Origin of the sequence: Natronorubrum bangense (assembly GCF_004799645.1) — an archaeon.
GTDB classification, from domain to species: Archaea; Halobacteriota; Halobacteria; order Halobacteriales; family Natrialbaceae; genus Natronorubrum; species Natronorubrum bangense.
Genome location: NZ_CP031305.1, coordinates 1,742,218 through 1,855,913 on the forward strand (window position 1 = coordinate 1,742,218; position 113,696 = coordinate 1,855,913).

Here is a 113,696-nt window from a genome sequence, read left to right on the forward strand (position 1 = left end):
AACCGTCCGAAGCCGCCGACGGCGTCCACCTGGCGCTGCTGGCCGGTGCTGATGAAATGAATATCCAACACTTCGAGATCGAACCCGGCGCGGTCGTCGACGAACACAGCCATCCCCACGAACAGACAGGGTTCATCTACGAGGGTGAACTCGTCTTCCGCTCGGACGGTGAGGAGGTCGTCTGCGGGTCGGGAGATTCGTACGCGATCCCGGGCGACCAACCCCACGCGGCCGAGAACCGCGGTGAGGAGACGGTCCGCGGCGTCGACATCTTCAGTCCACCGCGGGAACAACCGAGTTGGCAAGCCGAGTAACGCACTCGAGGGAAGCCGATTTTTCATGTCTCGATGACGCGACTCGTCAGGCGCTGAGCCGACGGTGTTCGCACGCCGTGTGCACCGAGACAGCATCAGAATATTTACAATGCAGATTTCAATACTACAACTGTGCTTGCACAACAATGGTTGTACCTGGAGCGGATGAACGCGCAACCGACGTGACGGCGAAACACGCGGATGAAGTTCATCACACTGGCACTGCTCGCCAGCGCGACGCGACTACGAGTTAGCTGAGAGACAAGAAATAATAGTGCTTGGACAGATTTAATAATATATCATAACCTCGGACATAATGATGTTAAATAGGCGCGGCACTGAAGATGTATCGGAATTCGAACAACAAGCGGGTCCGTGGATCGCACTCACTCGAGTGTTCGTCGGACTGTTGTTGTTGTACGAAGCAGTCGTCGGCGGCTGGTGGAAAGTCGGGACGATCTCGAGCGGCCCAAACCCCGAATGGCTGGGCGATGAGGCCGGTGCGGCGATCGTTTCGACCGCTGAACAGGCGATCGAGCAGGGAACGTACGGCTGGTACGCCACCCTGCTCGAGGCCGTCGTGATCCCGTATGCACCGCTGTGGAGTTCGCTTGCGACGCTCGCACAGGTCGCCGCTGGGATCGCACTCGTGCTCGGACTGTGGACTCGCCCGGCAGCGATCATCGGGCTGCTCTATTTCCTACCCGTGTTTCATTTCGGCACGATCCGTACCTCACCGCTGTTTGCGGTCCCGATCGCGTTTGCCTTCGTCGCCAACGCCGGTCGCTACTCCGGACTCGATGCGATCCTCACACGGCGAAGCGATGCCATCGGCCGAGCGACACGACTCGCCAACGCAACCGGCGTCTTCCCGAAACGGTGGTATCCAGGCGCAGCGGCTGCCCTAGGCGCGATCGCGGTCTACTACTATCTCTCGGTGCCGATGATGGAGGAAACGCGGATCGCCCTCGTCGGTCTCGAGTTGGCCGTTTTCGCCGGTCTCACGGCACTCGGGCTCGTGCTGGTCTTCCGTGGTCGGGAGACGATTCCTGTCGCAGCGGACATGATCCGCATCTTCGTTGGCTACCGGTTCCTTCACGAAATCTTCGTTCGAGTCGATCCCGGACTGAACGCGCTTCCCGGCTGGGCGAGTGCTGACGCCCAAGCAGCGGTGTTCGAAGCAATCGCAGCGACACACGTCACTCCGGTCAGTGTCGTCATCGAGACGCTGATGCTTCCGGCGATCGGTGTCTGGGTAGTGGTCTTCGCCATCGTCCAGACGGCGACGGGACTCGCGCTCCTCGTCGGCTGGCGCACTCGACTCGCGGGTGCCGTCGCGGTCGGCTATCTGCTCGGTCTCATCTCGCTTGGGTTCGTCCGACTCGCGCCGTTGTTGCTCATGGGAACGATCGTCGCGGCGACGATCGGTGGCCGGTACGTGAGCCTCGACGCGGTCGCCGGACGAGACGTGACACCACCGAACCTGCCAGCAGTCCTCGGTGCTCCCGCACTCGGCGTCGCCGTCGTGTTCGTCTCGATCGGTGCCGTCCTCGGCGTCGAACCCGGCGGCTACGGTGAGACGACCGGCGCGATTGCCCTCGTCATGCTCGGGATTGTCGCCGCCGCCGTCGCCGCTGGGACGGGTGTCGATCGGCTCTCCACCCTCGAGTCGACCGACCGACTCGCGACATCAGCCGACGACTAGTCGCTTTTCCAGCGCCCACCCGTCTCGGGAGCCGACTCACGTCACTCCGTTCACTGCCGTCGTTGGGAGATGACAAGCGCGACGGCTTGAGCCGATGGCGCTGTCTCAGCGGAGAATAGTTGGTAATACCATGGCGTTATAACGCCCTATCGATAAGGGAGCACGATGGCAACGGAGACACGGTCACAGGAGGGGAGTACGTTCGGGAGGGTGTTCAGCCGATTGGGGCCAACGTGGCTGGCCGGCGCAATTGCGGCGGGACCGGCAACGATGGTCAGCCTGCTCGTCGCCGGGGCGAGCTTTGGCTACGCACTGCTGTGGGTCGTTGTGCTCTCGGCGATCCTCGGCACCGTCGGCCAGTATCTCGCGATGCGGCTGGGGCTACTCACCGAGGCGGGGATCGTCGCTGTCGTCGAAGACCATCTCGGCTCGTTTTGGGCCTGGGTGCTCGTCGTCGACGTTGTGTTGGCTGCGGGGCTTGCCCAGCTTGTGATTATGAAAACGCTTGCCGATGTGAGCGCGACGATCGTTGGAAGCGCAGGCATCGGCATCGCTGCGCTGGCTGATCCTCGGCTCTGGGGGATCACCTGGGCGGTGATCCTCGCGCTGGGGCTGGCGGGTGGTGGCTATCGGTTCGCCGAACTCGGTGCGAAAGTGCTCGTCTCGCTGGTCGTCCTCACGTTCGTCGCGTCGGCGTTCGTCGTCCCGATCGATCCAGCTGCGGCCGTCTCCGGGCTGGCCCCCGAAATGCCAGCCGGTGTCGGCGGTGCCGTCGTCGCCGCAGGCGTCCTCGGTGGCGCAGTCCACATCACGCTTCTGACGATGCAAAGCTACACGATGCGCGCGCGTGGCTGGACAGAAGGTGATCGCGATCTCGCCACCATCGACGTCGTGAGTTCGATGCTCGTCGCCTTCGGGATCTACAGTCTCGCGATCTTCCTCGTCGCGGCGAGTGTCCTCCCCGCCGCTGGTGTCGACCCCGCGACGATCAACGAGATTCAGGCCGCCGAAGCGCTCGGCCCCGTCGCCGGCGAGTACGCGACCTGGCTGTTTCTCGCCGGTCTCTGGGGCGCCGCCGTCTCGACGCTCGGCGGGAACACGATCGTGCCGCCATATCTCGTCGCCGACAAACTCGGCTGGGAGCAGTCCGTCGACGATTCGCGGTACCGGGCCGCCCTCGTCGTCGTCGCACTCGCCTCGGCCGGCGGCGCGTTTCTCGAGGGCGCGTTCTTCCAACTGCTCGTGCTCGTGCTCGCCTTCGGCCTCGTCGGCACCCCCTTTGCGCTCGCGGTGATCCTCTACTTGCTGAACGACCCCGATGTCGTCCCCGAGACGAACTCCCACCTCGCGAACCTCGGTGGCGTCGTTCTGTTCGCGATCGCGACCATCCTCGCGACCGAGTTCGTACTGGACGAACTCGAGACGATCACGGAGCCGATGTCGGCGTTCGTCGTCGCCTTCGCAGTCGCAATGGCGCTCGCAGTTCTCGGCCTCGCCGGCAAGTACGGACGGGACCGACTGGGTGCCGACTGACAGCGGTCTGTCCCCGCACCGGTCGTTCCATCGAACGAAGGTTCAAGGGCTGTGGCATCAACCACCACTCGATGACAGCACTCGAAGACGACGTGATCGTCGTCACGGGCGCGAGCCGCGGACTCGGACGGGCGATGGCCGAACGGTTCGCCGAGGAAGGCGCACGGGTCGTGCTCACTGCACGTGATGGCGAACAGCTCGACGCCGTCGCTGCCGACCTCCCTGGCGAATCACTCGTCGTTCCAGCGGACGTCCGCGACAGCGACGACGTGGAGCGGGTGATCGACCGCACCCTCGAGCGGTTCGGCCGACTCGACACGCTCGTCAACAACGCGGGCGTGAGCCTGCTTCACAAAGCGGACCACGACGAACTCAGTGATATCACCGAAGACGAGTGGGACAGGGTCCTCGAGGTCAACCTCAAAGGCGTCTTCCTGTTCACTCGTGCGGCCGTCCCCCACCTGTACGAGCAGGGCCACGGAACCATCATCAACATCTCCTCCGGCCTTGGCCGGCGTGCGATCCCCGGGGCAGCCGCGTACGTGAGTTCGAAGTGGGGCCTCGAGGGGCTCACCCGGGCGACCGCCCTCGAGAGCGAACCGTACGGCGTCACCGTCAACGGACTCGATCCGGGCGGTCGGGTCAACACCGACATCTGGGCGCATCTCCCGGCGGCCGAACGCGAGGAGATTCTGCAACCGGACGTGATGAACGATGCGGCCGTCTTACTGGCCGCACAGGGTCCCGACGGCGTCACCGGGGAGTCGATGGCAGCCGAGGAATGGGAACAGCGGCTGGGGTGAGTGCGCACTGACGTTCAGTGGCTATTACAGCGACCTCGGCCGAACAGGTCCGTAACGTACCGAAGTCCCGGACAGCCGTCGACGTACCAGAGACCGAGCGCCAGTACGAACAGCGAGACGTCGAACTGGAAGAACACGAGCGGATCGGTGAATGGAGTCACGATCAACTCGACGACCGCGGGCGGTTCGAACAGTCGCTCGTTGTACCCGAACGTGGGGTGGGTGAGGATCGGCCAGAGCAGGAACTCGGAGCTGAAGGGATAGCCGAGGAAGAGCCGCGGCGGGAGGTCGGCCAGGAGGTGGGACAGATGCGCGATGACGAACGTGGTGGCCGTTTCGACCCGGTTGCAGGCGAACGCCGTGGCGTAGACGATAACGATCAGTCCTGCCGCGAACAGCAGCGAGTGTGCGAGCGTTCGACCGCCGGGGAGGACCGAGCCCCCAAGCGAGCGGTTTGTCGACCAGATCGGCGAACTGCGAACCGAACACCACTGCCAGTGTGGGTTCCGGCCGTGGTGGCCGCCGAAATCGCCCGCGAGAGTACAGCGAATACAAGAGGTACGCGACGCCGAGGTGTCCCCATGGCCACATGGGTCAACACGTCCCGCTTTCGACGGTAGTTCTGTCGTGTGTAATCGGGATCATACCGTGGTTACCGGTATGACCGTCGCCGTTACAGACGCGTTCAGCCCAGCGATTTTCGCATCTTCACGTGGGGGATGTCGGCTTCCATGAACTCCTCGCCGTACTGTTCGTACCCCAATCCGCGGTAGAACTCGGCGGCACGAGTCTGTGAGTGGAGTTTGAGCGACTCGAGTCCCTGTTCGAACGCTCGGTCTTCGACGGCGAGCATCAGGTCGCGGCCGACGCCCGCGTCGCGGCGTGACTCGAGCACAGCGACGCGTTCGACCTTTCCGAGCCCTGATTTGGGCTCTCGCAGTCGGGCGGCTCCGATCGGCTCGTCGCCGTCGTAGGCGACGAAATGAGTCGCTTCATCCTCGTGCTCGTCGTACTCGAGGGCTTCGTCAACGCCCTGTTCCTCGACGAACACGGTCTGTCGGACCGCAAAGGCGTCCGCCCGTTCCGTCTCGGAGCCGACAACGTGTACCTCAGCCATTGCGGGTGGCTACGTGCGAGCGCACCGAGAGCGTTACGACCCGATCTCACGGCGTTTCGACAGCCACACCGCGTCATCTGAAACCGTCGCTGCTCACTCGAGCACCGCCCGAACGTCGGCTTCGATCCCGTCCGCCTGCCCGTCAGGAACGCGACCGATCCAGAGCCGTTCCTCGAGTGCCGGTCGTGGAGCGATCGGTTCGTCGGTCCCGCCGACGGATTCCTCGGTCGCTGCGGTACTGATCGGCTCATCTCCGACCGGCCGTCCGGAGACCGGTGCCGTCCGAACGACGATGTTGTACGTCGTGTGCGTCTGACCGCTGTCAGTGCGGAACTCGATGCAGCGGATGCGAACTGGCGTGTCGAGCGTGACGTCGACGCCGGTGACCGCCTCGGCGACCCGACTGGCAGTCGCTGTCCAGTGGTCGTCGTGGCCGACGGGCGCAGCCGGCAGGGTCCAGCCACGGCTCCCGTCGTTGCTCACCAACACGTCGCCGCCGCCGTTGACGACGCCGACCGTCACGTGGGTCTCGATGTCGCGTGCCGCCTCGAGTTCACCGCGCGTGACGGACCGCGTCTCGGTTTCACACTCGATGTCCTCGCGCTCGCACAGCGTTTCCGGATCGGGTGACTCCATACGTGAGACGCGTGGACAGCGCGTCGAAAAGCTACTGGTTGGACTCGAGGCCCGTCGGTTCGTTTGCGATGGGTGGCAAGCGCTGTCCCAGTTCGCTGGTCCAGAAAAATGAAGGAAAGAGAAACAACCGCTCGAGAAGCTCGTTTATGCCAGCTTTTCGATATTGTCGACGACTTCCTCAGCGAACTCGCTGGTGGCGAGTTTCTCGGCGTCCTCGAGCTGGCGTTCGAGGTCGTAGGTGACTTTGCCGGAGGAGATGGTCTCCTCGACGGCGTCACGGACGAGGTCTGCGGCGTCGTTCCAGCCCATGTACTCGAGCATCATGCGACCGGAGAGGATCATGGCGGTCGGGTTGACCTTGTCCTGACCCTCGTACTTTGGTGCGGAGCCGTGGACGGGCTCGGCGAGCATCAGGCCCTCACCGAAGTTGCCACCGGGTGCGATGCCGAGGCCACCGATCTGGGCACCACAGGCGTCGGACATGTAGTCCCCGTTCAGGTTCATCGTCGCGACGACGTCGTACTCGTCGGTTCGGGTGAGGATCTGCTGGAGCATGTTGTCCGCGATGCGGTCGTTGACGACGACGGCGTCGTCTGGTGCTTCGCCGTCTTTCTCCTCCCAGAGGGTGTCCTCGGTGATGACTTCGTCGCCGTACTCCTCTTCTGCGACCTCGTAGCCCCAGTCGCGGAACTGACCCTCGGTGAACTTCATGATGTTCCCCTTGTGGACGAGGGTCACGGAGTCACGATCGTTCTCGAGTGCGTAGTCGATGGCCTCGCGGACGAGTCGTTTCGTACCGAACTCCGTGATCGGCTTGACGCCGATGCCGACGGGGCCGTCGTGGATGACGCCCGTTGCGCCCATCTCGTCTTCGACGAACTCCTTGACCTGCTCGACTTCGTCGGAGCCGGCTTCCCACTCGATGCCGGCGTAGACGTCTTCCGTGTTCTCACGGAAGGTGACCATGTCCATCTCGCCGGGGTTCTTGACTGGCGATGGGACACCGTCGAGGTGATAGGTCGGTCGAACGTTCGCATAGAGGTCGAGCAGCTTGCGCAGGCCGACGTTGAGCGAGCGGAAGCCGGCGCCGACGGGCGTCGTCAGCGGACCCTTGATGGCGACGCGGTGTTCTTTGATCGCTTCAACGGTCTCGTCAGGCAGGTTCTCGCCGTACTTTTCGCGGGCGGACTCGCCGGCGTAGACACGCATCCAGTTGATGTCGCGGCCGGTCGCGTCTGCGGCGGCCTCGAGGACCTTCTGTGCGGCAGGACCGACGTCGCTCCCGACACCGTCGCCGTAGAGAATCGGAATAATTGGGTTGTCCGGAACCTCGAGTTCGGTTTCGGAACCGTCTTTCAGCGTGATTTTCTCCCCGTCTTCAGGAACCTCGATCTTGTCGTAACTCATCTCGTCTATACGGTTCTGCGACGGGGGTAAAAGGTCTACCTTTTCCATCCACGGGCGGCAAAAGTTGGGACGATACCCAACCGAATTATGCGTGCTACGCGATGTATGAGAGGGTTTTTGCTGACCGAGACGGGTGAAATCGTCTGCAGGCCGAAATGGACATGTGTCCTATAATATCTAGATTAGTATCCTCATCCCACTTTTAGGGCCTTGTGAGGAGTGTTTAGCAAACAATCGTGTAGAATACGCCACTGGCGAGCTCGAGGAGACCAGCACAGCGGCCGTGTCGACTCACTCGCGTGCAATGGTTGGTCCGGCCGACTGATCCCAGTAGCGGACGATCATCACAACGCCGGCGGCGACAACACAGACACCGACGGCAGCCAACAACAGTCGTTCGACCGTCGTCAGCATGGACTCCTCGAGTGCAACCCACAGCGTGGTCAACAGCGTGATCCCGACGACAACGAGCGCCGTGCCGATATCGACGTACTCTCGCTGCTCGCTGACTACCAGTCGCCCGACAGCAATCGCTGCCATCGCCGCACAGAAGAGGACAAGGAGCGCCACTGGCGTCATTGTCGGCAACGGTACACAGGCCGGTATGGTAAGTGTGCGGATTTGGGCGCCACCGGTCGGCACTCGAAATCCATTCGTGTAACCAGCCCGTCGGATACGTATGCAGCTTCTCGTCCATGGTGGTGCTGGCAGCGACCCCGCTGATCCCGACGCCAGACAAGCGGTCCTCGAGCAAGCCGCCGATGCCGGTGTCGAACGATCGACTCCCGTTGCAGCAGTCGAGACGGCAGTAACTGTCCTCGAGTCAGATCCACGGTTCAACGCCGGTGTTGGCAGCGCCGTCCAGAGCGACGGCGAGATTCGGACCGACGCAGGAATAATGACCGACGATCGGACGGTCGGAGCCGTCTGCTCGATGCCAGGCGTCGAACACGCGATCAGCGTCGCTCGCCTCGTCATGGAGGAGACGCCACACGGGTTCGTTTCGGGTGAACACGCCGTTGCACTGGCCGATGCGTACGGCATCGAGACGGACGTCGACCTCTGGTCGTCGCGCACACGCGAGAAGTGGGCCGACCTCGAGGTCCCCACCGGTGGACCGAAACCACAGCTCGAGTGGATCCGCGACCGGTACGGCCAGTCGGATCCTGCGGGTTCCAGTCGCAACGAGCCAGCGGGAGAGTCGGCCACGAGCCACGACCACGATACCGTTGGCGCGGTTGCGCTCGATGGCAACGCTCTCGCCGCAGCAACGTCGACGGGTGGCCGGTGGCTCGCACTCGCCGGACGTGTCGGAGACGTTCCACAAGTTGGCGCTGGCTTCTACTGTTCACCCGCAGCGGCGGTCAGCGCGACGGGTGCCGGCGAAGATATCGCCCGGGTGACACTCTCACAACGGACCGCTCGCCACATCGAACGTGGCTGCGATGCCGAGACGGCGACGACACTCGCGATCGAAGAGTTCGCGGAACTCACTGGCGCAACTGCTGGCGTGATCGCGCTCGACGCGCGTGGGACGCTTGGCTCGGCGTACAACAGTGCTGCGATGCAAACTGCTCGAGCTGTTCGAGAACGATGAACTCCCTCGAGACCGCCGGAGATCCACCCGCCGGGTACGTTCGCCGTCGATCTCGAGGGTGCGCCCATCGTTTGCCGGGTGACAGTCGGAGATCACTCGGGTGTGGCGTCTCTCACGCCAGCAACACCCACTTTCGCAGGTCATAAAACGCCGGTGACTGTTTCAGTCACTCCGCGGATAATATGACTCGTTTCTTCTAAAACACTCCCGTGAGCAGCACACGCACGTGACGGCTCGCGCCGAAAGAGCCACCACCGCCGGGCGAAGTGACCCGGCACCGACCACCGACTCGGTACTCTCGCTGAGAAACCGATGGACGACTCCAATGAGCGTCGACTGGAGGCGGAACCTCTTTTTGTCGACCGGTACAACCCCGGTGCATGGCCGAATCCGAGGTGGACCTGACGTCCGAGAAGTACGAAAAGCACCGCGAAGCTGGCGAGATCCTCGCACAGGTTCGTGAAGAGACAGCCGACCGCGTCGAGGTTGGCGCGAGCCACCTCGAGATCGCCGAATACGCTGAGGACCGTATTCGCGAACTCGGCGGCAAACCGGCGTTCCCCGTCAACATCTCGATCGACGAGGAGGCTGCCCACGCGACGCCATCGATCGACGACGACTCGACGTTCGGTGAGGAGATGATCAACCTCGATATCGGCGTCCACATCGACGGCTGGCTCGCCGACACGGCGATCACTGTCGATCTCTCCGGAAACCCAGAGCTCGCCGAAGCATCCGAGCAGGCCCTCGAGGCTGCGATCGATATCATCGAACCCGGCGTCAACACCAGCGACATCGGGGCCGAAATCGAGGACGTCATCGACGGCTACGGCTTCAACCCCGTGGTCAACCTCACTGGACACGGACTGGGTCACTGGGAACAACACACCAGCCCGAACATCCCGAACCGTGCCGTCTCCCAAGGCACGACGCTCGAGGTCGGCGACGTCGTTGCCATCGAGCCGTTCGCGACTGACGGCGGCGGCAAGGTCACCGAAGGCGCAAGCGAGGAAATCTTCTCCCTCCAGCGTGAGGGGTCCGTTCGAGATCGACAGGCTCGCAAGGCCTTAGAACAGATCACCGAGGAGTTCCGCACGCTGCCGTTTGCCACCCGATGGCTCGAGACCGACCGCGCGGAGATGGCACTGCGTCGACTCAAGCGCAACAACATCGTCCACGGCTACCCAGTGCTCAAAGAAGACGATGGGTTCCTCGTCAGCCAGAAAGAGCACACGATCATCATCACGGAAGACGGCTGTGAGATAACGACAGCGTAGGCAATCTCCCCGATAGATCGAAGATGAGTGTTGTTTTCGAGTCACCGTCTTTCGACTGTGATCACAGACCGTATCGACCAGGAGCGTAGCGTCCTCGAGTGGCGACGTCCGTAGTGCAAATGACAGCGGGCGACCGGGCAACGAGGGCGTTTACGTACGATGGAGACGATCGTGGCTGAGCGGGGACGGTACCCAGCCAGGTGTCGGCTGTAGGGTCAGACAGTTACCCATAACCGAATTTTCTTGTCGCGAGGGGAACACACTAGGCGTTGTTCATCCGCTGGCTCGTGCGATTGCCACACCGCTGGCATTCAGCCACGCGGTAGGGCTCACGCGAAAACTGCGCGTTCTCTTCTTTTCGGCTTTCAGTTCGAATCTGCACGGACACTTCATGAAGTGTTTCGAGATCACAGTCATCGCAGTGCTCAGTCATCCCATTGACGGAGTCATCTGTCGTTGCCATTGGCGAAATCTTTCCATAGTGTACTCTTAAATCCCTGTTTCATTTCGAGGACTGTCAAGAAAGAATCGAAAGACGTAATTACTATTCTTATCAGACTGTCTGAGATCAGTCTAGACAGTTCATAAGACATTCTCTTTAGTTTAAACCGTTTTCTGTTAGCCAGACGTTACGAATTCGCGTTCGGCTCAGCAAAAGCCAGCAACCAACTGGCCGAGCCAGCTCGAATCAGCGACTGGTTGCACGCGGCTGGCTGCGTACAAGCAGCACTTGTACTCGGTATCTGAGAACCTGTGCAGTTCGGCAGGGAGTTTCAATGGGTACTATACGTGCTCTCGAGTGGTATCCGGTATGGAGCAGGTGTTTGCCCCGTGGCGGATCGAGTGGATCAGACGGGACAAGGAAAACCCCGATATCGAGGACTGTGTGTTCTGTGAACTGCCTGAACAGGACACAGACAGAGAGAATCTCCTCGTCGCACGCAGCGATCACGCGTTCGTCATGCTGAACAACTATCCATACAACCCGGGCCACGTGATGGTGATCCCACATGCACACACTGGCGACTACAGCGAGCTCACCGACGACCAGCTGCTCGATCATGCCCGCTTGAAACAGCGAACCTTCGACGCACTCGAGGCAGCCCTCAAGCCAGACGGGTTCAACGCCGGCTTGAACCTCGGTGACGGGGCCGGTGGCTCCATCGGAGACCACCTCCACACTCACGTCGTCCCGCGCTGGCAAGGCGACACCAATTTCATGCCCGTCCTCAGTGACACCACGGTGATCGTCGAGGCACTCGAGGAAACGTACGACCTCGTCCACGAGGCGTTCGCCGAACAGGACGGGGCCATCGTCCCCGACGAGAACAGCGCCGTCGTCTTCGAGTGACGGTTACAGTGAGATGGGCTGCTGTCGGCACGGCCCGCCGACTACCGACCCGGTCTCTGGAACTCGGGACCACAGACCGCACGAACGGACGGCGCGTCGTCGAGTCGAGGGGCATCGAGGACGTGGCCACTCGAGCGTGGATTGGGTAGAGCCGGTGACGCGATCGCCGCTAGCCCGGATCGAAGGGGGCTCGTTTGTGATGTGCACGATGATAATATTGTTTTCTCAACGCAATACGAATTGGGCTGTGGAGAGAGCTGTGTCGAGGGAGGTTCTGATATTCGACGCGAAGTAGGCAGATATCCGCTGTCTAATCCGTTTTCAACGCAACTGAGTGCCTTCGCCCTGTTCTGATTGTATAGAATTGGGAAGTCACCGCAATACTTATGGTAGTGGTCCGCCAAGCCAGTATTGCATGTCAACTGAAAACCCGAGAACACTGGCGTTCGATTACGAGTGGGAGTACTCGCCACGCGTGTCGGTCCTATTCGGCGTCTTCACGCTTGTCGCCGTGATGGGCTGGTTAGTGACTGTTGCCCTCACAGCGATCCATTTCTTCGCCATTCCGGCGATTCCCGCCGACGCGCCAGTGCAAGGTAGTATCGAAGTCATCACGAGTCAGTGGGCGTACGTCTTCGGCATCCCGCTCGCGACGCTGGGCGGATTCTACTACCTGACAACCATCGGGCTCTCCCTCTGGTGGTTCGACACGCGCCACCCCTTGATCATCAAGATCCTGACGCCGATCACGGCCAGTGGTGTGGTGTTCTCGTCGTACTTCGTCTATCTCCAGTTGGGCGTCATCGGTGAGATCTGCCCGTTCTGTATGGTGTCCGCGGGCGCGACAGTCATCCTGTTCGCCCTCGAGTTGGCGATCCTGCGAAAGAGCACAACGCCGTCGCTCTCGAACATGGTCGGTGACCTCGGCGGCGTGCTCGGTGAGACGAACGCCCCGCTGATCCTCTTCCCGGTGCTCATCGGGCTGGTCACGCTCGCTGGCCTGTTCATGGTGACGCTCCTGCCGCTTCCAGATCCGGTTCCGTTCGTCTAAGCCGCTTTCTTCCTGTCAGTTATGTCGCTTGCTCAGACCGGTGAACCGTCCGAACCGACCGTCACTGTCGAGTAATTTGGACGATCCATGGTCCGTTTGAGTTTTTCCACCGCGACTCGAGACACGAAGACCGCTCGCTGTGGCTGCTGTTGCTCGGTGGGCTGTTTCTTCCCACTCCGCTGAAATGCCGTCGACGAACTTGCCACTCGGTGAGCAGGTGCGTCGACGGTAGAATCATGCACTCGAGGTCGGAACCGACGTCGAAATACTCGACACCGGGTCGCTATACCGGCTTGCCGAACGCGTACATCGTCTCGTGGGCCGTAATTTCGAGGTCGACGAAATCGCCGGGCTCGAGGCCGTACTCGCTGGCGTTCTGGACAATAACCTGTCGGTAGGCCGAGTCTCGACACTTCACGGAGTCGGCAGTCCCCTCCTCGACGACGAGAACGTCTTCGCGTGTCTCGCCGACCATGTCGGCGTAGGCGTCGGCGACGATCTCCCGTTTTGCGGCGCTCATCTCCTTCGAACGCTCCTTTTTGATCGTCCCACCCAGCCCTTTCATGTCGGCGGCGTCGGTGCCCGGCCGCTTGGAGAATCGGGTGACGTTGATCTTCTCCGGTCGGGTCTCTCGGAGCAGAGCCATCGACTGGGCGTGGTCGTGGTCGCTCTCGGTCGGGAAGCCGACGATGAAGTCCGTCGAAAGCGTCCAGTACTCGAGTGCGTCGTCGAACGTCTCGACGACCTCGAGATACTCACTGACCTGATGTTGGCGGCGCATATCCCCGAGGACATCGTTCGATCCCGACTGAACGGGTGCGTGGAGGAAGTCGTACAGTTCGTCGTGTTCGGCGAAGACCGCAGCGAGTTCCTCGCGGATGCCGTGGACGCCTTTCGGGTTGGCCATCCCGACACGGACGCGGAAATCGCCCTCGATCTCGCAGATGTGCTCGAGCAGCCGGTGGAGTTTGCGTTCGCCTTCGTCCCAGCCGTAGACGCCAGTGTCTTGGCCCGTAATGCGAATCTCCTTTGCACCGGCGTGGATCAGTGCGCGGGCTTTCGCGACGTTTTCTTCGATCGATGGCGAGTCGATCTTCCCTGTTGCGTGTTTGGTGATACAGTACGAGCAGTCTGACATACAGCCGCGAGCGATGGGCAGAATACCGACGACGCCGTCGAGGATCGGCTCGGCGTCGGGAGTCGTGGTCGGACACTCGCCGTTGGTGACGGCTTCAGGAACCTCGTCCCAATGGAGCACCTGTCCGTCGATATCTGCCTGCGCGAACTCCTCGCCCTGTGCGAGGGCCATACAGCCCGTAATGAAGAGGTCTGCAGTTTCTTCGGAGAGCTCCTCGGCTCGACGGAGCATGTTCCGTTCGGTCTTCTCGACGACGGTACAGGTGTTCAAAATGGCGACGTCAGCGTCGTCCAGCCCATCGACCCGGTAGTGGCCCGCATCGCGGAGCCGTCGCTCGATCTCACGGCTCTCTCCGCGATTCGACGTACAGCCGTAGGTTTCGATGTGATAGCGGGCCATTCGCGTATCCGCTTCTCCGCGCTCGTCGGGCAAAAGCGCGACGGATTCCCGCGCTCGTGTGGCTGTTCACTCGTCCGAGTGATCACCACTCGAGGCCAGCGACCAGAGTACGAGCGCTCCGATGACGACGACGCCGATGGCTGTCGCTGCCATCGCCGAGAGTTCGATACCAAAAAACCCGAGTACCGTTCGCAGTTCGACGAGCACCACGATCAGAAAGGCGATCACCAGGAGCAACTGCACACGCGAGAGAGCCATCGAACGAACACCCACTGTCCGTCTGTATGCTCACACACATATAGTTTCGCCGGCATATCCGCCCACGTCACGGATCGATGGCGGTTCGGACGCATACGAACGGACGGCGGACCAGGCGAGTGAGGGGTTTCATACGGACTGTTGTAATCAATTACCGCCGATCACGGACCCCACCGCGGGTGATCGGCGGTACATCGGTACAGCAGGCCGATCAGGATCGCTCGTCGTAGGCGGTTTCCCGGTCATCATCCAGGACGAACGGTCCCTCTTCCGGCGTCCGCCTCGTCACGTTTGCAGCACGCAGGACGTAGGCGGTGAGCACGGCGTACGGGGCGAGTGCGATGGTGTACGCGAGGCTAATGAAAACCGTCAGTGGGGTGTAGCCAAAGACGGTGACGTCTGGAAAAAGCCCGGTGTCGAGGGCGAGCAACACGTAGGTGATGAAGACGATAATCGGCAGGGAGACAGTCAGCAGCGTCGTCGAGAGGTCCGAGAGCTCGAGTTTGTAATAGAGCGTCTTGAAGTACTCCCTGCTCACCATCTGCCTGCGGAGCATTCTCACGATATCGTCGATAGCCGCTCGTTCGGCCGAAGTGAGTTCGTCCCCGTACTCGGTGCGGATGCGCCGTGACTGATAGAGCTGCCACGACGAGTCATAGTTCAGCCCCGTCAGCAGTTCGTCCGTGGAGCCGTCGGGAACGCGGGAGAGCGTCGTCAGCACCTCTTCGGTGTTCATCTGGATGTCTCGCTGGAGACGCTCGATCTCGCTACGGTACTCCCGGTCGCTGGTTCCGTCGATCGACTGCAGGTCGTTGGCCCGACCCTTGATCGATCGGAGGACAACAGCCATGAACTGCCCCGGTCGCGCCGGACTAACGTCTACGATATCGTGCTCCTCGATCTCCTCCTGGAAGTCGATGATCGTGTCGACCCGTTCCGACTGGTTGCCGAGCGAGGTTAGTTCTTGAGAGATTCCAACGGCCGCGATCGAGACGACGATCGAGACCAGCAGTATCGTCCCGCTGAGTAGGGTGTTAAACACGGTCTGCACCATCGTCGTCTCGGCCAGCAGCTCCTGGTACTCGATCGGCCAGATACCGCCCATCGCCAGCAGGATCGCGAAGACGGTTGCGAGGAGTGCAGTCGCCACCCGCTCTCGATTGCCGTCGAACAGGATCCACCGTTTGAGTCGGTTTTCGCTCGAGCGGTCGAGTCGACCGCGAGAGGTACCGATACGGTCACGGAGGGACTGCAGGGCAGAGTCACCATCGGCCATCCGTGGATGTCCGACATCCTCGAGTAACAAATAGGCGACACCGGCACTGAACGATGACGCACCTCGATCACGTCTCGGTCGATCCGGACCCGTCCTCGAGTCGATCATAGTTCTCATTGACGACCTTGAGCGTCGCGAGCAGGGCACCGAGGAGCACGGGACCGAAGAACAGCCCCATGATGCCGAAGGCGTAGATCCCGCCGAGGACGCCGAGGATGATGACTGCTGGATTGATTTCGGCGTAGCGATCGACGACGATCGGCCGTAGGTAATCGTCTGCAACCCCGACGACGATAGCGCTGTAGACGGCAAGCCCCAGTGCGAGGAGCGGTTCGCCGGTCAACAGGAGGTAGCCGACAGCCGGTCCCCAGACGAGAAACGCCCCGATCAACGGCACGAGCGAAAGGATAACCATGATGAACGTCCAGAACGCGGCGTTGGGGATGCCGGTCGCGAATAGCCCCAGACCGGCGATGACGCCTTCGACGATCGCAATCAGGACGTGGCCGGCCAGGACAGCCCACATGACTTCGTTCAGTTCGCCATAGAGGTCGTTCTGAACGTCCTCGGGAAGTGGGGTCGTCTCTCGGAGCCAGGCCATCAGATTATCGCCATCCTTGAGCAGGTAGTAGAGGAGAAACAGCGCCAGCCCAAGGCCGATCAGCGCGTGGGTGACCACGCTGAACCAGGCCGTTGTCTGTTCGATGATGATGGTCCCGATCTGCTCTGCGGAGTCGACAAACGTCTCCGTCAGATCGATCTCGAACCCCGTCTCGTCTTCGACCCATGCCTCGAACTCGGCTACCTGTAGTGTTTCGGGATCGAGTTCCTGGACGAGTGCGGCGGCGTCGTCGGCGACGACGAGGGCGACCAGTACGAACGGAACGATGAACGCGACGATCGAAAGCAAGACCAGCGTAAACGCCGCAATCGTCGGCGAAACGTAGCTCTCGAGTCGGGCCTGTAACGGATAGCAGATGAAGGCGATGAGCACGGCTCCGAGAACGAACTGCAAAAACGGTGTGACTAGTTGCCACGAAAGATACGCTAAAACGACGACGAGTGCCAGGAGATACCCTCTACTCAGGTTCACAGTATGCGTCTCCACGAAGGAGCGGATAAAACTGGGGCCAGAACTGTTGTATGTGGTCGCGTTGGTCCCGTTTGCCGTTCTCGATGTCGGGGGTACTCACTTGCTCAGCCAACTCGGGCGTCGACAGCGCAGTTGAGTCGTGTCGTTCCCATGCTCGAGTGTTGTCGGAGCCGAGAGACAACTGCGGTCGCCTGAGCGATGCGACGCCCAACGCAGTTGATGGATCAGCAGTCCGGAAACCAGTGTGTCTCGAGACGCGCCGTCGTTCCGGGAGGCCAGGTTACAGCTCGATGACGGCCTCGAGTGCGATATCGATCGCGCGAGCGACGTTGTTTTTGGCCTTCTCGGGGAGTTCGTCGTCTTCGGTGTCGGTGCCTTTCTGGGTGCCCTCGACGAGGTTGCCGTCGACGGTACAGATCGCGCCGGCACGAAGGCCCTTCCGGCGAGCCAGCGAGAAGACGGCGGCGGCTTCCATCTCGACTGCGAGGAGGCCGGCAGCCTCCCAGTCGGCGACGGCCGCCTCGGATTCGGCGTAGTAGGCGTCATCAGAGGCGATGGGGCCGACGTGAACGTCTTCATCGTTTGCTTCCGCAGAGTCGACCAGCGCCGACAGCACGTCGTAATCCGGGACGGCGGGGTATTCGACGGCTTCGTACCGTTTCGTGGTCCCCTCGTTTTTGGCAGCGCCGGTTGCGACGACCATGTCGCCGATCTCGATGTCGGACTGGAGTGCGCCGGTCGTGCCGACGCGGATGAACGTCTCGACGCCGACGTTTGCCAGTTCCTCGATCGCGATGGCTGCGGACGGACAGCCGATCCCGGTCGAGCAGATCGTCAGCTCTTGCCCCTCATACATTGCGTTGACGACCTTGTACTCGCGGTTTTCGGCGACTGTCTCGGCGTCGTCACAGTGGCTGGCGATTCTGTCGACGCGGCCGGGGTCACCCGGGATGAGTACGCGATCGGTCAAGTCTCCTTCGTCGACCAGCAGGTGTGGTTGGGTTGCCATACGCTCTGATTCCCGTGGTGGCGAGAAAAAAGGTTCGAGGGCGAGCCCCGAAATCGCGAGTTCGGCGCTCGTCACTCACATCCCACTCTATCTGAGAGCGCGGCGGATTCCGCGCTGTCAGTTCATCTGACGCACGTCGATTCGTCCTGCCCGAACCGTCACCAGCACGTCTTCGACCGCGAACTCGATGGTCCCCGCTTCCCGGCGCCGCCCCGTTTGCGTGTCCGCAAAGAGGGCATCGAGTGCATCAGGGTCGATGTAATCGTACAGGCACGTATCGGTTTCCTCGACGCGCTCTCCGTGGTACTGTGCCAGCGCCGTTGCAACGGCGATACTTGGCGATTCCTCCGCACCTCGCTCGTACTGGATGTGGCGTTTAAACTCACACCCATGGGACTCCCTAATCCTTCCTTCCGTCATGTCTCTCCGTCACGTCTCCGTGACTCTCTACTCGAGTGGGCAACGGCGTCGTGTATATAACTACCGTCAGACAACGTCCGGTGAGAACCGCCAGACTGCGCCGGATTCGGCCAAAACCCATCATCGTAAATATGTGTTGGCTATGATCTGTCTGCGAGAAACGCGTCGACCTCGGCTCGCGTTGGCGCGCTCCGTGCGCCGTCTCGGCCGGCTGTGAGCGCTCCACAGGCGTTTGCGTACGCGAGTGCGTCCTCGAGGTCGCCATCCTCGAGTCGGGTTCGGAGAAAGCCCGCGGCGAACGCATCTCCTGCACCGGCCGTGTCGACGGGATCGATGTCGAACCCGGGATGAGTGTACGTTCCGTCGGGAGCCCAGAGTTCCGCGCCATCGCCGCCGGCAGTGACGACGACGATCCGTTCGTCGCCGTGTTCGATGACGTCTCCGGCTAGCGCGGTCGCCTCGCGCTCGGTGACAAACAGGATGTCAGCGGCCGAAACCGTCGCATCGTACTCGCGGTCGCCAACGCGACGACCGGGGTCGAAACTAACCGTCACGCCGGCCGCTGTCGCAATTTCGGCGATAGCCGCAGCGGTCTCGGGCTGCTGGCTCGTGAGATGAACGTGATCGGCCGTACGGATGCGTGGCGGCTCGAGGTCTGCCGGCTGGATGGCTTCGTTGACGCCGTCGGTGCCCAGTATCGAGACCTCGCCGGCGTCGTCGACGAGCAGATACTTGACGGCTGTTTCGGCTCCCTCGATGACACGCAGTCCCGACAGCGAGACCCCTGCGTCTTCGAGGTCGCGTCTGGCCAGCAGGCCGTTGTCATCGTCGCCAATGCTGCCGATCAGCCCGGTTTCGACCTCGAGGTCGGCGAGTGCGACAGCGACGTTTGCAGCACTCCCACCACCGGACTGGCGTTGAGAGCGGATCGTCGCCTCACCGTCGGCTTCGGGGAGGCGATCGACACGAAGCGTCACGTCCCAGTTGACGTGGCCAGCAGTGAGTACGGAGGGTCCCATTCGATGCTACAGCAAAACGGCGGGGGTCAAAAAAAGTCTAGGTGATGAGAAAGAGCAAGACGTTGTGTGTGCCCGGTCCGAGTCCGACTGCAGCGACCAGTGCGAGAAGCAGTCGGGCTTGCTGTGGCCGTTCCTCGACGTACTCTCTGAACAGCCCGAGAATGACCATCGCAAGGGCGACTTTCACGAGGATGAACAGCCAGCCAGCGCCGATGTACGCCTCGGTCGGCAGCGCTTCGCCGGCCTCGAGGAGCAGGCGCGAGAGGGGGACTTCCTCGCTGGCTCCGAGGATGTCGTAGCCGATCGCTGTCGAAACGCCGTCTAGGGTGTGCCCGAAAACGACGAGTGCGCCAGTGAGCCCTGTTGTCGCAGCGACGTCGGTAAACGAGAGACTGAGTGCGACCCAGGCGATCGCGGTTACGATGCCGGTGACGACGACGGCGATGACCGGCCAGAACGGGTCGATCGTTCCGCGCTCCCAGCCGATGTTGAACGCGATCATCGCGAAGACGGCGAAAAAGGCGGTGCCGGAGATGCCGACGAACCGCGAAATCGTCGATTGGAGGCCGCCGGCATACAGGAGACTCGCGATGATCCACGCGGCGCCGGCGACGACAGCCGTCACCAGATACACGCTTGGCGATGCGAACAACACTTCGATGTGGTCCGGATAGGCTTCGATCCGGTGGAGGACGTGCAACGTAGCGCCGAACATCATCCACGGCGCAAACGCCAGTACGGTTCGGTCGGTCACCGGTGGATCGAGTGCCCACAGCAGTGCAACAACTCCCGCCAGCACCACGAGTAACGGAACGAGGAGGTACCACGGCGGAAGCACGAACCCCTCGGGTAATACCATACAGGTATTGGCACAGACCAGCGACTAACAGTTTCCGATCGACAATGATTTTCGTGGATGAAATCTTCTCGCCGTCCGATTCGCCGACCGGCAGCGCCGTCGTGACAGTCGACGCGAGGAGTGGCCATGTGTCCCTACGGTTCCCACGGCTCGCCAGTCGTCTCGCCGAACAGCTCTCGCATCAGCGTCACGATGCTTTCGGGCGGGAACTGGCCGCGCTCGGTAACGATGGCGTCGACGTGCCGGGGTGGTGTGACGTCGAAGGCGGGGTTTTCGACGATGAGCCCATCGTCGTCGCGCTCACCAGTGATATCAGCCCGTTGGTCGTCCGCAAGGACCTCGGTTTCGTCGCGCATCTCGATTTCGACGGTGTGGCCCGTCATCGTGTCCGGATGGAGCTTGAGTGTTTGGGCAGCGACCATCACCGGCACACCTCGCTCGCGGGCGTTGACCGCCAGCCCGCTGGTCCCGATTTTGTTGATCACGCTCCCGTCGGCGGCGATGCTGTCGGCGCCGACCAGCACGTGATCTGCCTCGTCGAGATATCGGCGAGCCGCGTTGTCGACGATCAGTGTCACCGGCACCCCCCACTCGCGTAGCTGTTGGGCCGTAATGTGTCCCTGCTTTCGCGGACGCGTCTCCTTGACGATCGCCTCGATCTCCTTGCCGTCCTCGAGGGCGGCCTCGAGACACGAGAGGGCGTCCGTCGAGTGACAGTGAGTCATGACGACATCACCGTCGCGGAGTCGGTTCGAACCGACCTCGCCCAGTCGTTGCTGTGCCTGTGCCAGTTCCGCTCGGAACTCCTCGGCGCGGGCGATCGTCGTGGCTCGCAGCTCCGTGACTGTCTCGCCGTCCATCCCGCGAAGCACGTACCGAAGCGCGTTCGGCAGGCTCACTGCAGTCGGTCGAGTCTCGTAGAGCGTTTCTGCGGCGGCTCGCAGCTGGCGCTCGAACGCCGCTGGCTGCGTTGTCTCGGCTCGCTCTGCCTGTGTCGCAAGCGCCTTCGCGGCCGCATCAGCGATCGTCGCCGCCCCTCGAGTTCGCATCGCAGCGATGTCGTCAGCAGTCGCCACGACAGCTGGATCGACGTCGGGCTGGCGGTTTTCCATGTGGATACGATGCATGCCAGCAGGCAAAAGTGATCGGGCGGGTTTTTGCCCGTTCGACGACTCGTTCCCGTATGAACCGCAGCGAACTCGCTCCCGTAATCGATCACACCGTTCTCGGTCCCGAAACCACACCTGCTGACGTCCGGCAGGTCCTCGAGGAGGCCCGCGAGCACGGGATGAACGCCTGCATCCCACCCTATGCCCTCGAGCTGGCAACCGAGTATGCACCTGAGGTCACGCTCGTCACCGTTATCGGATTCCCACACGGGCAGAACGACCACGATGTGAAACGGCGGGAAGGCGTCCTCGCCTGGAAGGCTGGCGCGGACGAACTCGATGTCGTCATCAACGTCGGTCGGTTGCAAGCAGGCGAGGACGACGCCGTCAGAGCCGAACTCGCCGAGCTCGTCGCCGCGGTGCCGATCCCGGTCAAAGTGATCCTCGAGACCGCACTGTTGACCGACGCCGAGATCGAACGGGCCTGTGAAGCTGCCGTTGCAGCCGACGCTGCGATGGTCAAGACGTCAACGGGCTTTGCCGATGGCGGGGCGACGATCCCAGACGTCGAGCGCATGCGCGAGTATCTGCCCGTCAAGGCAAGCGGCGGAATCAGCAGCTACGACGAGGCGATCGCTATGCTCGAGGCCGGTGCAACACGGATCGGTGCCTCGAGCGGGGTCGAGATTCTCGACGGTGCGCCAGAGTAGCACGCTCAGCGTGACTGCTGGTCACCGTCGATAAGCTGCTGGATCAGGTCGCTGTCGTCGCTGCCGAGTGCCGACCGCACCAGCAGGTGGCCGCCCAGCACGGAGGGGCTGATCACCGAATCCGCACCGGCGTGCTCGAGCTTCCGGGTATTCTCGCGATCAGTTGCGGCGGCGACGATGCGAGTGTCAGGCGCGAGCTGGCGTGCGGTGATGATCGCAAGTGCGTCTTCGGCGTCACGGTTGGTCGCGACGAGGATCGCGCTCGCACGGTCGATTTTCCCCCGTTGTAACGGCTCCTCGTCGCTTGGGTTGGCAGTGATCACTGCGATCCCGCGATCGGTCAGTTCCGGTGCGACTTCGCGGTTGTTCGTCACGACGACGAACTCTCGGCCGCTGCTCGCGAGTTCGTCGACGATCGGTTCCGTCAGTTCGCCGTAGCCGAGGACGAGGATGTGTTCCTCGAGCAGTTCGAGTTGTGAGTCGGTCATCTTTCCGAGTGTTTTCGTGATTCTCGTCTGAATTGCCGGGCCGACGAGTGCCCCGATCGCGATACCGAAACTGGCCACGCCGAGGACGACGACGGACATCGTAAACAGCATTGCTTCGTGCGTCTCCGGGCCGATGTCGCCGTAACCAACGGTGCTCGAGGTGATCAGCGTAAAATAGAAGGCGTCGAGGATGTTCTCGATCCCGTCGAAATCTTCCCGAAGCGCGTAGGCGCCGAAGGTGCCGTAGGCCTGGACACCGACGAGTGCGCCGCCGGCCGCGAGCTGTGTCGTGGTCAGCGCCAATTCCTGATCGAACCGCTTGCGGGTAAACAGGAGAAACGGAACCGAGAGCAGCGAGAGGACGACGAGCGGTAGCGAGTACTGGCTTACCTGCAACAGCCCCTGAACCGCCGTTACGGGCATGAGGATCAGCGTCGCCCACCAGCCGGCTCGCAGTCCCCGGCGCAAAGCGAGTGCGCTGCCGACCATTAGAAACCCGGTCAACGCGCCAGTGAAGCCGACCGCCTGCTGGACGGCATCGGGGACCATTCCGACGAGCGGCCCCTCGGCGACGGTGTCCTGACTGATGTGGATCACGCCCGTGGCCACCGAGAGGAGTGCGACGATCAGCGCAAGTCCGACAGCTGCACGGACCGTCACCATCCGTTTCCAGTTGTCCGGGAGCCGCTCGAGCAGGGCCTCACCGACCATACACCGGGTCGGAGACGGCATTAGTTAACCCCTCCGTCTCGGGATGAATCTGCGGTTGTCGATCCTCGACTATCGCGGTCACTGTCGACAAACGCCTTTCGGCTACAGCCACCCTGCTCGCTTGCCACCGCTCTCGGGCGGTCAATCCTGCGACGGGCTGCCCGCGTCGGTACTCCTTTATCATTCCCGGGCCTGTCGCCCATAATGACACTTCCGGTCGAGATACTGCTCGGGCTCTATCTCGGACTCCTGACCGGCATCGTTCCCGCCTTCGTCGCCGGTTCGCTCGGCTTTCTCGTCCGCTACTTTACCGGTGTTACCCTCCCTGGGTTCGGTGTCGTCGTTCTGGCGCTCTCAATCGCTAGCGTGCAGGGAGGTTTACTCGGCCTCGTCGAGCCCGACATCGCCCAATCGCCGCGGCTCCTGGTCGCCGTCCTCGTCGTACTCATGCTTGCACTGTATGCCCACAATCAGGGCGACAAACTCGGCGCTGAACTTCCCCGCCGGCTCTCGCTAACCTCGATTCGCCAGCGAACGCTGTCGGCCGACGTCGTCGAACTCGTCGGCACGATGGGACAGGTCACGGTCCGACCAACCGGAGAGATCCGCGATATGGAGGGGTATCCGCCACTGCCGCCGGTTCTCCGGGGAACACTAAAAAACGGATCGTGGAAACTGCCCGCCGATATCCCGCTCTCGGAGCTCGAGCTCCGACTCGAGGAACGCCTGCGCACGGATCACGATCTGGCCGACATCGATGTGACGATCGACGAGCAGGCGCGGGCAACGATCACTGCGGCACCGCCGTCGGGCGGACTCTCGCGGCGCGTTCCCGAGGGCCAACGCGCTGTCACGATCGCAACGCTGGTGCCGACGGGGGTCGCCCGCGGGGACGAGGTACTCGTCCGGACAGGTGAGCGAACGATCACTGGAACGGTACTGAGCGCTGGAACCGAAATCGACGCAGAACAGGCCGACACGGCGACCACCAAGCCACCAACCGAAGACGGAACAACCGCGCTTCCCGACGGCGAACCCGAATCGGACCCGGAACCAACCGAACGATCGACTGCATCGACTGCCGGCGGCGTCGGCCGTGTGACCATTGCCGTCGCCCGCCGAGCGGTCACATCGCTACTCGAGGCGGAGTCACCACGACTCGTCGTCCGATCGCGAGGCACGAGCCAGGAGTTCGAGGCTTTCGCGCTGATCAGACGGTCCGGGTACGTGATCCGACGGCTCACTGTCGGCTCGACCGATGCGGTCGACGATCCGGCGTCGGAGACAGACGTGACAATGCTTGCCGTCCGCCGTCAGGGGAGTGAGACGGGTGGCCGTCGCCACGGCTGGGTGTTCGGACCCGGCATCGAACGCGCACTCGAGAGCGGTGACGAGGTGTTCATCGCGGGGCCGGAAGCAGCGATCGACGAGTTCGTGGCGGTGATCGGTCGATGAGTGACCCTCTCGTCGGCCAGCTGATCACCTCGGAGACGCTGCTGGACGCGATCATCCGTCTTCTCGGCTTTAGTTTCCTCGCGGCTGGGACCGGCGCAGGCGTTGCGTTCGTCTTTCGCTGGTACAGTGCCGAGGAGATTCCCGAAGGTATCGCCATCTTGCTTGGGGTTTCGACGGTCGCGCTCTGGCTGAACACCAAGTCGGCACTCCAGCAGGCGATCATCGGCGATACGGGAATGCTCGAGCCCGCGACCGCCGTCTACACCGTCGGCGCGTTCGTCGCAAGTGCGATCGCTGCCGACGGCGGCCGTCGGCTGGGCGACTACCTCGCAACGGACGTCTTCTCGATGACGGCACCCCAGACGATGACCGAAGTCGGGCAACTGGTCCGTTCGGCCGGCCGCGTCGTCAGCGTCGACCTTCCCGAGACGATCGCGGACGTCGATGGCTACGACTCCGTCGACGACTCGACGAAAACCGAACTGGCGGGCCAGACGATGCTCCTCCCACGGCGACTCTCCATCGAGCAACGTCGAACGCGGCTGCTCGACCGCCTCAAACACGATTACGGGATCGGTCACGCCGACGTCGAATTCGCGGCCGACGGGACGATCGAGTATCTCGCGGTCGGGAGCCGTCCAGCGGGGATCGGCCCGACGCTCGCACCGGGCAGTGTCGCCGTTGCGATCCGTGCCGACCCTGCACCCGATGCCAGCCCCGGCGATGCCGTTCGGATCTGGTGTCGCGAGGGTGACTCGCTTCGCCGGGTGGCCGGTGGCGAACTTCGTGGCGTCGCAGGTGACGTCGCAACCGTCGCTGTCGACTCTGACGACGCTCGGCGCCTCGAGGCCGACGACACGTATCGGCTCGTGACGCTCCCGCGAAGCCCCGGGACGGAACGAGAGCTCGTCTCCGTGCTTCGAGCGGCACCCGAGACCGTGATCACGCGGCCGATCACAGCCGGCGACGCGCTCGACGGAGCAACTATCGACTCGCTCCCAGTGCTCGTTATCGCCATCGACCGCGGCGGCTTGGATGAGAGCGGCCAGCTCGCACTGCCAGCGGGCGAGACCCGACTCGAGGCTGGCGACGTCGCCTACGTGCTGGGCCGACCGGAGGCCCTGCGTCGGCTTGCCGAGCTGGAACGCGAGGACCGATCGGGCGAGCCGTCGCCGACAGCACATCCCCAGGAGCGGTAGCTACTTGCCTCCGGCACCGATACCGCCACGTATGTCCACGGAATGGAAGCTCTTTGCTGACCTCGCCGAACATGCGGGCGACAAACACGTCACCGTCGACGCGGCTGCCGGTGATACCGTTGGTGACGCCCTCGAGGACCTCCTCGACGACCGTCCCGCTCTCGAGGAGCGCGTCCTCGACGACGACGGCGAGTTGCGATCCCAGATCAACGTGCTTCGGAACGGAACCAACGTCTTAGTCGAGGCGAAGGGTCTCGAGACGGAACTCGAGGGTGACGACGAGCTGGCGCTGTTCCCACCGGTTAGCGGCGGGTAGCTGACCTCGAGTCGTCAAACGGGCTTTCGTCCGTCAGTGTCGTGCATCCGCGACGCGTGCGAGATCACAACCCGAGACGGCGGACCGTCTCAGTGGGCTGTGAGATCGATTCCAAGGACGAAGTCCGGCTCTTCGGCGAGTTCGACTCCCGCGTAAGCGGCGTCGCTGACCGAACGAGCAGTCTCGGGGATCAGAACGCGCGTCTGATCAGCCCCACAGGCGGCAGCGTCGCGGGCAATCGCCGCGAACAGCGAGCGCCCAGCCGTGGCGTCGTCCCACGCACCGACGCCGTACTCGGCCCACGTTTCAGTGCTCGAGTCGCCCGACTCGTCCTCGACGTCCCGCTCGAACGTTCGTGAGCGGTAGGCCGCGCCTGCAAGTCCGTCCTCGCTCTCGACTGCGAAGACGGCCGTCTCGTCCGCGAACCGTTCGAAATCGTCGCGTGTGATCTCTCTGATCGCCCACGACTCCTCCGGGGCAAGCCCGAGTCCCGAGAGCTGGGTGCGAGTGTCGCTGTGGGTCCAGTAACGCCACGCGGCTGTCGGATCGCTCGAGACTGACTGTGGCCCCTCGGCGTCCGAGTCGGGGGTTGGATGGGCGAACCGAAACTCGGTGATCGGCTCGTAGCCGCTGGCTCGCGCTGCACCGACCGAGACCGTGTTCCACGAGAAGATCATCACACGAGCGACCGTGGCCCCCTGCGCTCGTGCCCACTCGAAGCAGGCCTCATTGAGTCGGTGGCTGACACCCCGTCCCCGGTAGTCGGCCGCGACGCGAATGCCCTGAAACCAGGCCTCGTCGGGTGTGAGCATTACCGCCTGCACGATGCCTACGGCCTCGCCCTCGACCGCCGCGAGGAACGTTTTCTTGCCCGTCTCGTCGTCGGCCTCGAGCCAGTCGTGGTAGATGTCGGGAATGTAGTCACCGCCGCGGTCAGCCCAGATGTCGCTTGTAAAGCCGACGACAGCGTCGTAATCGTCGTGAGTCGCGCGGCGAATCTCGAGGTCGAGAGCAGCGTCTGTCGCGTCGCTCATAACCCGATCGTTCGGGCCGTAGCAGAAAAGGCCTCCCCCTCAGTCAGCGCGTGGTTCGCCAACAGCGACGAACAGCGAGTCGATTACTCCCAGGGAACCGAGCGCTGTTGAATCTCGCCGGCCAGTGACGTGCTCATCGCTTCTTCGACGTCCTCGCTGTGCTCGAGTGCCCACATCAGTTTCACTTTCGCCGTCCCGGGGAGGGTGTCGCCGGCTTCGACGACGCCGGCCTCGAGTAAGTCCCGACCCGTATCGTAAACGCGGTCACAGACCCGCCCCTCGAGACATTGGCTGGTCATGACGACCGTCGTGCCGTCGTCAACGAGTGCTTCGATCCGGGGAATAAGATCGGTGTGGACGTGGCCGAGGCCGGTGCCCTCGATGATCAGGCCTGCCGAGCCCTCGACGACGTCGAGGAACGCGGGATCCATCCCGGGCGTGAACTTCAGTAGTTCGACGTCGCTCTCGAGGGCCGTGGCTCGCTCGAGGTCGACGGCGTCTCGTTGCTGGTACGCTCGCCGGAATTCGATCGCTTCGCTCTCGTAATCCACTTCGCCCAGCGGCTCCGCCCCGACGGTCTCGAAGGCGTTTCGGCGCGAGGTGTGGTTTTTCCGGACCCGCGTGCCGCGGTGGAGTGCACAGACATCGTCGCTTTCGGTCCCGTGCATACAGACCAGCACCTCCGCGCAGTCGCTTTTCGCGGCTTCGACGGCCGAAACGGCGTTCATGACGTTATCGGAAGAAGGCCGGTCGGCCGATCGCTGGGAGCCCGTAAAGACGATCGGCACCGGCGTCTCGAGCATAAAGGAGAGCGCAGCAGCCGAGTACTGCATCGTGTCAGTGCCGTGCATGACGACGACGCCGTCGGCCCCGGCTTCGATCTCCTCGGCGACGGCATCAGCGAGCTCCTGCCAGAGCGGCGGTTCCATGTTCTCCGACAGAATGTTGGCGACGACTCTCCCGCGGTAGTTCGCTCGTCCCGCCAGATCCGGCACCGCCCGCAGGACGTCCTCGGCGTCGAACTGTGCCGTCACGGCACCCGTACGGTAGTCGACGGTCGAGGCAATCGTGCCCCCTGTCGAGATCAGCGAAATCGTCGGCAGGTCGTCGTTGAACTCGATCTCCGAGGCGCCGTCGTCGCTCGTCGCATCGGTGCCGTCGATCTCGTAGACGTCCGCTGCGAGCAGTTCGACGTCGGCCTCGGCGCGGTCGATACCGATGTTGTAGCCGCCCTCGAGTTTCACGACGAGATGCTCGTCGGTGCTCGAGGGGAGTAACACGCCTTCGTACGTGCGATCCGCGCGGTCGACGCGAACGCGATCGCCTGGATTCATGGGTGGGCGTTGCGCGGCATCGGACTTGAAGGCACGCTTTCTGTGGCCAGTGGCTCCAGCGGCGACTCGAGCGCGTCTGCCAGGGGTCATGCGGGTGGTCGGACAGAGCGACGTGCAGATCGAGTCTGCCACTGCGACCATCGCCGTCGTGATGACCATGCGTTCGTGACTGGCTGTCTCTCGAGTGCCGTCTACCGGTCTCAGCCGAACAGACCGAGCAGGACCAGGCCCAGTCCGGCCAGGAGAAGGATGCCGGCGATCATCGCGGTCAGAAGCTGTAGCGAGGACTCGGCGTCGTCGGGCAACTCGAGTCGTGGATAGAGGCGGCGGGCGGCGACCAACACTCCAATTCCCAAGGCGAGTGCGCTGGCGCCGAACGCCAACAACTCGGCGTTCATCGATCACTGGTACCGGTTCCGTCGTGAAAAAACGGGAGCCTCGTGTCGGCTGTCGAACACGGTGGCGGACTCGAATCGGCAGGGAAAAGCCCATGCTCTCGGCGACGCAACGCTTTCGTATGAGCGACCGCTCGGACGAGGTGACTGAGAGCCGCGACACCGAGGATCTCCTCGAGGAGACGGATCGACTGCTCTCGGATGCTGGCCTCGAGTCCGGTGGTGACGAGTCGTCGGCATCGGCTGATCGGCTGTCTGATACGAGTGCTGATCTGTCGACCGAGTCGACCCACGAGATTCCGTCCGACGACACGAAAACGGATTCCTCGCGGCTCGAAGGGGTCCGATCGTGGCTCTCGGCCGACTCCTATTTTTCACCGCGGGCGTTTTTCGCGTTCGTTCTCCTCATCGGCGCTGGGCTGCTCGCTGGTGGGACGACGATCCCGATCGCTGGACGGATCATCGGCATCCTTGGCGTCGCGTTTGCTGTCGGGTTGCTGACGTCCAGACGGCGTTATCTCGAGTTGACGGCTGCCGGGACCACGGTCGGTGGGATGTCTGCGGTGGCCAGTAACGCGTTTCTCGCCGCCGCCGGCTCGTTCCAGACCGTTGTCGCCGTTGGCGTTGCCGTCGGACTGGTCGCCTCGCTCGTCGGCTACTACTTCGGTCGCGACTTGCGAAACGGGTTGACCCGCGAGATTCCTTGATATTGTGCCGTCGTCCTTCGACGGCGCGTCTCCCCGTCCTCAAAAAGCGATGCGTTTCGGTTGTGGTTCGAGATGTTGTACGTCTCCTCCTCACGAAAGACGGACGTCTTTCGAACGACAGCGAGAGCTCTGCTCTCGCCATGCCCGTGAACAGCGAGGCATTGTGCCTGCTTGCTCGGAAGGCTGTCCGACGGCTGTCAGTGGCGTTTGACCGCTACTCCGACGTCAGTTCCCAGCCACGCTCGGCTCGGCGAACGATTCCCTCGTCAGCCATCGACTCGAGCAGTTCGGCGACGACTTCTCGAGGGGCCTCGACGTCATTGCTGAGTTCACCCACCGACTTCGGTTCCGTTCGAATACTTGCCAGTACGTCAGCGTAGATCCGACTTTCGGGTCCGGTACCAGCGGTTTCGGAAATCTGGTCGAGTACGTCACAGAGTTGACCCTGCACCCACCGTTGGGCCAGCGAGAGTTCGTTTTCGAGTTGCTCTAACTCCTCGAGTGCACGCAACAGGCCGTCGAGGTCGTCCATCTCGTCGGGAAAGACGTCGAGTGTGAGATGCCGCCAGGACGTGATATCGAGGCTACTGTTTGCAGGGTAGGCGCTCTTGCTCGCAAAGCCATACGGCGAGACGTTGACCTCGAGACGGACGTGACGGGCGATATGAAAGTATTTCCGGCGCTGATCGTCGACGCGACTCTCGATCAACCCCGCGTCCTCGAGTTTTCGAAGGTGTTCGATGACTGCCTTGGGACTCACGCCGAGATAGTCGGATATTTCAGTGACATAACAGGGTTTGCGGGCGAGAAGCCGGAGAATACGCCTCCGGTTTTCGTTTCCCAACAAATCCAGCAGTTCGGCGGAATCCATCATGAGATGGTTGGGAGTCGTCGCTGAAAAGAGTGTCTGCTCGCCACTACCGTTTTCGCCCAGTTCAGGGCCGTTACCGTCTCACAGAGCCGTCAGATGCCGACGTGGGTGACAGACTGGTGGTTCTTCCGAACGGCTCAGGTGTCGGTGTGCGGGCTACTGTCCGGAGCCAGCCTCAGTTTCTGAGCCGGGACTCGAGTCGGCATCCGAGCCGTTTGCCGGCGGTGCAGTGTCAGATTCCTGCTCTGAATCCGAACTGGCTCCTGGTGTCTCCGCCGGTGGGCCGGCTTCGGCTCCCGTGGTTGCATTCGACTCGTTGCCTGGTGTCTCCGCCGGTGGGCCGGAGCCGTTGGATGGGCCACCGCCAGCGAGACTCCGTGCGAACTCGGACACTTCGGGGCCGGTCAACGCTGATGCGTTTGCCTGAAGGTGAGCAACCCGGTCGCCAACACCGGCCTCGTCAGCCCGGTGTTCGATCTGTCCTGCTGATCGGTCGAGCGACTGAATTTCGACAGTGAGTCGCGTCATCCGCGCCTGATACTCCCCGGAGTGGAGGTCGTCCTGTTGATCACGAAGCGCTTCGCGTTCAGCCTCGAGCGCCTCGAGTTTGTCCTCGAGATCGGCCGTTCGATCGTGGACGAGAGCTGTCTGACTGTCGTTGTCTGCAGCGCTATACTTCGCTTCGAACATCCCGTCGTCAACCGCGTTTTCAGTCTCGGCTGCACTGGACTGCATAAACATCGACACGGAGGTGTTTGTCGCCGAGTCGGTGGTTTCGGTCTCGGTTGTCGTCTCATCTGTTAACACTCCTGCGACGGCACCGCTTGCAATGGGGGCGATCATCAACCCAACGGTGGCGACCAACACGAGGAGTGCAACCGACCGAGTGGTGGTCATTACCCGTTCTGTACTTTCGAACATACTAAAAAGACAGACCTTCGTTTAAACCGTTCAATCGGTCCACGACTGTTGAAAATCCGTTCGAAGCGTTTACACCAGCTTCACTCACGCTCACGGAAGTCCAACCGGTGCCTGAACCTCGAGTGTGGGGCCGGTGTAAGCGAGTCGATCCTATAGTAACAACTGCAACGATTTACACACTGATCGCACAGCCGTCGTGCGATCAGGTGTGCATTGACTTGCAGTGGCTACTATACCACTGCGTTGGAGACCAGCGATGGCCCTCGCCAACGCTCTCACCTCGTGATCATCGTTCACAGTGGCTGTTTAACCGTTCATAAAATGCTTGTTCGACGCGCAACGGCCTCGAGAGCCGAATACGTGTCTCGTTGTGTCCGAATCCTGTACCGATCTTCTGCCCTGATAGTCCTCCAACTTAACTCTGTTCGAAAATAGTTATATCTCGCCATCCCTTGGTATGACATACCATGTTCGAGGTGTTTTCGCGGAGCTACTATCTCGGACGACTCTACGTGACCCCAACCGACGGGGATCACGCCCTCATGGATAGCAAGCAACATGAACGACTAAACGAGGAGCTCTATGCACGCGGTGACGGCATCGAACGGCTCGATACGCCACTGGTGATGAAACTCGAGTCCCAGCACTTCTCGGTTCATGGAAACGATGCCGTCCCGACGAACACGCTTGCCCTCCCCGAACCGGTACTTGAGGGAACTGACGTTCGAAACCCGCCCTCGCTTCGTGAGGTGTTGCTTGCCCGCCGCGAACGCGCCCAGCAGTTGCTCGCGTTCACTGGCGACTGGTCGGGTCCCGGAAACGACCTGCCGGACGCCGGAACCTAGAAGTATTTTCGCTTCGCCTGTTCAGTCAGATGCTCGATGAGTTGCTCGGCCGCGCCTCGCTGAAAGCGCGTATCGACGAACTCGAGGAAGAAAACGAGCGCCTGCAAAAGCGCTACGAGGCCGAATCCGACCGCCGTGCGGAGGCTGCCACGGCCAGACAGGACGTCGAAGCGGAGGTGAACCGACTCGAGGACCGCATCGCCCAGCTCGAAGGCGAACTCGAGCGGGTGAGCGACGACGAGACGGGACTCGAGGTGCGCCGCCGTGAACAGCTTCGCGGCAGCCGACTTGCCGAGGTGGTCGATCGACTTACCTCGTTTCAGACGGGTCCCGAAGGCGCGTTGACGGCAGTCGTCGGCGACGACGGCCTCGCGGGGCTTCGAGACGAGGTCGACGTCGACCTCGAGGATGCCCTCGGCGAGCGAGTCGCACTTGTCGATGACGCCACCCCCTGCGTGGTGTGTGCTGACGATGCTGGCCTCATTAGCGTCACGCTCGAGCCGCCGGTGCATCTCGACGGTGACCACCGGGTCGGCTGGGGAGATCAGTTCGCACTCGAACGCGAGTGGTTCCTGCCGACCGGCCGCTATGCGCTTGCGCTCGTGCGGGCCGATCTGTTCGCGCTTGGGATCTACGACGGCGACGAGCGCGTCGACTATCGCGGGTTCGACAGCGACGTCAAAGGCAGTCACTCGAAAGGCGGCTTCTCGCAGGCTCGGTTCGAACGCATCCGCGACGATCAGATCGACGACCACCTCGAGCGCTGTGTAGACGCTCTCGAGTACGTCCCCGACGACGTTGAGCGCCTGTTTGTCGTCGGCCAGCGCGGCGTCGTCGGCACGCTCGTCGACGACGCCGGCCTCGAGCCCGCGGGCACTGCGGCTGTCGATGCGACCGGTGATCCGAAACCCGCACTCGAGGATGCTCACCGGTCGTTCTGGACGACGGATCTGCGAGTGCTCTGAGGCTGGCACGCGTCAGGAGATTCCTCGAGGACTGGTGTGATGAGCGTCGCGGGAGCCGACTACCGGCTGCCATTCTCTTGTGATCTGTACGGTTAAATAGGCCGTCGACAATGCTCGAGTATGCGCGTCGCAATTCTCGCACACGAGAAGTTCCCCGACCGGGCCAAAACCGCACTGGGCGTCCTCCGCTATGCCGACTACGACGCCGTCGCTGTCCTCGACCGCGAGACGGCAGGCCAACGCGTCAACGACTTCGTCCCGGACGTCCAGGATGCACCAATTCGTGAATCGATGGCCGACCTCGAGGCCGACGAGGTCGACGCCCTGCTGATCGGTATCGCGCCGATCGGGGGCGGCTTCGAGGAGAGCTGGCGTGCGGACGTCCGCACGGCCCTCGAGCGTGGCTGTGACGTTATTTCGGGACTGCACTACTTCCTCGCCGAGGACGAGGAGTTCGTCCAGCTCGCCGCCGACAACGACTGTGAGCTTCGAGACGTCCGAAAACCGAGCGACGACCTGACGGTCAGTCAGGGTGTCGCCGACGAGGTCGACGCCGAAGTTATCCTCACCGTCGGTACCGACTGCTCGGTCGGGAAGATGACTGTCTCGATGGAACTCGCCCGTGACGCTCGCGAGGCCGGCTACGACGCTGCCGTAATCCCGACTGGCCAGACGGGGATCATGATCGAGGGCTGGGGGAACCCGATCGATCGGGTCGTCAGCGACTTCACCGCGGGGGCCGTCGAGGAAATGATTCTCGAGAAAGGTGACGAGCACGACTACCTCTTCGTCGAAGGGCAGGGGAGCATCGTCCACCCGGCTTACTCCGCCGTGACCTGCGGCATCCTCCACGGCGCGATGGCGGACAAACTCGTGCTCTGTCACGACGCCGGCCGCGAGGTCGTCCACGGCTACGAGTCGTTCCCGCTTCCCGACCTCTCGACGTATATCGATCTCTACGAGAGCCTCGCCGCGCCCGTCGCCGACAGCGAGATTGTTGCCGGCGCGCTCAACACGTCCGACCTCGAGGGCGACGAAGCCCGTAAGGCGGTTGATGAGTACGCCGACGCGATCGACGTTCCTGCGACCGACGTCGTTCGGTTCGACAGCGAGACGGTCCTCGACGCCCTGCTATGACTCTTGAAACATCGTTCGAACGGCGCTCGCTCCCGCTCGAGTACCCGTTTACGATCGCTCGTGGGACACAGACCGAATCGGAAGTCGTGACGGTTCACGTCGAAGACGAAGACGGACGGGTCGGCATCGGCGGCGCAGGGCCGGCTCCACATTACGGTGAAACGCCGGCCACCGTCGAAGCCGTCCTGCCGGACCTGCTCGCCGTCGTCGAAGCGGTCGACGACCCGCACAACCTCGCGCGGATCGAACGCCGCATGCGCGAGACGGTCGAGCGCAACCCGGCCGCCCGAACTGCGGTCAGCATCGCCTGCCACGATCTCGCGGCGAAACGCCTCGACGTTCCACTTTATCAGTACTGGGGACTCGACCCCGCCGACACGCTCGAGACCTCCTACACCATCGGAATCGACGATACGGAGTCGATGCGCGAGAAGACGGAGACGGCACTCGAGCGCGGCTACGGCCGCCTGAAGGTCAAACTCGGCACGGATCGAGATATCGAGATCATCCGCACGATCCGATCGGTCGCCCCCGACGTCGACCTCTTCGTCGACGCCAACGAGGCCTGGGCCCCTCGCGAGGCGGTCCGGAAGATCGAGCGACTGACCGAGTTCGACCTCGAGTTCGTCGAACAGCCCGTGCCCGCCGAGAATCGCGAGGGACTGCGATTCGTCTACGAGCGCTCTGCGCTGCCAATCGCTGCCGACGAATCCTGCGTGACCCTCGAGGATATCCCACAGATCGCGGATCGGTGTGACATCGCGAACCTGAAACTGATGAAATGTGGCGGTCTTCGGGAAGCGAAACGGATGATCCACACCGCCCGCGCCCACGGCCTCGAGGTCATGTGTGGCTGTATGACCGAGTCCAACGCCTCTATTGCGGCGGCTGCCCATCTCGCACCGCTGCTCGACTACGCCGACCTCGACGGCTCGCTGTTGCTCGCCGACGACCCCTACGACGGCGTCCCGATGCCGGACGGTCGGATCGACCTCGTGGGTCTCGAGCGAGCAGGCACCGGCGCGGTCCTCGAGTAGTCGCGCAGCTGGACAGTCACCCCACCTATCAACAGGGGTTTATCAGCGTCGTTGGTGTGGAGAGTGGTCGTATGGACGACAGTAACGACCATCGATACGTGTCGCGTCGGTCTCTCTTGCGGGCCTCAGCAGGGGTGGTCACTATTACAGCAGTTGGAACAGGACAGGCGAGTGCGGAGGAACCCGTCTCGCACAGTTGGTTCGACAGTCGCTGTCCCGACGCAACGCTCGAGCCGAGTATGGGCCACTGCGTGGATAGTGGGATGGCTGGCTGTGCGGACGACCATCCAGCGACGGTCGAACTGCGGGCGGCGGTCCAGGAGACGCTCGAGGAGCAGTATTCAGATGCGGGCGCGCTGGTCGAGGCAGGATTTAAACCGTACTTCGACACGCTCGACCGGGATGCCGACGGCTGGTCACACTGGATCAACCCGGAATACGTCGGCGACGACGCCGTTCTCGACCCCGAACGACCGGAATCAGTGCTCGTCGACAACGAGACGTGGCGCTCGATCGGAGTTATGTTCATCGCGACGCGAGACGGCGAGTCGATCGAGCCGCCGGCAGTCTACGGCGACGACACCGAGGATCTGTGTTCACCCTGGCACTACCACGCCGGCCTCCCCGGCCGATTCGCATGGTGGTACTACCGGCAGGCCTACGAACGCGATTTCGAAGACGGCGACGTAACACTGCCCTGTCGGACGCCCTGTATGATGCACGTCTGGACGGTCGACCACCCCGAGGGTGTCTACGCCCACGACGGGCCGCCGCGGGAGTATCGGGATCAAGAGCCTGCTGACGACCCCGGCTTCGAAACCGGTGCCAAACCCGGTACCGACACCCTCGACTGGGACGCGCTCCCGAGCGACCTCGTTCCCGAACAGCGCCCTGACGAGCTTGCGGCGCTGACTCCCGGGTTGTAGTTCCCCTCGACGTTTGAGTCCTCGCGCTCGAAGCGTCGCGGTCGCGTCGTCACTGTAGACCGACGAGCTGCGAGTGGATCGATACCTCTGACGTGACTCATTGTGCTGGCTTGATGTTCTGGTTCACGTTGAAGAAATTATCCGGATCGTACGTCGCCTTGATCTCTTGCAGCCGCTCGTAGTTGTCGGCGTAGGTGGCTTGTATCCGGTCCTGTCCTTCATCCATCATGAAGTTAACGTACGAGCCACCTGCCGTGTGGGGGTGGACTGCTTCCCAGTAGTCGCGGGCCCAGTCCGTGATCAGGTCTCGAGTTGCAGGGTCCGAATCGACACCCGCAATGACCATAGACCAGGTAGCGTCACGGTGTCCCCAGGCAGTGTCGTGCTCGTCGACGCGGTGGACAGCACCATCGATCGGATAGAGGTGCATCGTCGATTTCGGCGTCGGAACCTCCCCAAAGCGCAGGTGTTCGGCGATGGCGTCGTCGGTCAGTTCGTGGACGAAGTCGCCCTTCCAGTACCACTGGTCGCCCGATGGGTAGAGATCGTCGAACATACTCTGCAGCGCTGGATACGGAATCGGATCGATGTGTTCGAACAGCGGCTCGGCAACATCTCGTGCCGGTTGGATCACGTCCGCGGCCTGGTCTTCCGGTCCCAGATAACACCAAAGGAGTCCACAAACTTTCTCCCCGTGGATCTCTTCAGGGAAGGGATCTCCCGGGACCTCGGCGACCAGGTAGAAGGCGTAGACGTCATCTGGTGTGTCTGGGAGCCACTCACGGTACCAGCGCATCGTCTCCTCGAGTTCGTCGATCGGCCAGAACAGCGGGCCGGCGACGACCGTTTCGACGGGATGTAACTGGAACTCGAAGGACGTGACCACGCCGAAGTTGCCGCCTCCGCCGCATAGCGCCCAGAACAGGTCCTCGTTCTCGTCCTCACTCGCGCTAACCAGGCGACCGTCGGCCAGCACGACGTCTACGCTCACCAGATTATCGATGGTCAGGCCGTATTTGCGGGTCAGATAGCCGTGGCCGCCGCCCAGGGTCAGCCCGCCGACGCCGGTCGTGGAGACGACCCCGCTGACCGTTGCCAATCCGAAGGCGTGAGTGGCGTGATCAACGTCGCCCCAGGTACAGCCGGGTTCGACGCGGACGGTCTTGGCTTCAGGCTCGACGCGGATGCCGGTCATGTTCGACAGATCGATGACCAGTCCGTCGTCAACCGAGGACAGTCCGGCTCCGTTGTGACCGCCGCTGCGGATCGCCGTTTCGAGATCGTGTTCGCGACCGAACGTTACGGCTGTGAGTACATCTGCGACGTCAGCGCACCGAGCGATTAGCCGCGGATGCTTGTCGATCATTGCGTTGTATATCGTACGCGCGTCGTCGAACTCGGGGTCATCGGGGCGGATCAACTCGCCTCGGTGCGTTCCCTCCAACTGCTCGAGCGCCACGTCGCCGTCTGTTGTCGTCATGGATTATTTTCTCTCGTTTTCCGTTCTGGAGCACAGCTATTTCGCCTCAGTAACCCGCGTCGTGTCACCGAGTCAAAGAAAGTCCCACTGCAGAAGCAAAGTAACTAGCCGGTGACAGCCTGGCAGCTACTGACTGCTGTGCAACCGATGCATGAGGACCACTGCCTGCAAGCGACCGACCGATTGCGCGAGAACGGTTCGATACCACGCTCTCTCTCTCTCTCACGTCTCGTCCGCGAACCAGCCCCACGCCTCGAGGGCACGCTCGAGGCGACCGACAGCTGTCTCGACGTCACAGTCGTCGGTATCGATCTCGAGGGCAGCGTCGGGCTCGGCGAACTCTCGGTAGACGACGTGGACACCCTGCTCGTCGATCGGGTCGGCCCGCGATCGGTTCCGCTCGAGGCAGGTCTCGAGGCTCGCGGTGACGTGGACGAACCGAACGTCCTCGAGGGTGTCAAACTGGGTCTGCCATCGGCGCTTGTAGAAGGTGCCGTCGACGATAGTGAGTGCGTCTTCGGGGTCGGCGCGTGCCCGTTCGTACAGTTGTTCGTAGGTCCGACTCGAGAACTCGTCGGAGTGATGGAGCCGAACGGGTTCGCTGCGGACCTCGAGTCGCTCGGCGAGCGCTGTCGCGATCGTGGTTTTGCCCGCACCGGGTGGCCCGCAGATGACGAGGATCACGCACCGATCACGAGCGCTGGTAGGGGCTGGGGATAAAACAGTCGTCGGGTTCGACTGCGGACAGCGTGGGTGGATTCCAGTACCCTATCGGTTTCACAGTCGCGTTCGAACGTTGAGGTATGGGCTACGATACCGCGACCAAGACCGATCCGGAGTCAGTCGTTCCCGAAGAGTGGGGTGGGATGTGGTTTCTCAAAGACGAACTCGAAACTGACCATCTCGGAATTTCGATCCTCGAACTCGAGCCCGGCGGCAAGGGCAAAGCACACGACGAGACCCACACCGGTCAGGAGGAGATATATTACGTCGTCAGCGGGAGCGCCGAAATCGAGTTGGTCGACCGGGACGAGACGGTGGCGCTCGAGACAGACGACCTGATCCGACTCGATCCGGACGAGCCACGACAGATTTTCAATCGCGGCGACGAGCGCGCGAAACTCGTGTTAGTCGGCGCACCACGCTAGCCGAGATCCTCGTCGCGTTCGGACTCCCGGAGAATAAAGGGCCCCATCGCGAGGGTTCGCTTTGCGATAGTCGCGATTCGGAGAATGTACGCAATGAAAATCACGAACGGCGAAAGTCCGACGACGAAGCCGGCGCTCGCCACCCAGACGAGGTTGTCGATACCGAACGTCGTGCCGAGCAGGGCGTTGCCGTCGATGTACATGATCATGAGTCCCATTACGGTCAACGCTGGAATTGAGATGTACAGCAGCGCTCGTGAGAGGTTGATCAGTTCCCACTGGAAGTACAGCGTCTTGAAATGCTCGCGGGCCGGTCCGAACAGTTTCAACGTCTCGATCATGTGATCGAGCTTCTCGTTTGCCTCGTCGGAAAGCGAGTCTTCGTGGTCGGATCTGATCTTGCGTGCATCGTAGATCTTCCGTGAGTAGTTGAAATTAAGCGCGTTCCAGATCACCTCGAAGGTACCAAACTGGGCGTTTTCGAGGTTTTTCTTGACGGTCTCAGCGTTTCCGGTGGCGTCCTCGACGTAGTCGCTGATCTTCTTTCGGAGCTCCTCGTCGCGTTCGTCTTGCATCACGTCCTCGAGTTCGGTTGCTCGCTCGTGGACGCCGTTGACGAGTTCGTAGAGGAAGGCGGCGGGCTCGGGTGAACTCACATCCTCTTTGACCGTCTCTTCGACGTCCTGTCGAAACGCCATCGCCTCCTGCATCCGGTTGCGCTGATCGCCGACCGCGCCGAGTTCCTGTGAGAGCACCAGCTGGTTGAGCGTGACGACGATCGATGTGCCGGTGATGATCGCGCCGATAAACGCCGAAAAAAGGAACTCGATGCCGTCCTGGTTGTCGACGATCACACGCAATGGCGTGAGGTCGATCACACTGAACGCGACGAGGACGACGTACACGATCCCGAGGATGATGCCCGTAAACGCCCAGCGGTTCAGTCGCAACAGGAGCCACAGACGGGCCCCACCGAGTCTCGCCTGCCTATCTGACTCATCAGCTGACTCTACATCGCTCATCGACTGCCACAGACGACACTGCCAGTTGATAAAATACCTCGGCCGGGAGACGACGGTCCCACCGCCGATACTGGTTGAGCGAAGTCACTCCCACACGTCACGGGACTCCCCCAACGACCGTCGGCAGATCGGTTGGCACTCGCTCGAGCACGTTGTAACAAGAAGACATATGCTCGTTCTGTGAACGTTTCTAACAGATGAAGGGGGCGAACGTGATCGACCCGTCCAAGACGGTCCGAAGTCTGTATGCTGCTTTGCGGGCGCGTGTACGGATCGACACACGGACGCTGGCTGTGTTCCGTCTCGGCGTCGCGATGTTGATCCTCGCCGATCTGTTTCTCCGTGCACGGAACTTCTCGCTGTTTTATACGGACCAGGGTGTCGTTCCCCAGTCGCTTGCAACGGAAGCTGCACCGGTCGACGTGTGGTCGGTCTATTTCGTTTCGACGGAGCCAGCGGTGACCGCGGCGTTGTTCGTCTTGCAGGGGCTGCTCGCGGTGCAGTTGCTCGTGGGCTACAGAACCAGGATCGCGACGGTTCTCTCGCTCGTGTTCGTCGTCTCGCTCGATCTGCGGAACCCGCTCGTGTTGAGCTATGCCGACGTGCTGTTCTGGTGGCTGCTGTTCTGGGCGATCTTCCTCCCGCTTGACGAACGGTGGTCGATCGACGCCGTCCACGCTGACCGCCAACCGAGAGACGCCGTTGCAAACCCCGCATCTGCACTGATCCTACTGCAGATGATCACGATGTACGTCGTCAACGGCTATCACAAATCACAGTCCGAACTGTGGACGAGCGGCGAGGCAGCCATCCTCGTGCTCGGACTCGACGACATGACGTTTCTACTCGCCGATCTCGTCGGTTCGGTCCCGTCGCTGCTGCAGTACGGTGGGCTAGCGTGGTACTACATGCTGCTGTTCTCGTGGCTGCTCGTGCTCGCTCGTGGGCGCACACGGACAGCTCTCGTCTCGCTGTTCATGCTCGCACACCTCTCATTTGCCGTTACAGTCCGGATCGGCGCATTTGCTTTCGTCGCAATCGCTGGCCTGTGTCTGTTCTTGCAGTCGTCGTTCTGGAACGACCTCGAGGCGCTCTCGAAGCGGATTGGTGTGCCAGCCGCTGCTGACAGCGCCTATCGCTCGAGACTGGATGCGATCGCGACCTCGGTTCCACGATGGCGACTCGGGATCGATACCAGCGCGTGGATCCCACGAGAGCCACGCAAAATCGCGGTCACAGTAGCCGTTGCCGTCTTCACACTGGTCGCGCTCGTTTCGATCCTCTCGGCTGGCGGCCTCGTCGACGACGACGCCGCGTCGATCGATGGGGCAGAACGCGGTGTGGCTGCGTTCGTCGATCATCAAACCGAATGGAGCATTTTCGCGCCAACTCCCAGAACGTCGGCCAGATACTACGTGTTCCCGGCGGAAACCGAAGCGGGTGACCAGGTCGACGTCTACAACGATCGGCCGCTGACATACGAGCGACCAGACGGCGAACTCCAGAAACAGTATGACACGTATCGAGAGCGGTTTTATATGAATAGTGTCAGCGCTGCAGCGCCACCTGACGCGCCGACTGAGCTGGCCGAGCACATCTGCACAGAGTGGAACACAGCACGAAGTGACGAGCTCACACACGTGAACATGTATCTTGTCGAAGAAACCGTGACCCTCGAGACGGCCCAGACGCCCGCAGAGCGTGACAGCACGGCGAGACAGTTCTACACACACGGCTGTGGCGACAACGAGCCAAAAGACGTTGGGCCACCATCGGCGCTCGAGTAGCGACGACCGCCACGTCGTGGCCCCAACTGCCGTTTCACGGACTGGCCCGCCAGTCACTCCGAAAACTCGTCGTCCTCGAGGTCGAGTGGCGTCGCATCCGCCCAGTAGTCGTCGACTGCGTCCTGTGCCCACGAGCGGATCACCTCATCGTCGGTATCGATCGACGCTCGCAAGACACCGTACTCGTCTCGCAAGAGCAGATAGACGACGTCATCGAGGATCATGACCGCGAGCGGGACGTCGCCATCGAGAACCCGTACCGAGGCGTTGTCAGTTCCAAGCAGCGCCTCGAGTCGGCCACGAAGCTCCGTGTCGGCCGCCAACGCCTTGATTGCGCGCCGCGAGAAAACGCCGTTGAACAGCTGTGAATCAGTCGCGGTCTGTTCTTGTACGACGGTGATCGTCTGCTCATTGAACGCATGGGAGACCGTCTGGACCTCATCGGCGTCTTCGAGCAACTCGAGCAGCCGGGAGAGCGGTGCGTTCGGTCGGGTCTGGCTCGGGGTCGTGATCGTCGCGTTGGCCAGTCGCTTCAGGTCGAAGGTCATCGACTCGGCCGGCAAGAAGTCGACGACATCTCGGAGCCGGCGTTCGGTCTCGATGATCGCTTGGAGATCGGTAAACCCTGTCGCGACGAGCTCTCCTGTCGCAGTCGCCGTATACTCACTGTCCATGCGCCGGATCCACGACCGTTCCTGAAAATCACTGAGGATTCGGCCAAGCGTCGCCTGGGAGGCACCCGTCTCCGAGGCCAGTTCGGTGCGTGTGTGGCCACGCTCTGCGAGCAGCCTGAGCACGTCGACACGATTCGCCGAGAGGGCGAGAAACTCGATCTCCTCGAGTGCCGATTCCATATGATTGCTGGTCACTGTTGCATCATAGTGCTTTCGCACCGTGAAATACTTTCATAGTGTGCGAGTGTACGACGCCGATCAACTCCTGTCTGGGTACGGAAGCGTTTCTCGCTGCAACACATTTTCTGAACGAAACTATAACCCTAGCACCCATATTTGTTTCTAAGATGCAACCCGCTTCCTCCATGTTGATCGGTCACCGATCAGCAAAATTGTTGTACGAACGCCGAACTGAGGTGAGTCCGTGATCGACCGTCGTACGCTCGGGTTTTTCATCCTCTCGAGTCTGTTCTTTGGCGGGACGTTCGTTGCTGCAAAGGCTGGTCTCGAGTACTTCCCACCGCTGCTGTTCGTCGCGCTGCGGTTCGACATCGCGGCGCTCGTTATGCTTGGCTACGTCGCTGTAACCGCCTCGCGTGAGGAACTGCGACCCAAGACGCGGGGAGACGTCGTCGGCATTCTCGCGACCGGCGTGCTCGTGATCGGGCTGGCGAACGCACTCATCTTCGTCGGCCAGCAGTATGCGACCAGCGCTGTCGGCGCGATCGTCTTCAGCCTCAACCCGATCCTGACGCCGGTGTTTGCAGCCGTTCTCCTCTCCGACGAGCGCCTCTCGCCTCGCGGCGCGGTCGGACTGGTCCTCGGGCTTCTCGGCGTCGCGCTCGTGGTCAGCCCCGACCCTGCGAGCCTGCTTGGTGGTGACGCCATCGGCCGTGCGATCCTGTTTGCCGGCGCAGTCAGTGCAGCGCTCGGTGCCGTCCTCATCCGCCGTGTCGGCTCGAGCGCCACGCTCTCGAGTACGGTTCGGGTCGCGTGGGGGCTGCCCATCGCCGCGGCGCTCTCGCACGGCTTTGCGCTGTCGGCCGGCGAGTCGATGACCGCGATCACGTGGTCCTCGAATGCGCTCATCGCACTCGCATACGTCAGCCTCGTCGCCGGTGTCCTCGCCTACATCGCCTACTTCGGGCTCCTCGAGTCGACGGGCGCGATTCAGGCGAACCTGATCTTCTATGTCGTCCCGGTCGTCGCAACGCTGGGCGGCTGGGCGCTACTGGGAGAGGCCATCGCACCGCTTGCCGTCGTCGGGTTCCTGCTGATCTTCACCGGCTTCGCCGTGCTGGGGAGCGAGTCAATCGACGTTCGATCGTGGCTCCCCGAGACGGTCGTCGAGACGCCGGTTGCCGATGAACGAACGTCGGTTGCTGAGGAGCCTCGAGGCTTCCGGTCCGATTGAAATCGAAGCTTTCAGCCCGACCCAGGTGGCGGGCTATGCGACGGTCGCCGAAGCGTTCCCGAACCCACGACGAACCAGAGGGTTTACGGGCTTTCCCGCTAAACCGGTCGGATTATCTATGTGTGCAACGTTTACAGACGACGATGTCGGCAAGCTAGTCGAGCGCGCCGACGGAAAAGTAATCGGAACCGTCGCGTCACTCGACACGGCGACGGTCCGCGTCGAACCCGCACCCGACGTCGTCGATGCCATCAAAGCCCGCTTCGGATGGGAGGAGATCGGTGGTCCGTTCATCCTCCACGAAACTGACGTCCGCGAGATTTCCGAGACGCGCGTCCACCTCGCCGACGGGTTCTCGAGAGCGAACGCGCCGACCCCGACGGCAGATGAATCGGCGGACCACGCAGACGCCGAAGGCGACGATGAGGCCGCTCCTGAGACCGACCCGGAGGACCCGAATCGAACCAACGGTGGGACGGGATCGGTTGCCAACTCGGCTGCGGACTCGAGCGGTGTCGGTCCGTTCAACAGCCGCTTTCAGATCGGAGCCGCCGTTGTCTCGGGACTCAGCTTCCTCTTTGCACTGGTGTTTGCCTGGACAGGGTATCAGGAAATGGCGCTGCTCGCCGTCGGGCCAGAACTCAACATCGTCGCCGGAATGGCTGGCCTGATGCTCGCCGGGTTCGTTGGCGTCGTTGCACTCGTTGCCGCGTTCTACATGGAACCTGGCTTCGATCAGTAACACTCGAGTCGTCCCTGACGACTGCAAGCATCACTGTCTTTTTTCGGCTACTGGTGACACCGCGTATGTGTGAGGTAATTACAGCCGACGATATCGGCAAGCGCGTCGAGAACGCTGCCGGCGAAGACGTCGGCGTGATTACGACCATTGATGACGACGGGGCTCACGTCAGGCCCGCTGCGGACGCCATCAAATCGATCACCTCCTCGATCGGCTGGGATGACGTTGTCGACGCCACCTATCCACTCGACCCCGACGCCGTTCTCGAGATTACCGACGAGGTGGTTCGGCTTGAGGGCGGACTCCCAGCAAACGATTTTGCGGCCGACCCCGAGGCCGAACCGGGCGCTAAAGACGCCACGGACACCCAGCATGGCGCAACCGAGGCCGATGAGGAGACGATGGACCGCGAACTCGAGGTCGACCCAACGAAACTGACAGGAGCGAATCAGACGGTCGGCACCCAGACCGACGCAGCCGTCGACCCGGACGACAGCGTCCATCAGACCGACGCTGAGATCGATCCGGACGCCGTCCACGACGCCGATCGCGGTTCCAAAACCGAACTCGAGGCCGACGACCGAGACGAGTCGGAGTGACTGGGCCGTGTGCTGGCCACCGCTTTGCGATCGGGGCCGCCCGTTCGAAGCTCACGCGTCCTCGAGGTCGCGCAGAATCCGGTCTGTCACGTCCGTGGTCACGTAGTACGTGTGCTTGCGGTGGGTCTCGGTTTTTGGTTTGAGTTTCCGTTCAGTTCCCTTGATGATCGATCCCTCGTATATTCTTACGAGCCCGATCGCCTCCATCGCCCGGTAGCAGTGGCGGACGTGCGCCAGATCCAGCCCGAGCTCGGCTGCGGTCATCCGTGGATAGTCGGGTCCACCGCGAGAGAGACGGCGAGCGAGCGTTCGCGGGTCGTCAAGCCACCGAAGGAACGTTTCCTTCCCGTCACGATCGGCGAGAAGATCGAGTACGTCCCGCCCGTCATCCGTGAGTCGATACGTCGTCGGCGTTTGCTCGCGATCGACAGCAACGAGCCCACTCGAGATGAGTTCGGTGCAGTGATCGGCGACGCGGTCGTGGTCAGCGTCCAGGTCACCCGCCATCGATCGTGAGCCGTCGCCATCGGTCGCCGCGAGGTGGTAGAGGACGAGATAGGCGAGTGGCTCCGCGGGAACCGGCGCCAGCTTCCCCGCGACGGCCTCTCGCTGTGCGAGCTTCGACTCGAGTTCACTCGCGCGTTCGTACCGCTTTTGGGCGTTTTCGGCTGCACTGCGGTCGAGATCGAGCGTCACGCCGATCGTCTCGCCGGTCGGCGTCTCGAGGTCGAGGTCGAGTTCCCGCCGGTCCCAGTGATCCCCCTGCTCGGTTCGAGCCCGCTCGAGGGCCGCAGTGACTCGCTCGAGACGCGTGAAAATGGTGTCAGCCTCGGTCCGCAGTCGTTCGATTTCTGCCCGTGAAACGACCATCGATCGATACTAGGGAAGGCAAAAAAATACCGGTACCGGTTGCACGGTCGCGAGCAGACAGGACGGCAACGCCTCCGTGGGCGCTGTGCGTTCCGGCCAGACAACTAAGTCGACGCTCGTGATACGCCGGTTATGGAACGACTCGGTGTCGACAGCGAACGTTCGGGTATCGACGTCGCCGGCCCCGAAGGCGGCCAGACGATCGTATTCGTTCACGGCGCAATGTTCACACGAAAGCTGTGGCTCCCACAACTGGCGGCACTGGAAAACGAGTATCGCGTCGTCGCGCCGGACCTGCCCGGCCACGGCGTCCGCAGCCACCAGGTGTTCCGGATGGACCCCACGATCGACCTTCTCGAGGACGTGATCGAAGAGTACACCGACGGCAGCGCCGTGCTGGTCGGACTCTCGCTCGGGGGGTACGTCGCGACGGAGTACGCCTATCGCAACCCCGAAGAGGTCGACGGACTGGTGTTGACGGGGTGTAGTGCGAATCCGGTGGGAGGCATGGCGATGTTGACCCGCGCCGTCGGTGGCCTCTCTCGACTCGTGACAAAGCCCGACGTCGGCTGTCGAGCGGTCGAGCGACTCGGCTACCGATGGGTCCGCAATCGGGACCTGTCCGCCGACGTCGAAGCCGCGATCATCGACGCCGGAATCTACCCACGTGAGTTCGGACGGGCCGATCCAGACGTCAGGGACGAAGATTTCCGGGCCAAGCTCTCGACCTATCCCGGTCCGACGCTGCTACTCAACGGCGAGCACGACAAGATCATGCGCCGAGGCGAGCGAGAACACGCTGGGGCAGCTGTCGACGGGCGCATCGAGGTGATCGCCGACGTCGGTCACATCTGCAACGTACACCGTCCGCAGACGTACACGACCCGCGTTCGCAACTTCATGCGACAGCAGGTCGAACAGATACCGTAAGTCGACCGTCTCAGGAGCGGCGCTCGCCGACGAGATCACGGACGCGGCCGGGGATATCGAGCAGGGAGATCCCGAACCCGAACAGTACCATCAGCACGTAGACGCCGAGCGTCGACGTCCAGACGACGAGCAGCGCAAGGATCGCCCAGCCGCCCGAAAGGAAATAGAACGCCGCGATGGACATCGCCGTCCCGTACAACAAGACGAGATACGGCCCCCAGTCGCGGGCGTGACCGTGGCGGACCCGGCGGCGGACGTAGCGTTTGAGCTCGCTCTGGAGCGACTCTTTCTTTACAGTCCGGCGCTCGACGTTGTCTTCGAACGACTCGACGCGGTCGCGCAGCCGCTCGATCTCTTCGCGGAGTGCTTCGGGATCGTCGGATCGGTCCCGCGTTCGGGCGCTTACGCGGGCGCTCGTCCCGGTTTCTGCACCCGTCCCTGCGTGGTCCTCCGTCGCCCCCTCGTCGTCACCCGTGGCGTCGTCGGTCATCGCTTCTGTTGGAACCTGTCGCACGCCGGGACTTTGTAGCTGCCGATCCATGTCACGGCTGGCAAGGACTGCATTGAGGATCGCCCCGAAGACGAGAATGATCGCGCCGATGTAGAGCCAGATGAGCACCAGAAAGACTGCTCCCAGTGCGCCATAGACGGCGTACTCGGTCGCAAACGCCGTATACAGCGAGAAGGTTCGGCTCAGTACGAACCAGCCAATCGCGGCCACGACCGTCCCGGGCAGCGCCTCACGGACGTCGATACCCGACTCCGGGAAAATGACGTACAGCGGCAGGAACGTCACGATGAGCCCGACCACGACGAAGATCGGCCCGAGAACGCTGACGCCGACAAACGGCACGAATCGGATCACCACCTCGAGGATGGCGACGATGGTCAGCCCGAACCCGATCACGACGAAGACGATCGTCGCGTCCCAGATCGTGTCGAGCAGTGATTTCGATCCAGCAGTGCCGTACACTTCTGAGAACGCCCGATCGATCCCACGGAGCACCCGACTTGCTCCCCACAACAGGCCAACTGCCCCGAACACGGTCGCGCTCTGTCGTCCAGTCTCATCGAGGACCGTCTCGGCGAGCAGTTCCTGTGCCGACGGCGTGAGCACGTCGCTGACGGCATCGGTCAGCTGCTCCGCAAGCGCCTCCCCGCCGATCGAGGCGGTGATCCCCAGCCCGAGGAGGGCTAACGGAATGAGCGAGATGAACCCATAGAAGGCGACGCCGGCCGCCAACAGCGTCAGCTGCTCGTTGCGCGCGAGGATGGCGACGTCACGCGCGATCTTAAGACCCTGTCTGTAGTCGATCACGTCCGTCCATATCGGCGGCCAGGGCAATATGCGGTCGTGTCGGAATCGTTATCTGAAACTGTGAGCAGACGCAGGAAATAAAGCGAGGAGTCAAATGAGGTTGTCCTCAGTTGCCGCGCGAATCTCACCGACGCTAGCGTCAGTTTTGAACGTCGTCCCGCCGTAGTGGGCTTTCGACGCCTCGAAGCCAGCGGCCTGTAGATCCGCGAGGAACTCGTCCATCGCATTGGCCGGCAGCCCCCAGTTGCGACAGAGTTTATGCTGGTCGTAGTGGGTTGGTTCCTCGAGTTCGGCCGCGAGCGTGTCACAGAGTTCGCGAGCCGCTGGTGCGGTGTCGAACGTGTAGGGGATCTCATCACGGACTGCGGTGACGAACTCCGGATCTTGAATCGGGCCAAGCCAGACCGGTCCGGCGGTGAGCAGTCGGCTGCCGCCACAGTGTGGACACGTCTCGAGCGGGTCGGCGATCATCCCCACGTCTGTCTCGCGGTAGAGACAGTCCTCACAGTGGTAGATGTAGCCCAGTTCGTCGATCGCTGCATCCGCAGCGGTGGGTTTGTGCTCGAGCTCGAGATAGGTGCGGACGTAGTGGCTGGTCGCATGGGTCAGAATGGGCTCGATGCCGACGTCGAAGCGAGCGCCACTGCGGGCGAGCGCGGAGATGAGGATTCGGACGCCCATTTCGGCGTGGTAATCGGTGTTCTGGGGAACGGCGGAGTACGATCGAACACCGCTGTTGAAGTGAGCGCCACACATCGGCGCGGTATCGGTCGCGGTGACACAGAGCAGGTCTCGGCAGTTCCCGATGGCGGCATCGGCGAACGGCATCGGCGTTCCGTAGGGGTCGAGGTCGATCACGTCGAACACCTCCTCGTGCATGAGCGCGCTGACGTTTCGGTGTTCGACCCGTGCCTCGCAATCGTTCCGCTCGAGGTTCGTTCGTGCGAGGTCGACTGCCTCCTCGTTGACGTCACAGCAGGTCACGTCCCAGCCGTCGGCGGCCGCCCGAGCACCACGGACGCCGCTTGCTGTCATTGCATCGAGATACGTCTCGGCGCGGTCCTCACGGTCGCGATAGGCCCGCAGCGTTGCGATCGTCAGATCCCGGTTCAGTTCCTGTCGCGGGTTGTAGAATACCGATTCCTCGACGCCCTCGGTCTGTTCGCCGGGGACCTCGAGTTCGACCCCGCCCTCGGTGACGCGCATACGGGACGTCTCGGCGGGGCAGCGCGAAAAGCAGCGTGGTCTCGAGCGGAATCGTTCGTACAACCAAACCGATTTTACAGTTCGGGACACAGTTCCGGTCGTGCCGGAGGCCAACCCAGTCGAGCGATGGCAGGCGGATCTCGAGGAGACGGGTAAACTCACGCCCGACATCGTCGAGCAGATCACGCGCATCCACGGCGACCGTGGGGTGCGCGCGATCGAGGCCGTCGGCGAGAACCGAGTGAAGGCCTACCGTGATTTTACGATCGTCGTCGGCTACGACGACGAGTATATCGTCGAAGACGGCGGCTGTACCTGCAAGGACAGCGAGTACAATCTCGATCCCGACGACCCAACTGACCGCTGTTGGCACGCCCTCGCCGTCGCGATCGCCCGCCGGGTCGGTCACGTCGACTACCACGATATGTGGTACTCGGACGTGCGCGAGCTGTTGTAGCGCTGTTTTCAGCTGCCGAATTCTCGTCTGTTACGACCTCTCAAAGGCAGAGAATCTTGGTCTCGAGACGGAGAGGGGTTGAAGTGGCGAGCCGGTGACGTCTTCATATGCGTCGCCGCCACTATCTCATCGCCAGTTCCGGACTGATGGCGTCGGCCATCGGATCGTTCGGAGCGATTGCCGACACGAACCGGGGAGTATCCAGCATACAGGCGGAAACCGAGCCACTGCGATTCGAGGGATCGGGGGCGAGCGTTACTGATGAGTTCGAACTCGAAAGCGGTGTCACAGTCGCCGAAGCTGTCCACGATGGCGAGTCGAACTTCATCGTCGATCTGGTCCCGACTGACAACGGACGTGAAGAGTTGTTGATCAACGTGATCGGGACGTACGACGGAGCGTCGGGTATCCTCGCAGCGCAAGGACCGTATCTGCTGGACATCGATGCAGACGGCAACTGGGAGATCGATCTCCGACAACCACGAGCGACGGACGCAGATGCCGAGACATTACCAGTCGAACTCGAGGACGAGACGTCGACGTGGAATGGTCCGTTCCTGTTCGACGGCCTCGGACAGGCACGAGGAACACACGACGGAGCAGGGAATTTCATCGTTGAAATTCTCCCCCAGGAAGGACGGTTCTCGGAGCTCGTGTTCAACGAGATCGGGGTGTTCGTTGGCGAGACAACGTTCGATCTCGAGGGGATCGGATATGTGACGGTCGACGCCGACGGACCATGGTCGATCACGATGGAGTGACGAAACGGCTGTCCCCCTCAGCGAGTAAACAGCGGTTTTGCTCTTCGGGAGGAGATAACACGGTGTCTGTTTGCGCTGGTCGAGTCGCGTGCAGGCGCTCAGACGGTGAGCGCTGGTGTGTCAGCCTCGCGAACGCGCCGAATGACGTCTCGGACAGTCTCTGCGTCGTCCGGGTACGTGCCGTAGACGATGGTATCCGCGTGAGCCTCGAGCTGCTGTGTCAGTCCCACGAGTCGATCGGCGTCGACGCCGTCCGCCGAGAGCTGGATCGTGAGGTCCAGCTCAAGGTCCTCGAGTTCGTGAGCGAAACCACGCGCCAGCGACTCCACCCAGTAGGTCGTCCCGTAGCCGACATCACAGAGGGGGACGACAAACTCGTCGACGAACGGGGCGAGCGAACCGGGATCGACGCCGGCGCGTTCGCGGAGGTTTCCGGGGTAGGGATCTGGGTAGAGTGTCGCGAGGAGATCACCCTCGACGCACTCCGCCGCGGCGGCGATGAAATCAGTGATGACCGCGGTTCGCCACGCGTCGCGCTCCTCGTGGTCGCTCGCGGCGAACTCCCGATCACAGCGCTCGCAGTGACAGAACGACGCGCCGGGGAATCCAGGTGTCGTGAGTCGGACGTCACCCATCGCGCCGACTCGCTCGATTCGCTCGAGTAACGCGGCGCGGTAGTCAGGATCGGTCGGGCAGACGGTGCCCCAGTGATGGCCATCGGCGTCGGGTGTCGCACGCGTTCCGTCGGCCGTCACGGCGGCGCGCTCTGGTTCGTCACGGACGGTTGCCGTGTCGCCCCAGCAGGCGATGGAGTTGGCCACGCCCGCAAGCGGCTCGCGGCGTGTGCCGTCGACGGAGTCGGCGAAAACGTGTGTGACATCACCGAAGTCGGCTCGAGCGAGGTCCCGATCTGCTGTGAGAATGCCGTACATATCCATACGGTCGGCTACGACCACGATAAAAGCTGACCTCGAAACGAGACACCTTCGAGCGCGCCGACTGGGTACTGATCCGTCAGTCGGACTCGTTGCAGGCCGCGATGATGACCTCTGGATCGTCGATCAGCCGGTTTTCCATGTAGTTGCCTTTCCCTTTGCCGGCCCATTTACGCTCCTGTTCGATGATCGAGAGGAACTCGAGTTCCGAGAGGATGTCCCGTACCCGGCGGAGTTTGAGGTGGTCCGACTGGTCGCGATCACAGAGCCGTTTGTAGAGGTCGTACGCTTCGTTGGTTTTGACCGGGACGTCGTCACCCTCCTTTTGCTGGGTGAGCAACGCCATCGCCTCGAGAACGAGTTTCGCGTGACTCGGACTTTTCGAGATGAGTTCGGCGAGGCGGCTGGTCTCCTCGCGTTCGTGGGCCTGATCGACGCAGGCCTCTGTGACCGACTCGAGGTCGTTCTCTTCGGCGATCTCGCCGGCAAACCGTAGGATATCGATCGCCTTTCGCGCGTCACCGTGTTCGCGCGCCGCGAGCGCCGCCACGCGCGGGACGACGCCGTCCTCGAGGACGCCTTCGTGAAACGCGTCGGACCGGGAACGTAAGATCTCGCGGATCTGGTTCGCGTCGTACGGCGAGAAGACGTACTCGCGTTCACAGAGGCTCGATTTGATTCGCTCGTCCAGCGAGTCTTTGTATCGGACCTTGTTCGAGATGCCGATGACACCGACCGTGCTCTCGGTGAGTTTGCCGGATTCGACCGCACGCGAGAGCTGCATCAGGATGTCGTCGTCTTCGATCTTATCGACCTCGTCTAAAATGATCAGGGCGACGTCGTAGCGGCTGTCGACGATCCGCCACAGCCGACGATAGTATTCGGACGTACTCAGCCCCGAGTGGGGGATCGAAATCCCCGTTTCGTCTTGGTCGTTGAGTTGATGGCCGGTCGACTGGACGGCCTGGGTCTCCGTCGACTCCTGCAGGCAGTCGACGTAGGCGACCCCGATCGAGACGTCGTTGTTCTTCGCGCGCTCGATCGCCTGATTCGTGATGAACTTCGAGCACAGCGACTTTCCGGTTCCTGTCTTCCCGTAGACGAGGACGTTGTTCGGCGTGTTGCCTCGAGTCGCCGGTTTGATTGCGTTCGCGAGGTTCGTGAGTTCGTCTTCACGACCGATGATCCGGTCGCCGTCGGGAAGGTGTGAAACCTGCAGGAGCTCTTTGTTCTGGAAAATCTCGTTTTCGCTCCCGAAGTAGTCCGTGGCGTCCGACATTCAATTGTCGTGAATACTATTCGGAGGTGTCTTAAGCGTTCGGAACCTGACTGCCGCTGTATTAGACGGGATTCCGGTGTGTGAGTGTCTGAGACGCACGAACGACACCCCTTAGTGCCGCTGTATAGACAAAAGGAGACCCCGAGTTTCCGCTGTATAGATGACGGTGGACCCCGGATTTCCGCTGTATAGCCGACAGACCCCGGAGTGCCGCTGTATCGTGAGGTCGATTGTCACTGGGGAGAAGCAAGCATCCCAGGGTCGCTCAAGCGGAGATACCGTAATTCCGCTGTATGGATTCAAAAGGATTTCTATAGGAATCCAGCCCGGCGTTTGACACCCCTCGGTGCCGCTGTATATGGACACACACACCCCGCGGTGCCGCTGTATCGATCCGAGGGGATGTATCGATCTGAAACGGGGGTTCTGCTGGACATGTGATGGATTAATCAGCTCTGTCCGGAATCATCGACCAGCGTCTCAGGGCAGTAATGCGGCTTTCGAGATGGTGAGTTACCCAACCTCGAGAGTAGAACACGAAAAGAAAACTGTGGGTTCGAATCGACTCGAGACCGGTGCTAACGTTCACTATCCGTGAACTAATATTGTTCACTATAGCCAATGGACTTTGACACAGGTACTGTATTTAGTAGTTTTGCATTTGATTAAACTAAGCTACTAGATTGATGTTACTTCTCTCGTTATTCTAACCGGCTCGCTCTACCCGACTGAGTATCCACTCCCTCTCTCGACGCTATACAGCGGCACTCCGGGGTGTGTCTCTCCGCCGTTTTTCTACCGCTGGTTGGCCGTCGACTTCGAGACATCGTCGCCCTGTCGTACGTTTGTTCCGGCGTCCAGTCACAGCTAGCACCGACGGTGAGACAGATCTCAAAATCAGGGTGAAAGAAGACTGCTCCCGGCCGGTCACCTTCTACGCGGCTTACTCCGCAGCGCAGATGTCGACGAAGTTCCGCAGGATCTGCAGTCCTGTCTCGCCGCTTTTTTCCGGGTGGAACTGTGTCCCGAAGACGGTCCCATCGTCGTTGGCGATGATCGAGGGGAACTCGAGTTCGTAGTCGGTCGTCGAAACCGTCGCGCCCTCGTCGTCGGGAACGGCGTAGTAGGAGTGGACGAAGTAGGCGTACTGTCCGTCGACGCCCTCGACCAGCGGGTGATCACGTTCGACGTTGAGTTCGTTCCAGCCCATGTGTGGGACCTTCTGGCCTTCATCGAATCGGACGTTAGTGCCCGGAATCAGATCGAGCCCCTGGACGGCTGAGTCGCCGTCGGTTTCTCCTTCCTCGCTCGTCGTCAACAGCATCTGCATGCCGAGACAGATCCCGAACAGGGGGGTGCCGTCGGCTGCGACCTCGAGGAGGTCCTCTCGAAGCGGATCGGCGTTCTCGACACCCTCGCGGAACGCGCCGACGCCCGGTAAGACAACACCATCGGCGTCGGCGAACGCGTTCGGATCGTCGGTGATTTCGACGTCTGCACCCGCGCGTTCTAAGCCACGGGTGACACTGCGTAGGTTCCCCAGCCCGTAGTCGACGACGACGACGGACGCAACCGACTGCTCCTGTGAAGACGAAGCGCTGCTCATACGCCTACTCGTGGTGGCGTATTGAAGTCAATTACCCTTCGTGCAACCGGAAGTGAGTAGACGACGACAGTCGTGCAGTAGGTGGTGGAGACGACGACACGCGAGACCGCGACGCTCGAACGATGGCTTCAGCGAACGGCGGTAGCCCCTATCGAGCGACGAACGGAGCTAGAATCCGTCGAGCCGTGTTTGTCCACTGTCACTATCGCCCACGTCTGCGAGTTCTGCTGCCCGCTCGAGGGCGTTTGCGAACGTCTCTTCCTGACTGCGGTCGTACAGCGTCGCTGCTGGGTGGACACAGAGTAAGACACGTCGTGGCGTCCCCTCGATACGAACTTCCTCGAGCGAACCCGCCTCGTTCGTGATCGCCACGGAGCGCTCGAGCAGGTGCTCGCTGGGCACTTTTCCCAGCGTGACGATCACGTCCGGATCGAGCAGGTCGATTTCGTGCTCGAGGTAGCCACGGCAGTTCTCGAGTTCGTCGGTCGTCGGATCACGATTTTCCGGCGGTCGACAGCGTACGCAGTTCGTAATCCTGACGTCCGCACGCGCGAGGCCGACGTTCCGAAGGCCGTCGTCGAGGACGGTGCCGCTGCGACCGACGAACGGTTCGCCCTTTTTGTCTTCCTGTGCACCTGGCCCTTCGCCGATAAACAGCACGTCGGCGTCCACGGGCCCGGTTCCATTGACGATCCGGCTCCGTGAATCGACGAGCGCCGGACACCGCGTACACTCGCCGACACAGAGTCCATCCATCTCTTCCATACTGGTGGCACAGACGGCCGCCTCCTACCTCTTTCGGGTCACAGTGCCGCCAGGACTCACTCGAGCGACCGAGCGTACGAATCACCAGCTCGAGCGGCCTGCCGAGCGACCCGAATCGGCTCCGGGCGGCCGCCTTCGGGTGTAAACGCGCGGACGACTGCGGCTGCCTCGTCGGCCTCACAGCCGACGTGTCTCACGTAGACCGTTTCGCCGTTGACTGACAGTGCTCGACGGTCGGGCAGCGAGCGATAGCGCTCGAGGCGGGCCTCGAGCGCAGAGCCAGAAAACGCCGCTCGAAGGCCGCTCTCGAGGCCGTCGCTTGCCTCGAACGTGACGGCAATCACTGGACGGTCGGCACGCTCGTGTATCGTCGGAACATCGAGAAGGTTGTACCACGCGGGGGCGACGGCGCCGACCAGCACGTACTGGACGTCGGGACGTCCGAGATCGCCGACGAGCCCGGCGACGGCGTCGGTCGCGTCGGTGCCGCCAACGGTACACGCACGGTATACGAGCCCGTCGAGGACACGGTCGGCACGAACGACGGCACCGGCGAGCGTGCTCCGGTCGTCACTGCGACCGAACGACTCGGCGATTCCCAGCGCCCGCGCCCCGGGCTTCATCTACTCAACTCTCGTCTTTGATCTCTTGGAGCCGATCGAGCAACTCGTCGCTGGAAGCGCCGTTTTCGAACTCGATCTCTCCGTCGTGGCTGTTTTCGCTGGATTGTACCGCGTCGTCGTCGTCAAAATCTGCGTCGACTTCTTGCTGTTCGGATTCGTCGTAGCTCCCGAATCCCATACAGTAGTATCTTCGTGCTTGGAGCTAAAAAATCTCGTGTGTCAACCAATACCACCTACCGCGTCGTTTCTCTTCTTTTCATCCGTGCGGGCCTGTGAACGCCCGTCTGGACACGAGCCCCGACAGGGCGACGGTACCAGACAGCGGGACGGCACCATTTTGAGTCCGGGCCTCGAGCCGTCGTGTATGGACATCCATCACGTCACCGAACCTGCAGAGACGTTCACCTGTAACGCGTTTCTGGCAGTCGGCGAGGAGACGACACTGGTCGATGCTGGCGCGTGGGACGGCGTCGTCGACGAGATTCGAACCCATACCGACGAACTCGACGCCGTCGTTGTGACTCATCAACACGGCGATCACGTCGCCCAACTCGAGGCGGTCTGTGAGGCGTTCGATCCCGACGTCTACGCCTACGCTGAGCATCCGCTTCGAACACACACGATCGATGACGGCGACACGGTCACGATCGGTGACGAGGCGTTCGACGTCGTTTACACGCCGGGTCATGCCGACGACCACGTCTCGTTTGTCTCCGAGACATCGCTGTTTTCGGGCGACGTCGTCGTCCACGACGATGGCGCGTTCGACTACGGAAGTTTCGGCCGTACTGACATGGCCGGCCAGTCCCGTGAGCGACTCATCGAGAGCATCGAGAATCTCCTCGAGCGACTGCCCGACGGCGGTCGCGCGAGCGACGCGAGTGCGGCCTCCGGAGACGAGCGAAGCGAGTCTGCCGGCGTCGAGCACATGTACGCGGGCCACGGCGGTGTCTTCCACGGCGACGTTCGGGATGTCGTTGAGACGGCACTCGGGCGGGCAGAAAAGCGAGAACCCAAATACCCGGACGAGTAGCGCGCGCCCACTTGTCGACGGCTGAGACAGACTGCTGTTAGCCTGTGTCGGTGTATCCGCGACCTGCCCGGGGTGTACCGGGAGTTCAGGACCGTAGACCGCTTCGTGGGGTGTACCGGGAACTCGAGACCGCGGACCGTCTGGGCGGCTGTGCTCTCGATGTCAGCGAGCCGCTCAGCACGTCCGCCTCTCCGCGAGCGCTCGACGCTCGCCTCGCGGACGAACCGCCGGCCGAACGGCACACTCGCTATCCGGCTGTTTTGCTGTAGAAAGTCGAGAAAACGGACGCAGACAGTTGGTTACGTGGCTCGTGCTTCCTTCGCCTTTGGGCGAAGCTTCTTGTAGCCGCATTTCCGACAGCGGTTTGCGTCCTTGGAGTTACGAGCGTTACAGCGCATGCAGATCATTTTCTCGAGCGTCCGTTTCTCGGCTTCTTCGAAACTGGCCATGTCGCTCCGTTAGCCCGTGGTGCATATAATCGCTGTGGTCTTGGGACCGACCGGTAACGCAGACGAAACTACAGGCAGTGGTCACTGCTGCCGTGCTCACTGCGTTTCGCCAGCGTCGTCAGCCCGCTTCTGTTCGTCTTCGGCAGCCAAGTAGTCGTCCTGGACCGCGACGATCTCACTCGAGTCCACACACTCGCTGTAGCGTCGCAGCGGCTCTTCGTTGAGCGTCAGGAAGGTCTCGCCCCAGCGGAACGGCTCGAGGAGGTCCTCGGCCGCCTCGTACTCGTCGAAGATACAGCAGGCGGCGGCGAGCGCCTCGACGGTAGTCAGCTGGAACGGACGGCCGTAGTTGACGGGGTTGGCGGCGACGAGAAACGGAAGCGCCCGGTGGACGCCGTTCATCCGGAACGAGGCCGCTTCGGCGGACTCCCACGAACAGTCGAGGGCGACGAGTGTCCCGAGACCATCCTCGGCGTCGGCCGGCGAGAGCGCTTGCTCGGCGTGTGGGTTGAGCACGACGCCGTAGGGGACTTGCTCCATTCGTCGATAGAGGGTTGCTTTATCGAACTTCTCGAGGCGACGCGCGGTGCATTTCTTCGGATCGTCGTCGCCTTCGTAGTAGACGTGACACTCCACGAGCAGGCATACGTGCAGGCGGGAGAAAAGGGGTCCGAAACGGCTGCAATGGGGCTGACTACGCGAGTGGTCCACGAGAGTCGGATGCTTTTGTCGGTGGCGACGAAGATACCGATATGGACACGGAGCCGAATACGGCTGCAGACCCTGGCGATGGGGCCGCCATTGCTCGACGATACTACGCCGCACTCGACGACCACGAGTACGACGTCCTCGAGGAGTTGCTCGCCCCCCAGTTCACGCAACGTCGTCCCGACCGGACGTTCGAGGGGCGTGACGCGTTCGTGCAGTTCATGCGCGACGGGCGGCCGAACCCGGACACCAACCACGACCTCGAGACGGTGATCGCCGACGAAACCGGCGTCGCGGTCCGTGGTCGGGTGGTCGATGGTGGCACAGAACTGTTTGGCTTCGCGGATTTCTTCGCCCTCGAGGGCGGCCGAATCGTTCGCCTCGAGACGTATTCGCGGTAACCCGCGTCGGTGTTCGCACTCGGCTCAGGCCGAACAGTTGTTCGGCCCCAACTCGAGTTCCGTCCGCTCTTCGGGTGGCAGTTCGGTTGCGCCACGGTTCAGGTCGATAATCTCCTCGTAGTTCGCTGGTTTCTCGCCAGCGTCGGCCATCCGGTCGACGAACGCGGACTGCTCGAGGCTGAGCAGATCGATCTCGGTGCGTGCCTCTCGGATCGTCGTTGTAATCGCCTCACCGGGCGCGCCATGTTCGAACTCGCCGTCGGCGGTGACCGTGACGTGTCCCGGGAGGACGGTGATACCTTCGGGTTCGGCAAGCACCGTCCGGTGGAGGGTCTCGTAGAGCAGCTGCGCCCCTCGCTTCCCCTCATCCTCGCTGAACTCGAGTTCTGTCCGGCCGGTCGAGTTGACATGGAGCGTATCGGCGGTCAACAGCGCCTCGTCATCGACCAAGATGGTGAGTATCTCGCTCGTGTGGCCCGGTGTGGCCAGTGCCTTGAGTTCACGTTCGCCGACTGCAAGGACTTCGTTTCGCTCGAGGGGTGTAAACTCGAGTTCGACATCGCGTTCCTCGGCCCGTTCACTGAGATAGTAGGGCACGCCGAGTCGAGCTGCGAGTTCGGGACCGCCAGAGATGTGATCGGCGTGAACGTGTGTATCGATGACGCCTGTGAGTGTGAGTCCGTTCTCTTCGGCAGCGACTTCGTACTCCTCGACGTCTGCGGTCGGGTCGACCGCGACGGCGTCGCCGGTCGTCTCGCAGCCGACGACGTAGCCAAGACACCCCTTTGCGCGACGCTGTATCTGGATGATACTGAGCCCGTCGCCTGCGAGCTCGACGTGGTCGTAGACGCCGCTCCAGCCTGTCATTCCATCGCCGACTGTCTGAACGTCGTACGCGTCGGTGGCTGACTCGAGTTGTGTCGCCAGATTCCCCGAGGTGATCCCTTTCGCACAGATGGTGATCACTCGGTCGGTGTCGCCGACCAGGGCTTCGAACTCCTCGAGTCGCCCGTCGAGTTCGTCCTCGGGGTCGAACGGGAAGTGGACCGCGCCTGAAATGTGCCACGACTCGTAACTCTCCTCGGGGCGTGTGTCAACGAGCGTAAACTGAGCCTCTTCGTCCTGGAGCGCTGCGAGTCGGTCCGCAGAGAGCGTGGTGACCATACAATCTATTCGGTTTACATCGCCGTAAGTCTCCCCACGGCTACTGAGCGCTCCACCGGCGACTGGTGCAACGAAGACGGGTAGTGACGTCACTGAGCGGCAATGTCCATCTGACCGAACGACGACTGTGCGATTGGATGCCTGTTATCGATCCTACAGTTTGGCACATATGTGTTGCCCTATCATAGATCCACTCTCACATGAGTGGAAACATCATACTGCTTATGATAGACCGATTGAACTGAGTGATCGGACAGATATTGCTGGCCTGTGCTACTGATTATCAAAATAATCAATCATGTATATTTTTGTGTGGGAAGCTATCAATACCCTTGTCCCCTCCTGCGCTTTGGTGGCAAGTGTTGCAGACATATACGGACTTAACTATCATGATAATTCTATACTGACCTGCATGAGTGACATTCGTGGCAACAAATCTCACGAAGTGAAATATCGTATACAATTGTTATGGTCTCCGGGTGGGCCGTTCGGCTCACAATCGGCTGGCATGACACGCGAGATTTCGGGTGAGTGCAGCCGATGACCGCTGATAAGTCAGCTGCGACTGAGACGGAAGAGCGCCGCCTCGAGACCGATGGTGGCCACGACACTGTCGACTATCTCGACGAGAAGATCCACATGTTCAAGCCCGCAACGCCGTTTATGAAAGATCACCTGAAAGTGATCTGGGGGCTGTTTGCCGTCTGGATGCTGTTTACGTTCGGACCCGTGACCGCGACGTGGGTCGCGACGGATTTCATGACGAGTACCCAAGTGCTTGGCTTCCAGTTGCACTACTTCCTGACTGCGATCGGCTCGCCGATTGGCGCGCTCGTCCTGTGTGCAGCGTACGCCTGGCAGCGTGACCGCCTCGATGCACAGTACGGCATCGACCACGAGACCGAGGCTGAAGCCGAGGCCGAAGCCGGCAAGACTGTCGCCGCCGACGGTGGTGAACAGGCGTGATCGAGCCAGTTCTGCTCGAGTCCGTGACCGGCCTCTTCGACGGCGGGTTCAAACTCATTCCGGCGTTGACGCTTGCGGCGATGCTCGCGCTGTTCCTGGGCGTCGGTTGGTTCTTCCGTGTCGCATCGGTTGACGACATGTGGGTCGCTGGTCGATCGATCGGGAGCATCGAGAACGGGATGGCGATCGCCGCAAACTGGATGAGCGTCGCCGCCTATCTCGGTGTTGCTTCGACCGTTGCCTTCCTCGGCTACTTCGGGCTGGCGTACGTCGTCGGCTGGACGACGGGGTATTTCATCCTGCTGATCTTCCTGGCCGCGCAGTTCCGCCGGTTCGGGAAGTACACCGCGCCCGACTTTGTCGGTGACCGCTACTACTCCGATCTCGGGCGGGCGATCGCGGCAACGACGACGCTGTTGATCGCGTTCGTCTACATCATCGCTCAGGGGAACGGCCTCGGGCTGATGGCCCAGTACATCTTCGGCGTCCCGTATGAGGTCGGCGTCGTCTTGCTGATGACGATCACGATCGGCTACGTCGCGCTCTCGGGCATGCTGGGTGCGACCAAGAACATGACCTTTCAGTACATCATCCTTATCAGCGCGTTCCTGCTCGGTCTGTACGCGACCGGCTGGACGCAGGGATGGTCGACGGTCCTGCCGTTTATTGAGTACGGGTCACAAGCGACGGAGGTCGCGACGGAGATCGACCGACAGTTCACTGAGCCGTTCCAAGACGCAGGCTACTACCACTGGATCGCCCTCTGTGTCAGCCTGATTGCCGGTACGTGTGGCCTCCCACACGTCCTCGTGCGTTTCTACACCGCTGACAACGAGCGCAACGCCCGCTGGGGAACCGTCTGGGGACTGGTCTTCACGCTCCTGCTGTTCCTTGGCACGACCGCCTACGCCGCCTACGGGACCCTGCTCTACCAAGAGAACGTCGGCGAATACACCGACATGACCGGCACGGAGGCCGACACGCTCGTCGTGCTCACGGTCCATCTCGCCGAACTTCCGGAGTGGCTCGTCGGCATCGTCGCCGCGGGCGCAGTCGCGGCCGGATTGGCGACGACTGCGGGACTGTTCATCTCCGCGTCCTCGGCCGCCGCTCACGACATCTACACGAACCTCTACAAAGAAGACGCAAGCCAGCGCGAACAGATGATCGTCGGTCGACTGACGATCCTCGGACTCGGTGCAGTCGTCACGTATCTGGCGCTCAACCCGCCAGCGCTCATCGCCGAAGTCGTCGGGATGTCCTTCGCGCTCGCCGGCACCGTCCTCTTCCCGGTGTTCTTCCTCGGTCTCTGGTGGGAAGACGCCACGCGTGAGGGTGCGATCGCCGGCATGTTCGTCGGGCTGTTCTTCGGCTTCGGCTCGATCGTCAACGAGATCCTCCCGCAGTATGTCAGCGCGATCTCCGGTGACGCGATCGTCCCGGCGTTCGCGACGGTCGTCCCTGCGACGTCCTCGTCGCTCGTCGGTGTCCCAGCGGTCATGCTCACGATCATCGTCGTCTCGATGTTCACCGAGGACCCGCCGGAGGACGTCAAGCGCCTCGTCCGACAGTGTCACAGCCCCAAGCCGATGGAGAAGATGGATTCGGCAGAAGACGTCGCCACCGACGGCGGCACCCCACAAGACGACTAACGATGTACGATACCATACTCATCCCGACCGACGGAAGCGATGTCGCCGAGAACGCGATCGATCACGCGATCGATCTCGCCGAACAGTACGACGCAACGCTCCACGCGCTGTATGTCGTCGACACTGATGCGATCGATATCGGTCTCGGCACCGAACAAGTCCAGCGCATCAAAGAAGGGAAGTTCGGTGAGATGTCCGAACTGAAAGCGCGTGCTACCGAGGCGACCGATGTCGTCACCGAGCGGGCCGGAGACGACCTCGAGGTCGTGCAGTCGATCGAAGCCGGCCGTCCCCACGCAGTGATCAGCGAGTACGCCGAGGACAACGACGTCGACCTCATCGTGATGGGGTCGGCCGGACGTGGCGGCGTCCGCCGAGCCATTCTCGGCAGTGTCGCCGAACGCACGCTCAGAACGACACGGATTCCGGTGTTGGTCGTCGACGTTCGCGAAGACGACGACTAATAGGATCCCGTCCTCATCGAGGACACCGTTAGCGGTTCGCCGCCTCTCCTGTCGACCCATTTTTCCGGCACTGTCCTCGAGTTCGCGATCCGATTTCCCGAGGAACCCAACTCCGATCTAGAGCCCCCAGCTGTAGCGGTGACCGACGATGACACCGCTTGGAACGTCAGCTCGGAGACGTTACGCTCGAGCGACATCCGGCCACTCGGCCGTCAAATGCGTCCCACAGCTCCGAGACCTGCTCGGCTGAACGCTCTCTTCCCCTCGAGATTCGCTTCAAATCACTCCTCGAGCGGGGCCGATGTCACAATACCTACGTCCTCGCATCCAAAACGCGAGTATAACGATGTCATCGATTCGATCCATCCTGCGTGGGCTCCTCGCCAGCGTCATCGGTATCCTCGTGATCGGACTCCTCGCAACTATTGTCTTCACGATTGCCATCTTCGTGGTCTCGACCGGGGCCGGCCTTGCTGGCTACGATCCCAGCGCAGACTTCGTCGTCCTCTCGGCGGCGCTGGTCGTCGTCGCCGTCATTCTCACCGGCGGGTTCACGCCGCGGCTGTCCGGTGGGCGCGGTGATGACGAGACGGACGAGACGTTCGACGATCGAACGTTCAACTGATTTAACTGGTTTCCGACCGAAGCCTCGGTATGGCCCTCTCCGATTCCATCACTGCCGTCGTCGCCGTGCTCCGCCGCCGACCGGCTGACATCCTGCCGTGGTATCTCCTCGGTGCTGCGGTTCCCGCGGTCGCCCGCGTGATCCCGTTTCTCGCCCTCACGATCGGCTTTCTCTACCTCGAGGTCACTGGCCGTCTCGCAGCGGCCCGGGAGGCGGTGACTGGACTCGAGACCGATCCACCAGATCCAGACGCCGACCCGGAGGCGTTCGAGGAGTGGCTAACCGAGTTCGAACCCGTTGTCGAACAACTGCTCACGCCGGGGCTTATCCTCCTCGTTGCCGTGACGATTGTCGCGACGCTGCTCGTGGGTGTGGTCCTCTATGCAGCTGTCACCGCCGGCCAGCTGACGGCCTGTGCCGCTCGGCTGCGTGACGAGCGTGGACTGACTGCTGGGCTTGCGGGTGCTCGGCGCTACTGGCTGCGATTTCTCGGCCTGTACGTCCTCGAGATCCTGCTATGGCTTGTCGTGTTCCTGACGGTCGGAATCGGCGTTGCACTCGTCGCCGCGCTCGTCGCGGTCGCCACCGGCTCGATGCTCGTCGCCGGCCTCGTGGCACTGCTTGCGGGACTCGTCCTCGTTGCCGTACTCGCCGCCGTTCGGGCGCTGTTCGCGTTCGCGCCGGTGTCGGTCGTCGTCGACGACGCGACCGTCGTCGGATCGCTGTCGAACACCGTCTCCTTCGTCCGTGCTCGCCCGGTCCATGCTGGCTTTTACTATCTCGTCGCCGTCGGGACGCTTCTTGCGTTCTCGGTCGTCTCGGGCGTGCTCACGCTCGTTGACGTCACCGCCTTCCCCTCGCTGGTGACCGTCGTGTTCGTCTTTCCCGCCCTCGATCTGTTGAAAACGGCCCTCTACAGCGGCGCTCGAGGCCGACTCTCCCCACCGGCCATGCCCGAGCGATCGCTTCGCGGCCAGTTCAGTGATGGCGTTCGTCGTGGCTGGACTGAGATGACGGTGTTCGTTCGGGGAACACTCGGCACGCACGCACTCGTCGTTGCCCTTGCCGTCGCCAGCTTCTGGGTTGGCTGGGAGCTTTCCGAGCCACTCGTTGGCCCCGTCGAAACGTCGATTTCAGCCCGTCTCGAGGGCCACATCGCCCCAGCCGCAGCCCTCGAGTTCTTCGGCAACAACTGGCTGGTCGCGCTCACGACAGCCATCTCCGGAGTCGTGCTCGTGCTCCCCGCGATCGTCTCGCTGCTGTTTAACGGGCTTGTCATGGGTATCTACGCACGAACCGAGGTCGCTCCGATGGAACTGCTCGCGTTCGTTATTCCGCACGGGATCTTCGAGATTCCGGCGATTTTCATCGCCACGGCGCTCGGTGTCCACCTCGGGCTCGTCGGCTGGCGGACGATGCGAGGGCGAGCGACTCGAGCGGAGTTGGCCGATGCCCTCGAGCGATCGTTCTGGGTGCTCATCGGCGTCGGCATCCTGCTGGCGATCGCGGCGGTGATCGAGGGCTTCATCAGTCCGTACTACTTCCGGCTGTTCCTCTGATCGGTGTTCGGCTCACTCCTCGACGGTGATCGAAATCTCGTCGGTCTCGCCGAACGCGCGATGGGGCCCGTCGGCCAGCTGGAGACACAGGTCGTACTCGCCCGGCTCGAGGTCGATCTCCCCCTCGGACTGGCCGTCGCCCCAGTGGTAGAAGCCGTCTTCCTCGGCCTCGTCGCTCGGACCGGGGAAGGTCTCGCCCTCCTCGAAACAGTCCTGGTCGACCAGCACGTGCAGGTGCCCCTCGCCCTCGACGGCCTCGCCGGCCGGCGCGAGCTCGACGCCCTCGACCTCGGCTTCGATCTCGACCGGCGATTCGACGGTGTCGCCGTCTTCTGGTGTCACGAACATCGCGGCCGCGTCGTCGGGTTGGTCCGCAACCGTAACCTCCTCGTCGTCTTCCGCGCCGTTTTCGACGTCGTCGTTGCCGTCTTCCGGATCGTCCTCGTCCGGGTCGTCCTCTCCGAGACAGCCGCTGACGCCGACAGCACCCACCATGGCAAGCATCCCGAACGTCCGCCGTGTGTAGGTCGGTTCTTCAGTGCTCATAGCTAACACACCTCTCCACCGTGCATCAGGCTTGTGAACGTTCAGCCGGGTATGGGCAGCCTGTGACAATGGCTGTCTCGCATTCGAGTAAGTAACAGGTAATTGCGATCCCATCGAACCAAGATTACTCCGAAGAGCCGTCGCTATCGACGGCACAGAGGAATCAGGCGATCGGCGAACGACACGCCGAAAGCCAGGGAGTAGATGGTTCCGACGAGTCCGAGCACGGTTTCGATCGTAAACGCGAGGGTCGGACTCCCGGAGAAGACGAGTTCGCCCCAGCTCGAACGATTTCCAGGCCCGGGCAAAGAGCAGGCCGACGAAGACGGCGGTGATCGCGAGCGACGTGGGCCTGACGGCGACGGCTACAGGTCGAACAGGGCAAGTTCCTCGGTGTTTGCCCCCGATCATCATCCGGACGGCGTTCCCCTTCGATGGGAGTCCGTCCGCTGGCCGGCTGGTCGACCATTCGACCTTGCCGCTGGCTGGCGAACACCGAACCAATAAAGATGAACGGGTCCGTCGTCAGGGACATGACGACGACGCTCGGAACGGCGAGCGCAAGGCCCGGAGAGATCGATACGGGCCGTCTCGAGGTTGGCGAAACCCGGGACGGAAGCTCGTTCGGTCTGCCCGTTGCCGTGATCAACGGCGAGCGGTCGGGAAAAACGCTCTACATGCAGGCGGCGAGCGATGGTGACGAACTCAACGGTGTCGGTGTTATCAAGCGTGTTGTCCCCCAACTCGACCCAGCCGAGATCGCTGGCACAATTCTGGTCGTTGGGATCGTCAACTACCACGCCTTTCAGGTCGCCGAACATCGCAATCCGATCGACGATACGAAAATGAACCGGGCTTACCCCGGCAACGAAAACGGAACCTCGAGCGAGCGGATCGCGGCTGCGACGTTCGAGGCCGCGACCCGGGCGGATCTGATCCTCGATCTCCATCAGGGGTCGACCAGCCGCATGATCGATGAGGTTCGGGTTCGCTGTGGAACACGCCACCGAATCCACGACAAGTGTCTCGAGCTGGCGAAGGCGTTTGGCTGTGGCTACATTCTGGACCAGAAAGGGCCTGATGGCCAGCTTGCCCGTGCGGCACCAAACGAGGGTATTCCGACTGTCGACCCCGAACTCGGCGGCTGTGTTGGCTGGGACGAATCGAGCATTCGGAAAGGTGTCGAGGGCGTGTTCAACGTCCTTTCCTACTACGGCTTTCTCGACGGCGAGGTCACACTCGAGACCCAGACCCGCGCCCACGGGTTCGAACAGTTCGGTGCACCAAACGGCGGACTCGTAACGTTCCAGAAAGAGCTGGGCGACCGCGTCCGCGCCGGTGAGACGCTGTTCGAACTCACGACGCCCTTTGGCGAGCCGAAAGCCGAGGTCACAGCAGACAGCAACGGAATTCTCTGGCGAACCCGCCGGCTGCCACAGGTCGCGACCGGTGAGTACGTCTGCTCTGTGGCAACCGACATCGACGAGTACTAACATGCCGTCTGCCCTCCACTGTCCGGCCTGTGACCGTCTCTACGACCCTGGACCTGACGAACCCTGGCGCTGTGCGTGTGGCCACGCCCTCGAGTTCGCGGATCGGCCACGTCCACAGGGCGAGCCACTCCCCCTCCATCGGCTCGACACCAGCGAGGGGCTCTGGACGTTCTTCGAATTCCTTCCGATCGAGAAACGCGTCACGTTCCACGAGGGGTTTACGCCGCTCGTCGACGCTCCCGAGTGGGACGTCCAGTTCAAACTCGAGTACGTCTTTCCGACGGGGTCGTTCAAAGACCGCGGCGCGACGACGACGCTCTCTCGAGCTCTCGAACTCGGCGTCGAGAAAGTCATCGAAGACTCCTCGGGCAACGCTGGGGCATCGATCGCGACGTACGCCGCTCGTGCGGGCCTCGAGGCGGATATCTACGTCCCTGCGGACGTCACACAGTCGAAGCTGATGGCCATCCAGCGAGCCGACGCCCGGCCGGTCCGGGTCGAGGGTGATCGTCAGGACGTCACGGCTGCCTGTCTCGAGGCCGTCGAGGGCGAGGCCTCTCAGATCACAGACGCCGAGAGCGGCGCAGCCCCCCGCCAGACGGGTGCGGGCTGGTACGCCAGCCACGCCTGGAACCCGGCCTTTTATGCGGGGACGATGACGTTTGCGTTCGAGGTCGCCGCCCAGCGCGAGTGGACCGTTCCCGACGCCGTCGTCCTCCCGATCGGTCACGGCACGCTCTTTCTCGGTGCTTACCGTGGCTTTTCGCTGCTCAACGAAGCCGGCATCGTCGACGGAATGCCACGACTGCTCGGTTCCCAGTCGGCGGGACACGCTCCTATTGTCGCTGAACTCGGCGGCCGAACGGTCGCCGACGACGATGCCGCCGCCGATATTGCCGACGGCATTCAGATCACCGAACCGGCCCGCAAAGCCGAGATCCTCGAGGCAATCGCCGAGACCGACGGTGACGCCATCGCACTTGGTTCTGATCCGATCGAGAGCGCGCTCGACAGACTCCACCGCGGCGGGTTCTACGTCGAGCCTACCTGTGCGGTTGCCCCCGCAGCACTCGAGGCCTACCGCGAGGCCGGAACCATCGCCGACGATGACGATGTCGTCGTTCCTCTGACTGGAAGCGGATTGAAAACCCTATGAGGACCGAGTACTGACGATGCGGTAGATGGTCAGCCGTCCAGCCGACTACTGTCCTCACTGCGGCGAGTCACTCGAGACAATCACGTTCGACGGTCGCGAGCGCAGCCACTGTCCGGTCTGTGAGGACGTGGTCTGGCATAACCCGGTCCCCTGTGCCAGCGTCGCTGTCGTCGATCGGTCGCGTTCGGAGCCCGCAGTGCTCTGTGTTGAACGGGCCGTTCCGCCAGGTATCGGCGAGTGGACGCTCCCCGGCGGTCACATGGAGGTCGGTGAGGAGCCTGCGGCCGCCGCCGTCCGTGAACTCGAGGAAGAAACCGGCGTCGCGCTCGCCGCCGACACGCTCGAAATTCTCGATGCGACGACGATGCCGCCCCGGAATGGCAAGCACGTGACGACGATCCACTACGTCGCCGACTGGGCCGACGCGATCGGCAAGCCAACGGCCGGCAGCGACGCGAACACGGCCCGGTTCTGGTCGCCGACGACGTTTGCCGCCTCCGGCGAGACGTTCCGGCCGATTCACGAGGCGTGGTTCCGGGCTGCGGCCACGTATTTCGACTGACGACCGACTCGACGACCGACGAGCGGCGAAACCCGACATTCCTTTAGTTGCCCCCTGAATACGAGCGGGTATGTTCCTCTCCCTACGCGCGGAGGTCGAGACCGCCCTCGAGGAGGCACTCGTAGCACTCGACTTCCCGACGGACGACCTCGGAATCGAAGAACCGCCGGAAGACGTGCCGAGCGTGCTTGCCTCGAGCGTCGCCTTCCGACTCGCTGGCGAAGCCGGAGCCCCACCGCCACAGGTCGCGAGCCAACTTGCCGACGAGATCGACGCCGACGACCTGACGTACGTCTCCGAGGTGCAGACGCAGGGTCCGTATCTCAACTTCCTGCCGAGTGATGTCTACTTCGCAGAGACGCTCGAGACGGCAACCGACGAGCGTTACGGCGCGCTCGACGACCGCGAGGAGTCCGTCGTCGTCGAACACACGAGCGCGAACCCAACCGGCCCGGTCCACGTCGGCCGCGCGCGAAACCCCATCATCGGTGATGCGGTGTCGAACCTGCTCGATATGGCCGGCTACGATGTCGATCGACACTACTACGTCAACGACGCCGGCCGACAGATGGCCGTCTTCACCTGGGCCTACGAGACCTTCGACGAGGCTGATCTCGAAGACGAGCCCGAACGCGACCGCATCGAGTACGACCTCGTCCGCTACTACCGCAAAGGCAACGCCTACCTCGAGAACGCCTCCGAGAGCGAGGTCGAGGCGGCCGAAGCCGAGATCGAGTCGATCATGCAGGGACTCGAGGCCGGCGACGAGGAGGCCTACGAGCGCGTCAGCGAGGTCGTCGACCAGGTGCTCTCGGGCATGAAAGCCTGTCTCGGCCGGCTGCCCGCGGAGTTCGACGAGTTCGTGAAGGAGACCCGATTCATGCGCAACGGCGACACCGACGACCTCGTTGCCCGACTCAAAGCACTCGACGAGGCCGTTTACGAGGAAGACGCCTGGCAGCTCGAACTCGACGACCACGGCATCGACAAAAACCTCGTCTTCCTGCGCTCGGACGGCACCTCGCTGTACGCGACCCGCGACCTGGCTCATCACGAGTGGAAGTTCGATAACTACGACCGCGCGGTGACGGTCCTCGGTGAGGATCACAAGCTGCAGGCCAAACAGGTCCGGAGCACGCTCGAGTTACTCGACAACGACACCGATGGGCTCCAGCAGGTGCTCTACTCCTATGTCAATCTGCCCGAAGGGAAGATGTCCACCCGTCGGGGCACCGGCGTCGATCTGGACGACCTGTTAGATGAGGCGATCGACCGCGCCCGCGAGGAGGTCGAGGATCGACTGGACGACCGTATCCGAGACGACGACCTCGATGCGGACGACATCGAACGCATCGCCCACCAGGTCGGGATCGGTGCGGTCCGCTACGACATCGTCTCCAAGCAGCCGACGAAAGCGATCACCTTCGAGTGGGAACAAGCGCTCGACTTCGAGGCCCAATCCGCGCCATACGTCCAGTACGTCCACGCGCGCTGTTGTGGCATCCTCGAGGAAGCCGACCTCGATCCTGACACCGACCTCGCGCAGCAGGACGTGGAACTCGAGGCGCTCGAGGCCGACCTGCTCGAAACCGACGCCGAACGGGATCTGCTCGAGACGATCGCCCGATTCCCGGCGGTCGTCGACGAGGCGGCCGACGATCTCGAACCACACCAGGTTGCGACGTTCACTCGCGAGTTTGCTGACCGATTCAACGCGTTCTATCGGGAGTGCCCGGTGCTTGCCGACGACGTCGACCCTGACGTTCGTGAGGCACGCCTCGCGCTCGTGGCCGCGTCGAAACATACGGTCGCGAACGCACTCTCGATCCTCGGCGTGGAACCGCCGCGGTCGATGTAAGCGACGCGAGAGCGCTGCGCACGCTCCGCTGTCCAGTTCGATTGCGAATTATATCACGCTGTTACTTGTTGTTATAAATAAACCAACGGTTCCGTCTGCGCCGTCGACGTTATGTCGCCGATCTCTCAACTTTTCCGTGGAACTGTTCTGCCGAAATCTCGTCCTCGCGGTACTCAACGAGCCATTGGACGTCGATGGTGTACGTGACCACATGCTTCTCGTCGTGGTCGACAGTCAACTCGATAGTCTCGAAACTGTCTGCGAACGTCTCCATGTCGTCGACTGCCCCGTCAAGATCGTCAGCGAGCATCTCGAGTTCGGCGTGAAGTTTCTCGTAATCGGTGATCTCGCTTTCGGCGATGATTGTGACGACGTCGTCTTCGTGTTCGACCTGCGTAACCGACACCTCGTCGCTGCTAATCTCGAATCCGTCGCTGTCGAATCCGGAGATGTCATCGGTATCGTCGTCACCGTTATCGCCGTTGTCTCCGTCGGTGGACGATCCGGACCCATCGTCGCTCGGTTCGTCATCGTCGCTTGTTTCATCGCTGGAACAGCCAGCCAGTGCGGTCATGAGTGCGGCGCCACTGCCAAGGAGTACTTTTCGTCGCTCCATGCTCGACCCGTAGATGACAGAGATGATTAGTAATCAGTTCGTTACTGTCTTCTGTCCGTTTCTGTCTGGTACCGATTAATATCACGGTGACAAATGGCATTATCGAGGTCGATAGAGACTGAAGCGGGCACTTTCTGTTCGAGCTGAAACCCAGTATGCTGTGCATGACTCTCTGCCCACACAGATATTCTCAAATCGACGAATGTAATTGAACCCAACAGTGTACGCCAGGAAATCGACGGTTTAGGGACTGCCTACTGGCCGATAACACGTGCCACTGGATCAGGAATCTGATTCGGCTTCGGTGATTGCACTCGAGACGTCGTCGTGTGCTGCTTCCCGCTCGCCGCGGTCGCCGTCACTGTCTGCTGCTGAACTGCTTTCGGACTCAGACTCGTCACCGAGTTCGGTCACCTCCTCGTCCGCTCCACTCGAGTCGGGGATGTCGATGCCAGCCAGGTCCGCAGCGAGTTGTCGGTAGGCGGTGGCGGCAGGGCCATTGGGTTCGTAGACGATCAGCGGCGTGCCAGCGTAGACGCTCTCTCGAGCCGCGGCGTCTTCTGGAATCGTTCCCAACAGGTCCGTCTCGAGGCGTGTGGCAATCTCTTCGTGGGAGATGTCGCTGTCGGGCAACGTGCGAGTGACGACGAGTCCGGCGACCGTGCCGCCGGCCCGTTCGGTCAACTCGAGGGTTTTTTTCGAGTCGTGGACGGCTGCTGGTTCAGGTGTCGAGACGAGGATGACCGAATCGGCCAGCCCCAGCGGGAGAACAGTTTCGTGATTGACGCCGGCACCGACGTCGAGAAAGACGTAGTCGAACCGATCTCGAAGCTCGGAAACGACCTCGCGGAGCCCTTCCGGTGAGGTGTCGGCGTACTCATCGAGGCTGGTGCCGCTTGGAACGGCGACAATATTCTCAGTAACACTGTAGATGGCATCATCGATCGATGCCGCTCCGGACAACACGTCGTGTAGCGTCATCGAATCTGGAGTCAGGCTGACGAACCCGGCGAGGTTCGCCATCCCGAGATCAGTGTCAACGATAGCGACGCGTTCACCAGCCTGTGCTAGCGCCGTGCCGAGATTGACCGTCGTCGTCGTTTTTCCGACGCCCCCCTTCCCGCTCGCGATAGCATAGACCGTCTCGTGAGACATACTGATGTACTGTCCGGACAGTAGAACGGGAGCACCTTAAATCGTCACCTCAACTCCCGGCCCATGGAATGTGGCCGACACGTCGGTCTCAGCCCTGATACGGACCGTTGCGGTGGCTGTTTACCGACAGCCGTTGACAGGTCGACAGGTGTGTCAAAGGATTCTTACCCACAGCACCGTTCTGTACGACCAATGAGCCAGGAGGGCGATCAGGAGCAGTCCGACCGGAAAAAATACGAGTTCCGGAAGGTCATCGAGGATCTCAAAGATTTCGATGGCTCTGGGACACAGCTCGTGTCGATCTACGTTCCCGAGGACAGACAGATCAGTGACGTGGTCACTCACGTTACCCAGGAACACAGCGAAGCGGCCAACATCAAATCAAAGCAGACCAGAACGGCCGTCCAGGACGCACTGACGAGCATCAAAGACCGACTCCGGTACTACGATGTCTACCCACCGGAGAAAGGGATGGTGCTGTTTTCGGGGGCCGTCGACTCCGGCGGCGGCCGGACCGACATGGTCACGAAGGTCTTGGAGAGCCCACCGCAGCCCGTCGAATCCTTCCGCTATCACTGTGACTCGGATTTCCTCACCGAGCCGCTCGAGCACATGCTGGCGGACCAGGGCCTCTACGGCTTGATCGTCCTCGACCGCCGTGAGGCCAACGTCGGCTGGCTGAAAGGCAAACGCATCGAGCCGGTCAAGTCCGCTTCGTCGCTTGTCCCTGGCAAACAACGCAAAGGTGGCCAGTCCGCCCAGCGTTTCGCCCGCCTGCGCCTCGAGGCCATCGACAACTTCTATCAGGAGGTCGCGGGAATGGCAAACGATCTGTTCGTCGCCAAACGCCACGAACTCGACGGGATCCTCGTCGGTGGCCCCTCGCCCACGAAAGACGAGTTCCTCGACGGCGACTATCTCCACCACGAGATTCAAGACAGCGTCATCGGGAAGTTCGACGTCGCCTACACCGACGAGTCCGGTCTGAAAGACCTGGTCGACAACGCCGAGGAGGCGTTGGCCGACGCCGAGGTGATGAAGGACAAAAATGAGATGGAAGAGTTCTTCAAGCAACTCAACGCGGGCGATCTTGCAACCTACGGGTTCGAGCAAACCCGACGAAACCTCGTAATGGGTGCGGTCGACCGTCTCCTGATCAGTGAGGACCTCCGTAAGGACGTCATCGTCTACGACTGTGCGGAGTGTGGCAACACGGACTACGAGGTGCTCGACCGCCGCAAGTCGACGCCGTCACACACCTGCAGCGACTGTGGGGCCGAGGTCGACGTCACGGACGACGACCGCGAGGACGCGATCGACCACCTCATCGAGATCGCCGAACAGCGCGGTACTGAGACCAAGTTCATCTCGACGGACTTCGAGAAAGGCGAACAGCTCTACAACGCATTCGGCGGCTTCGCCGGTATCTTACGATACAGTACCGGCGTGTGAATCGCCTCGAGGTCAACTCCCTCGAGAATCGAAGACTCTCGTGATCAAGCGAGACCAGAGGTCTCGCGGACATCGCGGAGCTTCGCTCTGCTCAGTCACGGAAATCTCCGATTTCTGAACGCCCCTGGAGCATTCTCCCAGACCGCTTGTAAACGGGATCATATCTCCTCTTCGCGCGTGTCATATCGCTCGTGTGAATCGTCCACACCGCGTGACACGCTTTCTCGAGTCTGTTCCATCCCGCCAGCACTGCTCGACGAGCATCGTTCCGGTTGCGAGCAGACGAGCGAATCAGGCGGATCGTCAGTCACTGCTCGCCAATACGCTGTCCGAAAGACGTGATTGTGACTGCAACGTTGGAGGACCTTTTGTGCTCGAGTGTCAGTAGCGACGACTATGCGAGAGGGCGTGCCAAATCGGCGGACGATCCTCGAGGGGGTTGCGACAGGGATCGGTCTCTCCCTCGTCGGTGCTGGCAGTGTGACCGGCGTGACTGGCCTCGAGCGACGCTATCCGGCCAGCGAGGAGATCACGATCGAACCGGGATCGACGGTGCTGTTCGAGGCTGAGCCGCCGACCGATGTCGAACCGAACGACGTTGAGTGGGATGGTGGTGGTGATGTGGATAGTGCTCCTCTCCCGGGCGACTATGTGTACGCGACTGGTCGGCCGGCGACGTTTCGGACGTTCGAGTCGACCGGCACGTACGACGTCACGTGTACGTATCAGGGTGGAACTGGGACGAGTGCGGTCGAGTGGACGGTGGTCGTCGAATCAGGCGGTGTGAGTCCACCAACCATCGACCTCGACACTGAACCCGGTGCAGATGAGCGTGTCGGGGTTGACGAGACAATCGAAATCACGGCGAGTGCAACTGCCACAGACGGGAGTCTCGAGCACATTATCTGGATCGAAGGGCAGAACATGACGGTTCCCGACGTGTCCAGCCTTGTGGGACGGGAAGATAGCACGACACTCACGACGAGTGCGGGGTGGATCAGCGCCGGCTATCCAACCGGTGCCAGGGCTGTCTCCGAACGTGGGCTCATGAGCGAGCCCGAATACGACGACGGGCCAGCGGTCAGACCACCGTTAACGATCGATATCATCGAGACGAACGATCCGGTCGACGCTGGTGAGACGCTCGAGGTCGTCGCCGAGGTCGAGAACACGGGTGATGTGATGATGGCTGGCGACCCAACACAGCAACTCGAGTTCATTGTCGGCGAGGATCCCGTCGTTGTCGACACGGAGACCGTCTCCGTCGACTGGAACGAGACGGAACGTGTCACCCTCGAGTACGAGACGTATCCCGTCGAGCAGGACGACGAGTTCCCGGTCCGCGTCGAGGGAGCGGACGACACCGCAGAACGCAGTGTGCTCGTCTCCGGTGGTGACCACGGTGAAACCAGTAGACGAGGCGTTACCGTCGCAATCCGTGAGACGAACGACCCGGTCGACGCCGGTGAGACGCTCGCCGTGACTGCCGAACTCGAGAACACTGGCAGTGAAGAAACGACACGGTCGCTCGAGTTCGCTGTCGGCCACGATCCTGAGGTGGTCGAGACCCGTTCGGTGACGGTCGGTGGTAGTGCGACCGAGACGGTCACGCTGACGTTCGAGACGGCAGTCGTCGAACGGACACAGTCGTTCCCAGTCCGGATCGAAACTGACGACGCATCGGCCGAGCGTCCCGTTCGCGTGGTGGGGACGGCTGACTCACAGTAGGCACCGTCCGACGAAACCGAATCACCGAGCGGTTTTTCGAGCGATGTGGAAACCGCAGCGATCGAACGGCCCGCCTGCTTTTCAAAGTGTGCCCCGAAGATAGACCGCATCGTCGGTGATTTTCTCGATACTGCCTTCGTCGAGCGGATATGCCGATTCGCTTCGCGTCGCCCAGCCGAGTTTTGCCTTAATCGTCTCTGTCAGACTCGGATTGGGTTCGACGTATCCGTGGCCGTCGCGAACGTCGACGATACGGCCGACTCTGGTGCCGTCGGTGTTCAGGACCAGTTTCCCTTCGTCGGCTTTGGTGAGCGCGTCCTTGGTCATCAGTTGTGACGGATCTCGCTTTCGTCTCGGCGGATCAGCTGCCAACACACTATCATCGATGAGCGGAGCAAGTACTGGCGGCAGGTCTGCTCGAGCAATAAAGCGCGGAAATCGTTTCCATCAGCCGCGATACTGTTACGCCCTGGGTAGCTAATTTCCATCGAGTAGACAGTCCTTACGCTGTGGGTCCATGCCATCAGCCCGTCTCGAGCCGAGCACAACAGAAGGGTTATGCTGGTAGTCTCGTATTACCACTCGATCAATGGACGAGTCCCCGTCTTTTGCCGCGTCGTTCGACGACCCGCGGATCACCCCGCAGTTCTGTCAACGGGTGACCGGGGCGGCAGGCGACTACTATCTTCTCGGCGTCGTTCACGACCATCCTGCAAGCGTCGCTCGCGTCGAACGCGTCCTCGAGTCAGTCGACCCAGACACGCTCGCGCTCGAACTCCCCACGGCAGCTCTCCCGCTGTACCGTGCCTACGCTCGCGAGGGCACGGACGAGACGCCGCCACGGTTCGGCGGCGAAATGAGCGCGGCGATCAGTGCCGCACCCGACGCCACCACCGTCGGCATCGACGCTCCGAACTGGTCGTTTCTGCGACGGCTTGTGACGCGGCTGATCGCTGACCGTGTCTCGACGACGACGGCTCGACGCGTTATTTCGAGTCTCGGTGGAGCGACACGGGAGGCGCTGACTTGCCGGATCGCGGCGACGCTGACTCATGCGACGTCGATGACCGTTGCCTGCGACGACCCGATCGAGTACGGCTGTGAACACACTGATCCTCCGGCGGAACAGGCCGCCCACGAACGTTCACACGTCGCCAGCGTTCAGGCGCTGCTCGGCAGCGTCCAGACGGCCGACAGCGCGCTCACGTATCGGGACGAAACCCGCGAACACTGCATGGTCGACCGCCTCGAGGCGCTTCGAGCGACAACTGACGGTGCCGTCGTCGCTGTCATCGGTGTCGATCACCTCGAGACGATCGCGGATGGACTTTCCGCGTGAGCCCGTCGGATCCTGTTTTCACGAGAAGCACACGAGAACATCGAACGGATTGGTCGGAAGGCCGAAGGGCGCTTCACGATATCTCTCCACACAGTCGCGAACGAGCTCATTCGAGAGGCGGTCGAGAACGAGTGTTCGCACCTCGTGTTCGAGGACCTAACCCACATCAGGGAGAACATTCCCGATGCGACGTGGCAACATCAATGGGCGTTCCGACGGCTGTACGGGTACGTCGAGTACAAAGCAGACGAACACGGCCTGGAGGTCGTGCAGGTCGACCCGCGCAACACGTCGAAGCGGTGCTCGACGTGTGGGTTTACCCACGACGAGAATCGCCACCAGGAGTCGTTCGAGTGCCAGCAGTGTGGGTACGAGAACCACGCGGACTACAACGCCGCGAAGAATATCGGCTTGCAGTATCTCCGTCGTCGGCAAAACGCAGGCGATGGAGGCGCACCCGTAGACGTGCGCTTGAATCGCGGGACGCTGAACGTGAGTGGGGATTACGTACCCCCTGCCTCTGTTGAGGCATAGAACGGGAGTCCACGCGAAAGCCCCACCCTCAACGAGCGAGCGGGTCCTTAGACCCCGAGCGAAGTAGGGTTGGGTAGTTTACTGACGGAGTGAGGAAATACAGTTCCAACAGTACGTAAACGTCTGATCGGCCTCGTTCCGGACGCCACAGTGTGGACACCGAATCGTTTCTCCATCGAACTCGAGTTCGTGGTCGTCCTCGTCCTCGAGGTCGTCGGGGTCGTCGACGTCGCCGGATGTCCCCGGATAGTGGTCGCGACCGGCCGAAGTGCGCGGATTTGCACGATTGGGATCGGCAAACGACGGAGAGCCCGTGCTGTCACCGTCCCCGCCCTGGACATAGACGTAGTACAGTAGCAGGTGGAGAAGGGCAAACAGGACGACGTATCCAATGAGCCAGCCCCAGAGCTCCATCAGTATGGTGTAGGTTCTCAAGCCACTTGGGTATTCCCTGCGTCGTGGTTCCAAGAAAATAGCGCAAAACTGAACGTATGGTCTCTCTAGAAGTCGCGACCGAACTCGTCGAAGACCTCGAGGTCGTCGGGGAGTTCGTACTCGATGCGTCGCTGCTCCTGTCGGTTGACGCCGGCGTCGTCGAGGGGTGTTGCGACGTCCTCCCAGCCGGGTTTGATCTTGACGCTTTTGACCGGTGCGCCGATGGCGATATGATGGGCAGGCACGTCGTGTTGGACGATTCCGCGTGCGCCGATGATGGCGTTTTCGCCGACTTTACAGCCGGCACGGACCATCGCGTCGTAGGTGAGCCGAACGTCGTCCTCGACGATCGTGTGGTAGTTTCGGACCTCGGTCTGGTCGACGACATCGTGATCGTGACTGTAAATATGTACACCGTCTGAAACCGAGACTCGATCGCCGATGGTGAGTTTCCCGCGATCGTCCAGGTGAACGTCGTCGTGGACGACGCTGTTGTCGCCGATGGTGATGTTGTGTCCGTAGGTGAACGTCACGCCCTTGAAAAATCGGCAGTCGTCACCACACTCCTCGAAGAGATGGTCGGCGAGCATTCGGCGAAATCGCAGGGCGAACTCGACGTTGTCAGCGATTGGTAGACTGTCGAACTGTCGCCAGAGCCACTGAAGGTGTTTCGAGCGACGGAACTGCGCTTCGTCTTTTTCGGCGTAGTACTCGCTTTCGAGGGTGGTGTTACAAGGATCGTAACTCTGCAAGCGGACACGCTCGGCTGGGGTAGTCGACTCCCCATCCTGCCAGCGTTCGTAGGCCTCGCGGTCGCCGGAGAGGTCGATCAGGACGTCCTCAACGATCGAACAGGTGCTCTCGTCGCTTGCCAGTCGCTGGTCGACCTCGTCGATGAACTCACGCATCCCCGCCTCCGCCTCGTCGGGGAGCGAGACGTACCGCTTTGTCATACTCCGAGGTATTGCCCGCAGAGTTCATAGGGGTTCGGTTGTGCGGACACGTTGCCAGCATTCGTCCGAGCGAGACCTCTGGGACCGCTCAGTGACGTCGTTTGCCCGACTGCCAGCGCAGAATCGTCACAGATTGCTGCAAAATATTCCGGCATCGCCGACACGATCGACAATTATTAACTGTCTCGATCCGGAGACATCGAACGAATGTCGTCCGATGGACGGAGTCGTGGTCGCTCGTCGGCTGCATCGACGGAGAGTGTTCCGACTGACCCGCAGACCGATGCGTGGTTATGACTGCCGTCCAGCAGTCTCTCGCGGCGATCCGCTCGTACTGGACTGCTCTCGAGCGAGATTGGCAAAGCGTCGCTGTCGGGGCGGTGATCGTCGTCCTGACGGTCGTTTTCGAGATACAGATCCCCTGGTAGCGAGATGTCCGCCTACCGGCTGCTTCCGGGGCTCGTCGTTCTCTGTCTCGGAGCGCTCGTTGCGCGTGCGATCGGCCTCACCGTCGGTCTCAACCACCTGCTCGTCGCCATCGCGCTCGGATTCGCGCTAGCGAACGGCCCCGGCGTCCCCGATCGTCTTAGACCGGGGATCGAAACCCACAAGCTCTGGTTAGGTGCTGGCATCGTCCTCATGGGCGCGTCGTTGACGCTCGAGGCAATCCTCGAGGTCGGGGCCACTGTCTTGTTGGTCGTCGCGCTCGTTATCGCCGTGACGATCGTCGTCGTCGAAGTGCTCTCACGGAACGTTTTCGGGCTCGCCGAGCAGCTCGGCTCGTTGCTTGCTGCTGGGGCCAGTATCTGTGGCGTGTCGGCCGTCGTCGCGGTTGCGGGGGCGATCCGCGCACGGGAAGATCAGATCGCCTACGCGGCGGCGACGGTGTTGTTGTTCGACGCGATCACGATCGTCGTCTATCCGATCGTCGGTGGACTGCTCGGCCTCTCGGACGTCGTCTTCGGGGTCTGGGCTGGTGTCAGTATGTTTTCGACGGGGCCGGTCGTCGCGGTCGGCTTCGCCTATTCGGAGGTCGCCGGTCAGTGGGCGACGATGACGAAACTTTCACGCAACGCCTTGATCGGCGTCGTCGTCCTCGCGTATGCGAGCTACTACGCCCAGCAGGGAGAGGGTGGTCGCCCGTCTATCGGACTGCTCTGGGCGGAGTTCCCGAAGTTCGTGCTCGGCTTTATTGCGCTCGTCATCCTCGCGAGTGCGGGTGTCTTCTCTTCGGCTCAAGAGGCCACGATCGAAAACGCCTACAACTGGCTGTTTCTCCTCGCGTTCGTGGGACTCGGTACGGAAATCCGGATCGCCGAACTCCGGAACACTGGCGTGACACCTGCGATTGTCGTTCTGGTGTCACTGCTCCTCGTCAGCGCGTTCTCGCTTGCGCTGCTCGTACTGTTGTTCTGAGTGCTCGTCGAAGGCCGCGGCAATACTTTCGAACGGGACTGTGGCTGTCTCGCTGCTGTGAAATCGAACGATTCGGTGATCTCTTTCAAGTGACACACCTGATTTCCGGCTCGAGTTCCATCGCTTCGGGAGTTCGGCGACGGTTCGAAACTCGACTTTCATTGCGGTAGGGCGGTTGCTGCCTCGGTTCTGCGGTCGGGACCGTCCGAACGGCCATCCCGTGTGTAACACATATGCATGAAAACGAGAGCTTTGCTGCTTTTCGGTTGCACACCAAAGAATTGCAGGGGAGCAAGGTGGTACAAGTCCCTAGCGAATACGGGGTGATACTCATGGAACGCACCTATTCGCGTCGTTCTGCGCTACAGCTTGCTGGAGTTGGCTCGGTTGTTTCGCTTGCGGGCTGTTCGTCTGTTCTCGGCGGCGGCTCCTCGGTTCGCATCTCGGGTGGGGTCGGCCCACTGCCGATGGTCGAAGTCTGGGCGGATCGCTACGAATCGGACACGGACACTTCGTTCGACATCTCCGGCGGCGGCACTGGCGTCGGCGTCTCCGACGTCTTAGGCGGCCAGGTCGACATCGCGATGATGGGCCGCGAACCCGAACCGGAAGAGATCGACCAAGGGCTGTTCGCCGTCCCCATGCTCATCGACACCGTCGTCGCGACGGTCAACGCCGACAACCCCGTTCTCGAGGCGCTCCAAGAAGACGGACTGAGCCGCGAGGACCTCGAGGCCATCTTCACGAAAGAGGTCACGAACTGGGGCGAGGTCGTCGACGCCGACATCGACGAGGAGATCACAGTCTACGGGCGCTCGGATGCCTCCGCAGCCTACAAACAGTGGGGCGATTTCCTCGGCGGCGAGGACGACGCCTACACCGAGAGCGAACTCGAAGATCTCTCGGACGGCAACCACAACGGCGACCAGCCGGTCGCCGAAGCCGTCGGGTCGAACGAGACTGCCATCTCGCTGAACAACATCAACTACGTCTACGATCTCGAAAGCGGCGACCTCGAGGGCGACATCCGGCCGGTGCCACTCGACTACGACGGTGACGGGACGATCTCCGAGGACGAAGACTTCTATGACACCCGCGAAGAGTTCCTCGCCGCCGTCGAGGAGGGCAGGTATCCGGCACCGCCGGCACGCGAGATGTACCTCGCTTCCGACGGCCCGTTCGACGAGGAGGCCCACGACTTCGTCGAGTGGGTGTTGACCGAGGGCCAGGAGTACGTCCGAGACAACGGCTACGTCCCGCTCGAGGCGGATCGACTCGAAGAGGCACAGGACGACCTGGCCGAGGGGCCGTAGCTGAACGATGGCAGGGTCGACGGAGTCCAGGAGTCAACGGCGACTCGATCGGCGACTCCTGATCGAACGCCTGAGCAGCCGCTGGCTACAGGGGGCTGGCTACTTCGCCATCGCGCTGTTTGCCCTGATCGTGCTGGCGTTGCTCTACCAGTCGCTGCCGCTGCTGTCGGAGTATTCGCTGGTGCAGGCGCTGACGTCCTCGAACTGGGACCCCGCACAGAACGAGTTCGGCTTCCTGCCAGCGATCGTCGGCACGATCTACGTCACCGCGCTCACGATGGCGATGGGGACGCCGATCGCGATCCTCGCGGCGATCTACATCGCCGAGTACGCCGAGGGACGGGCGAAGACGCTCGTCTCGTCGTTTATCGACGTGCTCGCGGCGATCCCGAGTGTGATCTTCGGGCTGGTCGCGCTGATCGTCGTCGTCCCCTTCGTCGGCGACTACCTCGCGCCGGCCGTCGGCTCGAGTGCGACCGGTCTTGGCATCTTCACAGTCAGTCTCGTGATGGCGATCGTCGTCACCCCTTTCATGATCTCGCTGTCGGTCGAGTCGCTCGAGGCCTTGCCTGACGAGCTTCGGGAGTCCTCGCTCGGCGTCGGCGCGACGAAGTGGGAGACGATCCGGTCGGTGCTGTTGCGGGCTGCTGGCCCCGGCATCTTCTCGGCCGTGTTGCTCGGCTTCGGTCGCGTCTTTGGCGCAACGATCGTGCCCGCCATGCTCATCGGCGGCCAGACCCATCTGCCGAGTTCACCGTTTGCAACGGGACAGACGCTGCCGACGCTGATCGTCAACGATTTCGGTGAGCTGATGAGCCTGCCGCTGACCCAGTCGGCGCTGATCTTCGTCGGCCTCATGCTCGTGGTCGTCGTCTGGCTGTTCAACTTCACGGCGATGCTCGTCCGCCGCCGCCTCCAGCGGAGGTGGCAGTACTGATGGACCGATACGCCAAACAGCGACTCTTCGGCCTGCTTGCTCGTGGCGCTGCCGCCCTCGTCGTCGCTGTGATGGTGCTGGTCGTCGCCGTGACGATCTACCGTGGCGGGCGCGTCTTCCTGACCGACCCCGCGATCGCGATCACGCCGCCGGGCTCCCGATACATGCTCGAGGGCGACGGCGGCTTCCTCCATGCCGTCCTCGGGAGTCTGTTCATTGTCGTTCCGGCGACGGTCGTCTCGGCAGTGCTCGCCGTCTCGACGGCGATCTATCTCCAGAGCGATTACTCGAGCGAGCGGTTCTCGGACGTCGTGAACATGTTCTTGAACGTGCTCTGGGGGACGCCACCGATCGTCTACGGTGTGTTCGTTCTGACGATCATCATCGCGATCGGTGCTCGAACGAGTCTGTTCTTCGGGATCGTCGCGATCGCGATCTTCCAGTACCCGATCATGACCCGCTACACCGACGAGGCGTTGCGGTCGGCTCCTGAGGCGGTCAAAGAGGCGACTTACGGCCTCGGCGGGACGCGATTCGAGGCCGCGCTGATGACGTTCCGCGCGGCGCTGCCGGGGATCATCGCCGGGATCATCATGGGCTTCGCCCGCGGCATCGGTGACGCTGCGACGGTGTTGTTCACCACTGGTCGAAGTACGAACATGCCGGGTGGCCTCTTCGAAGGGGCAACGACGCTCCCGGTTCTCATCTTCGATCAGGCGATGTCGTTCAACGCCGAGGTCCGCTCACACGCCTACGCAGCGTCGTTCGTCCTTATCGTCGCCGTACTCGCGTTGATCATCGTCTCGAAACTGCTTGCCGGACGCTACGCACGCTACGCACCAGGAGGTCGCCACTCATGACAGACACTGCACTCACTACCGAGAATCTCACCGTAACGTACACCGGAAACCGCGAAGTCGAGGCGCTGAAAGGCGTCTCGGTCGAGTTCCCAGCGAATCAGCTGACGGCCATCATCGGTCCCTCGGGCTGTGGGAAATCGACGCTGCTCAAATCGCTGAACCGACTTCACGAGATCCAGCCCAACGTCGAGATTTCGGGCGACGTCCTATTGGGCGAGCAGTCGGTCTACGACACCGACGAGCCGGTGCCGGAGCTTCGCAGACGGATCGGCTACGTCCCGCAGACGCCGACCGCGCTGCCGCTATCGATCTACGAGAACGTCGCCTACGGGCTGAAAATCCACGGTGACTACGAGTCGAAAGCCGAACTCGATGATCGGGTCGAACACTACCTGCGGAAGGTCAACCTCTGGAGCGAGGTCAAAGACCGGCTCGATGCCCCCGGCGCAGAGCTCTCGACCGGCCAGATTCAGCGGCTCTGTCTCGCTCGCTCGCTGGCCGTCGAGCCGGAAATCTTGCTCTGTGACGAGGTGACGTCGGCGCTCGATCCTGTCTCCGCCGAAACCGTCGAGGAGACCCTCGAGTCGCTCAAAGACGAGTATACGATCATCATGGTCACCCACAGTATGGATCAGGCAAAACGGCTCGCCGACGAGGTCGTCTTCCTCTATCTCGGCGACTGCATCGAGACGAACGACACGCGGTCGTTCTTCGAAAACCCACAGCACGAACGCACCGCGGAGTTCGTCTCAGGACACACCGTGGTCGGGGACGACGATGATGACGAGTCGGAGCCGACATCGACTCCGAACACGGTCGCAGCCGAGCGATAACACGACACGCCAGTTGTCATCGCGTTCGACAGCCGGGCCGGTGACAGAATATATTTAGCGCCCGGGTGCGAGTGGCCGACATATGTCTAATGGCGCGTTCGAGGGGTACGGTGGACGCCACGTTCCCGACCCCCTGCAGGAACCACTCGAGCAACTCGCAACTGCCTACGACGAGGTCGCCGACACCGACGCGTTCCGTTCGGAGCTACGTGAGCTCCTCGAGACGTTCGCCGGCCGACCGACGCCGCTGTACTACGCACGCACCTTGAGCGATCGGTACGGTGCCGACATCTACCTCAAGCGAGAGGACCTGCTCCACGGTGGGGCCCACAAGATCAACAACGCGCTCGGGCAGGCCCTGCTGGCCAAACAGAGCGGCCGCGACCGAATCATCGCCGAAACCGGGGCGGGCCAACACGGCACCGCGACCGCGATGGTCGGTGCGTTGCTCGATCTGGAGACGGAGATCTACATGGGCGCGAAAGACGTCGCCCGCCAGGAGATGAACGTCTTCCGGATGCGACTGATGGGTGCCGAGGTCAACGAAGTGACCCGCGGCGACGAAGGCCTCGCCGACGCCGTCGACGCGGCGCTCGAGGACTTCGCGAAAAACGTCGACAACACCCACTATCTCGTGGGCAGTGTCGTCGGCCCTGACCCGTTCCCGCGGATGGTTCGGGACTTCCAGAGCGTTATCGGCCGCGAGGCCCGCGAGCAGTTCCAAGAGCGAACGGGCGAGTTACCCGACGCAGCTGTCGCCTGCGTCGGTGGCGGCTCGAACGCGATCGGTCTCTTCCATGCGTTCCGCGACGACGATGATGTCGACTTCTACGGTGCCGAAGGCGGCGGCAAAGGCGCTGACTCGAGTCGACACGCCGCCCCGCTCGATTCGGGGAAAGACGACGTCATCCACGGGATGAAAACGCGCGTGATCGACGACGATGTCGAGGTCCACTCCGTTTCGGCGGGGCTCGATTACCCCGGCGTCGGCCCCGAACACGCCATGTACCGTGCGGTCGGCCGCTGTGAATACACTGGCGTCACCGACGAGGAAGCGCTCGCTGCCTTCCGCGAACTCAGCGAAACCGAGGGGATCATCCCGGCCCTCGAGTCCAGCCACGGTATCGCCCGCGCGATCCAACTCGCCGAAGCTGGCGACCACGAGACGATACTCGTGAACCTCTCCGGACGCGGCGACAAGGATATGGAAACCGCGGCGTCGAAGTTCGACCTCTAATCGGCGTCGACCATCGCTCGAGTCGAACTCCGTTCTACAGTGCCGAGCGAATACGCTTCGCCAGCCGTGTCGCCTCATCGCCAGTCAGCTGCCCGCGAGACAGCGACAGCGCCACGTCATCGCCCTCGGTTCGGGGAACGAGGTGGACGTGGGCGTGGTCGATATCTCCAACTAGTGGCCCGCTGGTGTGAAAGACGCTGAACCCGTCGGGCTCGAGCGCCGTCTCCAGTGCCGCTGCGACGGTTCGAACCGTCTCGAAGACCGCACTCGCGGTCGGTTCGTCGATCGTCAGGACGTCTTCTTCGTGGCCGCGCGGGACGACGAGCGTGTGTCCCGTTACTGCCGGGTTGCGGTCGAGAAACGCACACGTCTGCTCGTCTTCATAGAGGACGTGAACCGGCTGGTCTCCGGCGACGATCCGACAGAACTCACAGTCGTCACTCATACTCGAACTGTCTCGTGGACGGATATATAGCCATCCCCGCCAGTGCCGTCCTCGCCCGACGCGTCGGCGTCGGAGACCGCATTACAACAGACCGTACGCTTCCTCGAGCGTTCGGTACTGCTCGAGATACGCCTCGGCGACGGCCGAGCGGTCGTAGTCGGCAAACCGGTCGTCGAACGTGCGATGCTCGAGGTCGCCGGCCGAGAGGATGGCGTCGGCGAGTTCTGCCTCGCTCGTCGTTCGAAAGCCCCGATCCCACCCTTCGACGAGTTCGTGGGCGCTCGAGTCGACGTGGTACTCGACGATGCCGACACAGCCCGATGCCAGCGCCCACAGCATCTCCGTCGGGAACACGCAGTGTTCGGCCGTCTGTGCGAAGACGTGTGCGCCCCGGTAGGCGGCGATGCGCTCCTCGAGCGAGCAGTCGCCGACGAACGAAACTCGATCGTCGATCCGGAGATCACTCGCGAGGCGTTCGTACGTCGCTCGTTCGGGGCCGTCGCCGATGACGGTCGTCTGCCAGTCTCGGTCGCGAAGCTCTGCCAGCGCGAGCAACAGGCTCTCGAGGTTTGCCGCCTCGTCGAGTCGGCGGGCGTAGATCACGTCGACCTGCTCGCCTAGCGGCACGTCCTGAACGCGCTCGAGGTCGACCGGGTTCGGAATCGCCTCGACGAGTTCGCCATCAGCACCCCGTTCGCGGACCCACGTTGCGACGAGTTCTGACGGCGTGACGAGACGAGCCCCGCGTTTCGCTGCCAGTTGCGTCCACTGGTCGTCGTCGATCCCGCCGTCGCCGTACCACTCGACGACCAGTGGTGCACGCGCGAGCGTTGCCCCACAGCTGGCTGCGAGGACCGCTGCCGAGGGCTGTGCGCGCGTGTGAACGATATCAGGTGCGGCGGCTGCGAGGACGAACGGCAACCGGACGAGAAACGACCTGCGGGCCTCGAGACCAGCGACAACGGCGTGATACGTAATCCCATCCTGCTCGAGGGTCGACGTTTCGCCGGCCCAGAACTTGGCACAGTAGCAGTGCACGTCGTGACCGTGAGATGCCAGCAACTCGAGAGCAGTCTGGAACCGGTGGTTCGTCTCGGTATCGCGGTGAGAAGCCGTTTCGAACGAGACGAACGCGACACGCATATGACGCGGGACGTAGCGCCGGGATAAAAAATCACTTCTTTCCTCGAGTCGACCGCTCCGGCCGTCTCTCGTGTCGTCACCGGGCGCTACTCGTCGTCATCGCTGGACGTCGAATCAGAGATGAAATCGGCGATCCCGTCGATGATGCCGTCGTCTTCGTCGTCATCGTCATCCGCGTCATCTGCGTCTTCGTCGTCATCGTCATCCGCGTCATCTGCGTCTTCGTCGTCATCGTCATCCGCGTCATCTGCGTCTTCGTCGTCATCGTCATCCGCGTCATCTGCGTCTTCGTCGTCCGCATCATCCGCGTCGTCCTCGTCGTCTTCATCATCCGCGTCGTCTTCGTCGTCATCGTCATCTGCATCATCCGCGTCATCCGCGTCGTCTTCGTCATCCGCATCATCCGCGTCATCCTCGTCGTCTTCGTCATCCGCATCATCCGCGTCATCCTCGTCGTCATCATCATCCGCATCATCCGCATCATCCGCGTCGTCTTCGTCATCCGCATCATCCGCGTCGTCCTCATCGTCTGCGTCTTCGTCATCCGCATCATCCGCGTCGTCCTCGTCGTCTGCATCATCGCCGTCGTCTGCGTCGTCACCACCTATCGAGTCATTGCCCGTCTCTGTCTCTTCGGTGTCCGTCTCGGTTGTCTGCTCGTCGTCACCAATGTCGATCGAGTCGGCGCTATCGTCTGTCTCGGACTCGCCGGTCGAGAATCCGGCGCCGACGGCTGCGATCGTCATTCCGAACGCAACGAGGACAACCAGAATCGTCACGATGACTGCTGCAGTCGATGTCCCGCCGTGACCATCGTCGCTACTCCCGCCTGTCCCTTGCATTACCGGATGGATCTGTTTCGACGGCTTTTGTTACGCAGGGCATTCGGTCCCCCGGTGTCCGCGAGTGTCTTCCGGTTGTCCTGAAACGGTTCTGTACCCCGCTCGAGACGACTACCCAAGCGCTGGCTGGTGGCTGATGGCGATGTAGGGCCTGCCTAGGGTCTCGACTGAGCGGGCGCGATGAATCACACGCCCGTTGTGCGACCAGCTGTGCACCGACGGGCAGTGAGCCCCGTGTCCTATGTCCCGACTGCTCGAGTGATTTGGGTGTGAAACCGGCTTCTAATCTCCGTAACCCAAACGACTACGCCCTCGAGCGGCTAGCTGCGCGTATGAGCTACGAGATCGACCGCTATCTCAACATTCGAAGCGCCTACGGTGCGTCGTTTGGCCCCGACGGCGAACGCCTCTCGTTTCTGATGGATACGACCGGCACGGCACAGGTCTGGACGCTCGAGGCCCCCCGCGTGTGGCCCGAGCAGCGAACGTTTGACGACGAGCGGGTTACGTTCGCCTCGTGGTCACCTGAACGCCCCGAGCTGATTTTCGGGATGGACGAAGGCGGCAACGAGCGCGCCCAGTTGTTCCGACTGGACGCCGAAACGGGCGTGATCAAGAATCTGACAGCGATGCCCGACGCGAAACACCGCTGGGGTGGCTGGAGTCACGACGGCGAGCGCTTCGCGTTCGCTTCGAACCGTCGCGACGAATCCGTCTTCGATATCTACGTGCAGGAACGCGAGGAGTCCGGCAACGAAGCAACGCTCGTCTGCGAGGGCGACGGCTGGCTCTCGCTGTCGGGCTGGGGTCCTGACGACTCCCGCTTGCTGGTCTCGCAGGCGTACTCGAACTTCGATCAAGATCTGTACGTGCTCGACCTCGAGGCCGACGAGCCTGAACTCGAGCATCTCACGCCCCACGAGGGGGACGTCCGCTACGGTAGCGCCAGTTGGGCCCCCGACGGCGAGGGCGTCTATCTCGTCACCGACGAGGGCGACTCGGACACGCTGTATCTGGCGTATCTCGACCTCGAGAGTGGTGAGTTTGACACTGTGGTTGAAGGAGACGGATGGAACGTCGACGGCATCGCGCTGGACGAGGAGACGGGCCGATTCGTCTACTCACGAAACGTCGAGGGCTACACCGAACTCACCGTTGGCGAGTTCGACGCTGACGACCCGACTGCGTTCGAGACGTTCCCCGAGCCCGACCTGCCGGGTGGCATCTCCGGCGGCGTGAGCTTCGATCCCGACGCCGAGCGATTTGCGCTGTCGACAACCGGCGATACGGTCAACACGAACGTCTTCGTGGTCGACATCGAAAGCGGCGAGGCCGAGCGCTGGACCGACGCCCCGACGGCGGGCATTCCCCACGAGTCGTTCGACGAATCCGAACTCGTCCACGTCGAGAGCTTTGATGTTGACGGACAGCGTCCGTCAGCCCGTGGGACTCCAGAGGAGTCCCACGCTGGCCTCGAGGTGCCGGCCTTTTTTACGCTGCCCAACGACGCCGAGGACGGTGCCACGCCGGTCATCGTCGACATCCACGGCGGCCCCGAAAGCCAGCGCCGGCCGTCGTTCTCGAGTGTCAAACAGTACTTCGTCGATCGAGGCTACGCTTACTTCGAGCCGAACGTCCGCGGGTCGGCCGGGTATGGGGCCGACTACGCCGCTCTCGACGACGTCGAGAAACGGATGGATTCGGTGGCCGACATCAACGCCTGCGTCGAGTGGCTTCACGACCATCCGGCCGTCGACCCCGACCGAATCGCCGCCAAAGGTGGCTCCTACGGCGGGTTCATGGTGCTCGCGGCGCTGACTGAGTATCCCGACCGCTGGGCGGCAGGCATCGACGTCGTCGGCATCGCCAACTTTGTCACGTTCCTCGAGAACACCGGCGACTGGCGGCGCGAACTGCGCGAAGCCGAGTACGGGAGTCTCGCCGAGGACCGCGAATTCCTCGAAGAAATCTCGCCGACGAACAACATCGAGCAGATCGAGGCCCCACTGTTCGTCCTCCACGGCGAGAACGACCCGCGTGTACCGGTCGGCGAGGCTGAACAGATCGCCGAAAAAGCCGAACAGCAGGGTGTCCCAGTCCGGAAGCTGATCTTCGAAGACGAAGGACACGGCTTCTCGAAACTCGAGAACCGGCTCGAGGCCTACTCAGAGATCGCGGACTTCCTCGACGAGCACGCTCGATAACGCCTGTAGCGCTTATACGTTGCTCGCGGTTCAGCCATCCCCATGATATTTACTTTCATTCGACAATCACTACTGTGGCATGCCTCTCATGGACAGGATACTGCGGGTTGATCTTTCTGCAGGGCGCGTAACGAGCAGCGAGATTCCTGACCGGTGGCTCGAGAACTACGTCGGGGGCAAAGGAATGGGCGCTCGCTACCTCTATGCGGAACTCGAGCCGGGGACGGACCCGGAGGCACCGGCCAACATCCTGCTGTTCATGCTGGGGCCACTGACCGGATACACACCCGGCGAGCAGCGGTACGCGGCGATCACGAAATCGCCGTTGACCGGGGCGTTTCTGGACTCCTACGGCGGGGGCTCGTTTCCCGGTCGGCTGGCCGGCTCGCTTGGCGACCACCTCGGAATCCTCGTTACAGGCGAGGCCGACGAGCCAGTCGTGCTCTCGGTCGCCGACGGCGAGGCAACACTCGAGCCAGCCACGGCGCTCTGGGGACTCGATGCTACGGAAACCTGTGCGCGATTCCCAGACGCTGCGGTCGCCTGTATCGGCCCTGCCGGGGAGCGTGGCGTCCGGTACGCGACGATCGCATCCGACGGCGGCGACCACCATGCTGGACGGGGCGGTGCGGGGACCGTGATGGGGGCGAAGAATCTGAAGGCCGTCGTCGCCCATGGAGCGGCGCCGAACGGGCTCGCCGACCTGCGAGATCGGTACGGCGAGGCGTTCGCCGAGAGCGACGCGGGACGCTGGCTCACTGCGAGTGACACGCTCGAGACAGTCGACTTCGCCAACGAGGTGGGCGTGCTGCCGACCCGTGGCTGGCAGGCGGGACAGTTCGACGGGGCTGACGAAATCGGCATCGAGCGCGTTCGCGAAGACGCCCATGGACGAGAACGCCCCAACGACCACGTCCCGGGTGGATTTCAGGTCGATAGCGACACGGGTGAGAGCGTTCCCCGTGGTGCGACGCCGATCGTCCTCGGAGCAGGGCTCGGGATCGACGACTTCGACGCGGTTGCGACACTGGGTGCGATCTGCGATCGGCTCGCGATGGACGTCATCACGGCAGGGAACGCCATCGCGTGGGCGATACGGGCGAGCCAGCAGGGGGTGATCGACCGTGACTTCTCCTTTGGCGATGAGGAGACTGCTCGAGCGCTTATCGACGAGATCGTCACCCAGTCGACGCCGCTCGGTGTCGCACTCGCAGGCGGTGTCGAGAGGGCAGTCGACCAGTTCGGCGGTAGCGATCTCATTCCGACGGTAAAAGGCATGGAGCTCTCCTCGTACGACCCGCGGCGCGCGGAGACGATGGCGCTGGCGTACGCCACGAGCGATCGTGGGGGCTGTCATCGACGGGCACGACCGGTCGAACTCGAGTCCGTCTCCAGTGGCGATCCGAGCGACACGAAGCGAGCCGCGTCGGTCGTCGCCGAGCAAAACCGCCGGGCAGTGCTGTGGTGTCTGATCGTGGATGATTTCCTCGAGGAGGTGTTGCGGGCAGACCTGGGTGCAGAGTGGCTTGGGGCCGTCGGATACGACCACAGCCGAGACGACCTCGAACGGGTCGGTGAACGGGTCTGGACGCTCGTCCGGCTGTTCAACGTCCGTGAAGGATTCTCGCGGACGGACGACGAGCTACCGGAAATATTGACGGAACCGCCCAGCGATGGCTCGAGTGAAGGGAACGCTGTCGATCGAGCGACGTTCGACGCGTTGCTCGATCAGTACTATGCGGTACGCGACTGGGACCGTCTGGGTCGGCCGACTGCGGAGCTCCGCAGCCGACTGGACCTGGAGGGTGTTTTCGATGAGGACACGTCGGTTTCGCAGTCACCCACACACGACGGGGCGACAGAGCCAACTGGTGACAGCTGACACGGATTGCTGTAACTCTCAACCGCTGATCGCCGACCCGTTCTGGCGATCGGCGGTAATTGACGAGAGTAAACCGTATGACACAGTCTGCTGTTCCAGCCGATCGAACCGACAGCGTCAGGAAATGACGCCGGTTTTCGTCGCCACTTCGCGTGCCGCTCGCTCGTCCATTCCGTCACCAAGGATCGTGTACCGATCACGGATTTCGTGACAGGTAGTCAGCGATTCGATAACGGTCTTGTCGTCGATGCCAAGCCCGTCCGCAGTCGTCGGGGCATCGATACTGGCCAGCGCGTTTCGAATGTCCTGCCAGATGCCGCGTTCGCCGCCGTGTAGGTACGCGGTCATGATCGAGCCAACGCCGACTTGGTGGCCGTGTAAGGCTGCGCCGGGGGCGAGTCGATCGAGCTGGTGTGAGAAGAGATGCTCTGCACCACTTGCCGGTCGGGACGAGCCGGCGATGCTCATCGCGACGCCCGACGACATGAGCGCCTTGGTCACGACCCAGGACGACTCCTCGAGCCCCGGTCGGATGAGGTCGGCGTTGTCCACGAGGATCTCGGCGGTCATCTCCGCGAGCGCGGCCGCGTACTCGGAGTACTCGACGTTTTTCAGCCGATGGGCGAGCCGCCAGTCCATTACGGCAGTGTAGTTGGAGATAATGTCTGCACAGCCTGCCGTTGTGAGTTCCCACGGCGCGTCGGCCAGAATCTCGGTGTCTGCGATGACTGCAAGCGGTGGCTCGGCCGCGACGCTGTGTCGGGTGTCTCCGTCCGGAACGGAGCCACGATTACTGACGATCCCGTCGTGGCTGGCTGCTGTCGGAACCGAACAAAAGCCCATCTCGAGGTGATAGCTCGCCATCTTGGCGATGTCGATAGCCTTTCCGCCACCGATGCCGACGAGATAGGAGACGTCCTCGGCGTTGGCGGTCTCGATCACTCGCTCGACGGCGTCGAACGTCGCTTTCTCGATCGTGACGACGGCGGGGTCGACGCTGGTCGCTTCGAACGCTGCGACGATCGGCTCCGCGGCGACCTTCCGTGGCGTCGGGCTGGTCACGAACAGCGGCCGACCGTGTAAATGCAGATCATCGATGACGTCGACGACCTGATCGATGACTCCGTGACCGACGACGACGTTTCGCGGCAGGCGAATCCATGCCGACTTTTCGAACATACGTGCTCTCACTCACCCGTGGGCCATGTGTTTTTCCCGTTACTCGAGCGCTCGACGATCTCGACACCCGCTGTCAATGTCTCGGTCAGAGCGTCTCGAGAATCCCTAGCACTCGCTCTTCTGCCTCTCGGTTCGGGCCGTGCTCGCTGCCGTCGCGGTCGCTCTCGAGATGGGAGACGACGGCCCGTTCCATGGCTTCCTCGAGCGGCGTCGATTCCCAGCCGAGTGCGGTGAGTTTCGCCGTCGAGAGGATATGTGGGTATGGGCGGTACAGCAGGTAGTCCTCGAGATCGATCCCGCCCGCCTCGAGTTCGTGCTGGCCAGCGTGGACGATCTCGACGTCCGTCTCGAGTTGCGCTGCAATTACGTCGACCAGTTCCTCGAGCGTCGTGAGTCGCCGGTCGCCGACGTTGTACGCCTCGCCAGCCTCGCCGCGTTCGGCGACGATCCGAAGCGCGCTGGCGACGTCCTCAACGTAGGCTCGATGCCAGATGTTCGTTCCGTCGCCAGGAACGAGCACGCGATCGAACCGGTTCACCCGGTCGATCCACCAGTCGAGGCGTTCGGTGTAGTCGTGTGGGCCGTAGACGATACACGGCCGGACGCTCATCGCGTTGCGTCCTTTCTCTGCGGCCGCAAAGACCGCACGGTCGCCTTCGGCCTTGCGGTTGCCGTAGGTGTCACTTGAGTCGTCGATCGCCTGCTCGGTCGTACAGGGTTCGAGTGGCGTCTCGCCTTCGCGTTTGGGGAGTTCCTCACGGCCGTAGGCTGCACCGCTCGAGACGTAGACGTACGCCTCGCAGTCGTCGAAGATCCGCGTCGCTGCCTGCACGTCTTTCGGGTGGTAGGCGACACAGTCGAAGACAGCGTCGGGGTCGACCGTGGTTGCGGCAGCCTCGAGCGCCGAGTCGTTCGTCCGGTCGCCTTCGATGTGGCTGACGCGGTCGTCAGTCTCGAACGGGTTGTCGTGGCTCCCTCGATTGAAAATCGTCACATCATACTCGTGCTCGAGTAACTCTTCGACGAGATGGCGGCCGATAAACCGCGTGCCGCCGACGACGAGTGCGTTGTCCATGTCCGTTCGTCGTCGCTGCCGGGGAAAGGTTCAGCGGTCTGTGGTGCGTCGTGTGTCGCCGGTTGGGTGTCGTGGCTGTGGCTCCGAACCAGGCCAGTTTTTTCGGTTCGTATCCGACAGCCAGTATGGGCGGCACCTACGTTCTCGTCATTGATCTCGCTCGAGCGGCGACTCTCGACGTCGGCGCGTTGGGTGCGTGCGAGTTTACCGCCGGAACCTACGCGTACGTCGGCAGCGCCTTTGGCCCGGGCGGGTTCGCCCGCGTCGATCGCCACCGCGAACTCGCCGCCGGCGAGCGCGAGACTCGCCACTGGCATATCGATTATCTGCTCGGCCACCCGGAGACGTCCCTCGAGTCAGTGATCAGGTTCCCCGACGCCGACCGGGAGTGTGAACTGGCAGCCTCACTTCCCGGCGACCACGTCCCCGACTTCGGGGCGTCGGACTGTGGCTGTGAGGCACACCTGCTCGAGTCATCGGGTGCCGATGTCGTCCTCGAGGCAGCGACCGACGCCGGCGGCGTTGTCGACGCCAGCTGTTGAAACCGGGCCTCTGAGTTATTACGAATGCGTGTGAATCAGTAGCTATGAGTAAGTCAGATTCCGACACCGATCCACTGCTCAACGACGACGCGATGGCCCAGTTCCCCGTTCCGACGTTCGACGAACTTCCCGACGATCTACAGGAACGAATCGCCGCAGAAACCGACCGCGCCGGCTTCACGCCGAACGTGTTCTCGGCGATGGCGTACAAGCCCTCCCACTTCCGCGCCTTTTTCCAGTATCACGACGCCCTCGTCGAGGACGCTGCCCTCGAACGCGAGGAGATCGAGATGATCGTCGTCGCGGTTTCGGGTGTCAACCACTGCTACTACTGTAATGTGGCCCACGGGGCGCTCGTCCGGATCTACGCCGACGATCCCACACTGGCCGACCAACTCGTCGCCAACTACCGGACGGCGGATATCAACGACGCCCACCGAACGATGCTCGACGTCGCCGTGACACTGACCGAGCACCCGACCGAGGTCGAACCGGACGACCTCGAGGCGCTGCGCGAGGCCGGTTTCAGCGAGGAGGCGATCTGGGATATCGCGGCCGTCACGGCGTTCTACAACCTGAGCAATCGGCTCGCGATGTTCGCCGGGATGCGACCGAACGACGAGTTCCATACGCTCGGCAGGGAGTAGCGGAGCCGTCACAGTCGACAGCTCGGTAATCGACACGGCTGCGGAAAAACGGCAGAGGTTTAGCCATCACTAAATATTAAGTTAGATGGAAGAAAAGACAGAACTGTCAATGGAGGTGATGAGACAACGACAGATGAACTGACACCGCTTCGATTTACCATTACCGGGCGTGATCGTGCCAGGTGACACAGGCCCGGTACACAGCGGAAGCCGGTATGTGGGTACGACACGGTGTTTCGACAGGTGGTCTGTCTCGTAACTTCCGTCCGTAACCCGCTCCTATAGCCCAGTAACAATCCGCTGTTTCGCTATCACTACCGTGCTTCTTGACGGCCTGTTACGTGATCCGTGCTGAAATCTCGCTAGCACCATAGTTTAGACAAGTCTAATTAGCCCGTTTGCTACCTGTGTATCCACTGTGGTAATAGAGCTACCTACAAGAGACGCGACCGGAACCGATGGCGGTTGCTCGATCCACTCGGCTACCACAGCCGGCCGTCTCAGTCGTCGCTCGTGGCGAAACTGGCCGACTCGGCCTCGAGTTCGGTCTCGGGCACGCCGGGCAGTTCGGTGCGGACGTCGTCGCTCCCCTGCTCAGTGATCGCCTCGTGGTAGGCGTCGGGCATAATTTTGACGAAGCACTCGAGTTCGCGCTCCCAGTTTTCGAGCAGGTGTTCGCCCCGCTCGGAGCCGGTGTAGGCGACGTGGTTCTCGACGAGTCGTCGCAGCATCTGTTCGTCCTGGTCCTCGAGTTCGTCGTACAGCGAGACCATCCCGGTGTTCGCGCGGTCGGCGAACTCGTCGTCGGGGTCGTAGACGTAGGCGACGCCGCCGGACATGCCAGCCGCGAAGTTGGTGCCGGTCTCGCCGAGCACGGCGACGACACCACCGGTCATGTACTCACAGCCGTGGTCGCCAACGCCTTCGACGACGGCCTTGGCTCCGGAGTTCCGGACGGCAAATCGCTCGCCAGCGACGCCGTTGACGTACAGCTGTCCGTCAGTTGCACCGTAGAGCGCAACGTTGCCGATCGCGATGTTTTCGGTCGGATCGTAGGTCGCCGTCTCGGGCGTTCGAACGGTGAGCTTTCCACCCGAGAGCCCCTTGCCGACGTAGTCGTTGGCGCTGCCGTCGAGATGCATCGAGACGCCGCTTGCGAGAAACGCTCCGAAACTCTGGCCGGCCGTCCCCTCGAGGTCGACCGAAATCGTATCTTCGGGGAGGCCGGGTTCGCCGTAGCGGCTGGTGATGCGATTCGAGAGCATCGCGCCGACGGTTCGGTCGACGTTCGTCACGTCGGCCGAGAGCATGACCGGCTCCTCGCTTTCGATCGCGTTGGCGGCGGCCTCGATGAGATCACGATCGAGTTGGGCCTCGAGTTCGTGGTCCTGCTCGCGGATCTTGCGCCGAACGTCGCCCTCGGGTTCGGCCAGCACCCCCGAGAGGTCGACGCGGCGGGCTTTCGGATGGTCGATGTCCTCGCGCTGGGTGAGCACGTCGACCTGGCCGATCATCTCGTCGATCGTCTCGAAGCCGAGTTCGGCCATGAGCTCGCGCAATTCCTGGGCGATGAACGTCATGTAGTTGATGACGTGTTCCGGCTCGCCAGGGAAGCGCTTGCGCAGATCCTCACGCTGGGTAGCAACCCCGACTGGGCAGGTGTTGTTGTGACACTGCCGGGCCATCACGCAGCCCGAGGTGACGAGGCTGGCGGTGCCGAAGACGTACTCCTCAGCACCGAGCAAGGCGGCGACGGCGACGTCGCGGCCGGTCTTCAGTCCGCCGTCAGCGGAGACGCGGATGCGGTCGCGCAGCCCGGTCGCACAGAGCATCTGGTTCGCTTCGGCGAGGCCGAGTTCCCAGGGGAGGCCGGCGTTTTTGATCGACGTTCGTGGCGAGGCACCCGTCCCACCAGAGTGGCCCGAGATGTGGACCACGTCGGCGTTTGCCTTCGCGACACCCGCTGCGACCGTGCCGATGCCAGCCTCGGAGACGAGCTTGACGTTGATGTCTGCCTCCTCGTTTGCCGCTTTGAGGTCGAAGATCAGCTGTTTCAGGTCCTCGATCGAGTAGATGTCGTGCAGTGGCGGCGGCGAGATGAGGCCGACCCCTGGCGTCGACTTACGGACGTGGGCAATCATCTCGTTGACCTTCTGTCCGGGGAGATGGCCCCCTTCGCCGGGCTTCGAGCCCTGTGCCATCTTGATCTGTAGCTCGTCGGCACTCGAGAGATACGTCGAGGTGACGCCGAAGCGGCCCGAAGCCACCTGCTTGACGTTACACTCCTTCTCGGTGCCAAATCGCTCCGGCGGCTCGCCACCTTCGCCCGAGTTCGACTTGCCGCCGATGCGGTTCATTGCGATCGAGTTGTTCTCGTGAGCTTCCGGCGAGAGCGAGCCCAGACTCATCGCGGCCGTCGAGAAGCGCTGGACGATGCCTTTGATCGGCTCGACGTCCTCGATCGGCACCGGGTCGCGATCGGAGTCGAACTCGAGGAGTCCACGCAGGGTCTGGAGGTTCTGTTGTTGGTCGTTGATCAGCTCTGCGAACTCCCCGTAGCGTTCGTAGTCGTTCGAGCGGACGGCCTGCTGGAGCGTGCCGACCGTATCCGGATTCCACTGGTGGTGGATCCCGCTCGAGCGGTGTTCGAACTCGCCATGGCGGTCGAGGTCGCTGTCGGCGTCTTCGAAGGCCGAGCCGTGACGCTCGCGGACGTCCGCTTCGAGTTCGGCGAGACCGATCCCTTCGGTGCGGTTCTCGGTGCCGTCGAAGTACTCGGCGACGAGCTCCGAATCGAGGCCGACGGCCTCGAAGATCTGGGCTCCTTGGTAGCTCTCGACCGTCGAGATCCCCATCTTTGCCATGATCTTCAGCAAGCCGTCCTCGAGTGCGCCGACGTAGGCGTCGATTGCGGTCGCCGTATCTGCGCCGTCGGAGCCAGCCGTGATGTCCGCGATCGTCTGGTAGGCGAGGTACGGGTTGATCGCGCCGGCACCGTAGCCGACGAGCGTCGCCATGTGGTGGACGGTTCGGGGGTCAGCGGACTCGACGACGAGGCCGACGTGGTTGCGCAGGCCGTTTCGCACGAGATGGTGGTGGACGCCGCCGGTCGCGAGCAGGCTCGGGATCGCGGCTCGGTTCTCGTCGACGCCTCGGTCGGAGAGGATCAGCACGTCGTGGCCCGCTTCGATTGCGTCGACGGCGTCCTCGCGGACGCGTTCGATCGCCGTCTCGAGGCCAGTTCCCAACTCCTCGCTCGCGGGCTGGTAGGTAATATCGATCGTCGCCGCCGTGATACCGTTTGTCGAACAGTCACGGATCGACTCGAGGTCGCCGTCGGTGAGAATCGGCGACTCGAGGACGAGTTGTCGAGCGTGTTCGGGCGACTCGGTGAGGAGATTGCGCTGGTAGCCGAGTCGGCTCTCCATCGACGTCACCAGCTCCTCGCGGATGTAGTCCAGTGGCGGGTTGGTGACCTGGGCGAACAGCTGTTTGAAGTAGGAAAACAGCGGCCGGTTGAACTCGGTGAGCACCGACAGCGGCGTGTCGTCGCCCATCGAGCCGACGGGGTCTTTCCCCTTTTCCGCCATCGGCTCGATCATGTTGTCGAGTTCGTCGTGGGTGTAGCCAAAGGCAGCCTGATGGGTACGCAGGCTCGAGACCGACTGGCGGGGAGAACTGTCGTCGCTCGTCCGGATGTCGCCGAGTCGGACCTGTTCTTGCTCGACCCACTCGCCGTACCGGTCGTCAGTGAGGTCCTCGAAGACCTCGTCGTCGGGGATGACGCGTCCCTCGTTCGGATCGGCGAGGAACAGCTGTCCGGGCTTGAGTCGGCCGCGTTCTTCGATCTCCGCGGGGTCGGTCTCGAGTGCGCCGGCCTCGCTGGCCATGATCAGACGGTTGTCCGTCGTCACGTCGTACCGACACGGTCGGAGGCCGTTCCGATCGAGGACGGCACCGACGCGTTCGCCGTCGGTCGCCGCGACGAGTGCGGGGCCGTCCCACGGCTCGACCAGCGAGGCGTGGAAGTCGTACCAGTCCTTGCGGTCCTGGTCCATCGCGTCGTCGCCGCGCCAGGCTTCGGGGACGAGCATCCGCAGGGCGTGCTCGAGGTCCCGGCCGTTCTGCAACAGCAGTTCGAGTGCGTTGTCGACGCTTGCGGTGTCCGACTGGTCAGGATCGTCGATGATCGGCTTGACCGCCTCGAGATCCTCCAACACGTCGCTCTCGAGGTCGGTCTCGCGGGCGCGCATCCAGTTGATGTTGCCCTGAATGGTGTTGAACTCGCCGTTGTGGATGATGTTCCGGTATGGGTGAGCGAGATGCCACGCGCCGAGTGTGTTCGTCGAGAACCGCTCGTGGACCATCGCGAACGTCGACTCCATCCGGGAGTCAGTGAGATCAGGGTAGTAAGAGGCGACCTGCTCGCCTTTGAGTAGACCCTTGTAGACGAGCGTCTCCGAATCGAGCGAGCAGACGTAGAATCGCTCTGCGCCGTCGATATCGGCGGCCTCAACCTCGTTTTCGAGTGCTCGGCGAGCGACGTAGAGCCGCCGGTCGAACGCGTCGCCAGTGCTGTCGTCAGTCGGCGTGACGACGACTTGCCAGACGTCCGGTTCGGCGTCGACGGCCGTCTGGCCGAGGTCCGCGTTGTTCGTCGGCACGTCGCGCCACTCGAGGGCCTCGAGGTTGTAGGTCTCGAGCGAATCCTCGATGATCGAGATCAGTTCCTCGCGTGCCGCCTCGTCCTGTGGGAAAAAGATCGAACCGACGGCATAGGTGTCCGGAAGATCGGCCTCGAGAACGCCTTCGAAGAACGAATCGGGCATCTGGAGCATGATCCCTGCCCCGTCACCGGTGTTTTTCTCCGCGCCAGTCGTCCCGCGATGCTCGAGATTGACGAGAAGCTCGAGTCCGTCGGCGACGATGTCGTGTCCTCGGTTTCCATCAAGATCCATGACAACGCCGACACCGCAGTTCGACCGCTCGTCGGTGGGGTCTGCAAGCCCCCGCGAATGCTCAGCAGACATGTGTGGCTGTGACATACCTACAGATAGCGAAAACACCTATAAGAGGCTGATCCATAATGACTAAGTGTATTATAGACACATATAATCAGGTATAAGGTGTATTGTCTAACATAAAAGTTAATAATATATCGCACGCCCGTGCTGTGCTCTGGCCGTTTGTAATACTGTCAGCTCACAGCTGTGTCCGACGGTGTCACTGTGTCGTCGAGTAGAGATAACTGCCCGGAGAGGGCAGAAGTGTCAGAGGCACGTAGTGCTCACCCACCAGAGTGAACACCACGCAAACTCATTATCTTGCTATCCATAAGCAGTATGCGGTTAAAGAATTAGGTTTGTCTGTAACTAACTATCATGAACTCCTCAGGGGCGGATCTGCTGTGAGTGCTTCCGGAGTCGTTCGGTCTCTCGATTTCGACCACGACGGCGCTGTTGGTTTCTCTATCCTGTTAGATAACTGTCTATCTGTCAAATAACGTATATGTGTACACTCCGTCAAACAGACCGGCGAATCTCCCCTTCGATCTCCGGATGTCGGTCTCAGTACGACTTCGCGAAGTAGGCGATTTCCTCCGCCGATTCGCCACAGACCGCACACGTCGCGTCGTCGTCCTCGGGGGCTTTCGGCTTGGCCGCTGTCTGGCCGCCCTCTTCTTCGAGGGGTTGCATGACGATCTCGGCGGCGACTTTCTCCTTGATCGCCTCCTCACACGCTTCGTCACCACACCACGGCACCTTCACGTAGCCGCCGTGTTTGCCAATCGTCCCCATGATCTCCTCGGGGCTGTCGGCCGTCCGGACGTTCTCCTCTAGGTTCTCCTCGGCGGTGGCGTACAGCTTGGCGTAGACGGTTTCGAGGTGGTCGTCGACGCTCTCGACGATCTCGGCGCGGTCCTCGACGGCCTCCTCGTTGTCGGGGCGATGAACCAGCGTGACCTCCTCGTCTTCGACCTCGTAGGGACCGATCTCGAGGCGAAGCGGCACGCCGTTTAGCTCGTGTTCGTTAAACTTGAATCCGGGATTGCGCTCGTCGCGGTCGTCGAGTTCGACGCGGAATCCGGCCGCCTCGAGGTCGTCGGCGATGTTCTGGGAGTACTCGAGGACGTCGTCTTTGGTATCGTCCTGCCAGATGGGGACGATGACGACTTGCGTCGGCGCGATCGTCGGCGGGAGCACGAGCCCCTGATCGTCGGAGTGAGTCATGATCAGCGCGCCGATCGCTCGCCAGGAGAGGCCCCACGAGGTGGTGTAGGCCGTCCGCTCTTCCTCGTCTTCGTCGGCGAACGTGATGTCGAACGCCTCGGCGAAGCTCTGGCCGAGATTGTGACTCGTCGCCCCCTGAACGGACTTGCCGTCGGGCATCAGCGCTTCGACCGTCGTCGTCGTGTCGGCGCCGGGGAACTTATCATGTTCTGGCTTCTTGCCGCGCAGGACCGGGATCGCCAGCACGTCCTCGTAGAGGTTCTCGTACTGACCGAGTCGAGTCCAGACCTCATCCCAGGCACCCTCGTTCGAGGCGTGGGCCGTGTGGCCTTCCTGCCACATGAACTCCTTCGTCCGGAAGAACGGCTTCGTCTCCGTCGCCTCCCAGCGAACGACCGAACACCACTGGTTGAGCCGCAGCGGCAGGTCGCGGTGGCTGCGGGTCCAGTCGGCCATGAAGGGCGCGATGATCGACTCGCTGGTCGGTCGAACGGCAAGTCGCTCCTCGAGTTCGTCGTGGCCGCCGTGGGTCACCCACGCGACCTCGGGGTCGAAGCCTTCGACGATGTCCTTCTCGCGCTCTAAGAAGCTCTCGGGGATGAACATCGGGAAGTAGACGTTGTCGACGCCAGTCGCTTTGAACTCGCTGTCGAGGGCGTCCTGAATGCCCTCCCACAGCGCGTAGCCACGCGGCTTCGTGACGATAAAGCCGCCCATCGGGGCGTAATCCGCGAGACCTGCCTTCTGGACGACCTCGGCGTACCAGTCGCCGGGCTTGTGCGATTTCGACTCGGTGATACCGAGTTCTTGACTCTCGTCGCTCATTGTGTCGATATGCAGTCAGCGCGGGCTTAAACCATGCGAAGGCAGATCCACCCTGAAAACGGGGCGAGAACGGCCGGTCAGTTCATTCCGGTTCTCGGAGCTTTATGCAGGTGTGTGACACAGAACTGGACATGAAAGCGATTCAGGTAGCCGACTACGGCGACAGCGACCAACTCGAGCTCGTCGACGCCGACCTGTCGGAGCCAGGTCCGGGAGAGGTCCGCCTCGAGGTCGAGGCAGCGGGGATCAACTTCGCGGACATCATGCAACGCCGTGGCGTCTACCCCGGCGGTCCCGACGCACCGTATCATCCCGGCATGGAGGCTGCGGGCACGATCGACGCGACCGGGGAGGGCGTCGGCCTGGACGAGGGCGATCGCGTCGTCGCGATGCTCAACGGCGGCGGCTACGCCGAGTACGCGACCGCGAACGCACAGATGCTCTTCCCGATTCCCGAGGGGATGGGCTTCGAGGAAGCCGCCGGCTTCCCCGTCCAGTTTCTCACCGCCCACAGCTGTCTGTTCGAGTGGGGCGGCCTCGAGGAAGACGAGTCGGTCCTGATCCAGGCCGCTGCGGGCGGGGTCGGCACGGCCGCGGTCCAACTCGCTTCGAACCACGGCGCGGAGGTATTCGGTACCGCGAGCACACAGGAGAAACTCGATCTCGCCGCCGAGTTGGGCTGCGACCATCCGATCAACTACACCGAGACCGACTTCCGCGAGGTCGTCGACGACGAAACCGACGGCGAGGGCGTCGACCTCGTCTTGGAGAGCGTCGGCGACGACGTCTTCGAACGCAGTCTCGACGCGATGGCCCACTTCGGCCGCATGGTCACCTACGGCGTCGCCAGCGGCGTTCCAGCCGCAGCCGAAAACCGCCGCCTGCTGTTCGAGAACAAGTCCGTTTCAGGCTTCCACCTCGGTCAGGCCGCCACCCACGACCCGAGTCGGATCATGAAAGCCGTCCCTGAACTCACCGAGAGCCTGACGACCGGCGACCTCGAGGTTATCGTCGGCGAGTCGTTCGCACTCGAGGACGCAGCCGAAGCCCACCAGTATATCGAGGATCGCAAGAGCTCCGGCAAAGTCGTGTTGAAACCCTAACTTATCGCTTGAGGAGCGTTTTCACGTTCCGGTTTTCGACCACCGCTTCGACCGCTGTCTGCTCTACTGACCTACTTTTCATCCGAAATGCGGAGCGAAACCCCCATCCGGTCAGCAATATACATGAGGCCACCAACGGCTCCGATATAGGTGAGGGCGTTAACTATATCACTCATCATTTCAACCATATCTATCATTAGTTAGTGTTGACGAATGACAGTATCTTATATTTATCTTAGCAAGCGTGGTTTGGTCAGTCAGCAGAATTTCCATAGGTGAATACAGCGCGCATATCGCAAAGAAGCTGCCAAATTAATAGGATCTTAGTCAACATAGTCAAAATTCTGTATGTTGCTGTTCTAAATCTGTATGTCAGTTATAAAAATCTCACCAGATTCGTCCATGTTAATTTCTGCCTGCTGAGTGCCGCTAACATTCGCTGTATTTGCGTGTTCCCCATCAACGAATATCTCAAATGAGCACTCTTCACCCAGCTCTTCTCTGGTGTATGGGATTGATCCGTTTGGCTGGCCATCAGTGATTGATATTTCAACAGTCTCGTCACGACAAGACGGGACAATACGGACGGCTCCTGAAAAATCACCCATGCCCTCAAATCGGATAAACGGGTCCCCTTCATGAAAATATAAATCCTTGTCAGATTCTCCAATACAACCGGCAACTCCGGTTACGCAGGCAGTCATTCCAAGGAATCGACGACGATACATAACTCTGATTTTGTTTAAAATTGCATAGCTCTTGTGAGGAAGGCCTTTGGTTCTAATCAATGAGTGAAACTACTACTGATAGAGTGCTGTATGGATCCTCTATATTCAGCAGTGCGATTCTGATGCCTATCCGAGAGGTGGGTGGCTGCTCCGGTAACGCCTTCGACTGTGCTGACCGTTGAAGCTTGCTCTCCTTCCTCGAGAACGTCCACCGAAGCCCCACCTTCTACTCACGATCGGCCGCAAACGAGACCTCCCACTCGAGGTCGTGCTCGACAAATTCAGCCTCGTCTAGCGGTCGCCCGCCCTCGAATCGAAACTCGCCAGCGACGGTCTCACCCTCGAGGACGCCCGGCAGCCAGAGGTGGTCGTCGTCCCACATCTGGTCGTAGGGGACGTCGTCGATCGCGACCCACTCCGGATACGCTTCGTCCGAGGCGGTCGGCTCGCCCGCGAACGACCGCGTGCGGTAGACGTGACAGAACGTGTGTCCCTCGCCGTCGAGCAGAAAAGTGAGTTCGCCCGCCTTCTCGAGTGCACCGGGTTCGACCTCGAGGCCGACCTCCTCGCGCGTCTCGCGGACGGCACACTCGCGTGGGGTTTCGTCGGCCTCGAGTTTCCCACCGGGGCCGTTGTACCACCCTTCGCCGAGGCCGCGTCGCTTCTCGATCAAGAGCACCGCCGTCTCACCCTCACTTCCTTCCCGCATCGGAAAACACAGCGTCGTCTCGCGCATATCCCAGCGTTCGCCTGCGGTGGGATAAGGGTGTTCGCTCTCGAGTGCGGTCAGTCGTCGCTCGAGATGGGCAGTTCGGTGTATTCCTCAGGCGCACAGCCAAGCGACTGATGCGGGCAGTACTGACAGTGTTCGCCCGGCGTCGTCTCCTCGAGCGAGGGGTCGTCGACTGACATAAGCGTCTCGCGGACGACCGACCACGACGGGAGATCGTCGGGGTCGATGAGATCGACGCGCGGTCCGTCGACGTCGCCGACGTAGACGTAGCCGACGACCGAGAGTGGTTCGTCGAAGCGTTGCTCGCAGGCGCGGGCGTACAGCGCTAGCTGGGTGGCGTCGGTGGGGTCGATCCGCTCGGCCGTCGCCTTGTAATCGAGGACGGCGAGGTCGCCGTCGGGTGTCCGCCGGATCGAGTCGATGTAGCCCACGAGGCTGCCGGTGACGCCGTCGATTGCCTCGAGCATGAACGGCAGTTCCGCGGCGACTGGCTCCCAGTCAGCGACCGGGTCGTCGAACGCGGGCGCACTCGCCTCGAAGTAGCGCCTGATGCAGGCGACCACGGCCTCGCGGTGCTCGAGCAGATCACGCGCGGTCAGCTGTCGGATGGCGGCCGTCTGCCACTCCTCGCGGGTTCGGTACTCCCGGTAGAACGCTTCCTCGGCGATGTCGTGAAAGAGCGTGCCGACGAGCCGCGAGTGCGTCCCGTCAGTCGGTCCGACACCAGGCATCGACCCTCGCGGATCGTCGGTCGCCCGCACGACATGGTCAAGGTAGTGCTTTCGCGGGCAGGTGTCGTACGTTTCCATCGCCGTGTAGCTGTGGCGCATCGCGACCGGCAGCTCGGTCGCGTTCGAGAGCGTTTCGACGGGGAACCGAACTGTCTCAGTCGTCAGCGCGGACGCCCGGCGACCGCCCGGCACCGATCGCGTCACTCCCTCGAGTTCGTGCTCGAGTCCCCCGAAACTCGCCGCGTCGGCTGCTGGTAGCAACACCCCCTTGCGAAGCAACCGGCCGAGTTTGTGGACCGTCCGAATCGCCTCGCGCGTCTCGAGGGGTTCGTGCGGGCGGTCGTCGTAGCCGGCGTAGTAGGTGATGGTTCCCGGACTACGGGTGGCCGACAGCGCAATCTCGTCGGTTCGGTCGACGACAGTTTCTGGATAGGTGTCCTGTACGCGATCGAAACTCGCCCGCAGCGACGCCCAGAGGTTCATCCGCTGGCCCGTCACGGACCACTCGATCTCGCTTGCCAGACACGCATCGGCGGTCGACGCTGCGAGTTCGTCCTCCTCGCCGTCGTAGTCGTACTCGGAACCGAAGACGAACAGGTGGTTCTCGGCGCGGGTGAGCGCGACGTGTAACACGCGCCACTCCTCGCCGACCGTCTCGGTCGCGAGGTCGGCACACAGCGGCGAGTCGATCCCGTCGTCGAGTGCTGCCGCGAGCAGGCGGTACTGGGCTCGCTCGGCGTAATCGCGCTCGACACACCACTCCTCGTCGGAGAGGTAGGGGACGAGGACGGTATCAAACTCGAGGCCTTTGGCCTGGTGGACCGTCATCACGTCGACCGAATCGGTCGACTGCGTGCCCCGCGTCCGATCGGTGCCGGTGCCCTCGAGCGTTCCCTCCAGTGCGTCGACAAACCGTGGCGTCAGCGTCTCGATCACCGAGTCGGCGGTATACGCCTCGACGAAGCGCTCGACGCGCTCGAGTTCCTCACGCTCCTCGCTCGTCAGGAACCACTCGAGTCGCGTCAGCTCACGGAAGCGGCTGAAAAAGCCGGAGAGTGGGTAGACGTCACGGAGCGTTTCGAGTGTCTCGAGGTGGTCGCGCGCTCGCTCGAGCCGGTCGGGGGACTCGAGGATCGTTGAATCGATCCTCATCACGGCATCGTACAGCGTCCCCTCCTGTCGCTGGAGCGTCGCGAGATCGGTTTCGCCGAGTCGATACCGGTAAAACAGCACACGGCGGAGATGGGCGTCGGCATCGGAATCGACGAGCACGCGCAGGTACGACAGCAGCGTCCGGATGCCCGGCTGGATCTCGCCGCGTGGCGAGCCCGAAATCTCGTAGGGGATCTGGCGGTCTCGCAGTTCGTCGGCGACCGCCTGCGCGTGGCGGTTCGTTCGCACGATGACCGCGATGTCCTCGAGCGTACGCTGGGGGACGTTCTCTGCGTCGTCGTTGAGCAGCCGCGAGACGGTCGTCGCGACCTGTTCGGCCGTCGAGCGGTCGATTTTGTCGCTTTCGATTTTGACGACACGATCCGGTGGCTGGCGTTCCGTTCCAGCGCTGTCCTCGTCGTCAGTCCCGTACTCGCCGGGTGTGCGCCCGTCTTCGCGCAGTGTCTTCGTCGACTGGGGACCGTACTCACAGTGATTCGTCAGATCCAGGATCTCCTGTCGCGAGCGGAAGTTGAGTTCGAGTTCGATCGCCTCGTGGTCGTCGTAGGCGTCGGCGAGCCTGTCAAGCCCTTCCCGATCGGTGCCTCGCCAGCCGTAAATCGCTTGATCTTTGTCACCAATAGCCAGCAAGTCGGGCCTGTCAGGGCCGTCGGTCAGTTCGGTGATGAGCGCGAACTGCGTCTCGTCGGTATCCTGGAACTCGTCGCAGTAGACGTCGGTCCACTGGCTCGTGATCTCGTCGGCGATCGCGGGATCGTCGAGCAGTTCCGTCGCCGTTCGCACCAGTTCGTCGAAATCGAGCGTCCGCTCGCGCTCGAGGTAGTCGTGATAGTCGGCGTACGCGTCAGTGTAGTGACGCGCGAGACGCAGGAACTCGATGTAGTGTTTCAGCCGCCCGAACGGGCTCTGTTCGATCCGATTTGTCGCTGTCCGCCAGATCTCGTTGCCGAACAGGGCTCGTGGAAGCTGTTTGGTCGTCGGATCAGCCAGCGAGAGCACGTCGATCGTGTTCGTCACACAGCCCTGGAGAACCCGGAGATAGCGCTCGACGTCGCGAACGACGTCGTCTTCGCGGAACGCTGCCGGTGCTTCGGCGATCTGCTCGCGACAGAACTCGAGGAGTTTGCCGTAGCCGACCAGTGACTCGGTGGTCGCCTCGAGGTGGTGATCCGCGTTGAAATATCGAAGCGACTCGTTGTCAAAGGAGAGTTCGGCGCTTGCTCGGCGCTCGAGCCGGAGGACGAACTCGTTGCAGAGCTCGAGGGTGCGGACAGCTGGCAGCTGTGCCTGTAGCTCGTCGGGGGTGATGTCTTCCTGGCTCATCGACTGGATGAACCGGTCGACGTCGGCGGCGAACTCCTCGGGTGTGCCGTCGCCACGCACTGACGCGGCCGCGAAGTCGTAGTCGTTCTCGGCGAGCAGTCGGCCGACGATCCGCCGGCGTTTGCGTTCTGTGATCACGTCGAACTCGGGCGAGTAGCCGAGGTAGTAGGCGTACTCCCGGACCAGCCGGTAACAAAACGAGTGGTAGGTGTAGACATCGATCGCCGCGGCGGCCTCGGGGTCGAGGCGCTCGGCGACCGCATCACGGATGCTGCCGGCGGCTTCGTTCGCGAACGTCAACACCAGAATGTCGTCGGGATCGACGTCACCGCGTTCGATCGCGTGCTCGATCCGCATGAGCATCGTCGTCGTCTTCCCGGTTCCCGCGCCGGCGTCGACGGAGGTACAGGCTGCCCGGCTGTCGATGACGGCCTGTTGGTTCCCTTTCGGCTCGTCGACGGCCTGCGCTCGACGTTCACCCATCGAACTGCACCTCCTGGGCGATGTACTCCTGACAGCAGACCGTGTACGAACAGTCCGGACAGGCGTGGCTCGAAATTGACTCCCAGCGGTCGGTCGGATCGAACGCGCCTGTGGCCAGGCGGCCGGCGACAGTCGCCAGCCGATCGTCGACGGTTCGATTGCGGTGTTCGTGTGTCATGCCAAACGTGTGGTGGTCGATGTAGACGTCGGTCAGATCTGCGACCTCGACGCTCGTTTCGACGGTTTTGCGAGCCCAGTTGACTGCCGTCTGCGAGCGGTCAGCGAGCGGAATCCGGACGTACCGGCAGGTTCGGTCCTCGAGGCCCAGCCGCCGACAGTGGTTGCGAAGCCCGTCGATGACGACGGCGGTTTCGAACAGTGCGCCGACGAACGCCGGCTCGAAGACGTCCGCGTCGGGGTCGAAGTGGTCGGTAAACTGCTCGGCGACGGCCCCCTCCCACTCCGGTCGGTAACGAAGCAGGCCGAGCGATCTGAGCGTCGGGACGAACTGGACGCCGACGATCGCGGAGCCATCGGCGTAGACGTAGTCGACGCTCGCGTCGATCGACACCGTCGTTTCGTCCGTTTCTGGAACCGATACCGTACTCGAGAGCGAAAGCCCCGGCCCGATCACGGCTCCCTCGGTCGCCTCCGACGCCAGTTGTTCGATCCCGGCCGCGTGGTCGATGCCGACGCGGTCGACGTACGCTGTCGCGGTCGCCTCGAGCACGCGTCGTTCGTGGCGTCGCTGGGCCAGCGAGTGAAACGGCTCGTCGTGGCCGTCCCATAGCGCCTCGAGTCGCGTTTTGATGGCGTCTTCGAGGGCCTCACGGTCGGGATCGCCACGTCGAAGCCCGTCACAGATCGCCGTCCGCAAGAGAGCAACGCGGTCGTCGATTGTGGTGTCGTCGTCGCTGCCAGCGAGGCCGTGGTCGTGGGCGAACTCGTACCGGCGCGGACAGTGGAGATACGTCTCGAGGCCGTCGACCGTCAGTTCCATCGCGTCGGCCTCGTCGTCGCGGGCGGGCTCACTCATTGCGAATCACCTCCCCTGCAGCGAACTCGAACTGCGAGCGCACTGCTTCGGCGAGGTCGTCGTCGATGTCGCCCGCCTCGAGGACGACCGCGATCTCCTCGAACAGCTCCTCAGTCGTTCCGAGGTCGGCCTCACCGCCCGTACTCGCTTCCCGGAGGATTCGCTCGAGTTCGCCGTGGGGCTGGGCGAGCAGCGCCTCGAGGGCGTTCGTCTCGCCATGGATCGCCGCCGTCGGCTCGTCGTCGACGCTCGTCAGCTCGAGGCCGGGCGTCGAGTCGAGCAGGTGCAGGTAGCGCGACTCGTCGTACGTTCGGCGCAGTCCGCCGGCGCCGCGTTCGTACGAACAGCAGTAGAGCTGCGTGCGGGCGGCTCGAGAGGCGAGGGCGAGCCGTCGCCGAGAGCGCTGGGCGTGGTACGTTTCGAAGGGGTCGCCGACGCCCTCGGGCGCGACGGTGGAAAACGTCGCCGTCAGTTCGGCGGATGAGGGATCGGTGACGGCCGGATACGTCGGCATCTCGCGTAGCCACACCGTCGGGAACAGCTGGGTGAGAAACTGCTCGCCGGGGTAGCTGTCGTCGGTCAGATCGAGCAGGAAGACGGCCTCCCGCGCGTCGTATTTGAGGTCGTCGACGGCACAGACCGTGACGCCGCCGGTTGGCGGCTGCGTGTCGACCGCGTGGACGTAGGGGGCGTCGTACTGGATGGTTCGTCGGAGCATCCGTCGCAGTCCCTGCCAGTCCGGGCCGACGAGATCCGTCTCCTCGACGAATCGGGCGATCTCGAGCACCCGACGGATGCCTTCGTACTGTTCGCGTGCGTCGACCCACGCCTCGTCGCGGGCGATGCGTCCTTTCAAATCCGTCCGGTGGAGCCACCGCTCGAGCGATCGGGAGACGCTCGAGCCGGCACACGACTCGAGTAGATCGGGCGAGAACTCTTCGACGCGAGCCTGCAGTCGAGCGAGCGAGACGTCGAGCGGATCGCCCGCGTCTCGATCGGACGTGGTTGCGTCGAACAGGTCGCGTCGCCCGGAGCCACGCTCGAGGGCACATTGGAGCGTCACGAACGCGTACAGTTCGTTGACGGCGGGGTCCTCCGCGAGCGAGGGGGTGCCGATCGTCGCCGTTGGGATCCCGGCCTCGCGAAGCTGGGTTCTGGTTTCGGGCACGCGTTCGATCCGTGGCACTGCGACGGCGACGTCGTCGTACGTCCAGTCGTGGCGACCCCGGAGGGCCTGGATCTCGGTGGCGACGCGTTTGACCTGTCCACGTGCGGTTCGAGCACGGATTCGGCGTGCCCGACTCGGTGCCTGCTCGGTGGCTTCATCCGCGCTCGCTGCCGACGGTGATGTTCCCGTCGCCAGAAACCGCGTTATTGCCCGGTGTGGCGGCTCGCTGTTCTCGCCGTCTTCGAGCCCCGTCTCGAGCACCTCCACCGCGAGGCCGTCGCCGACGTGGTCCTCGATACGGCCGGGTTCGACACGCGTGCGTTCGACGCTGGCGTGGCGCTCGCCCAGACAGACGAGCTCCGCATCGTGGGTGAGCGCTCCGAGATAGCGCCGGTCGAGTCGCCGGTACTCTTCGAACTCGACGGCGAGAACGGCATCGACCGAGTCGGTTACTCTGGTTTGTAGCCCGTCGGCGTCCGCCTCGAGCAAGTCGACGGTCCGCGGGACCACGTCCGCCCGCTCGACGTAACCTCGGGCCTCGAGTTCGGCGTGGAACCGGTCGTTCATCGCATAGAGGAAGGCCAGACAGTCGTGTGGCTCGGCCTCGAACTCGTCGCGTCGAAGCCGCTGGCGGGTCGCCTCGAGCAACAGTTGTCCGACGTCGCGAGCGAAGCTCTCGTGGCTCGCCGCGCGCTCGAGGTAGTCCGGCACGTCGCGGCTGGCGCCGTCGATAACCAGCGAGATGAGTTCGATCCGCTCTTCGTACTCGAGGCGATCCAGCGTCGGATCGTACTCCTCGAGCACTTTCGAGGCGTGTTCGGGCAACGACTCGACACGTGGCGAGCGCGGGGTGCCGCTGGTCGCGTCGACCCCGGAAAGGGCGTCGGTCAGTGACTCGAGGCCCGCCGGGTGTCGTTTCAGGACGAGGACGTTCCGGGGGCCGTACTCGTCGGCGAGGGCGGCGTATTCGGACGCGATCCGCTCGAAAAGGGCGTCGCTGGGAACGGGTTCGGAAAGGAGTTTGCAGGTACCCTCGAGCGGGGCTGGAGGAGACGCCATCAGTTGATCTGTCCCTCAGTATGGCCGAGTTGGTATTTAAACCTGCGGCGGCTGCCTGATCGACGCCCTGCCGCATTGACAATCCTTATCACGTATACGCCAGACAACCATTCATGGACGATATTTTCGTTGCGCGAATCATGTCTTCGTCGGTACATACGGTCTCACCGGACACGCTCGTCGAGGACGCCGGGAAGCTGATGCTCGAGGAGGACATCGGCTCGGTGATGGTCGTCGACGAGGACAACCAACTTGCGGGCATTCTGACGACGACGGACTTCGTGCAGATCGTCGCCGAACGCAAGCCCAAAGATCAGACGCCGGTCTCGACGTACATGACTCAGGACGTGATCACGGTCTCCGCACAGGACGATATCCGTGACGCTGCGGACGTGATGGTCGAACACGGCTTCCACCACACCCCTGTCGTCGACGAGGACGAGGGCGTTATCGGGATGCTCACAACCTCCGATCTGACGTCGTACCTCTCGCGTGCGGAGACGCCGAGTCCGGAGTAAGACGTCGCCTAGCGTTCGTCTTCCTGAGTGAGTTCTGTTGTTTCGTCGGCTTCGGTCATCCAGCGGACGGTCTCGTCGAGGTGGTCCCGGAGCGCCCGTGCTTCTGCCGGCGTCAGCGTAACGTCTGCGTGCCCCGTCCCGTGATCGCCAGCCATCGCGTCGATACTCATCACGAGCCGATGGCCTCCGTCGTCTTCGGGTCGAACTGAGACGTCCGCTCGGTCGGGGTAGTCCCGTGGCGGCCCGAACTCGAGGTCAGTCTCGCCGCGGGTGACACCCACCTCGACGCGTTCCGGGTGCTCGAGATCGAACGAGTCTGTCGGATCCTCCGTGATCCGTGTCGGCTCCGACTCCTCGGACTGCTCGTGACTGGTGTCCTCTTGCATAGATACCGATTGGCCCGCAGTTGCCTTGGCTGTATGGCCGAACACAGACCGATGACAGTCTCGTTCGGGCGCCTGTCCGTCAGCATCGGGACAGGATCTGCTTCAGTCGACAGCGAACGTTTCTGCCTCGAGCAGCGCGCCGCCGACCCAGCACTCGCGAGCGAACCACGCGAAGTAGCCCACCACAAGGGCAGTGATGACGGCCTCGAGCGTTCCGAGCCCAGTGATGCCGTCGCCCTCGAGCAGTCCCACGGCGCTGACGGTGGCCCAGCCGACGGCGAGCATCGCGATTGCGACGGCGGCGATGCGGGGCCAGCCGACGGTCACGGAGCCGATCGAGACGCGCTCTCGCGTGCCGGCGGCGAGCATCGACCCGCCAACGGCGACGAGCCACGCCACCAGCGCGACCGTGGTTGGACGCGTCGGCTCGCCGAGGACGAGAAAACTGGCCGCCAGCAAGAGCGTAGCGAAGCCGCCACCGGCGAGTCCGTGGCGAACAACTCGTTTTCGGCTGTTCATTGGGTCGCGTTTCGCCGCCGGCCGCCGTTAACGGTTCGGATCGCTACCCGAACGGCCGATCAGCATCCGCCTCGAGATGGTGAGTCTCGAGCGGCGGTTATCTAGTGTAGCCCGCGACGTTATTAGCGATTGAGGGTAAGAGAGCATCCATGAATGAAAAAGGCACACAAACCATGACCATGTTCATGGGGCTTGGCATCTTCATTTGGTACGTTTCACTGGGAGTCACGGCGAATCCGG

Annotated in this window: 111 protein-coding genes and 1 pseudogene (2 of these 112 only partly in view); 56 read left to right on the forward strand and 56 right to left on the reverse strand. The window is 62.3% G+C overall.

From position 1 onward, the window contains the following. The 5 genes from DV706_RS08695 to DV706_RS22475 form a co-directional block, all read left to right on the forward strand. Positions 1-314: the 3' portion of a cupin domain-containing protein gene (locus tag DV706_RS08695; RefSeq protein ID WP_006065016.1), read on the forward strand. It extends 28 nt beyond the left edge of the window; 314 of the gene's 342 nt are visible here — the last part of the coding sequence; the start codon falls outside the window, past its left edge; the stop codon is at positions 312-314. 316 nt (positions 315-630) lie between these two features. Next, positions 631-2,019: a DoxX family protein gene (locus tag DV706_RS08700; protein WP_006065015.1), complete on the forward strand. Its 1,389-nt coding sequence runs from the start codon at positions 631-633 to the stop codon at positions 2,017-2,019. Between the two features lie 165 nt (positions 2,020-2,184). Further along, on the forward strand, positions 2,185-3,552 hold the full coding sequence (locus tag DV706_RS08705) for an NRAMP family divalent metal transporter (protein WP_006065014.1): 1,368 nt from the start codon (positions 2,185-2,187) through the stop codon (positions 3,550-3,552). Between the two features lie 71 nt (positions 3,553-3,623). Then, on the forward strand, positions 3,624-4,355 hold the full coding sequence (locus DV706_RS08710; RefSeq protein ID WP_006065013.1) for an SDR family NAD(P)-dependent oxidoreductase: 732 nt from the start codon (positions 3,624-3,626) through the stop codon (positions 4,353-4,355). Positions 4,356-4,372: 17 nt separating this feature from the next. Then, positions 4,373-4,975: a hypothetical protein gene (locus tag DV706_RS22475; RefSeq protein ID WP_049889652.1), complete on the forward strand. Its 603-nt coding sequence runs from the start codon at positions 4,373-4,375 to the stop codon at positions 4,973-4,975. A 65-nt stretch (positions 4,976-5,040) separates the two neighbouring features. On the opposite strand, the gene DV706_RS08720 is transcribed toward DV706_RS22475, so the two are convergent. From DV706_RS08720 to DV706_RS08735, 4 genes are all read right to left on the reverse strand, one after another. Beyond that, positions 5,041-5,472 (reverse strand): GNAT family N-acetyltransferase, encoded by a 432-nt coding sequence (locus tag DV706_RS08720; RefSeq protein WP_006065012.1) that lies wholly within the window; start codon positions 5,470-5,472, stop codon positions 5,041-5,043. A 93-nt stretch (positions 5,473-5,565) separates the two neighbouring features. After that, positions 5,566-6,108, reverse strand: a complete 543-nt coding sequence (locus DV706_RS08725) for a hypothetical protein (protein ID WP_006065011.1) — start codon at positions 6,106-6,108, stop codon at positions 5,566-5,568. A 144-nt stretch (positions 6,109-6,252) separates the two neighbouring features. After that, entirely contained in the window at positions 6,253-7,515 is a 1,263-nt protein-coding gene (icd, locus tag DV706_RS08730) for an isocitrate dehydrogenase (NADP(+)) (protein ID WP_006065010.1), read from the reverse strand. Positions 7,516-7,806: 291 nt separating this feature from the next. Then, the gene (locus tag DV706_RS08735; protein WP_006065009.1) at positions 7,807-8,094 is read right to left on the reverse strand and encodes a hypothetical protein; all 288 of its coding nucleotides are present in this window, start codon (positions 8,092-8,094) and stop codon (positions 7,807-7,809) included. A 100-nt stretch (positions 8,095-8,194) separates the two neighbouring features. Here DV706_RS08735 and DV706_RS08740 point away from each other — a divergent pair, with 100 nt between their 5' ends. Then, positions 8,195-9,112, forward strand: coding sequence for an isoaspartyl peptidase/L-asparaginase (locus tag DV706_RS08740; RefSeq protein WP_006065008.1), 918 nt, complete (start codon positions 8,195-8,197; stop codon positions 9,110-9,112). Positions 9,113-9,492: 380 nt separating this feature from the next. Continuing rightward, positions 9,493-10,389 (forward strand): type II methionyl aminopeptidase, encoded by an 897-nt coding sequence (map, locus tag DV706_RS08745; protein WP_006065007.1) that lies wholly within the window; start codon positions 9,493-9,495, stop codon positions 10,387-10,389. A gap of 262 nt (positions 10,390-10,651) precedes the next feature. Here map and DV706_RS08750 read toward each other — a convergent pair whose 3' ends face one another. Then, entirely contained in the window at positions 10,652-10,852 is a 201-nt protein-coding gene (locus DV706_RS08750; protein ID WP_006065006.1) for a DUF7835 family putative zinc beta-ribbon protein, read from the reverse strand. Between the two features lie 348 nt (positions 10,853-11,200). On the opposite strand from DV706_RS08750, the gene DV706_RS08755 reads away from it, so the two are divergent. Next, the gene (locus tag DV706_RS08755; RefSeq protein WP_006065005.1) at positions 11,201-11,740 is read left to right on the forward strand and encodes an HIT family protein; all 540 of its coding nucleotides are present in this window, start codon (positions 11,201-11,203) and stop codon (positions 11,738-11,740) included. Between the two features lie 415 nt (positions 11,741-12,155). Continuing rightward, on the forward strand, positions 12,156-12,791 hold the full coding sequence (locus tag DV706_RS08760; RefSeq protein WP_006065004.1) for a vitamin K epoxide reductase family protein: 636 nt from the start codon (positions 12,156-12,158) through the stop codon (positions 12,789-12,791). A 283-nt stretch (positions 12,792-13,074) separates the two neighbouring features. Here the strand turns inward: DV706_RS08760 and DV706_RS08765 are convergent, their stop codons facing one another. From DV706_RS08765 to DV706_RS08805, 9 genes are all read right to left on the reverse strand, one after another. Beyond that, a complete protein-coding gene (locus DV706_RS08765; protein ID WP_006065003.1) occupies positions 13,075-14,328 on the reverse strand; it encodes a tRNA (N(6)-L-threonylcarbamoyladenosine(37)-C(2))-methylthiotransferase in 1,254 nt (417 codons plus the stop codon). A gap of 66 nt (positions 14,329-14,394) precedes the next feature. Continuing rightward, the gene (locus tag DV706_RS08770) at positions 14,395-14,586 is read right to left on the reverse strand and encodes a hypothetical protein (RefSeq protein ID WP_006065002.1); all 192 of its coding nucleotides are present in this window, start codon (positions 14,584-14,586) and stop codon (positions 14,395-14,397) included. Between the two features lie 211 nt (positions 14,587-14,797). After that, a complete protein-coding gene (locus DV706_RS08775) occupies positions 14,798-15,862 on the reverse strand; it encodes a hypothetical protein (RefSeq protein WP_049889667.1) in 1,065 nt (354 codons plus the stop codon). A gap of 67 nt (positions 15,863-15,929) precedes the next feature. Then, a complete protein-coding gene (locus DV706_RS08780) occupies positions 15,930-16,955 on the reverse strand; it encodes an AI-2E family transporter (protein ID WP_049889651.1) in 1,026 nt (341 codons plus the stop codon). Positions 16,956-17,235: 280 nt separating this feature from the next. Next, positions 17,236-17,964 (reverse strand): nucleoside phosphorylase, encoded by a 729-nt coding sequence (locus tag DV706_RS08785; protein WP_006064999.1) that lies wholly within the window; start codon positions 17,962-17,964, stop codon positions 17,236-17,238. A gap of 117 nt (positions 17,965-18,081) precedes the next feature. After that, entirely contained in the window at positions 18,082-18,384 is a 303-nt protein-coding gene (locus DV706_RS08790) for a HalOD1 output domain-containing protein (RefSeq protein WP_006064998.1), read from the reverse strand. A 140-nt stretch (positions 18,385-18,524) separates the two neighbouring features. Continuing rightward, on the reverse strand, positions 18,525-19,403 hold the full coding sequence (locus tag DV706_RS08795) for a carbohydrate kinase family protein (protein WP_006064997.1): 879 nt from the start codon (positions 19,401-19,403) through the stop codon (positions 18,525-18,527). 37 nt (positions 19,404-19,440) lie between these two features. Continuing rightward, positions 19,441-20,262 (reverse strand): DUF63 family protein, encoded by an 822-nt coding sequence (locus DV706_RS08800; protein WP_006064996.1) that lies wholly within the window; start codon positions 20,260-20,262, stop codon positions 19,441-19,443. A gap of 134 nt (positions 20,263-20,396) precedes the next feature. Continuing rightward, complete coding sequence (locus DV706_RS08805; protein ID WP_006064995.1) at positions 20,397-21,374, reverse strand: ribose 1,5-bisphosphate isomerase; 978 nt, start codon at positions 21,372-21,374, stop codon at positions 20,397-20,399. Positions 21,375-21,445: 71 nt separating this feature from the next. Between DV706_RS08805 and deoC the strand changes: the two genes are divergently transcribed. After that, entirely contained in the window at positions 21,446-22,081 is a 636-nt protein-coding gene (gene deoC / locus DV706_RS08810) for a deoxyribose-phosphate aldolase (protein WP_006064994.1), read from the forward strand. 5 nt (positions 22,082-22,086) lie between these two features. Here deoC and DV706_RS08815 read toward each other — a convergent pair whose 3' ends face one another. Continuing rightward, positions 22,087-23,280: an NAD-binding protein gene (locus DV706_RS08815; protein ID WP_006064993.1), complete on the reverse strand. Its 1,194-nt coding sequence runs from the start codon at positions 23,278-23,280 to the stop codon at positions 22,087-22,089. A gap of 201 nt (positions 23,281-23,481) precedes the next feature. Between DV706_RS08815 and DV706_RS08820 the strand changes: the two genes are divergently transcribed. From DV706_RS08820 to DV706_RS08830, 3 genes are read left to right on the forward strand one after another with little or no spacing between them, the layout of a single operon-like run. Beyond that, positions 23,482-24,735: a potassium transporter TrkA gene (locus DV706_RS08820; protein WP_193787979.1), complete on the forward strand. Its 1,254-nt coding sequence runs from the start codon at positions 23,482-23,484 to the stop codon at positions 24,733-24,735. After that, positions 24,732-25,934, forward strand: a complete 1,203-nt coding sequence (locus tag DV706_RS08825; RefSeq protein WP_136350845.1) for a TrkA C-terminal domain-containing protein — start codon at positions 24,732-24,734, stop codon at positions 25,932-25,934. Before DV706_RS08820 ends, DV706_RS08825 begins: the two co-directional genes overlap by 4 nt. A gap of 31 nt (positions 25,935-25,965) precedes the next feature. Continuing rightward, a complete protein-coding gene (locus DV706_RS08830) occupies positions 25,966-26,250 on the forward strand; it encodes a ubiquitin-like small modifier protein 1 (RefSeq protein ID WP_006064990.1) in 285 nt (94 codons plus the stop codon). 89 nt (positions 26,251-26,339) lie between these two features. On the opposite strand, the gene DV706_RS08835 is transcribed toward DV706_RS08830, so the two are convergent. The 3 genes from DV706_RS08835 to DV706_RS08845 form a co-directional block, all read right to left on the reverse strand. Next, the gene (locus DV706_RS08835; RefSeq protein WP_006064989.1) at positions 26,340-27,284 is read right to left on the reverse strand and encodes a GNAT family N-acetyltransferase; all 945 of its coding nucleotides are present in this window, start codon (positions 27,282-27,284) and stop codon (positions 26,340-26,342) included. 83 nt (positions 27,285-27,367) lie between these two features. After that, positions 27,368-28,618 carry a Glu-tRNA(Gln) amidotransferase subunit GatD gene (gatD, locus tag DV706_RS08840; protein ID WP_006064988.1) on the reverse strand — a complete coding sequence of 417 codons (1,251 nt, stop codon included), beginning with the start codon at positions 28,616-28,618 and terminating at the stop codon, positions 27,368-27,370. A gap of 200 nt (positions 28,619-28,818) precedes the next feature. After that, positions 28,819-29,016: a hypothetical protein gene (locus DV706_RS08845; RefSeq protein WP_006064987.1), complete on the reverse strand. Its 198-nt coding sequence runs from the start codon at positions 29,014-29,016 to the stop codon at positions 28,819-28,821. Between the two features lie 119 nt (positions 29,017-29,135). Between DV706_RS08845 and DV706_RS08850 the strand changes: the two genes are divergently transcribed. Further along, positions 29,136-29,720, forward strand: a complete 585-nt coding sequence (locus DV706_RS08850; protein ID WP_049889666.1) for a hypothetical protein — start codon at positions 29,136-29,138, stop codon at positions 29,718-29,720. 214 nt (positions 29,721-29,934) lie between these two features. Here the strand turns inward: DV706_RS08850 and DV706_RS08855 are convergent, their stop codons facing one another. Together DV706_RS08855 and DV706_RS08860 are read right to left on the reverse strand one after the other, a co-directional pair. Beyond that, positions 29,935-30,591, reverse strand: coding sequence for an ArsR/SmtB family transcription factor (locus DV706_RS08855; protein ID WP_006064985.1), 657 nt, complete (start codon positions 30,589-30,591; stop codon positions 29,935-29,937). A 156-nt stretch (positions 30,592-30,747) separates the two neighbouring features. Next, entirely contained in the window at positions 30,748-31,488 is a 741-nt protein-coding gene (locus tag DV706_RS08860; protein WP_006064984.1) for a hypothetical protein, read from the reverse strand. A 491-nt stretch (positions 31,489-31,979) separates the two neighbouring features. Here DV706_RS08860 and DV706_RS08865 point away from each other — a divergent pair, with 491 nt between their 5' ends. The 5 genes from DV706_RS08865 (at position 31,980) to DV706_RS08885 (ending at position 36,422) form a co-directional block, all read left to right on the forward strand. After that, positions 31,980-32,357, forward strand: coding sequence for a DUF5802 family protein (locus DV706_RS08865; protein WP_006064983.1), 378 nt, complete (start codon positions 31,980-31,982; stop codon positions 32,355-32,357). A 29-nt stretch (positions 32,358-32,386) separates the two neighbouring features. Then, entirely contained in the window at positions 32,387-33,322 is a 936-nt protein-coding gene (locus tag DV706_RS08870) for a Vms1/Ankzf1 family peptidyl-tRNA hydrolase (protein ID WP_006064982.1), read from the forward strand. A gap of 120 nt (positions 33,323-33,442) precedes the next feature. Further along, positions 33,443-34,459, forward strand: a complete 1,017-nt coding sequence (locus DV706_RS08875; RefSeq protein ID WP_006064981.1) for a DUF1611 domain-containing protein — start codon at positions 33,443-33,445, stop codon at positions 34,457-34,459. Further along, on the forward strand, positions 34,456-35,496 hold the full coding sequence (locus DV706_RS08880) for a dipeptide epimerase (RefSeq protein WP_136350846.1): 1,041 nt from the start codon (positions 34,456-34,458) through the stop codon (positions 35,494-35,496). The genes DV706_RS08875 and DV706_RS08880 overlap by 4 nt, the downstream gene beginning before the upstream one ends. Before the next feature lie 71 nt (positions 35,497-35,567). Continuing rightward, positions 35,568-36,422 (forward strand): hypothetical protein, encoded by an 855-nt coding sequence (locus tag DV706_RS08885; RefSeq protein WP_049889649.1) that lies wholly within the window; start codon positions 35,568-35,570, stop codon positions 36,420-36,422. A gap of 97 nt (positions 36,423-36,519) precedes the next feature. Here the strand turns inward: DV706_RS08885 and DV706_RS08890 are convergent, their stop codons facing one another. Together DV706_RS08890 and DV706_RS08895 are read right to left on the reverse strand one after the other, a co-directional pair. Next, positions 36,520-37,902, reverse strand: a complete 1,383-nt coding sequence (locus DV706_RS08890; RefSeq protein WP_006064979.1) for an FAD-binding oxidoreductase — start codon at positions 37,900-37,902, stop codon at positions 36,520-36,522. Between the two features lie 222 nt (positions 37,903-38,124). Next, a complete protein-coding gene (locus DV706_RS08895) occupies positions 38,125-38,586 on the reverse strand; it encodes an ATP-binding protein (protein WP_006064978.1) in 462 nt (153 codons plus the stop codon). Positions 38,587-38,705: 119 nt separating this feature from the next. Here DV706_RS08895 and DV706_RS08900 point away from each other — a divergent pair, with 119 nt between their 5' ends. Continuing rightward, positions 38,706-39,050: a cupin domain-containing protein gene (locus DV706_RS08900; RefSeq protein ID WP_006064977.1), complete on the forward strand. Its 345-nt coding sequence runs from the start codon at positions 38,706-38,708 to the stop codon at positions 39,048-39,050. Here the strand turns inward: DV706_RS08900 and DV706_RS08905 are convergent. Next, complete coding sequence (locus DV706_RS08905) at positions 39,047-40,072, reverse strand: hypothetical protein (RefSeq protein WP_136350848.1); 1,026 nt, start codon at positions 40,070-40,072, stop codon at positions 39,047-39,049. The genes DV706_RS08900 and DV706_RS08905 overlap by 4 nt on opposite strands. Before the next feature lie 197 nt (positions 40,073-40,269). Here DV706_RS08905 and DV706_RS08910 point away from each other — a divergent pair, with 197 nt between their 5' ends. Beyond that, complete coding sequence (locus DV706_RS08910) at positions 40,270-41,859, forward strand: HTTM domain-containing protein (RefSeq protein WP_006064975.1); 1,590 nt, start codon at positions 40,270-40,272, stop codon at positions 41,857-41,859. Between the two features lie 53 nt (positions 41,860-41,912). On the opposite strand, the gene DV706_RS08915 is transcribed toward DV706_RS08910, so the two are convergent. Next, positions 41,913-42,713 (reverse strand): helix-turn-helix transcriptional regulator, encoded by an 801-nt coding sequence (locus DV706_RS08915; protein ID WP_006064974.1) that lies wholly within the window; start codon positions 42,711-42,713, stop codon positions 41,913-41,915. 244 nt (positions 42,714-42,957) lie between these two features. Between DV706_RS08915 and DV706_RS08920 the strand changes: the two genes are divergently transcribed. The 3 genes from DV706_RS08920 to DV706_RS21950 all read left to right on the forward strand — a co-directional run bounded on the left by DV706_RS08920 (position 42,958) and on the right by DV706_RS21950 (position 45,288). After that, entirely contained in the window at positions 42,958-43,947 is a 990-nt protein-coding gene (locus DV706_RS08920; RefSeq protein WP_006064973.1) for a DMT family transporter, read from the forward strand. Positions 43,948-44,065: 118 nt separating this feature from the next. Further along, positions 44,066-44,689: a hypothetical protein gene (locus DV706_RS08925; protein WP_006064972.1), complete on the forward strand. Its 624-nt coding sequence runs from the start codon at positions 44,066-44,068 to the stop codon at positions 44,687-44,689. Between the two features lie 65 nt (positions 44,690-44,754). Beyond that, a complete protein-coding gene (locus DV706_RS21950; RefSeq protein ID WP_006064971.1) occupies positions 44,755-45,288 on the forward strand; it encodes a hypothetical protein in 534 nt (177 codons plus the stop codon). A 51-nt stretch (positions 45,289-45,339) separates the two neighbouring features. Here DV706_RS21950 and DV706_RS08935 read toward each other — a convergent pair whose 3' ends face one another. Continuing rightward, on the reverse strand, positions 45,340-46,158 hold the full coding sequence (locus tag DV706_RS08935) for a DUF2250 domain-containing protein (RefSeq protein WP_006064970.1): 819 nt from the start codon (positions 46,156-46,158) through the stop codon (positions 45,340-45,342). 132 nt (positions 46,159-46,290) lie between these two features. Here DV706_RS08935 and DV706_RS08940 point away from each other — a divergent pair, with 132 nt between their 5' ends. Beyond that, positions 46,291-47,088 carry an alpha/beta fold hydrolase gene (locus DV706_RS08940; RefSeq protein WP_006064969.1) on the forward strand — a complete coding sequence of 266 codons (798 nt, stop codon included), beginning with the start codon at positions 46,291-46,293 and terminating at the stop codon, positions 47,086-47,088. A 10-nt stretch (positions 47,089-47,098) separates the two neighbouring features. Here the strand turns inward: DV706_RS08940 and DV706_RS08945 are convergent, their stop codons facing one another. Beyond that, positions 47,099-48,406, reverse strand: coding sequence for a YihY/virulence factor BrkB family protein (locus DV706_RS08945; protein WP_006064968.1), 1,308 nt, complete (start codon positions 48,404-48,406; stop codon positions 47,099-47,101). A 90-nt stretch (positions 48,407-48,496) separates the two neighbouring features. Continuing rightward, on the reverse strand, positions 48,497-49,612 hold the full coding sequence (locus tag DV706_RS08950) for a tRNA (guanine(26)-N(2))-dimethyltransferase (RefSeq protein WP_006064967.1): 1,116 nt from the start codon (positions 49,610-49,612) through the stop codon (positions 48,497-48,499). A 100-nt stretch (positions 49,613-49,712) separates the two neighbouring features. On the opposite strand from DV706_RS08950, the gene DV706_RS08955 reads away from it, so the two are divergent. Beyond that, positions 49,713-50,069: a hypothetical protein gene (locus DV706_RS08955; RefSeq protein ID WP_006064966.1), complete on the forward strand. Its 357-nt coding sequence runs from the start codon at positions 49,713-49,715 to the stop codon at positions 50,067-50,069. 107 nt (positions 50,070-50,176) lie between these two features. Further along, the gene (locus tag DV706_RS08960) at positions 50,177-50,830 is read left to right on the forward strand and encodes a hypothetical protein (RefSeq protein WP_006064965.1); all 654 of its coding nucleotides are present in this window, start codon (positions 50,177-50,179) and stop codon (positions 50,828-50,830) included. 98 nt (positions 50,831-50,928) lie between these two features. On the opposite strand, the gene DV706_RS08965 is transcribed toward DV706_RS08960, so the two are convergent. From DV706_RS08965 to DV706_RS08990, 6 genes are all read right to left on the reverse strand, one after another. Next, positions 50,929-51,762 carry a hypothetical protein gene (locus tag DV706_RS08965; RefSeq protein ID WP_049889664.1) on the reverse strand — a complete coding sequence of 278 codons (834 nt, stop codon included), beginning with the start codon at positions 51,760-51,762 and terminating at the stop codon, positions 50,929-50,931. Between the two features lie 82 nt (positions 51,763-51,844). Then, positions 51,845-53,044 (reverse strand): Cdc6/Cdc18 family protein, encoded by a 1,200-nt coding sequence (locus DV706_RS08970; RefSeq protein WP_006064963.1) that lies wholly within the window; start codon positions 53,042-53,044, stop codon positions 51,845-51,847. Positions 53,045-53,987: 943 nt separating this feature from the next. Beyond that, positions 53,988-54,650 carry an imidazole glycerol phosphate synthase subunit HisH gene (gene hisH, locus DV706_RS08975; RefSeq protein WP_006064962.1) on the reverse strand — a complete coding sequence of 221 codons (663 nt, stop codon included), beginning with the start codon at positions 54,648-54,650 and terminating at the stop codon, positions 53,988-53,990. A 168-nt stretch (positions 54,651-54,818) separates the two neighbouring features. Next, positions 54,819-55,415: a uracil-DNA glycosylase gene (locus tag DV706_RS08980; RefSeq protein ID WP_006064961.1), complete on the reverse strand. Its 597-nt coding sequence runs from the start codon at positions 55,413-55,415 to the stop codon at positions 54,819-54,821. A gap of 56 nt (positions 55,416-55,471) precedes the next feature. Next, positions 55,472-56,038, reverse strand: coding sequence for an endonuclease dU (locus tag DV706_RS08985; RefSeq protein WP_006064960.1), 567 nt, complete (start codon positions 56,036-56,038; stop codon positions 55,472-55,474). Positions 56,039-56,042: 4 nt separating this feature from the next. Beyond that, positions 56,043-56,216, reverse strand: coding sequence for a DUF5786 family protein (locus DV706_RS08990; protein ID WP_006064959.1), 174 nt, complete (start codon positions 56,214-56,216; stop codon positions 56,043-56,045). A gap of 186 nt (positions 56,217-56,402) precedes the next feature. Here DV706_RS08990 and DV706_RS08995 point away from each other — a divergent pair, with 186 nt between their 5' ends. Beyond that, positions 56,403-57,071, forward strand: a complete 669-nt coding sequence (locus DV706_RS08995; protein ID WP_006064958.1) for an MBL fold metallo-hydrolase — start codon at positions 56,403-56,405, stop codon at positions 57,069-57,071. Between the two features lie 299 nt (positions 57,072-57,370). Here the strand turns inward: DV706_RS08995 and DV706_RS09000 are convergent, their stop codons facing one another. Both DV706_RS09000 and DV706_RS09005 read right to left on the reverse strand, forming a co-directional pair. Further along, positions 57,371-57,520 (reverse strand): 50S ribosomal protein L40e, encoded by a 150-nt coding sequence (locus DV706_RS09000; protein WP_006064957.1) that lies wholly within the window; start codon positions 57,518-57,520, stop codon positions 57,371-57,373. 96 nt (positions 57,521-57,616) lie between these two features. Continuing rightward, complete coding sequence (locus tag DV706_RS09005) at positions 57,617-58,156, reverse strand: DUF367 family protein (RefSeq protein ID WP_006064956.1); 540 nt, start codon at positions 58,154-58,156, stop codon at positions 57,617-57,619. A 116-nt stretch (positions 58,157-58,272) separates the two neighbouring features. On the opposite strand from DV706_RS09005, the gene DV706_RS09010 reads away from it, so the two are divergent. Continuing rightward, positions 58,273-58,629, forward strand: a complete 357-nt coding sequence (locus DV706_RS09010; RefSeq protein ID WP_006064955.1) for a nuclear transport factor 2 family protein — start codon at positions 58,273-58,275, stop codon at positions 58,627-58,629. Between the two features lie 24 nt (positions 58,630-58,653). On the opposite strand, the gene DV706_RS09015 is transcribed toward DV706_RS09010, so the two are convergent. Beyond that, entirely contained in the window at positions 58,654-59,793 is a 1,140-nt protein-coding gene (locus tag DV706_RS09015; protein WP_006064954.1) for an MBL fold metallo-hydrolase, read from the reverse strand. 540 nt (positions 59,794-60,333) lie between these two features. Between DV706_RS09015 and DV706_RS09020 the strand changes: the two genes are divergently transcribed. The 5 genes from DV706_RS09020 (at position 60,334) to DV706_RS09040 (ending at position 65,059) form a co-directional block, all read left to right on the forward strand. After that, entirely contained in the window at positions 60,334-60,759 is a 426-nt protein-coding gene (locus DV706_RS09020) for a DUF4212 domain-containing protein (protein ID WP_006064953.1), read from the forward strand. Then, on the forward strand, positions 60,756-62,411 hold the full coding sequence (locus tag DV706_RS09025; protein WP_006064952.1) for a sodium:solute symporter family transporter: 1,656 nt from the start codon (positions 60,756-60,758) through the stop codon (positions 62,409-62,411). The genes DV706_RS09020 and DV706_RS09025 overlap by 4 nt, the downstream gene beginning before the upstream one ends. Positions 62,412-62,413: 2 nt before the next feature. After that, complete coding sequence (locus tag DV706_RS09030) at positions 62,414-62,875, forward strand: universal stress protein (RefSeq protein WP_006064951.1); 462 nt, start codon at positions 62,414-62,416, stop codon at positions 62,873-62,875. A 346-nt stretch (positions 62,876-63,221) separates the two neighbouring features. Continuing rightward, a complete protein-coding gene (locus DV706_RS09035; protein ID WP_006064950.1) occupies positions 63,222-63,500 on the forward strand; it encodes a hypothetical protein in 279 nt (92 codons plus the stop codon). 29 nt (positions 63,501-63,529) lie between these two features. Continuing rightward, complete coding sequence (locus DV706_RS09040; RefSeq protein ID WP_006064949.1) at positions 63,530-65,059, forward strand: stage II sporulation protein M; 1,530 nt, start codon at positions 63,530-63,532, stop codon at positions 65,057-65,059. A 12-nt stretch (positions 65,060-65,071) separates the two neighbouring features. Here DV706_RS09040 and DV706_RS09045 read toward each other — a convergent pair whose 3' ends face one another. Then, entirely contained in the window at positions 65,072-65,605 is a 534-nt protein-coding gene (locus tag DV706_RS09045) for a DUF4399 domain-containing protein (protein ID WP_006064948.1), read from the reverse strand. Positions 65,606-66,138: 533 nt separating this feature from the next. Here DV706_RS09045 and DV706_RS09050 point away from each other — a divergent pair. The 4 genes from DV706_RS09050 (at position 66,139) to argS (ending at position 70,674) form a co-directional block, all read left to right on the forward strand. Then, complete coding sequence (locus tag DV706_RS09050) at positions 66,139-67,098, forward strand: succinylglutamate desuccinylase/aspartoacylase family protein (protein WP_049889663.1); 960 nt, start codon at positions 66,139-66,141, stop codon at positions 67,096-67,098. Position 67,099: 1 nt separating this feature from the next. Continuing rightward, complete coding sequence (locus DV706_RS09055) at positions 67,100-68,254, forward strand: threonine synthase (RefSeq protein ID WP_006064945.1); 1,155 nt, start codon at positions 67,100-67,102, stop codon at positions 68,252-68,254. Between the two features lie 25 nt (positions 68,255-68,279). Then, complete coding sequence (locus DV706_RS09060) at positions 68,280-68,816, forward strand: NUDIX domain-containing protein (protein WP_006064944.1); 537 nt, start codon at positions 68,280-68,282, stop codon at positions 68,814-68,816. Positions 68,817-68,886: 70 nt separating this feature from the next. Continuing rightward, a complete protein-coding gene (argS, locus tag DV706_RS09065; protein WP_006064943.1) occupies positions 68,887-70,674 on the forward strand; it encodes an arginine--tRNA ligase in 1,788 nt (595 codons plus the stop codon). A gap of 109 nt (positions 70,675-70,783) precedes the next feature. On the opposite strand, the gene DV706_RS09070 is transcribed toward argS, so the two are convergent. Both DV706_RS09070 and minD read right to left on the reverse strand, forming a co-directional pair. Then, positions 70,784-71,290: a hypothetical protein gene (locus tag DV706_RS09070; RefSeq protein ID WP_006064942.1), complete on the reverse strand. Its 507-nt coding sequence runs from the start codon at positions 71,288-71,290 to the stop codon at positions 70,784-70,786. Positions 71,291-71,572: 282 nt separating this feature from the next. Continuing rightward, positions 71,573-72,445: a cell division ATPase MinD gene (gene minD, locus DV706_RS09075; protein WP_006064941.1), complete on the reverse strand. Its 873-nt coding sequence runs from the start codon at positions 72,443-72,445 to the stop codon at positions 71,573-71,575. A gap of 192 nt (positions 72,446-72,637) precedes the next feature. Between minD and prf1 the strand changes: the two genes are divergently transcribed. Both prf1 and DV706_RS09085 read left to right on the forward strand, forming a co-directional pair. Then, positions 72,638-73,897 carry a peptide chain release factor aRF-1 gene (gene prf1, locus DV706_RS09080; protein ID WP_006064940.1) on the forward strand — a complete coding sequence of 420 codons (1,260 nt, stop codon included), beginning with the start codon at positions 72,638-72,640 and terminating at the stop codon, positions 73,895-73,897. Between the two features lie 396 nt (positions 73,898-74,293). Next, entirely contained in the window at positions 74,294-75,625 is a 1,332-nt protein-coding gene (locus DV706_RS09085) for a hypothetical protein (RefSeq protein ID WP_006064939.1), read from the forward strand. A gap of 81 nt (positions 75,626-75,706) precedes the next feature. On the opposite strand, the gene DV706_RS09090 is transcribed toward DV706_RS09085, so the two are convergent. Further along, positions 75,707-75,952 (reverse strand): hypothetical protein, encoded by a 246-nt coding sequence (locus DV706_RS09090; protein ID WP_006064938.1) that lies wholly within the window; start codon positions 75,950-75,952, stop codon positions 75,707-75,709. A gap of 262 nt (positions 75,953-76,214) precedes the next feature. Between DV706_RS09090 and DV706_RS09095 the strand changes: the two genes are divergently transcribed. Both DV706_RS09095 and DV706_RS09100 read left to right on the forward strand, forming a co-directional pair. After that, complete coding sequence (locus DV706_RS09095; RefSeq protein ID WP_006064936.1) at positions 76,215-76,964, forward strand: hypothetical protein; 750 nt, start codon at positions 76,215-76,217, stop codon at positions 76,962-76,964. An 18-nt stretch (positions 76,965-76,982) separates the two neighbouring features. Beyond that, positions 76,983-77,498 (forward strand): annotated as a pseudogene (locus tag DV706_RS09100) (RNA-guided endonuclease InsQ/TnpB family protein); the annotation flags it as partial. A gap of 78 nt (positions 77,499-77,576) precedes the next feature. Here DV706_RS09100 and DV706_RS09105 read toward each other — a convergent pair. Together DV706_RS09105 and DV706_RS09110 are read right to left on the reverse strand one after the other, a co-directional pair. Further along, positions 77,577-77,912, reverse strand: a complete 336-nt coding sequence (locus DV706_RS09105; protein ID WP_006064934.1) for a DUF7577 domain-containing protein — start codon at positions 77,910-77,912, stop codon at positions 77,577-77,579. 86 nt (positions 77,913-77,998) lie between these two features. Further along, positions 77,999-78,886 (reverse strand): acyltransferase, encoded by an 888-nt coding sequence (locus tag DV706_RS09110; protein ID WP_006064933.1) that lies wholly within the window; start codon positions 78,884-78,886, stop codon positions 77,999-78,001. A 293-nt stretch (positions 78,887-79,179) separates the two neighbouring features. Here DV706_RS09110 and DV706_RS22305 point away from each other — a divergent pair, with 293 nt between their 5' ends. The 7 genes from DV706_RS22305 (at position 79,180) to trpB (ending at position 85,482) form a co-directional block, all read left to right on the forward strand. After that, positions 79,180-79,314 (forward strand): hypothetical protein, encoded by a 135-nt coding sequence (locus DV706_RS22305; protein ID WP_006064932.1) that lies wholly within the window; start codon positions 79,180-79,182, stop codon positions 79,312-79,314. Positions 79,315-79,318: 4 nt separating this feature from the next. Next, positions 79,319-80,302, forward strand: coding sequence for a YeiH family protein (locus tag DV706_RS09115; protein ID WP_006064931.1), 984 nt, complete (start codon positions 79,319-79,321; stop codon positions 80,300-80,302). A gap of 332 nt (positions 80,303-80,634) precedes the next feature. Beyond that, positions 80,635-81,615 (forward strand): PstS family phosphate ABC transporter substrate-binding protein, encoded by a 981-nt coding sequence (locus tag DV706_RS09120; protein ID WP_006064930.1) that lies wholly within the window; start codon positions 80,635-80,637, stop codon positions 81,613-81,615. Positions 81,616-81,622: 7 nt separating this feature from the next. Next, positions 81,623-82,552 carry a phosphate ABC transporter permease subunit PstC gene (gene pstC / locus DV706_RS09125; protein ID WP_006064929.1) on the forward strand — a complete coding sequence of 310 codons (930 nt, stop codon included), beginning with the start codon at positions 81,623-81,625 and terminating at the stop codon, positions 82,550-82,552. Next, entirely contained in the window at positions 82,552-83,412 is an 861-nt protein-coding gene (locus tag DV706_RS09130; RefSeq protein ID WP_006064928.1) for a PstA family ABC transporter permease, read from the forward strand. Before pstC ends, DV706_RS09130 begins: the two co-directional genes overlap by 1 nt. Then, entirely contained in the window at positions 83,409-84,245 is an 837-nt protein-coding gene (locus tag DV706_RS09135) for a phosphate ABC transporter ATP-binding protein (protein WP_006064927.1), read from the forward strand. Before DV706_RS09130 ends, DV706_RS09135 begins: the two co-directional genes overlap by 4 nt. Before the next feature lie 82 nt (positions 84,246-84,327). After that, positions 84,328-85,482 carry a tryptophan synthase subunit beta gene (gene trpB / locus DV706_RS09140; RefSeq protein ID WP_006064926.1) on the forward strand — a complete coding sequence of 385 codons (1,155 nt, stop codon included), beginning with the start codon at positions 84,328-84,330 and terminating at the stop codon, positions 85,480-85,482. Positions 85,483-85,516: 34 nt separating this feature from the next. Here trpB and DV706_RS09145 read toward each other — a convergent pair whose 3' ends face one another. The 3 genes from DV706_RS09145 to DV706_RS09155 all read right to left on the reverse strand — a co-directional run bounded on the left by DV706_RS09145 (position 85,517) and on the right by DV706_RS09155 (position 87,912). Next, positions 85,517-85,927 carry an HIT family protein gene (locus DV706_RS09145; RefSeq protein ID WP_006064925.1) on the reverse strand — a complete coding sequence of 137 codons (411 nt, stop codon included), beginning with the start codon at positions 85,925-85,927 and terminating at the stop codon, positions 85,517-85,519. A gap of 81 nt (positions 85,928-86,008) precedes the next feature. Next, positions 86,009-87,070: a glycosyltransferase family 4 protein gene (locus tag DV706_RS09150; RefSeq protein ID WP_006064924.1), complete on the reverse strand. Its 1,062-nt coding sequence runs from the start codon at positions 87,068-87,070 to the stop codon at positions 86,009-86,011. Positions 87,071-87,156: 86 nt separating this feature from the next. Further along, a complete protein-coding gene (locus DV706_RS09155; protein WP_205849531.1) occupies positions 87,157-87,912 on the reverse strand; it encodes a hypothetical protein in 756 nt (251 codons plus the stop codon). Between the two features lie 332 nt (positions 87,913-88,244). On the opposite strand from DV706_RS09155, the gene DV706_RS09160 reads away from it, so the two are divergent. Both DV706_RS09160 and DV706_RS09165 read left to right on the forward strand, forming a co-directional pair. Then, a complete protein-coding gene (locus DV706_RS09160; RefSeq protein WP_006064922.1) occupies positions 88,245-90,116 on the forward strand; it encodes a S9 family peptidase in 1,872 nt (623 codons plus the stop codon). Positions 90,117-90,195: 79 nt separating this feature from the next. Next, complete coding sequence (locus tag DV706_RS09165) at positions 90,196-91,998, forward strand: aldehyde ferredoxin oxidoreductase family protein (RefSeq protein ID WP_006064921.1); 1,803 nt, start codon at positions 90,196-90,198, stop codon at positions 91,996-91,998. A gap of 117 nt (positions 91,999-92,115) precedes the next feature. Here DV706_RS09165 and DV706_RS09170 read toward each other — a convergent pair whose 3' ends face one another. Both DV706_RS09170 and DV706_RS09175 read right to left on the reverse strand, forming a co-directional pair. Beyond that, complete coding sequence (locus DV706_RS09170) at positions 92,116-93,177, reverse strand: NAD(P)-dependent glycerol-1-phosphate dehydrogenase (RefSeq protein ID WP_006064920.1); 1,062 nt, start codon at positions 93,175-93,177, stop codon at positions 92,116-92,118. A gap of 85 nt (positions 93,178-93,262) precedes the next feature. Then, positions 93,263-94,252 carry an NAD-dependent epimerase/dehydratase family protein gene (locus DV706_RS09175; RefSeq protein ID WP_006064919.1) on the reverse strand — a complete coding sequence of 330 codons (990 nt, stop codon included), beginning with the start codon at positions 94,250-94,252 and terminating at the stop codon, positions 93,263-93,265. 125 nt (positions 94,253-94,377) lie between these two features. Between DV706_RS09175 and DV706_RS09180 the strand changes: the two genes are divergently transcribed. Both DV706_RS09180 and DV706_RS09185 read left to right on the forward strand, forming a co-directional pair. Next, entirely contained in the window at positions 94,378-94,794 is a 417-nt protein-coding gene (locus DV706_RS09180) for a GIY-YIG nuclease family protein (RefSeq protein ID WP_006064918.1), read from the forward strand. A gap of 44 nt (positions 94,795-94,838) precedes the next feature. Next, positions 94,839-95,441 carry a peroxidase-related enzyme gene (locus DV706_RS09185; RefSeq protein WP_006064917.1) on the forward strand — a complete coding sequence of 201 codons (603 nt, stop codon included), beginning with the start codon at positions 94,839-94,841 and terminating at the stop codon, positions 95,439-95,441. Positions 95,442-95,941: 500 nt separating this feature from the next. Here DV706_RS09185 and gltB read toward each other — a convergent pair whose 3' ends face one another. After that, complete coding sequence (gene gltB, locus DV706_RS09190; protein WP_136350849.1) at positions 95,942-100,486, reverse strand: glutamate synthase large subunit; 4,545 nt, start codon at positions 100,484-100,486, stop codon at positions 95,942-95,944. A gap of 522 nt (positions 100,487-101,008) precedes the next feature. Continuing rightward, complete coding sequence (gene proS, locus DV706_RS09195; RefSeq protein ID WP_006064916.1) at positions 101,009-102,496, reverse strand: proline--tRNA ligase; 1,488 nt, start codon at positions 102,494-102,496, stop codon at positions 101,009-101,011. A 131-nt stretch (positions 102,497-102,627) separates the two neighbouring features. Here proS and DV706_RS09200 point away from each other — a divergent pair, with 131 nt between their 5' ends. Next, positions 102,628-103,599: a quinone oxidoreductase family protein gene (locus DV706_RS09200; RefSeq protein ID WP_049889662.1), complete on the forward strand. Its 972-nt coding sequence runs from the start codon at positions 102,628-102,630 to the stop codon at positions 103,597-103,599. A gap of 359 nt (positions 103,600-103,958) precedes the next feature. Here the strand turns inward: DV706_RS09200 and DV706_RS09205 are convergent, their stop codons facing one another. The 5 genes from DV706_RS09205 to DV706_RS09225 form a co-directional block, all read right to left on the reverse strand. Beyond that, positions 103,959-104,303, reverse strand: coding sequence for a hypothetical protein (locus DV706_RS09205; RefSeq protein WP_006064914.1), 345 nt, complete (start codon positions 104,301-104,303; stop codon positions 103,959-103,961). A 250-nt stretch (positions 104,304-104,553) separates the two neighbouring features. Beyond that, a complete protein-coding gene (locus DV706_RS09210; RefSeq protein WP_006064913.1) occupies positions 104,554-105,063 on the reverse strand; it encodes an 8-oxo-dGTP diphosphatase in 510 nt (169 codons plus the stop codon). Positions 105,064-105,113: 50 nt separating this feature from the next. Next, positions 105,114-108,770: a UvrD-helicase domain-containing protein gene (locus DV706_RS09215; protein ID WP_006064912.1), complete on the reverse strand. Its 3,657-nt coding sequence runs from the start codon at positions 108,768-108,770 to the stop codon at positions 105,114-105,116. Further along, entirely contained in the window at positions 108,763-109,806 is a 1,044-nt protein-coding gene (locus DV706_RS09220) for a PD-(D/E)XK nuclease family protein (RefSeq protein WP_006064911.1), read from the reverse strand. The genes DV706_RS09215 and DV706_RS09220 overlap by 8 nt, the downstream gene beginning before the upstream one ends. Further along, positions 109,799-112,033 (reverse strand): hypothetical protein, encoded by a 2,235-nt coding sequence (locus DV706_RS09225; RefSeq protein WP_136350850.1) that lies wholly within the window; start codon positions 112,031-112,033, stop codon positions 109,799-109,801. The genes DV706_RS09220 and DV706_RS09225 overlap by 8 nt, the downstream gene beginning before the upstream one ends. A 113-nt stretch (positions 112,034-112,146) precedes the next feature. Between DV706_RS09225 and DV706_RS09230 the strand changes: the two genes are divergently transcribed. Continuing rightward, positions 112,147-112,551: a CBS domain-containing protein gene (locus DV706_RS09230; protein ID WP_006064907.1), complete on the forward strand. Its 405-nt coding sequence runs from the start codon at positions 112,147-112,149 to the stop codon at positions 112,549-112,551. An 8-nt stretch (positions 112,552-112,559) separates the two neighbouring features. Here the strand turns inward: DV706_RS09230 and DV706_RS09235 are convergent, their stop codons facing one another. Both DV706_RS09235 and DV706_RS09240 read right to left on the reverse strand, forming a co-directional pair. Next, positions 112,560-112,937, reverse strand: coding sequence for a hypothetical protein (locus DV706_RS09235; protein WP_006064906.1), 378 nt, complete (start codon positions 112,935-112,937; stop codon positions 112,560-112,562). Positions 112,938-113,039: 102 nt separating this feature from the next. Beyond that, positions 113,040-113,456: a hypothetical protein gene (locus tag DV706_RS09240; protein ID WP_006064905.1), complete on the reverse strand. Its 417-nt coding sequence runs from the start codon at positions 113,454-113,456 to the stop codon at positions 113,040-113,042. Between the two features lie 149 nt (positions 113,457-113,605). Here DV706_RS09240 and DV706_RS09245 point away from each other — a divergent pair, with 149 nt between their 5' ends. Next, on the forward strand, positions 113,606-113,696 hold the start of the coding sequence (locus tag DV706_RS09245; protein WP_006064904.1) for a hypothetical protein. It continues 98 nt past the right edge of the window; the window shows 91 of its 189 coding nt (coding positions 1-91); it begins with the start codon at positions 113,606-113,608; its stop codon lies beyond the right edge, outside the window.

Coding starts and splice junctions, on each gene's coding strand:
- DV706_RS08700 (WP_006065015.1), top strand. CDS start 631: ATGATGTTAAATAGGCGCGGCACTGAAGATGTATCGGAATTCGAACAA.
- DV706_RS08705 (WP_006065014.1), top strand. CDS start 2,185: ATGGCAACGGAGACACGGTCACAGGAGGGGAGTACGTTCGGGAGGGTG.
- DV706_RS08710 (WP_006065013.1), top strand. CDS start 3,624: ATGACAGCACTCGAAGACGACGTGATCGTCGTCACGGGCGCGAGCCGC.
- DV706_RS08720 (WP_006065012.1), bottom strand. CDS start 5,472: ATGGCTGAGGTACACGTTGTCGGCTCCGAGACGGAACGGGCGGACGCC.
- DV706_RS08725 (WP_006065011.1), bottom strand. CDS start 6,108: ATGGAGTCACCCGATCCGGAAACGCTGTGCGAGCGCGAGGACATCGAG.
- icd (WP_006065010.1), bottom strand. CDS start 7,515: ATGAGTTACGACAAGATCGAGGTTCCTGAAGACGGGGAGAAAATCACG.
- DV706_RS08735 (WP_006065009.1), bottom strand. CDS start 8,094: ATGACGCCAGTGGCGCTCCTTGTCCTCTTCTGTGCGGCGATGGCAGCG.
- DV706_RS08740 (WP_006065008.1), top strand. CDS start 8,195: ATGCAGCTTCTCGTCCATGGTGGTGCTGGCAGCGACCCCGCTGATCCC.
- map (WP_006065007.1), top strand. CDS start 9,493: ATGGCCGAATCCGAGGTGGACCTGACGTCCGAGAAGTACGAAAAGCAC.
- DV706_RS08750 (WP_006065006.1), bottom strand. CDS start 10,852: ATGGCAACGACAGATGACTCCGTCAATGGGATGACTGAGCACTGCGAT.
- DV706_RS08755 (WP_006065005.1), top strand. CDS start 11,201: ATGGAGCAGGTGTTTGCCCCGTGGCGGATCGAGTGGATCAGACGGGAC.
- DV706_RS08760 (WP_006065004.1), top strand. CDS start 12,156: ATGTCAACTGAAAACCCGAGAACACTGGCGTTCGATTACGAGTGGGAG.
- DV706_RS08765 (WP_006065003.1), bottom strand. CDS start 14,328: ATGGCCCGCTATCACATCGAAACCTACGGCTGTACGTCGAATCGCGGA.
- DV706_RS08770 (WP_006065002.1), bottom strand. CDS start 14,586: ATGGCTCTCTCGCGTGTGCAGTTGCTCCTGGTGATCGCCTTTCTGATC.
- DV706_RS08775 (WP_049889667.1), bottom strand. CDS start 15,862: ATGGCCGATGGTGACTCTGCCCTGCAGTCCCTCCGTGACCGTATCGGT.
- DV706_RS08785 (WP_006064999.1), bottom strand. CDS start 17,964: ATGGCAACCCAACCACACCTGCTGGTCGACGAAGGAGACTTGACCGAT.
- DV706_RS08790 (WP_006064998.1), bottom strand. CDS start 18,384: ATGACGGAAGGAAGGATTAGGGAGTCCCATGGGTGTGAGTTTAAACGC.
- DV706_RS08795 (WP_006064997.1), bottom strand. CDS start 19,403: ATGGGACCCTCCGTACTCACTGCTGGCCACGTCAACTGGGACGTGACG.
- DV706_RS08800 (WP_006064996.1), bottom strand. CDS start 20,262: ATGGTATTACCCGAGGGGTTCGTGCTTCCGCCGTGGTACCTCCTCGTT.
- DV706_RS08805 (WP_006064995.1), bottom strand. CDS start 21,374: ATGGAAAACCGCCAGCCCGACGTCGATCCAGCTGTCGTGGCGACTGCT.
- deoC (WP_006064994.1), top strand. CDS start 21,446: ATGAACCGCAGCGAACTCGCTCCCGTAATCGATCACACCGTTCTCGGT.
- DV706_RS08815 (WP_006064993.1), bottom strand. CDS start 23,280: ATGGTCGGTGAGGCCCTGCTCGAGCGGCTCCCGGACAACTGGAAACGG.
- DV706_RS08825 (WP_136350845.1), top strand. CDS start 24,732: ATGAGTGACCCTCTCGTCGGCCAGCTGATCACCTCGGAGACGCTGCTG.
- DV706_RS08830 (WP_006064990.1), top strand. CDS start 25,966: ATGTCCACGGAATGGAAGCTCTTTGCTGACCTCGCCGAACATGCGGGC.
- DV706_RS08835 (WP_006064989.1), bottom strand. CDS start 27,284: ATGAGCGACGCGACAGACGCTGCTCTCGACCTCGAGATTCGCCGCGCG.
- gatD (WP_006064988.1), bottom strand. CDS start 28,618: ATGAATCCAGGCGATCGCGTTCGCGTCGACCGCGCGGATCGCACGTAC.
- DV706_RS08845 (WP_006064987.1), bottom strand. CDS start 29,016: ATGAACGCCGAGTTGTTGGCGTTCGGCGCCAGCGCACTCGCCTTGGGA.
- DV706_RS08850 (WP_049889666.1), top strand. CDS start 29,136: ATGAGCGACCGCTCGGACGAGGTGACTGAGAGCCGCGACACCGAGGAT.
- DV706_RS08855 (WP_006064985.1), bottom strand. CDS start 30,591: ATGGATTCCGCCGAACTGCTGGATTTGTTGGGAAACGAAAACCGGAGG.
- DV706_RS08860 (WP_006064984.1), bottom strand. CDS start 31,488: ATGACCACCACTCGGTCGGTTGCACTCCTCGTGTTGGTCGCCACCGTT.
- DV706_RS08865 (WP_006064983.1), top strand. CDS start 31,980: ATGTTCGAGGTGTTTTCGCGGAGCTACTATCTCGGACGACTCTACGTG.
- DV706_RS08870 (WP_006064982.1), top strand. CDS start 32,387: ATGCTCGATGAGTTGCTCGGCCGCGCCTCGCTGAAAGCGCGTATCGAC.
- DV706_RS08875 (WP_006064981.1), top strand. CDS start 33,443: ATGCGCGTCGCAATTCTCGCACACGAGAAGTTCCCCGACCGGGCCAAA.
- DV706_RS08880 (WP_136350846.1), top strand. CDS start 34,456: ATGACTCTTGAAACATCGTTCGAACGGCGCTCGCTCCCGCTCGAGTAC.
- DV706_RS08885 (WP_049889649.1), top strand. CDS start 35,568: ATGGACGACAGTAACGACCATCGATACGTGTCGCGTCGGTCTCTCTTG.
- DV706_RS08890 (WP_006064979.1), bottom strand. CDS start 37,902: ATGACGACAACAGACGGCGACGTGGCGCTCGAGCAGTTGGAGGGAACG.
- DV706_RS08900 (WP_006064977.1), top strand. CDS start 38,706: ATGGGCTACGATACCGCGACCAAGACCGATCCGGAGTCAGTCGTTCCC.
- DV706_RS08905 (WP_136350848.1), bottom strand. CDS start 40,072: ATGAGCGATGTAGAGTCAGCTGATGAGTCAGATAGGCAGGCGAGACTC.
- DV706_RS08910 (WP_006064975.1), top strand. CDS start 40,270: ATGAAGGGGGCGAACGTGATCGACCCGTCCAAGACGGTCCGAAGTCTG.
- DV706_RS08915 (WP_006064974.1), bottom strand. CDS start 42,713: ATGGAATCGGCACTCGAGGAGATCGAGTTTCTCGCCCTCTCGGCGAAT.
- DV706_RS08925 (WP_006064972.1), top strand. CDS start 44,066: ATGTGTGCAACGTTTACAGACGACGATGTCGGCAAGCTAGTCGAGCGC.
- DV706_RS21950 (WP_006064971.1), top strand. CDS start 44,755: ATGTGTGAGGTAATTACAGCCGACGATATCGGCAAGCGCGTCGAGAAC.
- DV706_RS08935 (WP_006064970.1), bottom strand. CDS start 46,158: ATGGTCGTTTCACGGGCAGAAATCGAACGACTGCGGACCGAGGCTGAC.
- DV706_RS08940 (WP_006064969.1), top strand. CDS start 46,291: ATGGAACGACTCGGTGTCGACAGCGAACGTTCGGGTATCGACGTCGCC.
- DV706_RS08950 (WP_006064967.1), bottom strand. CDS start 49,612: ATGCGCGTCACCGAGGGCGGGGTCGAACTCGAGGTCCCCGGCGAACAG.
- DV706_RS08960 (WP_006064965.1), top strand. CDS start 50,177: ATGCGTCGCCGCCACTATCTCATCGCCAGTTCCGGACTGATGGCGTCG.
- DV706_RS08965 (WP_049889664.1), bottom strand. CDS start 51,762: ATGTACGGCATTCTCACAGCAGATCGGGACCTCGCTCGAGCCGACTTC.
- DV706_RS08970 (WP_006064963.1), bottom strand. CDS start 53,044: ATGTCGGACGCCACGGACTACTTCGGGAGCGAAAACGAGATTTTCCAG.
- hisH (WP_006064962.1), bottom strand. CDS start 54,650: ATGAGCAGCGCTTCGTCTTCACAGGAGCAGTCGGTTGCGTCCGTCGTC.
- DV706_RS08980 (WP_006064961.1), bottom strand. CDS start 55,415: ATGGAAGAGATGGATGGACTCTGTGTCGGCGAGTGTACGCGGTGTCCG.
- DV706_RS08985 (WP_006064960.1), bottom strand. CDS start 56,038: ATGAAGCCCGGGGCGCGGGCGCTGGGAATCGCCGAGTCGTTCGGTCGC.
- DV706_RS08990 (WP_006064959.1), bottom strand. CDS start 56,216: ATGGGATTCGGGAGCTACGACGAATCCGAACAGCAAGAAGTCGACGCA.
- DV706_RS08995 (WP_006064958.1), top strand. CDS start 56,403: ATGGACATCCATCACGTCACCGAACCTGCAGAGACGTTCACCTGTAAC.
- DV706_RS09000 (WP_006064957.1), bottom strand. CDS start 57,520: ATGGCCAGTTTCGAAGAAGCCGAGAAACGGACGCTCGAGAAAATGATC.
- DV706_RS09010 (WP_006064955.1), top strand. CDS start 58,273: ATGGACACGGAGCCGAATACGGCTGCAGACCCTGGCGATGGGGCCGCC.
- DV706_RS09015 (WP_006064954.1), bottom strand. CDS start 59,793: ATGGTCACCACGCTCTCTGCGGACCGACTCGCAGCGCTCCAGGACGAA.
- DV706_RS09020 (WP_006064953.1), top strand. CDS start 60,334: ATGACCGCTGATAAGTCAGCTGCGACTGAGACGGAAGAGCGCCGCCTC.
- DV706_RS09030 (WP_006064951.1), top strand. CDS start 62,414: ATGTACGATACCATACTCATCCCGACCGACGGAAGCGATGTCGCCGAG.
- DV706_RS09035 (WP_006064950.1), top strand. CDS start 63,222: ATGTCATCGATTCGATCCATCCTGCGTGGGCTCCTCGCCAGCGTCATC.
- DV706_RS09040 (WP_006064949.1), top strand. CDS start 63,530: ATGGCCCTCTCCGATTCCATCACTGCCGTCGTCGCCGTGCTCCGCCGC.
- DV706_RS09045 (WP_006064948.1), bottom strand. CDS start 65,605: ATGAGCACTGAAGAACCGACCTACACACGGCGGACGTTCGGGATGCTT.
- DV706_RS09050 (WP_049889663.1), top strand. CDS start 66,139: ATGACGACGACGCTCGGAACGGCGAGCGCAAGGCCCGGAGAGATCGAT.
- DV706_RS09055 (WP_006064945.1), top strand. CDS start 67,100: ATGCCGTCTGCCCTCCACTGTCCGGCCTGTGACCGTCTCTACGACCCT.
- DV706_RS09060 (WP_006064944.1), top strand. CDS start 68,280: ATGGTCAGCCGTCCAGCCGACTACTGTCCTCACTGCGGCGAGTCACTC.
- argS (WP_006064943.1), top strand. CDS start 68,887: ATGTTCCTCTCCCTACGCGCGGAGGTCGAGACCGCCCTCGAGGAGGCA.
- DV706_RS09070 (WP_006064942.1), bottom strand. CDS start 71,290: ATGGAGCGACGAAAAGTACTCCTTGGCAGTGGCGCCGCACTCATGACC.
- minD (WP_006064941.1), bottom strand. CDS start 72,445: ATGTCTCACGAGACGGTCTATGCTATCGCGAGCGGGAAGGGGGGCGTC.
- prf1 (WP_006064940.1), top strand. CDS start 72,638: ATGAGCCAGGAGGGCGATCAGGAGCAGTCCGACCGGAAAAAATACGAG.
- DV706_RS09085 (WP_006064939.1), top strand. CDS start 74,294: ATGCGAGAGGGCGTGCCAAATCGGCGGACGATCCTCGAGGGGGTTGCG.
- DV706_RS09090 (WP_006064938.1), bottom strand. CDS start 75,952: ATGACCAAGGACGCGCTCACCAAAGCCGACGAAGGGAAACTGGTCCTG.
- DV706_RS09095 (WP_006064936.1), top strand. CDS start 76,215: ATGGACGAGTCCCCGTCTTTTGCCGCGTCGTTCGACGACCCGCGGATC.
- DV706_RS09105 (WP_006064934.1), bottom strand. CDS start 77,912: ATGGAGCTCTGGGGCTGGCTCATTGGATACGTCGTCCTGTTTGCCCTT.
- DV706_RS09110 (WP_006064933.1), bottom strand. CDS start 78,886: ATGACAAAGCGGTACGTCTCGCTCCCCGACGAGGCGGAGGCGGGGATG.
- DV706_RS22305 (WP_006064932.1), top strand. CDS start 79,180: ATGACTGCCGTCCAGCAGTCTCTCGCGGCGATCCGCTCGTACTGGACT.
- DV706_RS09115 (WP_006064931.1), top strand. CDS start 79,319: ATGTCCGCCTACCGGCTGCTTCCGGGGCTCGTCGTTCTCTGTCTCGGA.
- DV706_RS09120 (WP_006064930.1), top strand. CDS start 80,635: ATGGAACGCACCTATTCGCGTCGTTCTGCGCTACAGCTTGCTGGAGTT.
- pstC (WP_006064929.1), top strand. CDS start 81,623: ATGGCAGGGTCGACGGAGTCCAGGAGTCAACGGCGACTCGATCGGCGA.
- DV706_RS09130 (WP_006064928.1), top strand. CDS start 82,552: ATGGACCGATACGCCAAACAGCGACTCTTCGGCCTGCTTGCTCGTGGC.
- DV706_RS09135 (WP_006064927.1), top strand. CDS start 83,409: ATGACAGACACTGCACTCACTACCGAGAATCTCACCGTAACGTACACC.
- trpB (WP_006064926.1), top strand. CDS start 84,328: ATGTCTAATGGCGCGTTCGAGGGGTACGGTGGACGCCACGTTCCCGAC.
- DV706_RS09145 (WP_006064925.1), bottom strand. CDS start 85,927: ATGAGTGACGACTGTGAGTTCTGTCGGATCGTCGCCGGAGACCAGCCG.
- DV706_RS09150 (WP_006064924.1), bottom strand. CDS start 87,070: ATGCGTGTCGCGTTCGTCTCGTTCGAAACGGCTTCTCACCGCGATACC.
- DV706_RS09155 (WP_205849531.1), bottom strand. CDS start 87,912: ATGCAAGGGACAGGCGGGAGTAGCGACGATGGTCACGGCGGGACATCG.
- DV706_RS09160 (WP_006064922.1), top strand. CDS start 88,245: ATGAGCTACGAGATCGACCGCTATCTCAACATTCGAAGCGCCTACGGT.
- DV706_RS09165 (WP_006064921.1), top strand. CDS start 90,196: ATGCCTCTCATGGACAGGATACTGCGGGTTGATCTTTCTGCAGGGCGC.
- DV706_RS09170 (WP_006064920.1), bottom strand. CDS start 93,177: ATGTTCGAAAAGTCGGCATGGATTCGCCTGCCGCGAAACGTCGTCGTC.
- DV706_RS09175 (WP_006064919.1), bottom strand. CDS start 94,252: ATGGACAACGCACTCGTCGTCGGCGGCACGCGGTTTATCGGCCGCCAT.
- DV706_RS09180 (WP_006064918.1), top strand. CDS start 94,378: ATGGGCGGCACCTACGTTCTCGTCATTGATCTCGCTCGAGCGGCGACT.
- DV706_RS09185 (WP_006064917.1), top strand. CDS start 94,839: ATGAGTAAGTCAGATTCCGACACCGATCCACTGCTCAACGACGACGCG.
- gltB (WP_136350849.1), bottom strand. CDS start 100,486: ATGTCACAGCCACACATGTCTGCTGAGCATTCGCGGGGGCTTGCAGAC.
- proS (WP_006064916.1), bottom strand. CDS start 102,496: ATGAGCGACGAGAGTCAAGAACTCGGTATCACCGAGTCGAAATCGCAC.
- DV706_RS09200 (WP_049889662.1), top strand. CDS start 102,628: ATGAAAGCGATTCAGGTAGCCGACTACGGCGACAGCGACCAACTCGAG.
- DV706_RS09205 (WP_006064914.1), bottom strand. CDS start 104,303: ATGACTGCCTGCGTAACCGGAGTTGCCGGTTGTATTGGAGAATCTGAC.
- DV706_RS09210 (WP_006064913.1), bottom strand. CDS start 105,063: ATGCGCGAGACGACGCTGTGTTTTCCGATGCGGGAAGGAAGTGAGGGT.
- DV706_RS09215 (WP_006064912.1), bottom strand. CDS start 108,770: ATGGGTGAACGTCGAGCGCAGGCCGTCGACGAGCCGAAAGGGAACCAA.
- DV706_RS09220 (WP_006064911.1), bottom strand. CDS start 109,806: ATGAGTGAGCCCGCCCGCGACGACGAGGCCGACGCGATGGAACTGACG.
- DV706_RS09225 (WP_136350850.1), bottom strand. CDS start 112,033: ATGGCGTCTCCTCCAGCCCCGCTCGAGGGTACCTGCAAACTCCTTTCC.
- DV706_RS09230 (WP_006064907.1), top strand. CDS start 112,147: ATGGACGATATTTTCGTTGCGCGAATCATGTCTTCGTCGGTACATACG.
- DV706_RS09235 (WP_006064906.1), bottom strand. CDS start 112,937: ATGCAAGAGGACACCAGTCACGAGCAGTCCGAGGAGTCGGAGCCGACA.
- DV706_RS09240 (WP_006064905.1), bottom strand. CDS start 113,456: ATGAACAGCCGAAAACGAGTTGTTCGCCACGGACTCGCCGGTGGCGGC.